The organism is Clostridium sp. JNZ J1-5 (genome assembly GCF_053901425.1).
The window spans coordinates 1,802,672-1,918,014 of sequence record NZ_CM132773.1 but is presented as its reverse complement, the minus strand read 5'-3'; the positions used below and the strand labels follow the sequence as shown (position 1 = coordinate 1,918,014).

120 protein-coding genes, 3 pseudogenes and 1 riboswitch (2 of these 124 running past the window's edge) are annotated in these 115,343 nt (G+C 30.7%); of the genes and pseudogenes, 88 read left to right on the top strand and 35 right to left on the bottom strand.

The annotated features are described in order from the left end of the window. The 9 genes from fabF to ACWW38_RS09275 all read left to right on the top strand — a co-directional run. On the top strand, positions 1-825 hold the 3' portion of the coding sequence (fabF, locus tag ACWW38_RS09315) for a beta-ketoacyl-ACP synthase II (RefSeq protein WP_456257318.1). The gene continues 417 nt to the left of window position 1, outside the view; the window shows 825 of its 1,242 coding nt (coding positions 418-1,242); the start codon falls outside the window, past its left edge; its stop codon occupies positions 823-825. A gap of 4 nt (positions 826-829) precedes the next feature. Beyond that, positions 830-1,318: an acetyl-CoA carboxylase biotin carboxyl carrier protein gene (gene accB, locus ACWW38_RS09310; RefSeq protein WP_456257317.1), complete on the top strand. Its 489-nt coding sequence runs from the start codon at positions 830-832 to the stop codon at positions 1,316-1,318. A 16-nt stretch (positions 1,319-1,334) separates the two neighbouring features. Next, positions 1,335-1,763 (top strand): 3-hydroxyacyl-ACP dehydratase FabZ, encoded by a 429-nt coding sequence (fabZ, locus tag ACWW38_RS09305; protein WP_456257316.1) that lies wholly within the window; start codon positions 1,335-1,337, stop codon positions 1,761-1,763. An 8-nt stretch (positions 1,764-1,771) separates the two neighbouring features. Next, complete coding sequence (locus ACWW38_RS09300) at positions 1,772-3,115, top strand: acetyl-CoA carboxylase biotin carboxylase subunit (protein ID WP_456257315.1); 1,344 nt, start codon at positions 1,772-1,774, stop codon at positions 3,113-3,115. A gap of 77 nt (positions 3,116-3,192) precedes the next feature. Continuing rightward, positions 3,193-4,059, top strand: a complete 867-nt coding sequence (accD, locus tag ACWW38_RS09295; RefSeq protein WP_456257314.1) for an acetyl-CoA carboxylase, carboxyltransferase subunit beta — start codon at positions 3,193-3,195, stop codon at positions 4,057-4,059. 59 nt (positions 4,060-4,118) lie between these two features. After that, positions 4,119-5,060, top strand: a complete 942-nt coding sequence (locus ACWW38_RS09290) for an acetyl-CoA carboxylase carboxyltransferase subunit alpha (protein WP_456257313.1) — start codon at positions 4,119-4,121, stop codon at positions 5,058-5,060. 214 nt (positions 5,061-5,274) lie between these two features. Beyond that, complete coding sequence (locus ACWW38_RS09285; RefSeq protein WP_456257312.1) at positions 5,275-6,141, top strand: ABC transporter substrate-binding protein; 867 nt, start codon at positions 5,275-5,277, stop codon at positions 6,139-6,141. Positions 6,142-6,246: 105 nt separating this feature from the next. Continuing rightward, entirely contained in the window at positions 6,247-6,933 is a 687-nt protein-coding gene (locus ACWW38_RS09280) for an amino acid ABC transporter permease (RefSeq protein WP_456257311.1), read from the top strand. Further along, complete coding sequence (locus tag ACWW38_RS09275; protein ID WP_456257310.1) at positions 6,926-7,648, top strand: amino acid ABC transporter ATP-binding protein; 723 nt, start codon at positions 6,926-6,928, stop codon at positions 7,646-7,648. The genes ACWW38_RS09280 and ACWW38_RS09275 overlap by 8 nt, the downstream gene beginning before the upstream one ends. Positions 7,649-7,675: 27 nt before the next feature. Here ACWW38_RS09275 and ACWW38_RS09270 read toward each other — a convergent pair whose 3' ends face one another. Continuing rightward, on the bottom strand, positions 7,676-8,590 hold the full coding sequence (locus ACWW38_RS09270; protein ID WP_456257309.1) for a GDP-mannose 4,6-dehydratase: 915 nt from the start codon (positions 8,588-8,590) through the stop codon (positions 7,676-7,678). Positions 8,591-8,913: 323 nt separating this feature from the next. On the opposite strand from ACWW38_RS09270, the gene ACWW38_RS09265 reads away from it, so the two are divergent. The 8 genes and pseudogenes from ACWW38_RS09265 to ACWW38_RS09230 all read left to right on the top strand — a co-directional run bounded on the left by ACWW38_RS09265 (position 8,914) and on the right by ACWW38_RS09230 (position 20,699). Next, a complete protein-coding gene (locus ACWW38_RS09265) occupies positions 8,914-10,263 on the top strand; it encodes a glycosyltransferase (protein ID WP_456257308.1) in 1,350 nt (449 codons plus the stop codon). Between the two features lie 26 nt (positions 10,264-10,289). After that, a pseudogene (locus ACWW38_RS09260) lies at positions 10,290-12,809 on the top strand (glycosyltransferase). 386 nt (positions 12,810-13,195) lie between these two features. Next, the gene (locus ACWW38_RS09255) at positions 13,196-13,822 is read left to right on the top strand and encodes an amidase domain-containing protein (RefSeq protein WP_456257307.1); all 627 of its coding nucleotides are present in this window, start codon (positions 13,196-13,198) and stop codon (positions 13,820-13,822) included. Between the two features lie 294 nt (positions 13,823-14,116). Continuing rightward, positions 14,117-16,480, top strand: coding sequence for an ATP-dependent DNA helicase (locus tag ACWW38_RS09250; RefSeq protein ID WP_456257306.1), 2,364 nt, complete (start codon positions 14,117-14,119; stop codon positions 16,478-16,480). 141 nt (positions 16,481-16,621) lie between these two features. Further along, a complete protein-coding gene (locus ACWW38_RS09245; protein ID WP_456257305.1) occupies positions 16,622-16,903 on the top strand; it encodes a hypothetical protein in 282 nt (93 codons plus the stop codon). Positions 16,904-17,000: 97 nt separating this feature from the next. Then, positions 17,001-18,245, top strand: a complete 1,245-nt coding sequence (locus ACWW38_RS09240; RefSeq protein WP_456257304.1) for a competence/damage-inducible protein A — start codon at positions 17,001-17,003, stop codon at positions 18,243-18,245. 168 nt (positions 18,246-18,413) lie between these two features. Continuing rightward, positions 18,414-19,286 (top strand): DegV family protein, encoded by an 873-nt coding sequence (locus tag ACWW38_RS09235; RefSeq protein ID WP_456257303.1) that lies wholly within the window; start codon positions 18,414-18,416, stop codon positions 19,284-19,286. Positions 19,287-19,493: 207 nt separating this feature from the next. Then, positions 19,494-20,699, top strand: coding sequence for a dicarboxylate/amino acid:cation symporter (locus ACWW38_RS09230; RefSeq protein ID WP_456257302.1), 1,206 nt, complete (start codon positions 19,494-19,496; stop codon positions 20,697-20,699). A 21-nt stretch (positions 20,700-20,720) separates the two neighbouring features. On the opposite strand, the gene ACWW38_RS09225 is transcribed toward ACWW38_RS09230, so the two are convergent. From ACWW38_RS09225 to ACWW38_RS09200, 6 genes are all read right to left on the bottom strand, one after another. Beyond that, on the bottom strand, positions 20,721-20,846 hold the full coding sequence (locus ACWW38_RS09225; protein ID WP_456257301.1) for a hypothetical protein: 126 nt from the start codon (positions 20,844-20,846) through the stop codon (positions 20,721-20,723). A gap of 148 nt (positions 20,847-20,994) precedes the next feature. Continuing rightward, positions 20,995-21,510, bottom strand: coding sequence for a ferritin (locus tag ACWW38_RS09220; RefSeq protein WP_456257300.1), 516 nt, complete (start codon positions 21,508-21,510; stop codon positions 20,995-20,997). Between the two features lie 126 nt (positions 21,511-21,636). Continuing rightward, on the bottom strand, positions 21,637-22,830 hold the full coding sequence (locus ACWW38_RS09215) for a S8 family serine peptidase (RefSeq protein WP_456257299.1): 1,194 nt from the start codon (positions 22,828-22,830) through the stop codon (positions 21,637-21,639). 158 nt (positions 22,831-22,988) lie between these two features. Next, on the bottom strand, positions 22,989-23,420 hold the full coding sequence (locus ACWW38_RS09210) for a DMT family transporter (RefSeq protein WP_456257298.1): 432 nt from the start codon (positions 23,418-23,420) through the stop codon (positions 22,989-22,991). A gap of 77 nt (positions 23,421-23,497) precedes the next feature. Then, positions 23,498-23,992, bottom strand: a complete 495-nt coding sequence (locus ACWW38_RS09205; protein ID WP_456257297.1) for a dUTP diphosphatase — start codon at positions 23,990-23,992, stop codon at positions 23,498-23,500. A gap of 158 nt (positions 23,993-24,150) precedes the next feature. After that, the gene (locus ACWW38_RS09200; RefSeq protein WP_456257296.1) at positions 24,151-24,696 is read right to left on the bottom strand and encodes a 2'-5' RNA ligase; all 546 of its coding nucleotides are present in this window, start codon (positions 24,694-24,696) and stop codon (positions 24,151-24,153) included. Positions 24,697-25,012: 316 nt separating this feature from the next. On the opposite strand from ACWW38_RS09200, the gene ACWW38_RS09195 reads away from it, so the two are divergent. The 6 genes from ACWW38_RS09195 to rlmH all read left to right on the top strand — a co-directional run bounded on the left by ACWW38_RS09195 (position 25,013) and on the right by rlmH (position 29,779). Continuing rightward, positions 25,013-26,272, top strand: coding sequence for a UDP-N-acetylglucosamine 1-carboxyvinyltransferase (locus tag ACWW38_RS09195; RefSeq protein ID WP_456257295.1), 1,260 nt, complete (start codon positions 25,013-25,015; stop codon positions 26,270-26,272). A gap of 32 nt (positions 26,273-26,304) precedes the next feature. Further along, positions 26,305-27,090, top strand: coding sequence for an MBL fold metallo-hydrolase (locus ACWW38_RS09190; protein WP_456257294.1), 786 nt, complete (start codon positions 26,305-26,307; stop codon positions 27,088-27,090). Positions 27,091-27,105: 15 nt separating this feature from the next. Then, the gene (locus ACWW38_RS09185) at positions 27,106-27,672 is read left to right on the top strand and encodes a GerMN domain-containing protein (protein WP_456257293.1); all 567 of its coding nucleotides are present in this window, start codon (positions 27,106-27,108) and stop codon (positions 27,670-27,672) included. 82 nt (positions 27,673-27,754) lie between these two features. Next, positions 27,755-28,258, top strand: a complete 504-nt coding sequence (locus tag ACWW38_RS09180) for an SEC-C metal-binding domain-containing protein (RefSeq protein ID WP_456257292.1) — start codon at positions 27,755-27,757, stop codon at positions 28,256-28,258. 193 nt (positions 28,259-28,451) lie between these two features. Further along, positions 28,452-29,300, top strand: a complete 849-nt coding sequence (locus tag ACWW38_RS09175; RefSeq protein WP_456257291.1) for a response regulator transcription factor — start codon at positions 28,452-28,454, stop codon at positions 29,298-29,300. Continuing rightward, the gene (gene rlmH, locus ACWW38_RS09170; protein ID WP_456257290.1) at positions 29,300-29,779 is read left to right on the top strand and encodes a 23S rRNA (pseudouridine(1915)-N(3))-methyltransferase RlmH; all 480 of its coding nucleotides are present in this window, start codon (positions 29,300-29,302) and stop codon (positions 29,777-29,779) included. The genes ACWW38_RS09175 and rlmH overlap by 1 nt, the downstream gene beginning before the upstream one ends. An 89-nt stretch (positions 29,780-29,868) precedes the next feature. Here rlmH and ACWW38_RS09165 read toward each other — a convergent pair. Then, positions 29,869-30,009 (bottom strand): annotated as a pseudogene (locus tag ACWW38_RS09165) (four helix bundle protein); the annotation flags it as partial. A 304-nt stretch (positions 30,010-30,313) separates the two neighbouring features. Between ACWW38_RS09165 and ACWW38_RS09160 the strand changes: the two are divergent. The 4 genes from ACWW38_RS09160 (at position 30,314) to ACWW38_RS09145 (ending at position 32,574) form a co-directional block, all read left to right on the top strand. Beyond that, positions 30,314-30,889 carry a helix-turn-helix domain-containing protein gene (locus ACWW38_RS09160; protein ID WP_456257289.1) on the top strand — a complete coding sequence of 192 codons (576 nt, stop codon included), beginning with the start codon at positions 30,314-30,316 and terminating at the stop codon, positions 30,887-30,889. 61 nt (positions 30,890-30,950) lie between these two features. Further along, entirely contained in the window at positions 30,951-31,184 is a 234-nt protein-coding gene (locus ACWW38_RS09155) for a hypothetical protein (RefSeq protein WP_456257288.1), read from the top strand. Then, positions 31,156-31,323 (top strand): hypothetical protein, encoded by a 168-nt coding sequence (locus ACWW38_RS09150; protein ID WP_456257287.1) that lies wholly within the window; start codon positions 31,156-31,158, stop codon positions 31,321-31,323. Before ACWW38_RS09155 ends, ACWW38_RS09150 begins: the two co-directional genes overlap by 29 nt. 210 nt (positions 31,324-31,533) lie before the next feature. Further along, the gene (locus ACWW38_RS09145) at positions 31,534-32,574 is read left to right on the top strand and encodes a S66 family peptidase (protein WP_456257286.1); all 1,041 of its coding nucleotides are present in this window, start codon (positions 31,534-31,536) and stop codon (positions 32,572-32,574) included. A 137-nt stretch (positions 32,575-32,711) separates the two neighbouring features. Here ACWW38_RS09145 and ACWW38_RS09140 read toward each other — a convergent pair. Then, positions 32,712-32,798, bottom strand: a pseudogene (locus ACWW38_RS09140) (hypothetical protein); the annotation flags it as partial. Between the two features lie 202 nt (positions 32,799-33,000). On the opposite strand from ACWW38_RS09140, the gene ACWW38_RS09135 reads away from it, so the two are divergent. Further along, positions 33,001-33,909 (top strand): DUF2268 domain-containing protein, encoded by a 909-nt coding sequence (locus tag ACWW38_RS09135; RefSeq protein WP_456257285.1) that lies wholly within the window; start codon positions 33,001-33,003, stop codon positions 33,907-33,909. Positions 33,910-34,174: 265 nt separating this feature from the next. Here the strand turns inward: ACWW38_RS09135 and ACWW38_RS09130 are convergent, their stop codons facing one another. Further along, the gene (locus ACWW38_RS09130) at positions 34,175-34,528 is read right to left on the bottom strand and encodes a four helix bundle protein (protein ID WP_456257284.1); all 354 of its coding nucleotides are present in this window, start codon (positions 34,526-34,528) and stop codon (positions 34,175-34,177) included. Between the two features lie 343 nt (positions 34,529-34,871). On the opposite strand from ACWW38_RS09130, the gene ACWW38_RS09125 reads away from it, so the two are divergent. The 3 genes from ACWW38_RS09125 to ACWW38_RS09115 all read left to right on the top strand — a co-directional run bounded on the left by ACWW38_RS09125 (position 34,872) and on the right by ACWW38_RS09115 (position 37,816). After that, positions 34,872-35,717 (top strand): MerR family transcriptional regulator, encoded by an 846-nt coding sequence (locus tag ACWW38_RS09125; protein ID WP_456257283.1) that lies wholly within the window; start codon positions 34,872-34,874, stop codon positions 35,715-35,717. 64 nt (positions 35,718-35,781) lie between these two features. Next, positions 35,782-36,828, top strand: a complete 1,047-nt coding sequence (locus ACWW38_RS09120) for a serine hydrolase domain-containing protein (protein ID WP_456257282.1) — start codon at positions 35,782-35,784, stop codon at positions 36,826-36,828. Positions 36,829-37,060: 232 nt separating this feature from the next. Then, positions 37,061-37,816, top strand: coding sequence for a nitroreductase family protein (locus ACWW38_RS09115; protein ID WP_456257281.1), 756 nt, complete (start codon positions 37,061-37,063; stop codon positions 37,814-37,816). 59 nt (positions 37,817-37,875) lie between these two features. On the opposite strand, the gene ACWW38_RS09110 is transcribed toward ACWW38_RS09115, so the two are convergent. The 5 genes from ACWW38_RS09110 to ACWW38_RS09090 form a co-directional block, all read right to left on the bottom strand. Further along, the gene (locus ACWW38_RS09110) at positions 37,876-38,667 is read right to left on the bottom strand and encodes a sulfite exporter TauE/SafE family protein (protein ID WP_456257280.1); all 792 of its coding nucleotides are present in this window, start codon (positions 38,665-38,667) and stop codon (positions 37,876-37,878) included. Positions 38,668-38,691: 24 nt separating this feature from the next. Next, positions 38,692-39,258, bottom strand: a complete 567-nt coding sequence (locus tag ACWW38_RS09105; protein WP_456257279.1) for a TetR/AcrR family transcriptional regulator — start codon at positions 39,256-39,258, stop codon at positions 38,692-38,694. 197 nt (positions 39,259-39,455) lie between these two features. Beyond that, positions 39,456-39,842 (bottom strand): thioesterase family protein, encoded by a 387-nt coding sequence (locus ACWW38_RS09100; RefSeq protein WP_456257278.1) that lies wholly within the window; start codon positions 39,840-39,842, stop codon positions 39,456-39,458. 125 nt (positions 39,843-39,967) lie between these two features. Then, entirely contained in the window at positions 39,968-40,552 is a 585-nt protein-coding gene (locus ACWW38_RS09095) for an LOG family protein (RefSeq protein WP_456257277.1), read from the bottom strand. Between the two features lie 52 nt (positions 40,553-40,604). Then, positions 40,605-41,060: a DMT family transporter gene (locus tag ACWW38_RS09090; RefSeq protein WP_456257276.1), complete on the bottom strand. Its 456-nt coding sequence runs from the start codon at positions 41,058-41,060 to the stop codon at positions 40,605-40,607. Between the two features lie 113 nt (positions 41,061-41,173). Here ACWW38_RS09090 and ACWW38_RS09085 point away from each other — a divergent pair, with 113 nt between their 5' ends. Both ACWW38_RS09085 and ACWW38_RS09080 read left to right on the top strand, forming a co-directional pair. Further along, complete coding sequence (locus tag ACWW38_RS09085; protein ID WP_456257275.1) at positions 41,174-42,061, top strand: LysR family transcriptional regulator; 888 nt, start codon at positions 41,174-41,176, stop codon at positions 42,059-42,061. Positions 42,062-42,127: 66 nt separating this feature from the next. Beyond that, entirely contained in the window at positions 42,128-43,336 is a 1,209-nt protein-coding gene (locus tag ACWW38_RS09080; RefSeq protein ID WP_456257274.1) for an MFS transporter, read from the top strand. 63 nt (positions 43,337-43,399) lie between these two features. Here the strand turns inward: ACWW38_RS09080 and ACWW38_RS09075 are convergent, their stop codons facing one another. After that, on the bottom strand, positions 43,400-44,293 hold the full coding sequence (locus tag ACWW38_RS09075) for a GNAT family N-acetyltransferase (RefSeq protein ID WP_456257273.1): 894 nt from the start codon (positions 44,291-44,293) through the stop codon (positions 43,400-43,402). A gap of 379 nt (positions 44,294-44,672) precedes the next feature. On the opposite strand from ACWW38_RS09075, the gene ACWW38_RS09070 reads away from it, so the two are divergent. Genes ACWW38_RS09070 through ACWW38_RS09050 form a run of 5 tightly spaced genes read left to right on the top strand, consistent with a single transcriptional unit; the run spans position 44,673 to position 48,190 of the window. Then, positions 44,673-45,200 carry an RNA polymerase sigma factor gene (locus ACWW38_RS09070; protein WP_456257272.1) on the top strand — a complete coding sequence of 176 codons (528 nt, stop codon included), beginning with the start codon at positions 44,673-44,675 and terminating at the stop codon, positions 45,198-45,200. A gap of 2 nt (positions 45,201-45,202) precedes the next feature. Further along, positions 45,203-45,487: a hypothetical protein gene (locus ACWW38_RS09065; protein ID WP_456257271.1), complete on the top strand. Its 285-nt coding sequence runs from the start codon at positions 45,203-45,205 to the stop codon at positions 45,485-45,487. Further along, complete coding sequence (locus ACWW38_RS09060) at positions 45,484-46,347, top strand: ABC transporter ATP-binding protein (RefSeq protein WP_456257270.1); 864 nt, start codon at positions 45,484-45,486, stop codon at positions 46,345-46,347. The genes ACWW38_RS09065 and ACWW38_RS09060 overlap by 4 nt, the downstream gene beginning before the upstream one ends. Positions 46,348-46,350: 3 nt before the next feature. After that, on the top strand, positions 46,351-47,517 hold the full coding sequence (locus tag ACWW38_RS09055) for an ABC transporter permease (protein ID WP_456257269.1): 1,167 nt from the start codon (positions 46,351-46,353) through the stop codon (positions 47,515-47,517). Next, entirely contained in the window at positions 47,501-48,190 is a 690-nt protein-coding gene (locus tag ACWW38_RS09050; RefSeq protein WP_456257268.1) for a hypothetical protein, read from the top strand. Before ACWW38_RS09055 ends, ACWW38_RS09050 begins: the two co-directional genes overlap by 17 nt. Positions 48,191-48,225: 35 nt before the next feature. Here ACWW38_RS09050 and ACWW38_RS09045 read toward each other — a convergent pair whose 3' ends face one another. Further along, entirely contained in the window at positions 48,226-49,089 is an 864-nt protein-coding gene (locus ACWW38_RS09045) for a LysR family transcriptional regulator (protein ID WP_456257267.1), read from the bottom strand. A 162-nt stretch (positions 49,090-49,251) separates the two neighbouring features. On the opposite strand from ACWW38_RS09045, the gene ACWW38_RS09040 reads away from it, so the two are divergent. The 6 genes from ACWW38_RS09040 to ACWW38_RS09015 all read left to right on the top strand — a co-directional run bounded on the left by ACWW38_RS09040 (position 49,252) and on the right by ACWW38_RS09015 (position 57,711). Continuing rightward, positions 49,252-51,609: a hydratase gene (locus tag ACWW38_RS09040; protein ID WP_456257266.1), complete on the top strand. Its 2,358-nt coding sequence runs from the start codon at positions 49,252-49,254 to the stop codon at positions 51,607-51,609. A gap of 171 nt (positions 51,610-51,780) precedes the next feature. Then, complete coding sequence (locus tag ACWW38_RS09035) at positions 51,781-52,332, top strand: hydrolase (protein ID WP_456257265.1); 552 nt, start codon at positions 51,781-51,783, stop codon at positions 52,330-52,332. A gap of 139 nt (positions 52,333-52,471) precedes the next feature. After that, positions 52,472-53,263 carry an ABC transporter ATP-binding protein gene (locus ACWW38_RS09030; protein WP_456257264.1) on the top strand — a complete coding sequence of 264 codons (792 nt, stop codon included), beginning with the start codon at positions 52,472-52,474 and terminating at the stop codon, positions 53,261-53,263. 1 nt (position 53,264) lies between these two features. Then, entirely contained in the window at positions 53,265-54,917 is a 1,653-nt protein-coding gene (locus tag ACWW38_RS09025) for a hypothetical protein (protein ID WP_456257263.1), read from the top strand. Between the two features lie 156 nt (positions 54,918-55,073). Next, a complete protein-coding gene (locus tag ACWW38_RS09020) occupies positions 55,074-56,732 on the top strand; it encodes a glutamine--tRNA ligase/YqeY domain fusion protein (RefSeq protein ID WP_456257262.1) in 1,659 nt (552 codons plus the stop codon). 277 nt (positions 56,733-57,009) lie between these two features. Next, positions 57,010-57,711 (top strand): SIMPL domain-containing protein, encoded by a 702-nt coding sequence (locus ACWW38_RS09015; RefSeq protein ID WP_456257261.1) that lies wholly within the window; start codon positions 57,010-57,012, stop codon positions 57,709-57,711. Between the two features lie 100 nt (positions 57,712-57,811). Here ACWW38_RS09015 and ACWW38_RS09010 read toward each other — a convergent pair whose 3' ends face one another. The 4 genes from ACWW38_RS09010 to ACWW38_RS08995 all read right to left on the bottom strand — a co-directional run bounded on the left by ACWW38_RS09010 (position 57,812) and on the right by ACWW38_RS08995 (position 61,111). Beyond that, on the bottom strand, positions 57,812-59,131 hold the full coding sequence (locus ACWW38_RS09010; RefSeq protein ID WP_456257260.1) for a dicarboxylate/amino acid:cation symporter: 1,320 nt from the start codon (positions 59,129-59,131) through the stop codon (positions 57,812-57,814). Between the two features lie 232 nt (positions 59,132-59,363). Next, complete coding sequence (locus ACWW38_RS09005) at positions 59,364-60,143, bottom strand: ABC transporter permease (RefSeq protein ID WP_456257259.1); 780 nt, start codon at positions 60,141-60,143, stop codon at positions 59,364-59,366. Positions 60,144-60,157: 14 nt separating this feature from the next. Further along, the gene (locus ACWW38_RS09000) at positions 60,158-60,784 is read right to left on the bottom strand and encodes an ABC transporter ATP-binding protein (protein WP_456257258.1); all 627 of its coding nucleotides are present in this window, start codon (positions 60,782-60,784) and stop codon (positions 60,158-60,160) included. Between the two features lie 18 nt (positions 60,785-60,802). Then, positions 60,803-61,111: a PadR family transcriptional regulator gene (locus ACWW38_RS08995; RefSeq protein WP_456257257.1), complete on the bottom strand. Its 309-nt coding sequence runs from the start codon at positions 61,109-61,111 to the stop codon at positions 60,803-60,805. A 229-nt stretch (positions 61,112-61,340) separates the two neighbouring features. Here ACWW38_RS08995 and ACWW38_RS08990 point away from each other — a divergent pair, with 229 nt between their 5' ends. From ACWW38_RS08990 to ACWW38_RS08930, 13 genes are all read left to right on the top strand, one after another. Then, positions 61,341-61,823 (top strand): hypothetical protein, encoded by a 483-nt coding sequence (locus tag ACWW38_RS08990; RefSeq protein ID WP_456257256.1) that lies wholly within the window; start codon positions 61,341-61,343, stop codon positions 61,821-61,823. Between the two features lie 89 nt (positions 61,824-61,912). After that, positions 61,913-62,104 carry a hypothetical protein gene (locus ACWW38_RS08985; RefSeq protein ID WP_456257255.1) on the top strand — a complete coding sequence of 64 codons (192 nt, stop codon included), beginning with the start codon at positions 61,913-61,915 and terminating at the stop codon, positions 62,102-62,104. Positions 62,105-62,137: 33 nt separating this feature from the next. Then, positions 62,138-64,132, top strand: a complete 1,995-nt coding sequence (locus tag ACWW38_RS08980; RefSeq protein ID WP_456257254.1) for a sigma-54-dependent Fis family transcriptional regulator — start codon at positions 62,138-62,140, stop codon at positions 64,130-64,132. 255 nt (positions 64,133-64,387) lie between these two features. Then, a complete protein-coding gene (locus ACWW38_RS08975) occupies positions 64,388-64,876 on the top strand; it encodes a Na+/H+ antiporter subunit E (protein ID WP_456257253.1) in 489 nt (162 codons plus the stop codon). Further along, positions 64,869-65,138 (top strand): monovalent cation/H+ antiporter complex subunit F, encoded by a 270-nt coding sequence (locus ACWW38_RS08970; protein WP_456257252.1) that lies wholly within the window; start codon positions 64,869-64,871, stop codon positions 65,136-65,138. Before ACWW38_RS08975 ends, ACWW38_RS08970 begins: the two co-directional genes overlap by 8 nt. Beyond that, positions 65,135-65,455: a monovalent cation/H(+) antiporter subunit G gene (gene mnhG, locus ACWW38_RS08965; RefSeq protein WP_456257251.1), complete on the top strand. Its 321-nt coding sequence runs from the start codon at positions 65,135-65,137 to the stop codon at positions 65,453-65,455. The genes ACWW38_RS08970 and mnhG overlap by 4 nt, the downstream gene beginning before the upstream one ends. Then, positions 65,442-65,681: a hydrogenase subunit MbhD domain-containing protein gene (locus ACWW38_RS08960; RefSeq protein WP_456257250.1), complete on the top strand. Its 240-nt coding sequence runs from the start codon at positions 65,442-65,444 to the stop codon at positions 65,679-65,681. Before mnhG ends, ACWW38_RS08960 begins: the two co-directional genes overlap by 14 nt. Next, on the top strand, positions 65,678-65,962 hold the full coding sequence (mbhE, locus tag ACWW38_RS08955; protein WP_456257249.1) for a hydrogen gas-evolving membrane-bound hydrogenase subunit E: 285 nt from the start codon (positions 65,678-65,680) through the stop codon (positions 65,960-65,962). Before ACWW38_RS08960 ends, mbhE begins: the two co-directional genes overlap by 4 nt. Positions 65,963-65,983: 21 nt before the next feature. Beyond that, a complete protein-coding gene (locus ACWW38_RS08950; RefSeq protein WP_456257248.1) occupies positions 65,984-66,403 on the top strand; it encodes an MnhB domain-containing protein in 420 nt (139 codons plus the stop codon). Then, positions 66,404-66,766 (top strand): sodium:proton antiporter, encoded by a 363-nt coding sequence (locus ACWW38_RS08945; RefSeq protein ID WP_456257247.1) that lies wholly within the window; start codon positions 66,404-66,406, stop codon positions 66,764-66,766. A 4-nt stretch (positions 66,767-66,770) separates the two neighbouring features. Then, complete coding sequence (locus ACWW38_RS08940) at positions 66,771-68,240, top strand: complex I subunit 5 family protein (protein ID WP_456257246.1); 1,470 nt, start codon at positions 66,771-66,773, stop codon at positions 68,238-68,240. A gap of 13 nt (positions 68,241-68,253) precedes the next feature. Beyond that, positions 68,254-69,702 (top strand): complex I subunit 5 family protein, encoded by a 1,449-nt coding sequence (locus ACWW38_RS08935; RefSeq protein ID WP_456257245.1) that lies wholly within the window; start codon positions 68,254-68,256, stop codon positions 69,700-69,702. Between the two features lie 15 nt (positions 69,703-69,717). Further along, on the top strand, positions 69,718-71,733 hold the full coding sequence (locus ACWW38_RS08930) for a complex I subunit 5 family protein (RefSeq protein ID WP_456257244.1): 2,016 nt from the start codon (positions 69,718-69,720) through the stop codon (positions 71,731-71,733). 92 nt (positions 71,734-71,825) lie between these two features. Here the strand turns inward: ACWW38_RS08930 and ACWW38_RS08925 are convergent, their stop codons facing one another. Continuing rightward, positions 71,826-73,514 (bottom strand): tetratricopeptide repeat-containing diguanylate cyclase, encoded by a 1,689-nt coding sequence (locus ACWW38_RS08925; protein ID WP_456257243.1) that lies wholly within the window; start codon positions 73,512-73,514, stop codon positions 71,826-71,828. A 269-nt stretch (positions 73,515-73,783) separates the two neighbouring features. Between ACWW38_RS08925 and ACWW38_RS08920 the strand changes: the two genes are divergently transcribed. The 16 genes from ACWW38_RS08920 (at position 73,784) to ACWW38_RS08845 (ending at position 90,343) form a co-directional block, all read left to right on the top strand. Further along, positions 73,784-74,419, top strand: a complete 636-nt coding sequence (locus tag ACWW38_RS08920; RefSeq protein ID WP_456257242.1) for an HDIG domain-containing metalloprotein — start codon at positions 73,784-73,786, stop codon at positions 74,417-74,419. 167 nt (positions 74,420-74,586) lie between these two features. Then, positions 74,587-77,166 (top strand): EAL domain-containing protein, encoded by a 2,580-nt coding sequence (locus ACWW38_RS08915; protein ID WP_456257241.1) that lies wholly within the window; start codon positions 74,587-74,589, stop codon positions 77,164-77,166. Between the two features lie 182 nt (positions 77,167-77,348). After that, entirely contained in the window at positions 77,349-78,800 is a 1,452-nt protein-coding gene (locus ACWW38_RS08910; RefSeq protein ID WP_456257240.1) for an aminotransferase class I/II-fold pyridoxal phosphate-dependent enzyme, read from the top strand. A gap of 258 nt (positions 78,801-79,058) precedes the next feature. After that, the gene (speE, locus tag ACWW38_RS08905) at positions 79,059-79,913 is read left to right on the top strand and encodes a polyamine aminopropyltransferase (RefSeq protein ID WP_456257239.1); all 855 of its coding nucleotides are present in this window, start codon (positions 79,059-79,061) and stop codon (positions 79,911-79,913) included. Continuing rightward, on the top strand, positions 79,900-80,751 hold the full coding sequence (gene speB, locus ACWW38_RS08900; protein WP_456257238.1) for an agmatinase: 852 nt from the start codon (positions 79,900-79,902) through the stop codon (positions 80,749-80,751). Before speE ends, speB begins: the two co-directional genes overlap by 14 nt. A 191-nt stretch (positions 80,752-80,942) precedes the next feature. Continuing rightward, positions 80,943-81,383 carry a cytochrome b5 domain-containing protein gene (locus tag ACWW38_RS08895; protein ID WP_456257237.1) on the top strand — a complete coding sequence of 147 codons (441 nt, stop codon included), beginning with the start codon at positions 80,943-80,945 and terminating at the stop codon, positions 81,381-81,383. A 12-nt stretch (positions 81,384-81,395) separates the two neighbouring features. Beyond that, on the top strand, positions 81,396-82,268 hold the full coding sequence (locus tag ACWW38_RS08890) for a hydrogenase small subunit (protein ID WP_456257236.1): 873 nt from the start codon (positions 81,396-81,398) through the stop codon (positions 82,266-82,268). Positions 82,269-82,283: 15 nt separating this feature from the next. Continuing rightward, positions 82,284-83,693 carry a nickel-dependent hydrogenase large subunit gene (locus ACWW38_RS08885; RefSeq protein ID WP_456257235.1) on the top strand — a complete coding sequence of 470 codons (1,410 nt, stop codon included), beginning with the start codon at positions 82,284-82,286 and terminating at the stop codon, positions 83,691-83,693. Positions 83,694-83,697: 4 nt separating this feature from the next. Next, positions 83,698-84,147, top strand: a complete 450-nt coding sequence (locus tag ACWW38_RS08880; RefSeq protein WP_456257234.1) for a hydrogenase maturation protease — start codon at positions 83,698-83,700, stop codon at positions 84,145-84,147. Positions 84,148-84,150: 3 nt separating this feature from the next. Beyond that, a complete protein-coding gene (locus ACWW38_RS08875) occupies positions 84,151-84,402 on the top strand; it encodes a hypothetical protein (protein WP_456257233.1) in 252 nt (83 codons plus the stop codon). Between the two features lie 9 nt (positions 84,403-84,411). Further along, on the top strand, positions 84,412-86,691 hold the full coding sequence (gene hypF, locus ACWW38_RS08870) for a carbamoyltransferase HypF (protein ID WP_456257232.1): 2,280 nt from the start codon (positions 84,412-84,414) through the stop codon (positions 86,689-86,691). 6 nt (positions 86,692-86,697) lie between these two features. Next, positions 86,698-86,934: a HypC/HybG/HupF family hydrogenase formation chaperone gene (locus ACWW38_RS08865; RefSeq protein ID WP_456257231.1), complete on the top strand. Its 237-nt coding sequence runs from the start codon at positions 86,698-86,700 to the stop codon at positions 86,932-86,934. After that, complete coding sequence (hypD, locus tag ACWW38_RS08860; protein WP_456257230.1) at positions 86,921-88,024, top strand: hydrogenase formation protein HypD; 1,104 nt, start codon at positions 86,921-86,923, stop codon at positions 88,022-88,024. Before ACWW38_RS08865 ends, hypD begins: the two co-directional genes overlap by 14 nt. 77 nt (positions 88,025-88,101) lie before the next feature. After that, positions 88,102-89,094, top strand: a complete 993-nt coding sequence (gene hypE / locus ACWW38_RS08855) for a hydrogenase expression/formation protein HypE (RefSeq protein ID WP_456257229.1) — start codon at positions 88,102-88,104, stop codon at positions 89,092-89,094. Positions 89,095-89,224: 130 nt separating this feature from the next. Continuing rightward, positions 89,225-89,761 carry a DUF6143 family protein gene (locus ACWW38_RS08850; RefSeq protein ID WP_456257228.1) on the top strand — a complete coding sequence of 179 codons (537 nt, stop codon included), beginning with the start codon at positions 89,225-89,227 and terminating at the stop codon, positions 89,759-89,761. Positions 89,762-89,797: 36 nt separating this feature from the next. After that, positions 89,798-90,343, top strand: a complete 546-nt coding sequence (locus tag ACWW38_RS08845; RefSeq protein ID WP_456257227.1) for a DUF6143 family protein — start codon at positions 89,798-89,800, stop codon at positions 90,341-90,343. Between the two features lie 66 nt (positions 90,344-90,409). Here the strand turns inward: ACWW38_RS08845 and ACWW38_RS08840 are convergent, their stop codons facing one another. The 3 genes from ACWW38_RS08840 to ACWW38_RS08830 are packed head-to-tail and all read right to left on the bottom strand — an operon-like array spanning position 90,410 to position 91,506. Continuing rightward, positions 90,410-90,982: a manganese catalase family protein gene (locus tag ACWW38_RS08840; RefSeq protein WP_456257226.1), complete on the bottom strand. Its 573-nt coding sequence runs from the start codon at positions 90,980-90,982 to the stop codon at positions 90,410-90,412. A 21-nt stretch (positions 90,983-91,003) separates the two neighbouring features. Beyond that, positions 91,004-91,279, bottom strand: coding sequence for a spore coat protein CotJB (locus tag ACWW38_RS08835; protein ID WP_456257225.1), 276 nt, complete (start codon positions 91,277-91,279; stop codon positions 91,004-91,006). 2 nt (positions 91,280-91,281) lie between these two features. Continuing rightward, positions 91,282-91,506, bottom strand: coding sequence for a spore coat associated protein CotJA (locus ACWW38_RS08830; RefSeq protein ID WP_456257224.1), 225 nt, complete (start codon positions 91,504-91,506; stop codon positions 91,282-91,284). A gap of 199 nt (positions 91,507-91,705) precedes the next feature. On the opposite strand from ACWW38_RS08830, the gene ACWW38_RS08825 reads away from it, so the two are divergent. The 3 genes from ACWW38_RS08825 to ACWW38_RS08815 are packed head-to-tail and all read left to right on the top strand — an operon-like array spanning position 91,706 to position 95,382. Continuing rightward, positions 91,706-93,583, top strand: a complete 1,878-nt coding sequence (locus tag ACWW38_RS08825; RefSeq protein ID WP_456257223.1) for a DUF4396 domain-containing protein — start codon at positions 91,706-91,708, stop codon at positions 93,581-93,583. A gap of 12 nt (positions 93,584-93,595) precedes the next feature. Beyond that, entirely contained in the window at positions 93,596-94,810 is a 1,215-nt protein-coding gene (locus tag ACWW38_RS08820) for a cell wall-binding repeat-containing protein (RefSeq protein ID WP_456257222.1), read from the top strand. A gap of 5 nt (positions 94,811-94,815) precedes the next feature. Continuing rightward, the gene (locus ACWW38_RS08815; RefSeq protein ID WP_456257221.1) at positions 94,816-95,382 is read left to right on the top strand and encodes a hypothetical protein; all 567 of its coding nucleotides are present in this window, start codon (positions 94,816-94,818) and stop codon (positions 95,380-95,382) included. Between the two features lie 43 nt (positions 95,383-95,425). On the opposite strand, the gene ACWW38_RS08810 is transcribed toward ACWW38_RS08815, so the two are convergent. The 3 genes from ACWW38_RS08810 to ACWW38_RS08800 form a co-directional block, all read right to left on the bottom strand. Then, complete coding sequence (locus ACWW38_RS08810; RefSeq protein WP_456257220.1) at positions 95,426-95,668, bottom strand: DUF1657 domain-containing protein; 243 nt, start codon at positions 95,666-95,668, stop codon at positions 95,426-95,428. Positions 95,669-96,009: 341 nt separating this feature from the next. Then, positions 96,010-97,140, bottom strand: coding sequence for a class III poly(R)-hydroxyalkanoic acid synthase subunit PhaC (gene phaC, locus ACWW38_RS08805; RefSeq protein ID WP_456257219.1), 1,131 nt, complete (start codon positions 97,138-97,140; stop codon positions 96,010-96,012). After that, positions 97,140-98,462, bottom strand: coding sequence for a poly(R)-hydroxyalkanoic acid synthase subunit PhaE (locus tag ACWW38_RS08800; protein WP_456257218.1), 1,323 nt, complete (start codon positions 98,460-98,462; stop codon positions 97,140-97,142). The genes phaC and ACWW38_RS08800 overlap by 1 nt, the downstream gene beginning before the upstream one ends. A 547-nt stretch (positions 98,463-99,009) precedes the next feature. On the opposite strand from ACWW38_RS08800, the gene ACWW38_RS08795 reads away from it, so the two are divergent. From ACWW38_RS08795 to ACWW38_RS08780, 4 genes are all read left to right on the top strand, one after another. Then, a complete protein-coding gene (locus ACWW38_RS08795; protein ID WP_456257217.1) occupies positions 99,010-99,237 on the top strand; it encodes a helix-turn-helix domain-containing protein in 228 nt (75 codons plus the stop codon). Between the two features lie 122 nt (positions 99,238-99,359). Then, a complete protein-coding gene (locus ACWW38_RS08790) occupies positions 99,360-99,677 on the top strand; it encodes a hypothetical protein (RefSeq protein WP_456257216.1) in 318 nt (105 codons plus the stop codon). Between the two features lie 353 nt (positions 99,678-100,030). Continuing rightward, a complete protein-coding gene (locus tag ACWW38_RS08785; RefSeq protein ID WP_456257215.1) occupies positions 100,031-100,402 on the top strand; it encodes a hypothetical protein in 372 nt (123 codons plus the stop codon). 38 nt (positions 100,403-100,440) lie between these two features. Then, entirely contained in the window at positions 100,441-100,791 is a 351-nt protein-coding gene (locus tag ACWW38_RS08780; protein ID WP_456257214.1) for a hypothetical protein, read from the top strand. 82 nt (positions 100,792-100,873) lie between these two features. Here the strand turns inward: ACWW38_RS08780 and ACWW38_RS08775 are convergent, their stop codons facing one another. Beyond that, positions 100,874-101,299, bottom strand: a complete 426-nt coding sequence (locus ACWW38_RS08775) for an acyl-CoA thioesterase (RefSeq protein WP_456257213.1) — start codon at positions 101,297-101,299, stop codon at positions 100,874-100,876. Between the two features lie 327 nt (positions 101,300-101,626). Between ACWW38_RS08775 and ACWW38_RS08770 the strand changes: the two genes are divergently transcribed. Together ACWW38_RS08770 and ACWW38_RS08765 are read left to right on the top strand one after the other, a co-directional pair. Continuing rightward, positions 101,627-103,210 carry a DEAD/DEAH box helicase gene (locus ACWW38_RS08770; RefSeq protein WP_456257212.1) on the top strand — a complete coding sequence of 528 codons (1,584 nt, stop codon included), beginning with the start codon at positions 101,627-101,629 and terminating at the stop codon, positions 103,208-103,210. Positions 103,211-103,226: 16 nt separating this feature from the next. Continuing rightward, the gene (locus ACWW38_RS08765; protein WP_456257211.1) at positions 103,227-103,508 is read left to right on the top strand and encodes a DUF503 domain-containing protein; all 282 of its coding nucleotides are present in this window, start codon (positions 103,227-103,229) and stop codon (positions 103,506-103,508) included. A gap of 195 nt (positions 103,509-103,703) precedes the next feature. Here ACWW38_RS08765 and ACWW38_RS08760 read toward each other — a convergent pair whose 3' ends face one another. The 3 genes from ACWW38_RS08760 to ACWW38_RS08750 form a co-directional block, all read right to left on the bottom strand. Further along, positions 103,704-104,777: an HD-GYP domain-containing protein gene (locus ACWW38_RS08760; RefSeq protein ID WP_456257210.1), complete on the bottom strand. Its 1,074-nt coding sequence runs from the start codon at positions 104,775-104,777 to the stop codon at positions 103,704-103,706. A 137-nt stretch (positions 104,778-104,914) separates the two neighbouring features. Next, positions 104,915-105,502, bottom strand: coding sequence for a GDSL-type esterase/lipase family protein (locus ACWW38_RS08755; protein WP_456257209.1), 588 nt, complete (start codon positions 105,500-105,502; stop codon positions 104,915-104,917). 1,183 nt (positions 105,503-106,685) lie between these two features. Further along, entirely contained in the window at positions 106,686-107,447 is a 762-nt protein-coding gene (locus ACWW38_RS08750; protein WP_456257208.1) for a hypothetical protein, read from the bottom strand. Between the two features lie 185 nt (positions 107,448-107,632). Between ACWW38_RS08750 and ACWW38_RS08745 the strand changes: the two genes are divergently transcribed. The 6 genes from ACWW38_RS08745 to ACWW38_RS08720 all read left to right on the top strand — a co-directional run bounded on the left by ACWW38_RS08745 (position 107,633) and on the right by ACWW38_RS08720 (position 112,581). Beyond that, positions 107,633-107,932, top strand: coding sequence for a DUF5316 family protein (locus tag ACWW38_RS08745; RefSeq protein ID WP_456257207.1), 300 nt, complete (start codon positions 107,633-107,635; stop codon positions 107,930-107,932). Positions 107,933-108,638: 706 nt separating this feature from the next. Continuing rightward, positions 108,639-109,388 carry a TatD family hydrolase gene (locus ACWW38_RS08740; RefSeq protein WP_456257206.1) on the top strand — a complete coding sequence of 250 codons (750 nt, stop codon included), beginning with the start codon at positions 108,639-108,641 and terminating at the stop codon, positions 109,386-109,388. Between the two features lie 129 nt (positions 109,389-109,517). Beyond that, a riboswitch (TPP riboswitch) is annotated at positions 109,518-109,626 on the top strand. A gap of 156 nt (positions 109,627-109,782) precedes the next feature. Beyond that, positions 109,783-110,073 carry a thiamine-binding protein gene (locus tag ACWW38_RS08735; RefSeq protein ID WP_456260380.1) on the top strand — a complete coding sequence of 97 codons (291 nt, stop codon included), beginning with the start codon at positions 109,783-109,785 and terminating at the stop codon, positions 110,071-110,073. Then, entirely contained in the window at positions 110,045-110,818 is a 774-nt protein-coding gene (locus ACWW38_RS08730; protein WP_456260379.1) for an ABC transporter permease, read from the top strand. Before ACWW38_RS08735 ends, ACWW38_RS08730 begins: the two co-directional genes overlap by 29 nt. Positions 110,819-110,834: 16 nt before the next feature. Beyond that, positions 110,835-111,848, top strand: a complete 1,014-nt coding sequence (locus tag ACWW38_RS08725) for an ABC transporter substrate-binding protein (protein WP_456260378.1) — start codon at positions 110,835-110,837, stop codon at positions 111,846-111,848. Next, positions 111,829-112,581, top strand: coding sequence for an ABC transporter ATP-binding protein (locus tag ACWW38_RS08720; protein ID WP_456260377.1), 753 nt, complete (start codon positions 111,829-111,831; stop codon positions 112,579-112,581). The genes ACWW38_RS08725 and ACWW38_RS08720 overlap by 20 nt, the downstream gene beginning before the upstream one ends. 41 nt (positions 112,582-112,622) lie before the next feature. Here ACWW38_RS08720 and ACWW38_RS08715 read toward each other — a convergent pair whose 3' ends face one another. The 3 genes from ACWW38_RS08715 to ACWW38_RS08705 form a co-directional block, all read right to left on the bottom strand. Continuing rightward, the gene (locus ACWW38_RS08715) at positions 112,623-113,582 is read right to left on the bottom strand and encodes a calcium/sodium antiporter (RefSeq protein WP_456260376.1); all 960 of its coding nucleotides are present in this window, start codon (positions 113,580-113,582) and stop codon (positions 112,623-112,625) included. Positions 113,583-113,869: 287 nt separating this feature from the next. After that, positions 113,870-114,670: an aminoglycoside adenylyltransferase domain-containing protein gene (locus tag ACWW38_RS08710; protein WP_456260375.1), complete on the bottom strand. Its 801-nt coding sequence runs from the start codon at positions 114,668-114,670 to the stop codon at positions 113,870-113,872. 118 nt (positions 114,671-114,788) lie between these two features. After that, positions 114,789-115,343 carry the 3' portion of a DUF3298 domain-containing protein gene (locus ACWW38_RS08705; RefSeq protein ID WP_456260374.1) on the bottom strand. Its footprint extends 57 nt past the window's final position, so 555 of the gene's 612 nt are visible here — the last part of the coding sequence; the start codon falls outside the window, past its right edge — the gene reads right to left on this strand; its stop codon occupies positions 114,789-114,791.

Below are 115,343 nucleotides of genomic sequence, written 5' to 3'. Positions count from 1 at the left end.
AATATGGCTGCAGGTAATATAGCTATAAAGTTTGGTGCAAAGGGAATTTGTACTTCCATAGTTACAGCTTGTGCTACAGGTACTCATGCTATAGGGGAAGCATTCCATAACATAAGAAGCGGAAGCTCTGATGTTATTATAGCTGGAGGAACTGAAGCATCTATAACTCCTCTTGCATTAGCAGGATTTACTTCACTTACAGCTTTAAGCACAAGTGAAGATCCGTTAAGAGCATCTATACCTTTTGATAAGGAAAGAGATGGCTTTGTTATGGGGGAAGGATCAGGAATATTAATACTTGAGTCATTAGAACATGCCCAAAAGAGGGGAGCTAAAATATATGCAGAAGTTGTAGGATATGGAGCAACTTGTGATGCATACCATATGACATCTCCAGCACCAAACGGAGAAGGTGGAGCTAGAGCTATGAAACTAGCTATTTTAGATGCTGGTATAAAAGAAGAAGAGATATCTTATATAAATGCTCATGGAACAAGTACACCATATAACGATAAGTTTGAAACAGCTGCAATTAAGAGTGTATTTGGAGATATGGCAAATAATATACCAGTTAGTTCAACAAAGTCTATGACAGGCCATTTATTAGGCGCAGCAGGGGCAATTGAGGCTATTATATGCTCTAAAGCATTAGAGGAAGGATTTATACCTGCAACTATTGGTTATAAAGTCCCAGATGAAGAATGTGATTTAGACTGTGTTCCAAATGTAGGAAGAGAGCAAGAAGTAAGATATGCAATGTCTAACTCATTAGGCTTTGGAGGGCATAACTCAACAATAGTTCTAAAAAAATGGGATGAGAGGTAGAAAAATGGATTATAAGAATATTCAAGAGCTTATAAAAACTGTAAGTGATTCTAAATTAACTTTATTTGAAATTGAAGCTGAAGGTATTCATATAAAAATGAATAAATTAGATGAAAGAACTTCTAATGGTTCATTAAGAGAGAATAATATGCATGAAGTTCAAACAAATTCAAATGAAGTTCTTAATGAAGTAAGCTTTGAAAAGGTAATTTCAGATAGCAGAGCTGATGAAAATAGAGTTCAAGAGCTAGATAATACATCAACTATAAAGTCACCTATTGTTGGAACTTTTTATGCTTCATCTTCACCAGAAGAGGATTCTTTTGTAACTGTAGGAAGTAAAGTTAAAAAAGGAGATACACTTTGTATAATAGAAGCAATGAAACTTATGAATGAAGTGGAAGCAGAAGATGATTATGAGATAGTAGAAATACTAGTAAGAAATGAAGATATGGTTGAATATGGTCAGCCGATATTTAGAGTTAAGAAGTAGAGTGGAGGAAAAATATATGTTACTAGGAATAAAAGAAATTCAAGAGATTATACCACATAGATATCCATTTTTACTTGTAGATAAAGTAGAGGAATTAGAAAGCGGAAAGAGAGCAGTAGGGTACAAGAATGTAACTATGAATGAGTATTTCTTTGCTGGACATTTTCCACAAGAACCTGTTATGCCGGGAGTACTTATGGTAGAGGCATTAGCACAGGTAGGAGCCATAGCCCTTTTAAGTATGGAAGAATATAAAGGTAAAATTGCTTACTTTGGTGGAATAAACAAAGCTAAGTTTAGACGTAAAGTTGTTCCAGGAGATGTACTTAGGTTGGAAGTTGAGATGATAAAGATGAAGGGCCCTGCTGGAATTGCTAGAGCTATAGCCACTGTAGATGGAGAGAAGGCAGTTGAGGCTGAATTGATGTTTGCCATAGGGAAGTAGGTGAAAATATGTTTAGTAAAATTTTAATTGCTAATCGAGGAGAAATTGCAGTTAGAATAATTAGAGCTTGTAGGGAAATGGGAATAGAAACAGTTGCCATATATTCTGAAATAGATAGAGATTCCTTGCATGTAAGTTTAGCAGATGAAGCTGTCTGCGTTGGGCCAGCAAAACCACAGGAAAGCTATTTAAATATGGAAAATATAATAAGTGCTACAGTATTAAGTGGTGCTCAAGCTATTCATCCTGGGTTTGGGTTTTTATCAGAAAATAGCAAGTTTGCTCAGATGTGTAAAGATTGTAATATAGTTTTTATAGGTCCAGAAGTGGAAGCTATAGAAAACATGGGAAATAAGTCAAAAGCAAGAGAAATAATGATGAAATCAGGAGTTCCTGTAATACCAGGTACTGAGGGAAGCGTAGAAACTTTAGATGAAGCATTAGATGCTGCAGAAAAGATAGGATATCCTGTAATGGTTAAAGCCTCTGCTGGCGGCGGAGGAAGAGGAATAAGAATCGTAAAAGACAGTGAAGAATTAAAGAAAGCCTTTGAAGCAGCAAAAGGGGAAGCTAGAATATCCTTTGGTGATGATACTATGTATATAGAAAAATTCATTGAAAATCCTAGACATGTTGAGTTTCAAATCTTAGGAGATAACTATGGTAACATAATTCATCTTAATGAAAGGGATTGCTCAATTCAAAGGAAAAATCAAAAGGTCTTAGAGGAAACACCGTGCCCTATAATGACTGAGGAATTAAGAAGGAAAATGGGTGAAGTAGCTGTAAAGGCGGCCTCAGCAGTAAGTTATAGAAGTGCAGGTACTATAGAATTTTTGTTAGATGACAAAAACAACTTTTACTTTATGGAGATGAATACAAGAATACAGGTAGAACACCCAATTACAGAAATGATAACAGGTATAGACTTAGTAAAGGAACAAATTAAAATAGCAGCAGGAGAGAGAATAGAACTTACTCAAGAAGAGGTTAAGATAAATGGACACTCAATAGAATGCAGAATAAATGCAGAAAATCCTAAGATGGGATTTAGACCATCACCTGGAATAATAAATATTCAACATATTCCAGGGGGAAATGGAATAAGAATTGATAGTGGCATTTATGAAGGTTATAGACTTCCTCCAAATTATGATTCTATGATTGCAAAACTTATAGTACATGGAAAGAATAGAGAAGAAGCTATAGCTAAAATGAAAAGAGCATTAGAAGAATTTGTTATAAGTGGTATAGATACTAATATAGAGTTTCAGCTTGAAATATTGTATAATGAAATATTTGAAGAAGGATCATATAATACTGGGTTTATCGGTAGAGAATTTAATTATTAAGAGTTTGACAATTGATAATTAAAACATTATTCCAAAGCAACAATTATTGTATTGTTGTTTAAGGTGGGTGAATTTTTATGTTTAAATTTAATCCTATATTTAAAAAGACTAAGTATATAACATTAAAAAATGAAGCGCAAAATGATCAACAAAGCCAAGAAAAAGGTCCCAATATACCTAATGGGATGTGGATTAAATGTAGTAGTTGTGGAAAAACAATATACAAGAAAGATTTAGAAGATAATTTTAAGGTATGTACATTTTGTGGAAAACATTACAGAATGAATTCTAGAGAAAGAATAGAATTTATAATTGATACAGGAACTTTCAGAGAACTTGACAAAAACCTTGAAACAGTTAATCCACTAGACTTTGAAGGATATGAAGAAAAGATTAATAGTTTAAAAGAAGAAACAGGACTGAGCGAAGCAGTAGTTACAGGATACGGCAAAATATATGGCAAAGATGTAGTAATTGCAGTTATGGACAGTAACTTTATGATGGGAAGTATGGGCTCAGTAGTTGGAGAGAAAATAACTAGGGCTATAGAAAATGCCACAAAACATAGATTGCCGATTATTATATTTACAGCTTCTGGGGGAGCTAGAATGCAGGAAGGAATGTTCTCACTTATGCAAATGGCAAAAACGAGTGCTGCCATTGCAAGACATGGTGAAGAAGGACTGCCATATATATCTGTATTAACTGATCCTACAACTGGTGGAATTACAGCAAGCTTTGGGATGCTAGGAGATATACTAATATCTGAGCCAGGAACTCTCATAGGATTTGCAGGGCAAAGAGTTATAGAACAGACTATAAAGCAAAAGTTGCCAGAAGGTTTTCAAAGTGCAGAATTTTTATTAGAACACGGCTTTTTAGATAAGATTGTTAAAAGGCAGGAATTAAAAAAGGTATTATATAAAATTCTAGATATGCATTAAAGTAGAGTTTATGAGTTATTTTAAGGTTATTTTGTCACCCTTGTAAAGGAGATGCTAGGATGCTGGAGTGCGAAAAAAAAATAAATGAGCTTAGTAACAGAATAGATGAGTTAAAAAAATTCTCTAATGGGAAAGAAGTAGATTTATCACTTGAAATAGGCAGGCTAGAGGAAAAGCTAGAAAAACTTAAGAGTAGTGTGTATAAAAATCTATCTCCATTTGATAAGCTTACATTATCAAGGTTGTTAGAACGCCCTACAGCACTTGATTATATAGAAAGAATTTTTGATTCTTTTATCGAACTGCATGGGGATAGATATTATAAAGATGATGCCTGTATTATAGGAGGTATTGCTAAATTAAATGGCATGCCTGTAACAGTAATAGCACAACAAAAGGGCAGAAATATGAAAGAAAATATAAAAAGAAATTTTGGAATGCCAAGTCCAGAAGGGTATAGAAAAGCCTTAAGATTAATGAAACAGGCTGAAAAGTTTAATAGACCGATAATATGCTTCGTAGATACCCCAGGTGCTTACTGTGGAATGGATGCAGAAGAGAGAGGCCAAGGTGAAGCTATTGCCAGAAACCTTATGGAAATGTCTAATTTAAAAACTCCAATTATATCCATAGTTATAGGAGAAGGCGGTAGTGGAGGAGCACTTGCATTATCTATTGGAGATGAAATATGGATGCTTGAACATGCTGTTTATTCTGTGCTTTCACCAGAAGGATTTGCAAGTATCTTGTGGAAAGATTCTTCGAGAGTAAAAGAAGCTGCTGCTATAATGAAGATAACAGCTCAAGATATAAAAGGATATAATATAATAGACAAAGTTATACATGAACCAGAAGGTGGAGCTCATAAAGATATGGATATGATGGCTAAAACTATAAAAGACGAGCTTTTAAAGGTGCCATTTAAAGAGTTAAAAGATAATATAAGGAGTACTTTGGAGAAAAGATACTCTAAATATAGGAACATAGGACAATATTTATAGTTGTTCATATTAATTTATAATAGAATATATGATAATATATTGGAAAAGTGATTGCACAAAAAAGTACAATCACTTTTAGTATTTATATAGATAAGTACCCAGAAATTGCTTATAAATAATCAATATTTTTTTATAAATATTAATATAAAATGGTTGAATAAATATAAATCTTGATGTATAATAATGCGGAAGATGATTACTAGGGGGAATAAGAATGATTAAGATTAGAAAGATGACAGCAGTTATGCTTACAATAATAATGTGCCTAGGCTTAACGTTAGTAGGTTGTGGCAGTAAAACTGCAAATGACAAAGAGAATAATAAGCAAGAAACTCAACAAAAAGATGGAGCAAACCAAAGCCAATCAAAAGTTGATCAAATAAAAAAGGCAGGAAAGCTAGTACTTGGAACATGTGCAGACTATCCACCATATGAATTTCATACAATGAAGGATGGAAAAGACCAAATAGTAGGTTTTGACATTGAAATTGCAAAGGAAATTGCAAAAGATCTTGGAGTTCAGCTTGAAATTAAGGATATGGACTTTGATGGACTTATTCCTTCACTAAAGACAGGAAAAATTGATTTAGTTATATCAGGAATGACTCCAACTGCTGCTAGAATGAAGGAAGTTGACTTTTCAAAGATATATCTTAAAGCTGATCAAAGCGTAATAGTAAGAGCTGAAGATAAAGAAAAGTTCAATACGCTAGAAAGCTTAGCACCAGTTAAGGTAGGAGCTCAAACATCTTCAATTCAAGAAAAGATAGCAAAAGAACAAATAAAATCTACAAAAGTTACTTCCTTAGGAAAGGTTACAGAACTTGTTCTTTCTTTGAAAACTAAAAAGGTTGATGCTATTGTTATTGAGTATCCAGTAGCAAAAGCTTATGTAGCTCAAGAAAAAGGTCTAGCATTATCAAATGTAAAAGTTCAAGATCCAGATGGAGGTTCTGCTGTAGGAGTCCAAAAGGGTAGTAAAGATTTAGTTGAAATAGTAAATAAAACAATAGATAGATTATTATCAGAAGATAAAATAAATAAATTTATTGATGCAGCAAGTGTAATTAAACAACAATAATAATACAAGAGTTATGTATAAATAATAGTAATAAATGAATAAATTTTAAAATCAAAAGATAATGGCACCATGTCATTATCTTTTGTTAAGGTAGGAGGAATTTTAATGGGAGAGGTTTTAGAATTTGTATCTAAATATTTCGGATACTTTCTAAGTGGTGCAGGAATAACTGTTATGATAGCATTTTTTACAGTGATTTTTGCCGTTGTTTTTGGAATATTATTTGCTTTAATGAAGCTTTCAAGTAATAAATTATTAAGAGGTGTTTCTTCAACTTTTGTAGAGATTGTAAGAGGAACTCCACTATTAGTGCAATTATATATTTTATATTATGGATTACCTATGATTGGATTTGAGTTACCTCAAGTAGATGCCTTTGGAACTAATCTTACGGATTTTGCTTCTGTTATTTTAGCGTTGACAATAAATAGTACAGCTTATGTAGCAGAAATAATAAGGGGAGGAATTCAGTCAATTGATAAAGGGCAAATGGAAGCTGCAAGATCTCTTGGTTTAAATTATAATATGGCAATGAAATATATAATAATACCACAAGCTATAAAAGCTATATTACCGTCACTTGGAAATGAATTTATAACAGTAATTAAGGAGTCAGCGATTATCTCTGTAGTTGGAATACATGAACTTATGTTTAATGCAAGAGTAGCATCAGGAGCTACCTATAAGATATTCACACCTTATATTATGGCAGCGGTTATGTATTTTGTATTAACCTTTGGACTTTCAAAATTATTAGGTGTTGCTGAAAGGAGGATGAAGGTAAGTGATTAAGGTAAATAATCTAGTTAAGAAGTTCGGAAATTTAGAGGTTTTAAAGGGCGTAAATACCCATATAAAAAAAGGAGAAGTTGTAGTTGTAATAGGACCTTCAGGTTCAGGTAAAAGTACCTTCTTAAGATGTCTTAATCTTTTAGAAGAACCTACAGATGGAGAAATAATCTTTGAAGGAAAATCTATTACTGATAAAAATAATGATATAAATAAGCAAAGAGAAAAAATGGGGATGGTGTTTCAACAGTTTAATCTATTCCCTCATTTGAGCATATTAGATAATATAACTTTAGCTCCAATAAAGCTAAACAAATATTCAAAAGAGGAAGCTGAAAAGGTAGCTTTAAGGCTATTAGAGCGTGTTGGACTTAAAGACAAAGCAAACAGCTACCCAAAACAGCTATCAGGTGGTCAAAAGCAAAGAATAGCTATAGCGAGAGCACTTGCAATGTCACCAGATGTAATGTTATTTGACGAACCTACCTCAGCATTAGATCCTGAAATGGTTGGAGAAGTTTTAGAGGTTATGAAGGAACTAGCAAAAGAAGGTATGACAATGGTAGTTGTAACTCATGAGATGGGATTTGCAAAAGAAGTTGGAGATAGAGTATTCTTTATGGATGGTGGAGTAATATTAGAAGAAGGTACACCAGATGAAATATTTAATAATGCTAAAATGGATAGAACAAAAGATTTCTTAAGTAAAGTATTATAATTAGAAAACCCTTGATGAAAAGTTTCATCAAGGGTTTTTATAATATTCTATAGTTTTCTTCAGTCCATCTTTCAAACTAAATCTTGGAATCCAATTAAGTTTATTTTTAGCTTTACTAATATTAAAATATGAATTTTCTATATCTCCTTTTCTAGGTGATGCATACTCTATATTACATTTTAGGTCAATGATATCTATCATATTTTCAGCTAGTTCCTTGACAGAAGTATAAACTCCAGTGCCTATATTAAATCTCTCTTTGCCTCCACTGTTGAGAGCTGCAATATTAGCGTCAACGATATCTTCTACAAAGATGTAGTCTCTTAAGGCACTACCATCTCCAAATATATATAGTGGTTGCTTTTTAAATAAACTATTCATAAATGTGGATATTACGCCACCTTCCCCCTTTGGATCTTGCCTTATTCCGTATACATTTGCATATCTGAGTATGGTGAAGTCTAAATTATTTAAATTACTAAACACTCTTATATATTCTTCAGCAGTATATTTAGATAATCCGTAATAAGATATGGGTCTTATTTCATGCCTTTCATCTATAGGTAGGTATTGGGGTTGACCATAAACAGCTGCTGAAGAAGAATATACTATTTTTTTAACATTATAGTTAACACAATTATTTATTATATTTATAGTACCACATACATTTACATCAGAATCAAATATAGGATTCATTATAGATTTTTGCACATTTATCTGTGCTGCTAGATGATAGACTATATCAAATTTTTCCTTTTCAAATATTTTTGATATATTAGAATCCAAAATATCATTTATATATAATTGAGCTTTTTTATTTACATTATTTATATTTCCAGTAGATAAATTATCTATTATACATACATTGTGTCCTAGATTTATAAGTTTATCTACTAAATTAGATCCTATAAATCCTGCACCGCCACTAACTAATATCTTCATAAAGCCCTCTCCTTTTTACAGCAAATTAAAATATCTAACTAATGGATTTAGTAATCCGTATTTTCATAATATTATGATAGGTATCATATTGTGAAAATAATAATGAGAGCTTAATTAAAAAGTTATTAACAATTCTTAAATTTTATTAAACATTGTCAAGGCTATATTGAAATTAGGAATAAATAGAACATTTTATGATTTTACTCATATATTAATTATGTGACGTTAATAAAATGTTTTCTTTGAGTAGTTTCAATGAATTATTTATGCATCCTATGTAACTTGATTTTAAATATAATTTACTTTTGGAGAAGTGATATAAAATGACAATGTTATATGATCGGGCAGCAGGACTTGTAAGCGTAATTATCCCTGCCTATAATTATGATCGCTATATAATTGATACCCTTGAAAGTTTAAAAAGGCAAACCTATTCTAATATAGAGATTATTTTGATAGATGATTGTTCACAGGATAACACAAAAACTATTGTAAATGAATGGCTTACTGAAAATATGGACAAGTTTACGGACTTTGTGTATGTACGGCTGCCAAGAAATCTTGGTTTCGAGTGGGCCGTAAATGTTGGCTTATGTCTATCAAAAGGAGAGTATGTTGTATTTCACGACGCTGATGACATTAGTCATGATGAAAAAATTGAAAAGCAGGTAAAATATCTTCAGGAACATCCTGATACTGCCGCATTAGGCACTGTATTTTCATCTTTTCGGGATGATATATCAAACATTACATCTACCAGCGGCTGGATTAGTTTTGATGCAAATGAAATTGAAAGAAACTATAAGACTGATATTAAGCACTGTGTGTGCTACGGGACACTTATGATCCGTGCCTATATTATCGATGAGGTCATTGGCTTTAATAAAGCAGTTCTATTTTCTAATGATTTCTTTTTTGTGAGTAATATTGTAAATCATGACTTTATCGTTGAGAACTTAAATGAAAACCTGTATTTCTACAGAAACCATGATAAGCAATTTTCACGGAGTCTTTATGAGGGGGATGCCGTAACTCATAACTACAAAGAAAAAAGGAAAAAAAATGAAGGACAAGCAAGTATCGTTTTACCAATAAAAGGTATATCGGATAAAGTTAAGGAAACCTTAGAGAGTATAGCCTCTCAAACTTACGATAATCTTGAATTAGTTATTATAGATGAGCAGCCTGATATTAATACAGAAGACTTTATTAACAAATGGGCAGAACCATATAAAAATAATGGTAAATTTAAAGATTTAGTATATTTCCCTCTACCAAGGGAAGTTGGATTTCCTTGGTTTTATAATATAGGGTCTTATCTTTCTAGAGGGGAATTTATAGCATTTCACAATGTCGGAGGTAAAAGCCATCCAAAAAGAATAGAAGAACAAATTGAGTTTTTAAGAAACAATTTCATGTATAGTGTTGTAGGTACAAATTATAATGACAGTGGAAATTATATAAAATTCAAAGATGATATTGAATATTCCTATAGCGTTGATTTTATGCCTTGCATGAATTTTAATACGCTTCTTTTTCGAAGTGACATTATAGATAAAACTGGAGGTATAAATAAACGTATTGATGGTGCAGAAGATTTTGAATTTATTTTTAATCTTTTACACAATGGCTACAGAGTAGAGAATCTATCTGACATCTTATATTATCAGTAGATAAAAAAAGCAGGTGAATAATGATTATGAAGCCAGAAATTAGTGTTATTATGCCAGTATACAATTGTAAGCAGTATATCTTTGAATCCATTAAAAGCATATGTAATCAAACTTTTGAAAACTGGGAGCTTATTATTATTAATGATAATTCCACAGAAAATATTGAAGAAGAAATAAAAAAGATACAGGATGACAGAATTCATTATCATGCTTTTGTAGAACATGAAGGCTTATTTAATTCATTAAAATATGGTTTGCAGCAAGCACATGGAGATTTTATCACATTTCATGATCCAGATGATATTAGTTCTCCTACCAGGTTTGATGAACAGCTCAATTACCTTAAATCCAATGATGATTTAGGGATGGTTTCATGCCTTATCAGATGTTTTACTAATGATACTAGCTATCGTAATGCCTGTACTTTTATAGAGAAAATTCAAAATGCTCATATATCCAAAGAACAGATTGAAAATGCAATTATCAATGGATTTTCTCCAGTTATATTTCCTACAATACTAATGCGTAGAAGTCTATTAAATGGAGTTGAATTCCATAAAGAAGAAAATGAACTAGAAGACTACCTTCAGATATTTTTATATTTGATTAAACAAGGTAGATTAGAAAAAGTCAACAGCATTCTTTATTATTATAGAAGACATAAAAATTCCTATCATATTCAAAATGAAAAAAATTATTCTGAAACAGTAGAAGCTCAGCTAAGTCAAAGCGGAATACAAAATTTTATAAAGTATAGGGAACTCTACAAAAATTTAGAAAGTGAGCAGTATATAGTCAGTAGATCAAAGGAAGATAGCCCCTTAAGAATATTGATGCTTATAGATGCCCTAAATATTGGTGGAACAGAGATGTATGTATTAGAGCTTGCAAAATCGCTGAAAAAGTTAGGGGCACATGTAATTATCGGAACCTCTGGGGGTCCACTAACAGAAGTGTTCAAGCATTATGGATTAAAAATTGTAAAAATTCCTTTTACTAGCGACTATATTTCTAATAAAAACATTATGAAGTTAATTAAATTAACAAAGAAAATAATAGATGAAGAAAAAATCAATTTGCTTCACTGCCACCTTTTTGCGAGTATGCGTCTAGGAAATGATATTTATAGAAGCTACAAGATACCATATATAGTCACATTACATGGCTTATTTTATCCTAATGATGTACTATTTATGTCCTGTATCAATGCAACTAAAATTATTGCAGTAAGCGAACCAATCAAAAAACTAATTGAATCAAAATTAGGCTCAAGAATAAGAGGAGAAATTGTGGTGATTCCAAATGGAATTGATATGGAGAATTTTCATCCTCAGCATAAAGTAAAAGGTTTAAAAAATCAGCTTGGTATACCTGAAAAATCTCAGGTTATAACTTACTGCAGTCGTCTAGATTGGGGAAAAACCTTAGCTGCCGAAGCTTTTATTTTTGCATGTTTTATTTTAATGACTGAAAATAAAAATCTACATGCTTTTGTTATTGGAGATGGAGCTGATAAAAATTTAATCACACATGAAGTAAACATTCTGAATAAAATATTACAAAGAGATGCAATTCATGTAGTAGGTGCGAAATTTGACGTATTGCCTTATTATCAGAATGCAAATATTGTAGTTGGCACCGCAAGAGTGGCACTTGAGGCCATGAGTTGTGGTAAGCCAGTTATTGCCGTAGGGAATCATGGATATACCGGAATCATTAGTCCTAAACGTATGAACGAGCAATGGAATATGTATTTTGGTGACCATGATTCAATAAAAAAAGCAGATCCCTTAACACTTGCAAAAGATTTAAATAAATTGCTACAAGGCACCAAAGTGTGTAAATTTTTAGGAAGACGAGGTAGAAGCTGGTGTGAAAAAAAATTTGATAGTCGACTTGTAGTAAAATATATTTCCGATTTATACCAAGAAGTTTTATCTGAAAAAGAAGTAGAAAATACAAATAAAGAAAATATGCCTAATAAGATAGGAACCGATATACTGACAAAAGAAAGTCCTCTTTTAGAAAAAACCTCTTCCGTAATTAGCAGAATTCCTGATGAGATTGAATTTACTCCAGAAATAAGTGAAGTAGTATTTGGTTACAATAATGCAGTTGTACGATACTGCAATCATTGTAATCACAGTAGGTTTGATATTACCATACCTTTTACTATAATATTGAAAGATAAAAAAGATTCCTGTAAAACACTAATTGTGCCTGAGTTGCTTCATCTTGAGTTAAATGACTATAACTATAATAATTGCATTCACAAACAAGATTGTGAATGTGGAGCAATGGTAAATCCTAAAAATAAATATGGAATAAAAATAGAAAATGAAATAAAAAATAACCCTATTATTGATGAGCATAACCAGAATATTATATTTGAGATCATTACCAGGATATACGTTGAGTTCTGTGATCCAGATATATTTGATCTGGAAACTTGAATCCATGGATCAAGTTCTATTATTAGTAAAGATTATAACTCCGATTATGATGCTAACTCACCTATGAGAAAATATTCTTATAACAGACCTTAATAAAAAATAAGTAAACTATATGAAAAAGTTGACAATGAGCAGTTATTGCACATTGTCAATTTTCAGTTTTATGACATTGACCCCATGGGTATTTGTAAAACCAGTGCTATGTGCCTATATGTTTTCTGCATTACACTCAGTTGTCGCATTAGATACGACAAGACTGCTACTACTTATATGACAACTTTGTTCTCTCTTATATGTCAAAATTGCTATAGGAAGAATACTAATTGAAGAAGAATTAATATTACTAATAGAAAAGAGTGGGTAGGATAGGTTTTGTATGGAAAATTTTGCACCCCTGGGGTTAATGAGTTTGTCCCCTGACATAAAACCTAATTTAAATTGATATCTATATATTAATATCAATTATTTTAGGGGATAGTATGAGAGAATATAATAGAAGAAATTATGTTATGGGAAGATTAAACTTAAACTATGATAGAAAGGCAGCAAAGGAATATGCTGAGAGATATGCATTAAATCCAAATATAAATAACTATCCATACTTTGAAACGGACGATTGTGCAAATTTTGTATCTCAAGTATTAAAAGCTGGAGGAATAGATGAGACTGGCTATCCTAGATGGGATAAACTTGAATCATGGTTTTGTAATACTATAAATACTAAAGATTTAACTAATATAGCTATAACTTGGAGAGCAGCAAGATATTTTAGAAGGCATTGGGGAAATGAAGATGGATTAGGCAGAAATAGAGCTGCAGAATATATAATTTTAACTGTACAGCAAGCTTTAGATAATTTCGAAAAGTTATATCCCTTATTGTATGAAGGAGATGTAATCCAGCATGGAGACCCTAATCAAAATAATTATCCTTACCATACTCAAGTAATACATGGAAAAGGATATAACTTTCAAGTTGGCAGATATGACTTGTTTATGGCTCAACATACTGAAAATAGATTATATGTTTCATTATACGACTACTTAAACAGGTTTGATAATAAGTCATTGAGATCTGTATACATTTATAGAATAAAAATTGATTAATTTAAATGTTTCATAGTTACAAACAGCAATAGTAGGGGGCTGTCGCACTAAGAATAAACACTACAATATATTGTTTTAATTTTAAACTTGCAAAACAGTATATTGTATGTAAATTTCTTAATGCGACAGACCCTTACTGCTATTATAACCTTATTAAAAGGCTGACATTTTATAAGGTATAATTATTATAAAATATAATTGTTTTAGGAACTATTACAATGGTTTATAATTAGATAAAGTGAAATTTAGAAGTGATATTTATACAATAAATATTCATTTAGAAAGGATAGGCTTATGAAAGGTAAAAGTACGATTAAGATTTCAGTAAGGAATCTAGTAGAATTTGTGTTAAGGTCTGGAGATTTAATTTCTACTTTTACAGGAAGCTCAAGAAATACAGATGCTATAAAGGCACATCAAAAAATTCAAAAGTCTTCACCAAAGGAATATAAACCAGAAGTAACCCTTTCTTATGTTTTTGAAAGTGAAGATATATTAATGGAAATAAGCGGACGAGCAGATGGAATAATTGAAGAAGATAAAAAGGTTACTATAGATGAAATAAAGACCACAACAAGGCCTTTAGAATTTATTGAAGAGGAATACAATGAACTGCATTGGGCACAAGCGAAGTGTTATGGCTTTATCTATGCAAAGGAAAATAATTTGCAAGATATATTTGTTCAGCTTACATATTATCAAATGGACACGAAGGAAATAAAAAAATTTATTAAATCATTTACTTTTAGCGAGTTAGAAAGTTTTTTTCTGGATTTAGTTAATAGGTATATAGATTGGGCTAAAGTTCTAAATAGTTGGGAAGAGTGTAGAAATAAATCTATTAAGGGGCTAAACTTTCCATTTTCCACATATAGAGAAGGGCAAAGAAAATTAGCTGTATCTGTTTATAAAACTATAGCTGAAGGGAAAAAAATATTTGTGCAGGCCCCTACAGGAATAGGTAAAACGGCTGCAACCATTTTTCCAAGTCTAAAAGCTATGGGGGAAGGGCATACGTCCAAAGTATTTTATTTGACGGCAAAAACTATAACAAGAACGGCAGCAGAGAAAGCCTTAGGAGGTATGAGAAATGGTGGTTTGAAAATTAAGAGCCTTACTATTACAGCCAAGGATAAGATATGCTTTAAACCAGAAGATGGGTGTGACCCGGAAAAGTGTGAATTTGCTAAAGGACATTTTGATAGAATTAATGATGCTATTAGAAATATATACAATGATGAAGAAAATTTTTCAAGAGAAACTATTGAAAAGTACGCTTTAAAGCATAAGGTTTGCCCCTTTGAATTTTCTTTAGAGCTAGCTAATTTTGCTGATTGCATAATTTGTGATTACAATTATGTCTTTGATCCTAGGGTATACTTAAAAAGATTTTTTCTAGAAGGAAGTACAGATTTTACATTTTTAATTGATGAGGCTCATAATTTAGTTGACAGAGCTAGAGAAATGTTTTCGGCAGAAATGAATAAAAGAGAATTTTTAGAGTTGAAAAAGCTTAGTAAAGAATACTCAAAGGATATTTCAAAAATTCTCAATAAAATTAATTCTCACATGATAGATTTAAGAAAGTTATGTGAAGAAAATGATAACCAGTATATAGATATGGAATCACCAAAAGAGATAATACCAATGTTAAGGGAATTTATATTTGATGCCGAAAAATGGATTCTAGAAAATAAGGATAAGAGTGTCAAGTTTAAAGAATACTTATTAGAGTTATATTTTAAATCACTAGCATTTATAAGAACTTTTGAAGAGTATGATGAAAGATATGTAACCTATATAGAAAAAATAAATGATGATGTTAAACTAAAAATGTTTTGTCTTGATCCATCTTATTTACTTGGAGAGGCAATGAAACGTGGAAAAGCTACTATATTGTTTTCAGCAACACTTTTACCTATGGACTATTTTATAGAAATTTTAGGGGGAGATAAAGAATCCTACAAACTAAAACTAAATTCTCCTTTTGATAGAAAAAATTTATGTGTAATTATAGATTCTAAAGTTCAAACCACATATAAAAAAAGAGAATTTACGTATTATAAGATAGTTGAAGATATAGAAGCTGTAGTAAATGGGAAAAAGGGTAATTATCTAGTGTTTTTTCCATCATACAGATATATGAATGAAGTATACACAAGATTTTGTGAGAAGAACCCAGATATAAAAACAATACTCCAAGAAGCATATATGAATGAAGAAGAAAGAGAAGAGTTTTTAAATAAATTTTCTTCTGATAATGAAGAAGAATTAGTTGGCTTTGCAGTGATGGGTGGACTTTTTTCAGAGGGAATTGATTTAACAGGAGATAAACTAATAGGAACTATAATCATTGGAGTAGCTCTGCCTCAAGTTTGTTTAGAAAGGAATATCATAAATGATTATTTTCTTCATAACAATAATCAAGGATTTGAGTATGCATATATGTATCCAGGTATGAATAAAGTTATGCAAGCAGCTGGGAGGGTTATACGTACAGAAAAAGATAAGGGAATAATTCTTTTAATTGATGAAAGATTTGTATATCCAAGTTACTATAAGTTGTTTCCAAAGGAATGGCACTCATCAATAGTCGTCAAAAACTCTAAAGATATAGAAAAGAATGTAAAGGAGTTTTGGAGGGAAAGCCAGCAATAATCTACAAATACATTGTCGAATTGTACAACTTAAAAAAGATATATAAATAATAAAGTCAAAATATATTGACAAGCGAACATATGTTCTATATAATCAAAATATACAGATTTAAAGGTATATTATGGTTATGGGGGTACGTTTATGCAAAACGATGCTAATTTATTTGTAAGAGTTAACTATTCAATAGAGGGCAAAAGTTCTAAAGGGCAATGTACAGGTGCACATATAACAAGGTTAAATTCAAATGGCAAAGATAAGTATTTAATTGGCGGCGGATATTTTAATAAAAATGGGGGTTCTCTTGTATTTAAGGCAAAAGATCTGAAAGAAGCAAATGCAATTGCAAAGAATAATATGTTTGTAAAGAATAAATTATATAGTTATGAATTAATTATATTAGATAATAAAATTAGAATTGCATAGTTAAAACAGTATAAGCAATATAGAAAATATAATTCTAATGAGCATTTGTTTTTTTTGATATAATATATAGTGAAATAAAATGAAAGAAGGTTAAAAAATGAGGGCTGAAATATTAGCAGTTGGCACAGAGATCTTATTAGGAAATATAGTTAATACAAATGCTCAATATATAGCAAATCGTTTAGCTCAATTAGGAATAGAAGTTTATCATCAATCTGTGGTTGGAGACAATGAAGAAAGATTAAGACAAGCGTATGATTTAGCATTTGAAAGAGCTGAATTGGTAATAACAACAGGAGGACTTGGACCTACTAAGGATGATTTAACAAAAGAAGTAGCTTTTGATTATTTTGGGAAAAGGCCAATACTTCATGAAAGAGTATTAAAAGATATAGAAGGTTTCTTCGAAAAACTACATATGGCTATGGGGGAAAATAATAAAAAACAAGCTTATTTTCCAAAAGATGCTATTATAATGCCTAATAATAATGGAACAGCTCCAGGTTGCATAATTGAAGAAAATAATAAAATATTAGCTGTTTTACCAGGACCACCAAGAGAAATGAAGGCTATGTTTGAAGAAAGCTTGGTTCCATACTTAATGAAGTTTCAAGATGGAGTATTACATTCAAAAACACTTAGAATTATTGGAATGGGAGAAAGTAAGGTAGCTGAAGTAATAGAAGATATTATAGATGGATCTAAAAACCCAACTGTAGCTCCTTATGCTAAAGATGGAGAGGTTACTCTAAGAATTACTGCTAAGGCTAAAAATGATGAGGAAGCTAATAAATTAATATTGCCTGTAGAAGGAGAAATTAGAAGCAGACTTGGAATGGCAGTTTATGGTGAAGGAGAAATCTCAATAGAAGATGTAATAGGAAAAATGTTAGTAGATAACAAATTAACCATAGCTACGGCAGAATCGTGTACAGGAGGGCTTTTAGCGGGAACAATAATAAATTATCCAGGTATTTCTGAGGTGTTTAAAGAAGGGGCAATAACCTATACAAATGAATCAAAAATGAAGAGGCTAAAGGTTAAAAAAGATATTCTTGATAAGTTCGGCGCGGTAAGCAGCCAAACAGCAGCAGAAATGGCGGAAGGAATTGCTAAGATGGCTGGAACAGATATTGGAATATCAACTACAGGTATTGCAGGACCTGGCGGTGGCAGTGAAGAAAAACCTGTAGGACTTGTATATGTAGGTCTTTATTTAAAGGGAGAGGTAAAGACTAAAGAGTTTAACTTAGTTGGAGATAGGCAAAGAATAAGAGTTGCTACGGTAAATAGAACATTAGAATGGCTAAGAAGAGAGCTGCTAAAAGGAATCTTAAAATAGTAGAATAAGATAGCATATAAATAAATTTTCAAATTTTGTTATAAACTAGATTGTTTATAATATAAGTTCTTAGATTTATGATATAATATTGTAACAAGAATAAAATTAGAAAAGATATCATAAAAATAACCAATTATAGTAGTTTGAAATTAAAAGGGGAAGCATATTATGAACATAGTTATAACTACAGATTCAAGCTGTGATTTACCTTTAGAGTATATCGAGAAAAATAGTATTCCAGTAATAGGGCTTATTTGTCATATAGAAGGTAAAGATTACGTAGATGATCTAGGGAAAACCTTAACTTATGAGCAGTTTTACAGCGGTATTAGACGAGGAGCTATGCCAACTACTTCTCAAATAAATGTGTATAGATTTGAAGAATTATTTAAGAAGTATGTAAAAGAAAATAAGGCCATAATTCACTTGTCTATGTCTTCTAAGATAAGCGGATGTTTTAGCAGTGCAAATATAGCTAAACAGTTAGTAGAAGAAGAATTTAAGGATGCAGATATAACAATAATTGATACTAAAAGTGCCTGTATAGGAGAAGGAATTATTGTATATAGCGCAATGGAAATGCTAAAGAGTGGAGCATTAAAAGAAGAAATAATAAACTGGGTAGAAGAGAATAAATTAAAATTACATCATTGGTTTATTGTAGAAGATCTACTTCATCTAAAGAGAGGGGGAAGACTTTCTGCAACAAAAGCTAATATAGGAACTTTGCTTCAGATAAAACCTATGATATACATTGACAAGGAAGGTAACTTAGAGAATATAGGAAATATTCGAGGCAGAAAGAAAGCCATTAAGGAGCTTTTAAATAAATTTGAAGAAACTATTGAAACACCAGAGAATTCTGTAATAGGTATAAGTCATGGTGATTGTATAGAAGATGCCCTTCATTTAAAAGAAATGATACTGGAAAAGTATAAGGTTAAAGAAATTATAATAAATCATGTAGGTCCTGTAATAGCATCTCATACAGGAGCAGGAATGCTTTCAGTTTGTTTTATAGGAAAAGATAGGGTCATATAAACAGATTTATATGAGAGTATTAGGACGAGTATTCCTAAGATAAATCAAAATTATTATAAAAATGGTTAAATAAAAGCTATTAAGCTTTTATTTAACCATTTTTTATATTGACAAGCTTTTTCAAAGGTGATATTATCTTTTTGTACTTAAACAAAAGACAAATGTGTGCTCGGGGAAAACACACTCAATTTAAGGGGGCTTTATAATATGAAAAAGGTTGGACTTTTACCTAAGTTAATTGTAGGAATAATTATCGGTATTATAATAGGGACTGTATCTAAAGAAACGGGGGCTTACTTTATATCAAAAATATTTCTAACTTTTTCAAGTATATTCGGTAGTTTTTTAAGTTTCATAATTCCTTGTATAATAATAGCATTTGTTGCACCAGGTATAGCTGATTTAGGAAAAGAGTCCGGTAAGTTATTAGCTATAACAGCAGGTATAGCTTATTTATCTACAATAATAGCTGGTAGTTTAGCATATTTGCTTGGAGCATCTATACTTCCAAAAATAATTAAAGCTGGGGAGCTAGCTGGAAAGTCTGGAGTGAAATTAGAACCTTATTTTACTATAAAGATAGATCCAGCAATGGGAGTTATGACTGCACTTGTTATGGCATTCATGTTGGGGATTGGAATGTCACATATTAAAGGCAAGAGCTTATTACTAGCTATAAGAGATTTTCAAGATGTAGTTTCACTTGTTGTAAAAAATGTAATAATACCATTAGTACCAATTTATATAATAGGTATATTTGCAAACTTAACAGCCGCAGGAGAAATTTTTAAGACATTAAAAGCATTTTCTTCTGTATATGTAATACTATTGTTGTTGCAAGTAGCGTATATTATAGTTCAATATTCAGTAGCAGGATTTATTAGTGGAAAGAATCCATTTAAAGCTATAAAAAATATGATACCTGCATATTTTACTGCACTTGGAACACAATCATCAGCAGCTACTATACCAGTAACACTTCAAAGTGCTAGAAAAAATGAAATATCAGAGGATATTGTTGATTTTGTAATTCCACTATGTGCTACAATTCATCTAGCAGGGGATACTATTACTCTAGTGTTAGCTTCTATGGGAGTCATGTTGATAAATGGACAAAATCCTACTTTTGCAATTATGTTTCCATTTATATTAATGCTAGGAATAACTATGGTAGCAGCACCAGGAATACCAGGGGGTGGAGTAATGGCTTCACTAGGATTACTTCAAGATATGTTAATGTTTAATCCTGCACAACAAGGATTAATGATAGCATTGCATGCGGCACAAGATAGCTTTGGAACAGCTACAAATGTAACAGGAGATGGGGCAATAGGAATTATAGTGGATACTATTGCAAAGAAAAACAAAACAAAAGAACGGGTAGAAGAATTAGTAGAAGCTCAAGGAGCTTAAAATAAATAATACATCTATATATCAAACTATAGCAATTAAAAGTAGTAGTACCACAGCAAGAGTTTTAAGTACTTTTAACTTAAGGTCAAATTGTTCTATGTCCTCTGATAGGATATGGTTATTTGGATTAGCTTTTATAAAAAACATAAACTCACCTCATGGAATAAAAATATAATATCTTAATTATAATTCTACAGTTAATGAGCATTATTAAAGTAACAAAATAGTTACATTATAAAATATTAAAAACCAGGTATAATAAACAAATATACCTGGTTTTTAACTATCTTAATGATTATGCTTGAGTAGCAACAGGTGGAGTGAAAACTCTCTGAGCTAATTCTGCATCAAGCATATATATAGCTGTAGGATCGTCCTTTATTCTTTTTAACTTTTTAATTATAGTAACAAAATTAGCTTCTTCTTCTACTTGTTCGTCAATAAACCATTTTAAGAAGCTTATAGTAGCATGTTCTTTCTCTTCTGTAGCAACATCAGATAATTCATATATTCTTCTAGTAACTTCTTGTTCATGCTCATATGCTTTTTCAAAAACATCTAATACAGATTCATATTCATTTCTAGGTGAATCCAATCCTCCAATTTTAATATCTCCATTTCTTTCGTTGATGTAGCTAAAAAACTTCATTCCATGAAATCTTTCTTCTTCGGCTTGAACTTTAAAAAAGTTAGCGAAGCCATCTAGATCTTGACTGTAACAATATGCAGCCATATCTAGATAAATATGAGAAGAGTATAGCTCAAAAGTTAATTGTTCATTTAATTTTTTAAATAGATGTTTGCTTATCATTTTATCTTCTCCTTCGTTTACTTATAGAAACTATTATTTAATAATTATTATAGCATAAATATTGTAATATAATTAGCGAAATTTCATTATTAACATTTTTTGTAAGTTTAAGTGAAGTAAACCACACTATGGAAGCAGTTTATTCATATTTATCATGCCAGAACCCTGTATGCTTTTCGGAATGTTAAGAAGATTGCAGGATAGTTTAAGTAGAGAAACAATGTCTTTATATGTTAAGTCAGGATTATTTTCAAGAAGTAGAGCACAAATGCCGCTTATATAGGCTGCAGCACAAGATGTCCCAGTATAACAAGTATAAAGTTTATCCAAGGGATGAGGATATAATTTTTGGCCATTTCTTTCAGATATATAGTTTATGTCTGAATTTAAAGAATATATATCTACACAAGCAGCTGATAAATCGGGTTTATCTAATTTACCAGATTGTCCTGCAGAAGAACCTATATAAGGTTTTTTTACACTTGTAGTATCAATTCCAGCAATAGTTAAACAGTTTTTTAACAGTGCAATTCCTCTCATTGAATTTTCTATATTGCTATTATGCCCGCTTGGTACTACAATAATTAGATTTTTTCCTATAGCTTTATCAAATAACTTAGAAAATAAGGATAAAGTAAACTCATCATAATTTATAATTTCAAAAGGAAGACATATTATTCTAATATTATTTTCACTGCTATCATTTATTAAAATTTCTATGGCATACAATATATCAGAAACAAACCCTCTCCCCAAGCTATTAAAAGCTTTAATCATATAAATACTGCTTTTTTCTGCTATACCTTTATACATTCCTTTAGAACTGCTTCCACTGGAACAAATAAGACCGCTAATAAATGTACCATGTCCATTATCATCATAAGGGTAACTAAGATTATTAACCAAATCTAAAAAGTTAGCAATTTTATTATTAGGTTTTTTTAAATCTGGATGAGGGTATACCCCGCTATCTACTATTCCAATGCATATATTTTTTCCTGTTAATTTATAATTACTCTCAAAAACTATACCATTAGCAGCAAGTACACTACTTCCACATAGCAAAGCCTGGTTATCAAAACATATATGATCTACTTGAGGATATTCAATAATCTTTTCTATAACATTGGGTGATAAATTAGAACAGATACATCCCACAGATGGAATTGAGCGTATTATCTCACATTTGTATGATGTCAATTTTTTTTCGATTTTATCTTGAAGTGACTTACAGTGTATTATAACCCGATAATTTTTATATATCTTATTTTTTAAGGCGTTATTTAAGTTTATATCTAGCTTATTTTTAAGGGAAAACATGAAAATCCTCCTAATGCATTACTCTATTATATAATATAGTATTTAAAAGCCTTAATTGTTAATTATAGACTAATAAATAATATGATATAATAACTCTAAATAGTTATATTGTAAAAATTTATTTACTAGCAAAAAGAACCAGCAAAAAAACTGGTTCTTTATCTTTTCAATTTAAATACAACTATCCCTACAAGCATAATAATAACGCCTAATATTTTATTTATGCCAAAATTACATTTATCAGATCCAAACAATCCAAAGGCCTCTATTAATGCAGCAGATAAAAGCTGGGCAATAAGTATAGTACTTATAGCATACGCTGGACCTAATTTTGAAATTCCGCACATTACAGTAAAGATAATTGCAGCACCCAAAGGACCGCCTAACAAATATAATTTATTTGTGGAAGATAAATTTCTTATATCTCCTTTTCCAACAAATAACATGATGGCTAGAGTCAGTGCAAAGCCTATTCCTTGGACTAGCATATTAGTTTCCCATAATCCAACTTTTTCACTAAGGCGGGTATTAAAAACACCTTGAAGACTCATAAAAATACCAGCAAATATAGAACAAATTAGTCCAAACATAAAAAAATCACCTTCCACAAATAGTGTACCCTAAAAAATCAGGATATATTAATTGTGAAAGGTGAAGGATGATGGTATTAATAACCATCATCTTGCCTTTTGTGATTTATGCTGTTTTTCTCAAAATACGCTTTTTCAATCTCTTCATAGGAAAAATCTAAGTCTGAACCTAAACATAAGAAGTCCTCAAATAAGGTCTTATAGTTGTCTTTAGAGGAACAAACTACAAAATCATTAATGTCTATGTATATATTCACGAAATGTTTAGTCAATTCTACGTTGTCGGAAGTGTCATATCTTAAGTTAAGTTCTACATCGGAATAATTTTTCTCTAAACCTAAGCTTAATATAAAATGGAGGCAATCAACATACTCCTCCAAAATTTTTTCTTTAGGTGAAGGGCCTTTATTACTCCAAAATTTAAAACAGCGGGTTTCGTTAGCAAGTTCACTTATTTCAACTTGAAGGGCTAAAATCTTATTTGGAAATAGATGTTTTCCCTGCAAATTATGTTCTTCAACAATTCTTTCGTCTAAAGTATGCTGCAATTGGAATAGCTTACTAAGGTTCATTATATATTTCCGCCTTTCTTCAAATTTTGTATACGTATATTCTATATTATTTTAATAAATATTAAAAGGTTAACAAATCGTTTACATAATATTTTTATAAAAAAAATAAATCGGAATTCAAAATTTTATTATTGAAACCGATTTAAATACATATAGAATTAGTATTCCCTTAATAGATAATTTTTAACTAAAGTGTCTTTTTTATTATTAGTAAATTTCCAAAGTTCAAGACGATTTATTTTTGCAAAGTCATAAGCTATATCTTCTTCTTTATGAGTAAAAGCATTAGGACCTTCATTACTTAAGGTTTTTCTTATAGAATAGTTTGAGTTTGCTAAGGCTATGTATAAATCCTTATCGCAATCAGCTTTTATATTAAATCCGCTTAAAGATAAGGTTTCTGCAATATTTCTAGCAATTCTTATTATATATCCCCTGTTTTCAACCCTTAAATTAATAGTCTTTAGCGATTTATCTAAATAAACATTAGGATTAATTTGTACTTTGAATTTTTTATAAGGGCTTAGAGTATCTGTAACAATTTTATGGAATTTATCTATATCAGGGTTAATTAATGTCTGTATAGGTATATAAAATTGTTGATTTGTTTTATAGAGTCTATATTTTCTACATAAATTTCTTTGTGTTATTTCAATGTGTTTATTAGACTCATTATCAAATAACGCAACTAACTGATATTTCATTTTAATCCCCCGACTACAATAATTTTTATTGTTATTATATCATATTTACAAGATTTGTACATTTTAAAGTTATAAATATTCGTCACCTAAATAATGTATATATTGAAAATATTACAATATAAAGAACTTTATACCATAATATAAACAATCTTATAATGTAATATTATAAAAAATAGGTATTAAAAATAATTAGGATTATGCTATAATAAAGTTTGTGATAAATATAAAAAATATTTATAAGTATACTACTTGAAGATAAAACGCGAATTGATATTATAAATATAACAAAATTAATAAATAAGGATGGATAGTTAATATGGATAAACTGGTTATTGATGGCGGCAAACTTTTAAATGGTGATATAGAAATTAGTGGTGCTAAGAATGCGGCAGTAGCTATCTTACCTGCTGCTATAATGGCGAGTAAAGGAATTTGTGTAATTGATAATATACCTCAAATTAGTGATACAGAATGTATTGAAAGAATAATCGACAGTTTAGGAGCTAAAGTAAGCAGAAATAAAAATACAGTGACAATAGATAGTACTTGTATAAATAGCAGCGATGCAAATACAGAAGATGTTAGAAAGATGAGAGCTTCTTATTATTTAATTGGAGCACTTCTTGGAAGATTTAAGAGGGCTAGGGTAGAAATGCCAGGAGGATGTGCAATAGGGGTAAGACCTATTGATCAGCATATAAAGGGCTTTGAAGCACTTGGAGCTAAAGTTGGAATAGAACATGGGGCAGTAGTTATTGAAGCTGACAAATTAGTTGGTACTAATATATATTTTGACGTAGTTAGCGTAGGTGCAACTATAAATGTAATGTTAGCTGCTACTCTTGCAGAGGGGAAAACTATTTTAGAAAATGCTGCAAAAGAACCTCATGTAGTAGATGTTGCTAACTTCTTAAATACTATGGGAGCAGACATAAAAGGTGCTGGAACAGATGTAATTAAAATAAATGGAGTAAAAGATCTATGTGGTTGTAATTACAGTGTAATACCTGATCAGATAGAGGCTGGTACATATATGATAGCTACAGCAGCTTGTGGTGGAAGAGTAAACATAAATAATGTTATACCAAAGCACTTAGAATCAATTACTGCAAAGCTAGTAGAAATGGGTGTTAACGTAATAGAAAATGGAGATAGCGTAACAGTTGAAAGCAATGGAAACTTGAGAGGAGTTAATATAAAAACTCTTCCTTATCCAGGATTTCCAACAGACGTTCAACAACCAATGACTGCTATTTTAAGTATAGCTAAGGGAAGAAGTATAGTTAATGAAAGCATATGGGAAAGCAGATTCAAGCATGTAGATGAATTAAAGAAAATGGGAGCTAAAGTAACTGTAGAAGGTAACCTTGCTATCATTGAAGGAGTAAAAAATCTAACTGGTGCTGTAGTAAAAGCAACAGATTTAAGAGCGGGTGCCGCTATGGTAATAGCTGGACTTGTTGCAAAAGGAATAACTGAGGTAACAAATATAGAGCATATTGACAGAGGTTATCCTTTTATAGAAGAGAAGTTCAATAAATTAGGAGCTAAGATAACAAGAGTTACAGAGGATTAAGAATTAAGGATTAGGATTGGAGAATGTAGATAATGATATTTTGTCCTTTATATAGTGGGAGTAGTGGAAATAGTGTGTTTGTTGCCTCAAAAGATGGAAGTGTTTTAATAGATGCGGGATTGCCTGGAAAAAGTATAGAAAAGGCTATGGCTGACATTGGGAAGAATCCTAATGATATAGACGGAATATTTATTACACATGAGCACATTGACCACGTTAAAGGAGTAGGAGTCTTGTCTAGAAGATACAATATACCTATCTATGCAAATGAGCTTACATGGAGGGGTATGGAGAAGACTATAGGTAAGATTAAAGAAGAAAATATAAAAATAATAGACAAAGATAGCATTAATATAAAAGATATGAGTATATGTAGTTATAGAATACCTCATGATGCTGCTGATCCAATGGGATATTCTATACATTGTGGTAAAAATAAAGTTAGTATAGCTACAGACTTGGGATATTTTTCAAAAGAAGTAGAAGAAGGAATAAAAAATTCAAATGTTATTTTGCTGGAAAGTAATCATGATGAACAAATGCTAAAATTTGGACCATATCCATATACTTTAAAGAGGAGAATATTAAGTGATGTGGGACATTTATCTAACCATGATTGTGGAAAAGCAATAGTTAACATGATAAAATATAATTGTAAAAAGGTTATATTGGGACATTTAAGTAAGACAAACAATTATCCAGAATTGGCCTATGAAACTGTTGTAAGTGTTTTAAGGGAAAATGAGGTAAAAGTGAACGAGGATGTGTTTATTACTATGGCAAAAAGAGATATGCCAAGTAATTATATTGAATTTTAAGGGGAGATATATAAGATGCACAAAATTTACAAAGTAGTGTCAACTGTACTGGTTATATCAGCATTATCTGCTTTTGTTGGATGTAATAAAGATGAGGCACCAATTGTAAACAATAGTGAAAAAATCAAAAACTTAAAAGTATCCAATTCTGATGATGATAGCTGGCTTAACTTAAAATTGTATTTTGATGGATCTGCTGATGAAAAGAAAGCAAATGTTGTAAAAGAAGAGAGATTAATTAAAAAAGAAGAACTTATAGGGGAAATCATAATGCAGGAGCTAATTAAAGGGCCTTCAGTAGGAAGTCAGTTAAAACCTGTGTTCCCAAAAGAAACAAAGCTATTAAGCTTTTCAATCAAAGATAGAATTGCTTATATAAATTTAAGTTCTAACGTAAAATATAAGATGACTGCTATAAGAGAAGAAGCTTGTCTAAGAAGTATAGCTTTATCTTTAACAGAGCTAAAATCTGTTGATAAAGTGAAAATTCTAATTGACAATAAAAGTGTAGATGCCTTAGGTGGCAATTTTAATATATCTAAGCCTTTTAATAACGATGATATTAATGGTATGAAAAAGTAAATTGCAATTGAAAAAAAAGTAAATTTTTATTATAATATTATGAGATTATAGTTAAAGATAATTTACAGAAGGAGAATGAATAATGAGCTTGTACAAAGATTGGACAAATATGGTCATAGATTATGTAAAGCACAAAGGAGAAACCGCTTTTTGGAAAGAATATGGCGAAATGGAGAAAAAAATATACACAAAGTTATTAGCAAATCATAACCAAGTAGTTAAAGGAAAAGTAGGAGAGTTAGCTAAACAATTTGACACTGAACTAAATTTCTTTGTGGGATTTTTAGATGGAATAAATGACAGCTTAGTAGAGCAATTTGATATAGAAAACATAGAAGAGAATACAGATGTTGAATTAAACATAGATTTTGAAAAGTTATATTTTAATATGGTGGATGCTAAAGCTGATTATTTATATAGCTTACCGCAATGGGATGGGATATTCTCAGAAGAAAAGAGAAAAGAGATTACTAAAGCTTGGAGAGCTTCTAAGACAGTAGTTAAGGAACAAAAAATTGGAAGAAACGATCCTTGTATATGTGGAAGCGGTAAGAAATATAAAAAATGTTGCGGAAGAAACGAATAATATTAGTTCAATAGAAAACCTTACAACTGTTGTAAGGTTTTTACATTTATCTAAAACTTTCTATATTATATGAAATCAACAATCTCTTAAAACATAGTCCATTTATTATCTTTTCAGGTACAAATAATTTCAGAAATTTTAAGCATAGACGAAGAATAATAATATATGACTAATATATTAAGGAGTTGTTGTAATGAAAAATATAATAATATTAGATAACAAAGCTTATATAAGAACTAGAGTCAAGGAAATAGTTGCTGAATATGATATTAATGTATATGAAGCTATAAACTCTCTACAGTTTTTTAATATATTAGCTGAAGTAAATTATAATGTTGAGTTAATAATAGTTGAAATTAACTTAGGTAGTGAAAGTGGAATTGAAATTATAAAAAGGTTAAAGGGGAAAGGTGTGGATATACCTATTCTAATACTTACTACAGAAAATAGAAGAAAAGAATTTGCTAAAGGTATAAGAGCAGGAGCTATTGACTATATACTAAAGCCTTTTGATGAAAAGCTGTTATTAAAGAGAATAGTTGGAGATATGGAAAAGGGTAAGAATAAAGGGGATAATAAGAAATTAGAATCTAAAGAAAAAGAAGCTCAAGTAGAATTAGAAGAATTTTTATCTGAAGAATTGGATAAGGATAAGGAACTTTCAATTATCATGATAACTTTCTTTAAGCTAGTAGAAAAGTTTACATCAGAGTTAACAAAGGAGTATAATACTTTATCCAATATTATATATCTTCAGCTAAAAGAAACTTTGAAGGAATCTAATTTACTAATTAAATATGGACCTCAAAGTTTTATAGGAACTATTAAAGATATAAATGAAGATAATAAAAAACTTATCTGTGAAAAGGTTAATGAAACGTTTTTAAGTTTAAAACAAAAAAGTAAAGTACTTGAGGAATACTATTTGGAATGTGTATTTGTTAAGTATCCTGAAGATGGAAATAATAAAGAAGAATTAATAACAAAAGCAAGATATGAAACTATTGAAAGAATAAATAAGATTAAAAGAATGGAGAAATAATGAACATAGCAGTTATTTGTGTAGGAAAGCTAAAAGAAAAATATTTAAAGTCGGCTATTGATGAGTATAGTAAAAGATTAAGCAGATATTGTAAACTGGACATAATAGAGCTAAATGATGAAAAAACTCCAGATAATGCATCAGAGAAAGAAGAGTTACTTATAAAAGAAAAAGAAGGAAGTAACATATTAAAACATATAAAAGATAACATGTATGTTATAGCTCTAGCTATAGATGGTAAAATGCTATCCTCAGAAGAATTAGCTAATTTTGTAGATGATTTAGGGGTAAGAGGAAATAGTAATATTGCCCTGGTAATAGGAGGTTCTCTAGGTCTATCAAAAGAGGTTTTAAACAGAGCAGATTATAAGATATCCTTTTCTAAAATGACATTTCCACATCAGTTAATGAGGGTTATATTGTTAGAGCAAGTTTATAGAGCCTATAGGATTATTAATGGAGAACCGTACCATAAGTAATAGGTAAGAAGTAAGGAGTAAAAGGTAAAAAGTAATAGGTAAGAAGTAAGAAATAAGAAGTAAGGATAAAAAATGTAATAGTTATAACTTTAACTATTACATTTCTTGAGAGTATTTAATGTTGATATCAACATCTTTTTAAGAGAAGTACATTTGATTTTTAAGTTAGCATATTCTTTAGTTAAATACCCTGTTTGATCTAGTACAATTAACCAGTATTCTGTTTCAGAAGCTTCCTTATTGTTTACCTCGAATCACAGTAAATTTTTACTTATACTTCTTAGCTATTACCTCTTACCTACTATTTATTCACAAATTAATTATAAAAAACTCCATGAGTTTTATCCTTAACTTTTACTTTTTCACTCTTACCTATTAACTTCCCTCCAAATTAGAATTTGTTTAATACACACTTATAGTGCAATAAAATGGCATGCAAAATCTGTTTTACATATTAAAAAGTAGTGATGTAAAATAGATTTGATAGCACGACTACGCTCCGCAGGATAGAATGTAAGCAGGAGGAATATCAAAGTGGACATTAGCAAACAAATAAAGAAATATAGACTCGATTCGAAATTATCGCAGGAGGATTTGGCTGAAAAAATATTTGTAACACGACAGACGATTTCAAACTGGGAAAACGGTAAGAACTATCCTGACATAAACAGTCTTGTACTATTAAGCACTCTCTTTGATGTTTCTCTTGACATCCTAGTCAAAGGAGATTTGGAGGAAATGAAAGAAGAAATTAAAGCAGAGGATATCAAAAAATTTAATCATGACGGCAAGATTTTTACTTTACTACTTATAACTACAGTAGTGTTGGTCGTTCCGCTATTTCTTTATTTAAATTTTATTGGAATTGCAATCTGGTTAGTACTATTTGGCATTACAATGTATTATGCAATATGCCTTGAAAAGCAAAAGAAAACACATGACATTCAAACATACAGAGAAATCATAGCTTTTACCGAGGGAAAAAAACTTAATCAAATTGAAAAGAGCTGTGAGTCAGGAAAGCGCCCATATCAAAACATGTTGTCAGTAATTTGTGCAGGATTGGTTACACTAGTTGTCACTATAGGAATGTATTTTTTATTCAGCTAAATTCAGTATATCGAATTGTTAAACTGATTTAGAAATTTGAGTTAATGAGGTATATATAGAAATGAAACACATAATACAAATAATATTTACAGTTATAGTGGTGTGTACGAGTATTGTTACCATAATAAAAGTGATGAAGAAAAACCATAAGGAAACTTATATGTCTGAAGGTATGATACTTGGTTTTGTAATTGGTGCAATTTCTGGTTATTATATAATGAATGCACTTATATGTACACCAATAGGAATGTTTTTAGGTATTGAAATTGGAAAAAGTATCAAAAGAAATAGTTAAATCAATAAAGCTAAAAATTAATGATAACTTAGTAGAGTATATAACTAATCAAAGCGAAGTGTCCATAGAGAATGCTCCGTCTATTTTTGTATTGAGAAAAATTGGACTACCTACGATAAACTTTGATATAGCAATATAGAAGAAATAAGAAAAGAGCAAATCTAAGTTAATATTGTTTTGAAAATTCGCAGAAGAAAACAGAAAGAAGTTGGGATACAAAAGAGCAGAGACATCTGATTTTCTAGGATTCACTCATCATTGTGGGGAAAGTTCGTGAGGGCTTTCCCTACTCGACTATCATAAATAGTGTTAATTTATGGTACAATGTTTGATAAAAGGGGGCGAAAGTATGTTAAACTTGATAAAAGCATCTCATCTTAAAAGGGGAGATAAAATAGCAACAGTAAGTTTATCTTGGGGCGGTGCTGGAGATAAAGAAATACTATGGAGATATAATCAAGGAAAAAAAAGATTGCAAGAAGAGTTTGGACTTGAAGTTATTGAAATGGAAAATACATTAAAAGGAAGTGAATACTTATATAATTATCCTGAAAAAAGAGCAGAAGATTTTATGAATGCTTTTAGAGATAATTCAATTAAAGGAATATTTTCATGTATTGGGGGCTATGAGAGTATAAGAATGCTTCCTTTTATAGATTTTGATGTTATTAAAGAAAATCCAAAAGTATTTATTGGATATTCAGATACAACAGTAGCACATATGATATGTTTAAAAGCAGGGTTATCTAGTTTTTACGGACCTGCAATTTTATCAGAGTTTGCTGAAAATGTTACTATGTTTGACTATACAAAACATTGGATTAATAAAGTTCTATTTAATAGTGAAAAAATAGGAGAAATATATTCATCAGATATATGGACTAGTGAGTATTTACAATGGGATGAAAGTAATAAAAATATAAGTAGAAACACTAAAGCATATGAGGGAGTAGAACTTTTACAAGGGAATGGAAAAGTAACTGGTAAATTAATTGGTGGATGTGTTGAAGTTTTAGAAATGATTAAAGGCACAAAAATTTGGCCAGAAGAAAATGTGTGGAATGATTCAATACTGTTCTTAGAAACCTCAGAGGATACACCGAATCCTATATATTTTGAGTATTGGCTTAGAAATTATGGCGCACAAGGTGTTTTAGAAAAGGTAAATGGAATAATCTTTGGTAAACCATATGATAATAAATATTATGAAGAATATAAACAAGTAATTATTAAAGTTATTAGAGATGAATTAAATCTAAACGATTTACCAATAATGTATAATATGAATTTTGGTCATACAGCACCGATGATGGTAATTCCATATGGAGCATTAGCTGAGATTGATTGCAATAATAATAAATTTTCTATATTAGAGTCAGGAGTATTATAGTTTTTCAAAGAGCGTTGATATAATATAAATAAGAAATGCAGAAAATAAAAATAGGGTGCGTCAACACCCTATAGTATACAATTCTAGTTGTTTAGGCAACTGGTATCACTATTAAATTTAATACTTAAAAATAGTAGCTATCCATTTGCACACGGGGCTACTTTTTTTGAGATTTTTTCTATAAGTAACACTATTAATGTTAATAGTGTTATTAAGAACAAACCACCTTGAAATTGAGGGCAATGGCAAAGTAGCTAAAAGAATTTTAAGGCTATTTTTGTACGTAAAAATACTGTATCATAAGTAATAATAAATTATAAAAATATTGGACTAAGTACATTGAATTTATATATAAATAAAAGCATTAAAAAAGCTTGACATTGACGTTGCGTAAAGTATTAAGCTATTAGATAAGGAGGAGATAATGTGGACAAAGTAAGAATCAACTTAATCAATAGCTTAGATTTCTATGATAAGTGTTTATTAGGAAATGTTAATGAGAATTCATTCCGATATGAATTGATGCAACCAATGAAAACAATGTGGGATTATCTAAATGTACCGTTAAAAGCAACGGAACCTAACGGATACGATGTTGTTATGGCGTCAGAGATGTTAGGAATTTGGACTCCAAGAAAATCTATTCAACAAGTTAAAGATAACTTGTCAGAACTTATAGAATCTAGAATTTTCGAAGAATATCAGGAAGTGATCTCAAAAGGAATTGATGAATTTGAAAAGATAGGTTATTCTATTCCACTAGAGGAAATCGACATAAATATTCTTTTAGGGGATGAAGATAGTGAGGAAATGGAAGTAAATAAAGGATATTCAGGTTTTGGTGGAATACCGGGATATATTATGCTAATGGTTGTTCCTAATGACTTTAATAAGAAACGATTAAAATCCGCTTTAGCTCACGAGTTTAATCATAATGTCCGTTTTACATTTGAACCATTTAATCATGGTGACGTGACTGTAGAAGAATATTTAGTATTGGAAGGTTTAGCCGAATGTTTTGCTGAAGAAATGTATGGGAAAGAATTGATAGGACCTTGGATTGAAGATTTTGATGAAGAAGAGATGGAGTATTCAATCGAAGTGATAAAAGAAGGACGAAAGACTAAAGGTTTTGGAGAAGTATCAGCTTATATGTTTGGTGATGAGGTTGCTAAGAAACAAGGGTACAGTCCAGTTGGTTTATCAGCGAATGCAGGTTATACTATTGGTTACCACTTGATTAAGCAATACTTAGCCAACAGTAACAAGAGTATTGCCGAAGCGACACTGACTCCTACTGAAGAAATAATTAGAGTTTCTAAATTTTTTGATTGATTAATTTCAAATTTTTATAAATAATGAGGTTTATAGCCTTAGGTATTGAAATAACATGCTTAAGGCTATTTTTGTACGTAAAAATACCGTATCATAAGTAATAAAATATAATAAGTTTAGTAGCAGGTAATTCCAAAATATGTTATTGCTGGAAGAGCTAAAATAAATGATAATCAAACTTTTAAGTATAAGGTAAATATTAATTTGTGAAGAAGTAAGAAGTAAAAAGTAAGAGATAAGGATAAGAAATGTAATAGTTATAACTTTAACTATTACATTTCTTGAGAGTATTTAATGTTGATATCAATATCTTTTTAAGGAAAGTACATTTGATTTTTAAGTTATCATATTCTTTAGATAAGTACCCTGTTTGACCTAGTACAACTAACCAGTATTCTGTTTCAGAAGCTTCCTTTATAGAAATGTGTATTTTGTTGATAAAATCAGCTTTGCTTACTGCATATTGTGCTTCATGTATATTAGCCCTAATACTAGTTCCGCTTCTAAGAATCTGTTTTGACATAACAAACTCTTTCTTATCATAAACAAGCCATTTATAATATTTAACAATAGAAACAGAAAAGGTTACAGACTGCTTAATTAACTCGCTATTCTTCATTTTTACCTCGAATTACAGTAAATTTTCACTATACTTCTTAATTATTCCCTCTTAACTATTACTTTTTCACTCTTACCTATTAACTTCCCTCCAAATTCCTATTTAAAATTAAAGAAGGATTAATATTTTTGCAGTTGACTTTGTCCTTAGGGGAAGGTGTATAGTAAGAGAAAACAAGGTACCTATATTTAAAGTAGTCAGCTAGTATAAAGAGGATTCTTGGCTTTAGGTGGAGTTTTTTTCTCCAACTGAAGCTTAGAAGCCCTTATCTAGGGACGTAGCAGCCGTAATACTCCCACTTTAGAAGTGGGAGTATTACGAATGGTAGTCATCAGATAAAAATATGAAGAGTGGAGTTGATCTCTTGTTACCCATTGGAGAATTCTCTAAGATGTGTAAAGTATCTACAAAAACACTGAGATATTACGAAGAAATTGGATTAATTAATCCTGATGAGATTAAGCCTAAAACCGGTTATAGGTATTATTCTATAAGGCAGTTAAAAAAGATGATTTTTATTAACCGTTTGAAATCTTACAATTTTTCTTTAGAAGAAATCAAAGCCATTCTAGAATTGGAGGAAGAGCAAGCAGAAGAAAAACTTCGTTCTGCTTTTAACCGAAAGAGGAAGGAAATACAGGAAAAACTAAATGATTTTGAATATACTCTAAAGCAAATTAGTAATGATATTTTAAATTTAGAAAGAGGTATCCCAATTATGTCCTACCTTGACAATATAGAAGTACAACTTATTGAAACCCAGCCCCAAAATATCCTTTATATGCGAAAACTTATGAGTAGTGATGACTATGCTACAGGATATGGAAAGTATTTTAGCAGACTGTATGAAAAGATTGCCACTGAAAAACTTACTATGGTTGGTAAACCAATGACTATTTATCACAGCCCTGAATATAATCCTGCTGGCAATGATACAGAGTTTGCAATTCCAATAGAAGAGGTTGTAAAGGGAACGAAAGATTTGGCTGGAGGACTTTGTGCCAAGTCTGTTTTAAAGGGTTCATATTCAGAATTAACATCGGTATTTGCTAAACTAAGAGAATGGGTAGAAAATGAAGGATACGAATTGGTGAAATCACCATATGAAATATATTTAACTAATCCATATGAAATCAGCGTTCCAGAGGAGAATGTTACTGAAGTATATTTTCCTATAAAGAAAAAGTAATGATGAGATATTACATATTTCTTAACGATGGCTAAACAAAAACGTATTTTAGGAGGTGTTTATCATGCAAAGAAACTATTGGCCAACTAGAGAATGGCAAACGGAAGCTCCAGCAACTTTGAAGATGGATTCTGAAAAGCTTTCAAAGCTTGAAACTGTAATAAAATCTCAGTACAGCAATATAAACGGTATCGTTGTTGTAAGAAATGGATATATCGCTTATGAAAGATATTTTAATGGCTACGGTCCTGATAATACACATCATGTAGCATCCGTAACGAAAAGCATAATATCTGCCCTCATTGGCATTGCCATAGATGCTGGATATATTAAAAATGTAGACCAGAAAGTGTTAGACTTTTTTCCAGAGTATGCTTCCAATACTAATGATTTGCAGAAACGAGAAATCACCATAGGACATCTTCTTACTATGACGGCCCCCTATTCATTTGAAGACTGGCAGGAACCGCTGGACAAGATGTGTATGCAATCTGATTGGATAAAGTATATTCTTGATATGTTGGGTCAAAAAGGAAAGGTTGGAATCTTTAAATATTCTACCGCAGGGGCACACCTACTTTCAACCATCATAACTCGCAGTACAGGAAAAACTGCCAGCGAGTTTGCTAACGAGCACTTATTTAGGCATATTGGCATGAGTGAAATACTGAATTATAAGATGAAATCATTTGGGTTTGATGACTTATTTGGAAAGAATGTAAAGGGATGGGCTAGCGATCCTAATGGTAATTCCACAGGAGGATGGGGACTTACACTTACTCCTCGTGATATGGCACGTTTTGGCTTTTTATATCTAAATCGCGGCATTTGGGACAATAGTACGATTATTCCAGAGGCATGGATTGATGAATCTACAGCTCCTCATTCCAAAACATTGATTAATAATTCTACAGTACAATATGGTTATCTATGGTGGTTGCGTGAAGAAGGTGAAGTTTCTGCATACTTAGCACTAGGCGATGGCGGTAATGTCATTTGTTGCATTCCAGAAAAAGACTTAGTGGTAGCAATTGCATCAGAATTCATCATGAATGCTTGTGATAGGTGGACACTGATTAATGAATGTATTATCCCGGCTGTAATTGAGTAAACTCAAGGCTCCCGTAGCCATTCACTACCGAAGCCTTAATTTCTACCTTAGAATTATGCCATAATTATGTAGGGTATATAAACAAGAATAAAATGAAAAACATTATTTTTAGTGGTTACGAAGAACAGTACCATAAGTAAATGCGATTTTTTTGAGCAAAAAGTGTTGAAGAGTATTATAATTAAATTTGTGGAGAATATTACACTGTGCTATAACATTAGGGGGTATTCGAATGAACGAAGTGATTAATCAAATAAAATCCAGAAAATCAACAAGAGAATTTGAAGATAAACTGATTTCTGATGAGGTAAAAAGTGAAATTATAAATGCAGCCATGGAAGCACCAACCGCTGGAGCAATGATGCTATATAGTATTATCGAAGTCAGTGATAAAGCTCTAAAGGAAAAATTGTCTGTTACCTGCGACAATCAGCCCTTTATTGCTACAGCACCTATGGTACTTGTATTTCTTGCAGATTATCAGAGATGGTATGATACTTTCGTTCTAGAAGGGTGTAACCCTAGAAAGCCTGGAGAGGGAGATATCCTTCTTGCCAATGCAGATGCAATCATTGCTGCACAAAACACAGTTGTGGCAGCACAATCCTTTGGAATTGGCTCCTGTTATATTGGAGATATCATTGAGAATTGCGAAGTAGTAAGAAAATTGTTAGAACTTCCTGATTATGTGATGCCTGCTGCGATGGTTGTGTACGGGTATCCTACGGAAAAACAGATTACTAGGAAAAAGCCAGTTCGATTTGAACAGAAGTTTATTGTCCATGATAATAAATATCATAGGCTTACGAATGAAGAACAGATAGAAATGCATACCCTTCGCAATAACAAGAAAGAGTTACCTGACTTAAACATAAATGATAATATTAAGGCTTTCTGCAAACGTAAATATATGAGTGATTTTTCTATGGAAATGAATCGATCAGCTGCAGAATACCTAAAAAAATTCAGAAAAGAGAATCTTAAATAAAGAGATTCTCTTTTTATTATTTTGTTTGCAATTAGATTTAACTTCTTTAAGTAGCCAGCTTATTTAAGTATTTCTACTGCAGTCATAACTATACCCATAGCTGCGAAGCATATACCTACAATTTTTTGTAATGTCTTTTCATTAACCTTATTAGCGTAACGAGAACCTAGAATTCCGCCAAGAATTGCCCCAACAGATATTAAACTACCTAATGATAAGTCTATGTTACCTCTAGCAGCATAACCTATAGTAGAGGAAAGAGCTGTTATAGCCATTATAAGAGTAGAAGTACCTATAGCTTTATGAAGTGGGAATGACATTAATACTATTAAAGCTAAAAGTATCATAACTCCACCACCAGCTCCAAATATTCCACTTAATATTCCTATACCTAATCCTATAATTAAAGCTGATACTATTTTTTGCCATTCTTTTTCGAAATGAATAAATTTACTTAAATTATCGGATGAATTACTTTTCTCTTTGTAACTCTTACGGATCATTGAAAAACCTGCAATAATTAATACTATTCCAAAACTTGAGGACAAGTTGCCTTCTCCCATTTTACTTGCAAGTGATGCACCTAATTGAGCTCCGATAATGGAAGTTAAAGCTATCCAGATACCTGATTTAAGCTCTATATTGCCATTTTTGTAGTAAGAATAAGCTACCGTTAAAGAAGCTATAACATCTACAAAAAGACTTGTGCCTATTGCTGCGTGAACGCTGACTTTAAAGAGCATGGTTAAAATAGGAACTATAATCATAACTCCGCTGGCACCTATAAGACTTGTTATACCGCCTGTGATAATACCAATAGCTATTGCTAATAAATAAAATATTACGTTCATAAAAATATATCTCCTTTGCTGCTTCTATTTCATAGATAAACTTATAAATTCAACTAAAAAATTGATGTTTTCTTTTTTATCCTTTTGATGTAATTCATGCATTGCTAATATGGTTATTAATAATGATTCTGCTAATTTAGTGTTAATGTTAGAGCATTTACTAAGAGTTTCTACTTTATCTTCACACTCAAAGAAACTTTCTACTCTTAAAATTAAGCTGTCTTTTAAGCTATTAACCTCTTCATCTTCTTTTAGCTCAACTACTGAAGTATTTATCAGAACTTTACCTAAACCATTCCTTGCTTCAATATCTTCATAAAGTGTACTTATGAATTTTCTAAGCTTCTCTCTAGAAGGAATAGCAAGTCCACTTATAGCATCAAGCTTATTAAATGTATTTTGCCAGCTCTCCTTAAGTATACTTAGATAAAGTTCTTTCTTATTTTTATAGTAATTATATAGAGTTCCAACAGCTACCCCAGATTTTTTAGATATCATTCTCATATCAACGTTAGTATAGCTATGCTCAATAAACAATTCTACAGCACAATTCCTAATAGTTTTCTCAACATCTTTTATTATCTTTGGCACAACATCACTCCTTATTATGAACTATTGTTCATTTAAAACATAAAATAATTATATTCTCTTCTTTTTTATTTGTAAATGTTTAATATTTGGAATAATTTACTGTATATAGATGTGTTAAAAAGGTCCACAGTATAGCTGTTATAGTGAATAGTACCATAACAGCCATACTGTAGACCTTTTTTATAAGTAGTACAATCTTAATTTTTATTTAAAAAATTTCCTAAGCTAATTACATGTTGTTCATATGTTCCAAAACCTATTTTACATTTTTCATTGAAAGCTTCTACATTATAACGAAGTTTTTTGCCTTCAATTGCTATTAAGGTTGCTTTTATGGTAACTTTCATGTTAATAGGTGTTGAGTTTATGTGTTCAACATCAATTTTAGTTCCGACAGGTCTATAATTTTCAGGGATATTATCAATTACTACACGTGTAGCTGTATCTTCCATAAATCCAATCATGCTAGGTGTAGATAATACAATAACACCTTTATTTCCAATAGAGTCTGCTGTATTTTCTGGTTTTACTATATATTCATTAACGAAAGTTTCTCCAACTTTCAAAAGAGTATTGAGATTCATTTAGTAATCATCCTTTCAGCTATTGTCTTAAGTTTTTATGAAAAAATTACAGAATATTATAACATAGAATCTGCTTATTTAAAATATTGATTTATTTGAAGTGGAGAAACATTTTAGCAAATAAATTATCCCTCAGACAATTCACGCCATTTATTTTCCATTACAGGGGGCACATAGTTTTTTATCTTTTCAACTAATTCTAAAGAATTGTCTGAAATTGAAATAAGTTTAATATTTGATTCATGCATAAAGCCTTCATTACAAGCATTTTCAATCATATGTAAAAGAGGAGTGAAAAAATTAGATATATTCAATATACCAATAGGCTTTCTATGAATGCCAAGCTGAGCCCAACTTAATGCTTCAAATAGTTCCTCAAAAGTGCCTAATCCTCCAGGAAGTGCTATGAAGCCATCAGAAAGTTCAGCCATAGTTTGCTTTCTTTCGTGCATATTTTCTACTTGGATAAGTTTGGTCAAATTTTCATGAACCATTTCACCTGAGAAAAGTCCTTTAGGCATAACGCCAATAACTTTTCCGTTATTTTTTAAAACTTCATTTGATATTTCACCCATAAGACCTATTTTCGAACCACCATATACTAACTCAATTTTGTTTTCAGCTAATATTTTACCAAGCAGTTTAGCATTTTCCTTATATTCTTGACGTAAGCCTAGGTTAGATCCAGAATAAACACAGATTCTTTTCATTAGTATTACCTCCTGTAAAAATATATTTTATAGATTAAATATAAAGTTTTCATTAATGAGTTTGAATAATATAAACACCTGAGATTAATAAAATAATCCCTAGAGCTCTTACTGGGGTTAGTAAATGAACTTGATTGCCTAGAAGTCCAAAATGGTCAAATATAACAGCAAGAATTATCTGACCACATATTACAAGACTGAACATATTTGCGAATCCAATTTTAGGAGAGGAAAATATAGTAGTGAATATATAAAAAGCTCCTAATAATCCTCCTAGGAACATCCACCAGCTTGTACTTTTTATATGATTATCAGTTGGCAGAGAAATAGAACCATTTAATACTGCAGAAAAAAATACTATTGCAAGTCCTAGAGTTCCTACAGCAAAGCTAATAAGGGATGAAAGTATAGGATTTCCTATTTTTGAACGAAGTTCTCCGTTTATACCAACCTGCAAGGTTAAGGCAAATCCAGATACTAATGATAGTAAATAATATATATACAGCACGCTATAACCTCCAATACTTTTAGTTATTGATTAACTTTTATAAAGCAATTATAATCAATATAGTGATATAAGTAAAATTAATATTTAATATAGGAGGTATATTAAATTTTTATATGAGGATTAATCTTGAACTTTACAAAATTTTTTATATTACTGCTAAATTGGGAAGCATATCTAAAGCGGCAAAGGAACTTTTTACATCACAACCAGCAGTTAGTCAATCTATAAAATTATTAGAGAGAAAATTGGGTGGAGAGTTATTTTATAGGACTCCAAGAGGAGTTTCACTTACCTTAGAGGGAGAGGTATTATTCAAATATATAGAGCAAGGTTACGGGCTTATGCAGACAGCAGAAAGAAAATTTTTAGAACTAAAAAATGTTGATTTAGGTCAGATAAGAATAGCGGTGTGTAGTACAGTATGCAAGTATTATCTTATAAAATATTTAGAAACATATAATTTAGCATTTCCGAATATAAAAATATATGTTAAGGATCAATCAACTTATGAAATAGTTCAAGCATTAGAGTCAGGTGAAGTAGACATAGGAATTTTAAATATGAATATAGAGAACATTGACTCTCTTAATATTATTAAAACATTTAAAATCCAAGATTGTTTTGTAGTAGGTGAAAAATACAAGTATATTTGCGAAAAACAGATATCATTGAAGAAGTTAGTGAATAATTACCCTATTATTCTTCTAGAAAAGGGTGGGAATACTAGAGATTATATAGATAACTATTTTAGTTCCAATGGAGTAACAGTATTACCGCAAATAGAGTTAAGCAATATGGAGCTATTAATTGAATTTGCTAAAAGGGGATTGGGAGTTTCCTGTGTTATAAAAGATTATGTTCAAAAGGAATTAGAGCAAAAGCACTTATACGAAATTCCCGTTAAAGAAAAAATTCCTGAAAGAGTTTTAGGAATAGCAACAAAGAAGGATATTCCTATATCTACAGCAGCACAGAAGTTTATGGAACTTATTAAAGAGTAGATTACTTATTTGAAAATAGAGTAAATTTACATATTACAATATAGAGTTATAAGGGAGGAAAATAAAGTGGTTGAAAGTGAAAAACAAGCTAAAAGTATTTTAGGATTTGATTCAAATATTTTCTTTGTGGGAATTACCAGCTTTTTAACGGACACCACTACCAAGATGATATATGCAATCATGCCATTATTTCTAATGACATTAGGAGCAACAAAGACGGAGCTTTCTCTAATAGAGGGAATTGCAGAGAGCACTGCATCTACACTAAAAGCATTATCAGGCTGGTGGAGCGATAAGATTGGTAAGAATAAGCCTTTCATGATAATAGGGTATGCATTTACAGCTATTCTTTCCCCCTTATTTGCATTTGTTACTTCGCCACTTCAGGTATTGATTATTAGGTTTACAGAAAGGGTTGGAAAAGGGGTTAGGACAGCTCCAAGAGATAGTTTAGTGGTAGCTTCATCCACAGAGGAGACAAAGGGTAAGAGCTTTGGCTTTCACAAAGCTATGGATAACAGTGGAGCTATAGTAGGACCATTGTTAGCATTTGGAATTTTGACACTTTTCCCGGGAGATTATAGAAGAGTATTTTTAGTAGCTGCAATACCTGCTTTACTAGGATTAGCATCTATTATTTATTTCGTACAGGAAGCTAAAAGAGATAAAAGTGAACTGTTAGGCAAAATAAAATTTAAAGATTTTTCAAATAAATACTATTTTTTTCTTGTAATAATATTTATATTCACTCTAGGTAATTCAACAGATGCATTATTATTAATTAAGGCAACTGATGTAGGAATAAGTGATACATTTATTCCAATAATGTATCTTATATTTAACTCTGTATCGGTAATTTTTGCAGTACCTGCAGGAACATTATCAGATAAGATAGGCAGAGAAAAGCTCATTATATTCGGGTATTTACTATATTCTTTAATATATTTTGGATTTGGAAGGACAAATAGCCAGGTTTCAGTAATATTATTATTTGCCCTTTATGGTCTCTATAGTGCTACTACTGATGGTATACAGAAAGCACTAGTTTCAGATTTGATTGATAAAAATAAAAGGGGTACAGGTCTTGGAATCTATAATTGCCTTATAGGAATGACTCTTCTTCCAGCCAGTGTCATTGCAGGACTGCTTTATGATAATGTTAATAACAGAGCACCATTTTATTATGGAGCAATTATGGCGCTTATAGCGGCAGTACTTATGATGATTTTTTATAGGAAAGGACTAAGGGGAAATATGAAAGCTGAAAATGCTTAAAAGTATCAAAATCTTTTCCTAATGCTTCACAACAACTTACTTATAAATTTCACTATGTTTGAGTTAAAATGCAATACTGTACTTATAATAATTCATTACAGACTTTCCTTCAAAACCACAAGCTCTATATAAAGTTAGTGCAGTATTGTTTTTACATTCCACATCTAATTCTATATTGTATATGCCTTTTTTATTTATTAAATTTATAACTCTCTTTAGAGCTGCTTTACCATAGCCATTACCTCTAAAATCAGGTAATATTCCGAATCCGAATATAAAAGCTAAATTATCAATATATTCAACTTTAATTTTTCCGATAATTTTCTCATTGAGTTCAATCACATATGAGACTTGATTTGGAAGTTCATATTCCACAGGAAAACTCTCACTTTCTTCTGTAGCGTTAAAGAATATTGCATCTTGCCTCGCTATTTCTTTGGCATCAGACTTATCTGCTTTTCTTAGATTAATAGAACTTACATCCTCTGAGAAAGTTGTATTAAGCAGTTCCATTCTATACTCTGAAAAGTCGTATTCTCCTCCCATAGCTTTTATAAATTCAATTCCAGAGTTAGATTTACCATCTGACAATAATAATAGCTTATTAAATCTTTCATTTTTACATGCATCCACAGCAAGTTCAAAAAGCTTCTTAAATAATCCTTTCCTTCTCCAATCAGGATGAGTCATACCATTAATTTCACCTATATTACCTCCAAAGCTTGAGATACCAAGGTATGCAACTAAAACATTATCTACATAATAGAGAAGTTCATTGATGTTTTTTAATCCTTTATCAGAATTTTTACAGATATTTAGCTTATAGTCTAATTCTAACTTTAGGTTAGTTTTGTCCTTTAAATTACAAAGTTTCTCAAGGTGAATTATTTCTTTATATTCCTTTTCAGATATATATTCTTTTAAAGTAATAAAATGATCTAATGCTTTTTCACACATTTTAAATTCTCCTTTTTCTATCATCTCTCATGAGAACTATCATATTTTTATAACAGTTCTTTTATAGATGAGATTGTACCATTTTATGATGCTTTTTCCAAACGGTAAACTTAATGAACCTTATAATTGAAGCTTAATTATTCAAATAATACGTTTAACAAAGATGTTTTTCCAATACTGTTTGTATTAATATGAAATTATAAATTATTTATTTTTATAAAAATAAACAATTCTAGAGAATAGGTGTAACTTTTATTAAGCATATTCGAATAAGTAGTGTATACATTTAAATTTAATATTCTGTTCAGAAAACCAAGGAAGCATATGAAGGTTATGGCCATAGCTTAAGGAACTTCAGGTATTGGCAAGGGGGGAGAAGATGCAGGAAGACTTAAAGTTAATGCAAAACTTTAAAAGAGGAGATAAAAGGAGCTTTGAGGAGCTTGTTATTAAATATAGAGAATGTGCTATAAGTTTTTGTCAAAGTTTTGTACATGACTACCATATAGCAGAAGATATTGCACAGGAGAGTTTTGCGTATATTTACGTTTATAAAAGAGGGTATAATGAAAAATACAAATTTAAGACATACTTGTTTACAATACTGAGAAATAAAAGCATTGATTATATAAGAAAAAATCATGATATACCTTTAGACAGAATTCCTGAGAATACTGCCCCGCAGGAAGTTGAAAATATTATATTACAAAAGGAACAGAGAAAAGTTATTAAAGAAAAAATTAATATACTAAAAGATGATTATAAAACAATTATCTATCTAATAGATTTTCAGGAGTTTAGTTATAAGGATGCAGCTAAGATCATGGGAAAAAACTTAATTCAGACGAAGGTTTTAATATATAGGGCAAGGCAAAAATTAAAAGGGCTACTTAAAGAGGAGGGATAGTATTGAAGTATATATCAAAGAATGATGAAGATTTCTTACAAGGGGTTTGGGCAAAGACAAGATATTTGGAATATTTAAGAGATGAAGAAGAACTTGTTAAGGAAAACTGCAGAAAGATAAGAACGAGAAGAATAAAGATTATTATAGCTTCAATACTAATGGCTGCATTAGGTATTTTTATAATGAAAATTACAAAATTTGATTTTCAAGCTGTATGGATTATATCTATAACTATACTTGCATTGGCATGTTTCTATGAATATAGGGAGGAGCGGTTTATATCATGAATATTATAATAGACAATTTAAAAAAATCTTATGGAAATAAAGATGTACTTAAGGGAATTAATTTAAATATTGAAGAGGGTATGTTTGGACTTCTAGGACCTAATGGAGCGGGAAAAACAACTCTAATGAGGATATTGACTACATTGATACCTAAAACGGAAGGAAGTATAAAGATTGGTAATTTAGATATAGATAATCAAAAGGAAATAAGAAAAATAGTAGGATATCTTCCTCAGGATTTTTCTATTTATCCCACTATGTCTGTGTATGAAGCATTAGATTATCTAGCACTTTTGTCAGGTATGAAAAACAAGAAATTTAGGAAAGAGAGAATAGAATATTTACTTGAAAAGGTTAATCTTCAAAACTATATGAATACTAAGGTTAAAGCTCTATCCGGAGGAATGAAAAGAAGACTTGGTATTGCACAGGCTATACTTCATAGTCCTAAAATTATAATAGTAGATGAGCCAACTGCAGGCTTGGATCCAGAGGAAAGAATAAGATTTAGAAATCTTTTAAGGGATTTTTCAGAGGAAAGAATTGTTATTTTATCAACTCATATAGTAGAAGATGTTGAATTTACTTGTGAAAATTTAGCTATTTTAAACGAAGGCAAGTTATTGTATAAAGGTAAGGTTAGGGAATTGTTAGAAAATGCAGAAGGGTATGTTTGGACATCAAATATTAATAGGGATGAGCTTGATGAAGTAAGAAATAAATATCCAATAATATCAACAGTTTCAGAAGGAAATTTAATCAAACTAAGATTAATTTCAGAGAATAAACCCTTTGAAAATGCAGAAGCTGTTAAACCTTCCATTGAAGATGCCTATATGAAGCTTATGAGGGGGGTGTAATTGGTGTTCTGGAATTTATTTAAAAAAGAATTAAAGTATATATTTAAAAATATTACTTTCTATATCTTTATAATAGTTGTTGGACTTTTCTACTTTACTCAATTCTCACCACCTAGTACTACAAAAAATTTTAAACCGATTGCTCCAAGTGGACTTAATGATAAGGAAAGAATGCTAGGATATGGGAGTAAGGATATAACAGATCCTAAAAAAGAAATTAGGGAAATGTATATGAATTTGTATAGAGACTATGAAAGTGGAAGTATATATAAGGAAAAGTTAATGTTAAATGTAACAGTAAAATTAGATGAAAATGAAAAACAATATATAAAAGATGCCATGGAAAGTATAGCATCAGATGAGTATCTTAATAATAAGGATGAAAATTTAATAAAGGTATCTTATGAGCAATATTTGAACATTATGGAGGATCTAGATAAAAAACTAGGTGGTTCAACATATTATGGAGAAAAGAGAAGGCATACAGTACTTAATGAACCAAAGACCTATGAAGATGCTCTTAAAGACTATAAAGAACTTTTAGAAAAGGACAAGTTAACTAATGCAGAAGGACGAGTATTTGCAGACTATATGGGGATTACAGCTGGATTTTTTCCAGTGTTTCTTGCAGCTTTTATACTTATAAAGGACAAAAGAAGCAAAATGCAGGAATTGATTTGCAGTAGAAGTGTTTCCGCATATACGTATATATTATCCAAATATACTGCTCTATGTACAGCTGTATTAATACCATATTTTATGTTTGCATCCTATTCAACTTTTATTTTTTACAGGATAGGAAATTTTAATAACTATAATATTGATATGTTAGCCTTTTTTAAGTATACAATTTGGTGGGTAACCCCAACCGTACTATTTACCGCTGCAGTAGGTATGTTAATCTCAGTTATTTTTAACAATGGAATAATAGCTATACCTATACAGTTCATCTTATGGATTAGCTCTTTAACTCCATTAAGCGGAAACTATTCTTTAAGTAAATTTATTATTAGGTTTAATACTTTTGGAGATTATTCGAATTACATTAAATGGAGTGAAACTATAGCTATTAATAGAGTGTTTTATATTGCAGTTTCTGCTATATTAGCCTTAATAGCATCCTTGGTATGGTCAAAGAAAAGAGGTGCTGTAGGTGAATACATTAAGTAATGTAAAAGAAGATAAGACAGAGTATTATAATGAGGGAAAATCTCATTTAATATCAGCATATATGAGCACTTTAAAATACAATTTTAAGATAATCTTAAATCTGAATTTTTTAGCAGCTATTGGGTTTATTATATTGATACCAATAATAGCTAGTCTTAAATTGCTAGATTATAAAACTGTAGCTAAGATTGGAGAATTGTATATTTCAATAATAGGTATAATATTAATTCCCTACTTGGCCAATATTGAAAATAAGGATAACATTAGAGAAGTAATATATATAAGAAAAAAGCCTTATGTTAAGACACTTTTAGAGCGTATTATAATTATGATGATTTTAATATTTTTAATGATACTTGGATTAATGGTCTTAGCCAAAATCCAAGGAAGTAGTTTTAATCTTTGGGAGATTACTTTTGGAACATGGATATCTGCTGCCTTTTTAGGCATGCTTGGTTTTACTATAGTAAATTTAATTGATAATATTTCATCAGCATATCTGGTCTGCTTTGGCTACTATTTTATGGAGTACGTTACTAAAGGCAGATATACTAAAGAACTATACCTTTTTAGTTTAATTAAGGGAAGTTTTGCAACAGGAAAGTATAAATTATTACTTATAATAATAGCTTTGATAATATTTAACTTATTTATTGTAAAGAAAAAAAGTTAAGCTAGGAATAAGAAGCTTAATTACTTGAGTTTTAGTTATAGATTAAAAGTTTCTAAAAAGTGTCTAGCAGCGGAGGACATGTAACGGGTTTTAGGCCATATTATAGCTGTGCCTACTTTTAAAGATGGTTCAGCTATTTCTATATACTGTAAGTTTGTATCTGGAAGAAGATCTATACAAGCTTTAGGTACAATAGATATGCCTAAACCTGTACTTGCCCATAACAATACTGTTCTCACATCATTACTTCTGCAAAGTATCCTAGGTTCAAAACCAGCACTATGACATAATTCTAATATTACTTCTTCGTACCTTCTCTGTATTATCAAAGGTTTATTAACTAAATCGGCTAAATATATTGATTCTTGTTCATCTTTCCAGGTAATATTGCGGCTAATAGCTATCATTGTCTCATTTGGCAAGCATATAGATTCAAAATTTTCAAGATTAAAGGGGGTTCTTATAATACCGATATCTATTACACCTTTATTTAGCAGGTCTATTATTTTATAAGTATCCTCATCTAATATTTCAAAGTTTATACCAGGATATTTTTTGTGGAAACTATGAATTTTCTCTGGCAAAAGAGTTGCTCCAGCAGATGATACAGTTCCAATAGATAAGGTTCCCTGAAGACCTTCACTAATATCTTTAACTTCTTTTATTGTTGTATCTACTAATTCTAATATCTGTTTAGCTCTATGCTGGAGCATTTTGCCTATGTCTGTCAATTGGAGCTTTCTAGTGCTTCTCTCCATTAATTTTACCCCTAGTTCCTCCTCAAGAAGTTTTAATTGTTGACTAAGTGGAGGCTGAGCCATATGTAACTTTTCAGCTGCTCTTGATATGCTTCCTTCTTCAGCAATAGTAAGGAAATATTTAAGCTGTCTAATATCCATAAAAATAACACTCCTAAAAGAAGATTTATATGTTATTCATATAAATAGCATATATTTTAAATATTATTTATATATATTATCTTTTGATATAATAATACATGAAAAGTTAAGTACGGTCAAAACAAGTATAGTAGACCTTAAAATATAAGGGGTGGGTAAGTTATGGTAGAAATTATTGATAAAGGTGTATATCTTTATAAAGGTGAAAATATATTAGGCTACGAAAATCAAATTTCTTTAGATAGCGTAAACTATCAGTTAGAAAGTATAGGAGAAGCTGCAGCTGATTTAAATAAACTTATTAATGCAGAAGCAGCACATAAAAATACAATAGCTTATAACATTTTAATGAAGCATAATAAATCTGATGAAGAAGAAAGATTAAAAATAAAATTTGATGCCATGGCTTCACACGATATTACTTATGTTGGAATTATACAAACTGCCAAGGCGAGTGGCTTAAAAGAATTCCCAATACCATATGTTTTAACTAACTGCCATAATAGTCTCTGCGCAGTTGGAGGAACTATAAATGAAGATGATCACATATTTGGTCTCTCAGCAGCTAAAAAATATGGCGGAATATATGTGCCTGCACATCAGGCTGTAATACATCAGTACATGAGGGAGATGATGACCTCTTGTGGAAGTATGATTTTAGGATCAGATAGCCATACACGATACGGGGCTCTTGGAACCATGGGAATTGGTGAAGGAGGACCTGAACTTGTAAAACAACTCCTTGGAAAGACTTATGACATTGACTTCCCAGAGGTTATAGCAGTTTATCTTGAAGGAAAGCCTAAATTAGGAGTAGGCCCTCAAGATGTGGCCCTTGCTATAATTGGATCAGTTTTCAATAAAGGTTTTGTTAAAAACAAAATTCTTGAGTTTGTGGGACCTGGAATTTCAAACTTATCTGTTGACTTTAGATGTGGTATTGATGTTATGACAACAGAAACAACCTGCTTAAGCTCTATTTGGCGTACAGATAATAAGGTTAAGGAGTATTACTACAGTCACGGACGTTTAAAAGACTATTGCGAATTGGAACCTGGTGATATAGCATATTATGATGGTCTTATCAAAGTAGATCTAAGTAAGATAGAGCCTATGATTGCTCTACCATTTCATCCAAGCAATGTATTTAGTATTTCTGAACTTAATGCAAATGCTGAAGAGATTTTAAGAAGTGTAGAGGCAGAGGGACAAAAGCAAATAGACAATCCAAATATAAAGTTTAACCTTAGAGATAAGATTGTAGATGGAAAGATTAAAGTAGACCAGGGAATAGTTGCAGGGTGTTCTGGCGGAAGCTATGAAAATATAGTTAAGGTAGCTGAAATATTAAGTAATAGTTCTGTTGGCAATGATTATTTTAATTTCAGTGTATATCCTGCAAGTCAGCCAATATATATGGAACTTATAAAAGAAGGTTCTATAGGAAAGTTACTTGAAGCAGGAGTTACCGTAAAAACAGCATTTTGTGGGCCTTGCTTTGGAGCTGGAGATGTACCATCAAATAATGGACTTAGCATAAGACATACAACAAGAAATTTCCCAAATAGAGAGGGTTCTAAACCTAGCACAGGACAAATAGCTTCTGTAGCTTTAATGGATGCATTATCAATTGCTGCTACAGCTGCAAGTGGGGGATTTTTAACACCAGCTACTGAAATTGATATTACTGATAAGCATATAGAATATAGTTTTAATGATACAGTATACAAAAATAGAGTATATTACGGTTTTAATAAGTCTATGGGTGAAAGTGAATTAAAATATGGCCCTAATATTGCAGATTGGCCGAAAATGCAGCCGTTAACAGACAATATTCTATTAAAGTTAGCTTCTGTCATTAAGGATCCTGTTACTACAACAGATGAATTAATACCATCTGGTGAAACATCATCTTATCGTTCAAATCCTTTAAAGCTTGCAGAATTTACGCTATCAAGAAAAGACCCTAATTACGTTAATAGGGCGAAAGATATTCAAGCATTAGAAAAAGCTAGGCAGGCTTTTGTAAATAGGGACAGGGATAGTAGTATCAAAGAATTGAAAGAAGTATTTAATAGAATTATTGGAAAAGAAGATACCTCACAGGAGGTATTAGAAAATATAATTAAAAATACCCAGATAGGAAGTGTTATTTATGCTGTAAAGCCTGGAGATGGCTCAGCAAGAGAACAGGCAGCTTCTTGTCAAAAGGTTTTAGGGGGCTTTGCAAATATTGCAGAGGAGTATGCTACTAAGAGATACAGGAGCAATCTTATAAACTGGGGAATGATCCCATTTACTATTGCTGCATCGGTAGATCCAGATTTTGAAGTGGGAGAGTATATATTTGTAAAAGGAATAAGAGAGGCAATTAAAAATAGCCAAAGTGATATTGAAGCTGAAGTTATCAGCAGTAAAGGAAATAGAAAGATTATTCTTCATATTAATAATCTTACTAAAGATGAAAAAGAGATTATTTTGGCAGGCAGCTTAATCAATTATTATGCTTCTGTAAAGTGATTATCATTAAATAAAGGAAATAGCTAAGACTATTTCCTTTTTATTTTGTAGATAATGATAGTAGGTAAATGTATTTTTTTAAAATTTCGTAAAAATAATTGTTGAATAATACTAGTTATCTTCAAATACTTTTGGTAGAATAGTTCTAATAATAAGGAAAGGTGGCTGATTATGAATAAATTTACTTTACTTAAAGAAGAATCTTCTTTGTTAATAATTGATGTTCAAGAAAAATTAGTCCCAGCTATGAAATACGGAAAACAAGTTATTGAAAAGATAAATATTCTAGTTTCAGCAGCTAAAGAAATGAATATGCCCATAATGGTTACAGAACAATACCCAAAGGGATTGGGAGGAACAGTTGAAGAAGTTAATGCAGGATTAGAGAATGCATTAAAACTTGAAAAAAATTTCTTCTCAGCTTGTGCAGAAGAGAAGATAGTTGCTGCATTTAAAGAAACAGGAAGAAAGAAAATTATTGTTACAGGTACAGAAACTCACATTTGCGTTTTTCAAACAGTAAGAGACCTAATTGGTTTAGGATATGAGGTTTTTGTAGTATCTGATGGAGTAGCTTCAAGAACCAAGGAAAACTATAAAAATGGCTTAGATTTAATGAAAAACATGGGAGCTGTAGTTGTAAATACAGAGACTATTCTATTTGATTTAATGAAAAAATCAGGAACACCAGAATTTAAAGCTTTATCAAGACTTATTAAATAAAAGGCTATGTTTAGCACATTAAAAAGGAGAATAGCTAAGGCTAATCTCCTTTTTTATATAGAACTTTAAGGTAGGTATCTTTTTGTTTCTGATAAATTATGGTAACATTTATGGTATATTGAAAAAATGGAGTGATTTTATGGAATATATAAAAGAGCCTATAATAACTATAAATGATTTAAGAATGGGCTTTGGAAATAAGCAAGTGCTAAAGGCCGTAAATTTACAGGTATATAAGGGACAAATCATAGGATATATAGGCCCTAATGGGGCTGGCAAAAGCACTACAGTAAAAATAATGTTAGGGTTAGTAACAGGATATACAGGAGAAGTAAAAATCCTAGGAGAAGATATATCAAATAAAAGCATAGAGTATAAAAGAAAAATAGGATATGTTCCTGAGGTTGCAGAAATATATGACAACCTTACTGCAAGAGAATATTTAACCTTTATAGGTGAACTATACGGATTAGATTACGATGAAGCCGACAAGAAAGCTCACAAGCTTATGAAAATATTTGGAATAGATGAGGTATATGATTCCAGGATAACATCTTATTCTAAAGGCATGAAACAGAAGGTATTAATAATATCAAGTCTTTTACACAACCCTGATATACTATTCTTAGATGAGCCTTTAAGCGGACTTGATGCTAACAGTGTTATGGTGGTTAAGGAAATATTAGCTGAACTAGCTGCACAGGGTAAAACTATATTCTACTCATCTCATATAATGGATGTAGTTGAAAAGATAAGTAATAGAATAGTATTACTTAATGGTGGACAAATAGTAGCTGATGGAAGTTTTGAGGAACTAAAGGGCAAATGTAAGGAAGGATCACTAGAAGAGATATTTAATCAGCTTACTGGATTTAATGAACATAAAGCAATAGCTGAAGAATTTGTATCTATAGTTCAAGGGGTGCAGTAATATGAAGGACTTTAAGGCGTTAAGGTTTTTAGATAGATTTAGAAGCTTCTTTGAAAAACTTGGAGTAGACTACCATATAATGAGAAAGATACTCCAAGTAAAGCTCATTATGGATGGGAGAAGAGTTCCTACTATAATAAGCGATTCGTCGAAAAAGAAAAATAACAAAGAAAATAAAGATGAAAATAATTTTATGAAGTCTCTATGGTTTTATGGGTTACTAGGAATAATTATGATTCCCTTTGTTATAATGGGGAAAAACTATATATTTCAAATGAGCCTCGCCTTTGGGATACTAATGTTTATGGTTATGACTTCTTTAATTTCTGATTTTTCTTCTGTACTTTTAGATATAAGAGATAAGAATATTATATTTTCAAAACCAGTAGACAACAAAACTTTAAGTATGGCAAAAATTATCCACGTACTTATCTATATGCTTTCAATTACTATTGCTATTTCAGGGCCTGCCCTAATAGCGTCATTAGTAAAACGGGGAGTACTATTTTTTATAGTATTCCTGCTAGAAATAATACTTATGGACCTATTTATAGTAGTGTTAACGGCTCTACTATATTTATTAATCTTAAAGTTTTTTGATGGAGAAAAGTTAAAGGATATAATAAATTATGTTCAAATATCTCTATCAATAGTTATAACTGTAGGATATCAGTTACTAGGAAGATTATTTAATCTTGTGGATTTAAATATAGTTTTTAGCCCAAAATGGTGGCAGTACTTTATAGTTCCTATATGGTTTGGTGCTCCTTTTGAGTTAATACTAAAAGGTAATAAGAGCATATATTTTATAGTGTTTTCAATACTTGCAGTACTTGTACCAATACTTTCAATAGTTATATATGTGAAGCTAATACCAACATTTGAAAGAAATCTACAGAAACTAAACAACAATAGTGAAAAGGTTAAAAAAGAAAACAAGAGATTTTTTCATGGAATATCAAATGTGGTTTGTTCAAGCAAAGAAGAAAGAGTTTTTTTCAAATTTGCTTCTGATATGGTTAAAAATGAAAGAGATTTTAAACTTAAAGTATATCCATCATTGGGATTTGCTCTTATTTTTCCATTTATATTTATATTTAATGAACTGCGAGATAGAGGGTTAGATAGCATTGGAGCCAGTAAGATGTACTTGAATATATACTTCTGTGCATTATTACTTCCAACAGTAGTTATGATGATGAAGTATTCGGGAAAATATAAAGGAGCTTGGATTTATAAAACTGCACCAGTTAAGAATATAACATCTATATTTAAAGGAACATTGAAAGCATTTATTATTAGATTGCTACTTCCTATATACATTATTGAGTCTATAATATTTACTGCACTATTTGGAGTTAGGATATTTCCAGATTTAATTGTAGTATTTTTGAATATATTATTTTTTATAGTAATTTGTTTTAAGTTCTTAAAAAAAGCATTACCTTTTTCTGAAAGTTACGAAGCAGCTCAGCAAAGTGAAGGACTAGTTATAATTCCTCTTATGATTCTGCTTGGTGCTTTAGCAGGAATACATTACTTGGCTACATTATTTGTCTATGGAATATATTTATATATGGTAATAATGGTTATTGCAAATGTAACTATATGGAGAAAAGCATTTAATATATCATGGGAAAAGCTAAATAGTTAGAATACCTAAAGGTTTTTTGCCAAAAATAAGTGAATATAAGGGTTAATAGAGTGAGAATTTTATACTGAAAGTAGAAAAAATGAAGATTTTGTGATATATTTAATTCAATGTAGAGGAAAAATAAAGATTAACCAATAGAAAAGGAAGGTAACAAATATGGAGGATAAACGCAGTTCGTCAAACTTTATAAGAAATATTGTTATTGAAGACTTAGAATCGGGAAAACATAAAGAAATAATAACTCGTTTTCCACCAGAACCAAATGGATATTTACACATTGGTCATGCAAAATCAATAGTTTTAAATTTTGAATTAGCAGATGAATTCAATGGTAAAACAAATTTACGTTTTGATGATACTAATCCATTAAAGGAAGACACAGAATATGTGGAATCTATTAAAGCAGACGTTAGATGGTTAGGTTTTGAGTGGGATGAATTATATTTTGCTTCTAATTATTTTGAAGAAATGTATAAACGTGCCTTAGTTTTGATTAAAAAAGGCAAAGCATATGTATGTGATTTATCACCAGAGGAAATAAGAGAATACAGAGGAACTTTAACTAAACCAGGAAAAGAAAGTCCATTTAGAAATAGAACAGTAGAAGAAAATCTAGATTTATTTGAACGCATGCGTAAGGGCGAATTCAAAGATGGAGAAAAGGTGTTAAGAGCTAAAATAGATATGGCATCTCCTAATATAAATATGAGAGATCCAATAATATATCGTATTGCTCATGCAGAGCATCATAATACAGGAGATAAGTGGTGTATCTATCCTATGTATGATTTTGCACATCCTCTTGAAGATGCTATTGAAGGAGTTACCCATTCAATATGTACATTAGAATTTGAAGACCATAGACCACTATATGACTGGGTAATAAGAGAATGCGAGATGGAAAGCAAACCTCAACAAATTGAGTTTGCAAGATTAAACTTAACAAATACAGTAATGAGTAAAAGAAAATTAAAGCAACTAGTAGAAGAAAACTATGTTGATGGATGGGATGACCCTCGTATGCCAACTATTGCTGGATTGAGAAGAAGAGGTTTCACTCCTGAGGCAGTTCGTAACTTCTGTAGAGAAATAGGTGTAGCTAAGAGTAATAGTTTAGTAGATGCTCAAATGTTAGAGCACTTTGTAAGGGAAGATTTGAATGACAAAGCTCCTAGAACAATGGCTGTAATAAGACCATTAAAGGTGGTTATAACAAATTATCCAGAAGGTCAAGTAGAAATGCTAGAGGCAGAAAATAATCAAGATAAGCCTGAAATGGGAACACGTGAGATACCATTCTCTAGAGAGATATATATTGAACAAGAAGATTTCATGGAAAATCCACCAAAGAAATATTTTAGATTATTTCCGGGAAATGAAGTTAGATTGAAAAATGCCTATTTTGTAAAATGTACTGATGTAATTAAAGATGAAAATGGAAATGTAGTAGAAATACATTGTACTTATGATCCTGAAACTAAGAGTGGAAGTGGCTTTACAGGAAGAAAGGTTAAAGGAACTATTCACTGGGTAGATGCTAAGCATGCATTGCCAGCAGAATTTAGGTTATATGAGCCTTTAATTTTAGATGATGAGAATGAAGAAGGAAAAACATTCTTAGATCAAGTAAATCCAAATTCATTACAAGTAATACAAGGGTTTATAGAACCAAACATGAAGAATGTAAAACCAGAAGATAAATTCCAATTCTTCAGACATGGATATTTCAATGTGGATCCTAAGCATACAACTAAAGATAAGATAGTATTTAATAGAATAGTATCCCTAAAGAGTTCGTTTAAAATTAATAAATAGGCTATGATTTAAGAGATTGTTGACAACAATCTTTAAAACAGCCTTAACATATTAATGGAAAGTTTTAAATGAATGTAAAAATCAACATTCATTTAAAACAAAATCAATAAAAAATGGTGTCTCAAAAATAACTTTTGAGGTACCATTTTTTTATATATTATATAGTTGCTCTAAGGAAGAGATATAATAAATAAACTTATAGATATTAAGTTAGCACCTGCATACATACAGTTTAATATTATATTGAGGAGAGAGATTAGAAGAGGAGAATAAAAGCATGTATTTTTCTAATATAGGAGAATATAGAGATATGTATAGTGGATACCAGCAAGACAAATATAAACATAGTAATTCTGTTAAATTAAATGGGAAAGGAACTTTAAAGACAAAGCCGGATATAGCAATTTTAACACTAGGGGTAATAACAGAAGGTAAGGAATTAAAAACTGTTCAAGAAGAAAATGCGTTAAAAACTAATAGTTTAATTAATAGATTAAAGGCAATGGGAATTAATGAGAGAGACATACAAACTCAAAGCTATAATGTAGACATAGAATATGATTATGTTGATGGGAAACAAGTTTTTAGAGGATATAGAGTTACAAATACCATAGTAGTCACTATAAGAGATATAAATAAAACTGGAGAGATAATAGATGCTGCAGTTGAAAGCGGAGCAAATACAATAAGAGGAATCAATTTTACTGTTGCTAATCCATCTTTATACTATAACCAAGCACTAAAGCTTGCTATTAAGGATGCTATAGAAAAAGCTCAGGTTGTAGAAAATACATTAGGAGTTGTAATTAATGAAACTCCAATAAGTATCGAAGAAGAAGGAAGCCAATATGTTCCTATTATTGAAAGAGAATCATTAAAAGCAGCAAGCACAGTAACTCCCATAGAAGCTGGTACAATAGAAATTACAGCAAGGATAAAAGCTATTTTTCATTATACATCCATGAGAAATAATTTTTAAATTAAAAAAACCGCTAGGATAAGAAAATAAATAATTTATTCCTAGCGGTTTTATATATGGGGGAATTACTAACATAATATTCGAGCAGTTAAGGTTTTGACTACATATTTAGCTCTAAATCATCATCAATATCAGAATTAAAGGCTTTTCTATCAAATTCGCCTTCTGAATTGGCAACTAAAAGAGCAACTACTGAAGAACCCGTTACGTTAACTGCTGTTCTTGCCATATCAATTATCACATCTACACCAAGAACCATAGCTATTCCTTCTACAGGAAGTCCTAAGCTTGTCAATACAACAGTTGTAGCAATAGATGCTGTACCTGGAACTCCTGCAATTCCAATAGAAGATAAGGTAGTTGTAGCAACTAGTATTATATAGTGAAGCATAGTTAATTCTATATTAAACACTCTAGCAACAAAAATTGCTACTATAGCTGGATATAATCCACCGCAGGCATTCATTCCAACTGTAGCACCCATTGGAGCTGCAAAACTAGCTATTTTATCGGAAATTTTTACTCTATCAGTTAACGCCTTCAAAGTTACTGGAAGAGTTCCATAGCTGCTTCTTGTCGTAAAGGCTACTACCTGTGCAGGATAAACCTTTTTAAAGAAGCGTATAGGATTAACTTTAGCAACAAAAGCTAAAAGGCTTCCGTAAGTTATTATCATGTGAAGTGCACAAGCTATATAAACTGCTAAGATAACTTTTCCAAGAGGAATTAAAGTTGAAAGCCCATATTTAGCAGATACAGATACCATTAATCCAAACACTCCATATGGAGTTAATTTAATTACCATTTTAGTTATTCTAAACATAATTTTTGAAAAGGAATCAATAAAATCTTTTACTGGTTTTACTGATTCAGGTTTTTTTGAGCCCTCAATTATAATAGCAACTGAAATAAAGATTGAGAATATAATAACTGGAATAATCTTTCCGTCTGCCATTTCGGATACTGGATTCATTGGAACCATATCTAATAGTACTTTTGTAAATGAAGGTATTTCACGTACTGTAAAAGATGAATCTTTTACAAACTGTACCCCAGCTCCTGGATCTATAATAAGTCCTACTATAGCACCAATAACTGTTGCTATAGCTGTAGTAAGTAATAATAGGCCAATGGTTTTGGAGCCTATACTTTTTAACTGTTCTGGGCTATCGAGTGAAGTTATGCTTGAGATTATAGCAGTAATTACAAGAGGAATTACCAACATTTTAATCAATCTAACAAATATTAATCCAATTGGCTCTATTATTTGAGCATTTTCTTTAAATATAGCACCCACGGCTACACCTAAAACAAGAGCTATAAGAACTCTATTACCAAAGCTAACTTTTTTTGTTTTTAAAAAGTGTAAAAAGACTAAAAGCAATAAAGATATTATTAAAATAACATAATTTGAATTCATGTCTGCCTCCCTAATAAAATTTATTTGATCAAAGTTAATTATACTATTCCTATAGGATTACTATGTTTATTATAGATTATAAACATATATTAATCAAAAATCAATATATTTAGATAAATTTTATAATTAGTTTTAGTATGATATATTAAAAAACCCTGATTATAGAGCAGATTCTCTACAATCAGGGTTTTGGTATATCCAAAGTATAACTAATGTATTATAAGTACTATGTTTATATATTTAGCTGATATTCTTCATTAAAAAAAGTCTTATATCCTAATTGAACAAATAGTATTACAGTTAAAGCTACGCTGCCTAGTATACCCAGCATAATTGCTATTTGGTATTCAATGGCTGTAACAGGTGAGATTCCAGATAGAATTTGACCAGTCATCATCCCAGGAAGAAACACAATTCCCATACCAACCATGGAATTTATTGTTGGCAAAATTGCAGAATCAAAGGCCTTATCAACAATCATCTTTGATGCTGCTTTTGGGGTAGCACCTAACATTAAAGATGCTTCAATAAAATCTTTTTGGCTAGTCATGCCGTCTACAAGTCTAGTTACACCAAGGGTTATACCTGTCATAGAATTTCCTACAACCATACCACCTATAGGGATAAAATATCTAGGATTATACCAAGGAGATATTCTAATAACTACAAATAAAAAATAAACTAAGCTTGTTACGGTACCAAATAACATTGAAATAGCAATTATTTTTTTCATTTTTGAAGAAAGATTTAATTTTGAACGTTTAAATATATTGTATATAGCGAATATTTCCATAAAGACAATAGCTATGATAGTATATGATGGATGACTATTTTCAAATACGTAGGCAAGTACATATCCAGTTAGTATCAATTGTAATGTCATACGCACAGTTGATATAAGAATTTCTTTTTCTCTTGGAATTCCTTTTAATTTAACAATAAGTAGTAGAATAAGTACAAATATGTAGGCAGAAGCTAATTGAAGAATACTAAGATTAATAACATTTTCCATAAATAATTTCTCCTTTATTTCTCAATTTTACCGTTGCTAATTTTAATAATATTATCTGAAAAATCTTCTGCCACTTTTGGGGAGTGAGTTACCATTATAAGAGTTTTATTATTTGATTTTATGTATTTTACTACTTGTTCAATTATAGTTTTTTCTGTGCTTTCATCTAGTGCTGAAGATGGTTCATCAAGAAGAAGTACTTTAGGATCCATTAACAGGACTCTTCCTAGAGCTAGTCTCTGTTTTTCACCTCCAGATAATTTTTCTGCATTTTCATGAAGCGATTTATTTAGCCCTAGTATGTTTAAAATATCAGTTAGCTGTTCATCTTTAGGAATTGGTTTCTCAGAAAAGTTTAATCCTATTACCAGATTGTCTTTAATGTTTCCAGGAAAAATTGCAGGAACCTGAGGAAGCATAACCACTTCCCGCCTTAAGTCTATAGAATTTATATCTTTTAGAGATTTAGCATTAAAGAAAATTTCACCTTCATCACAGCTTATCAATTTATTCAAGAGTCTTAAGAGAGTAGTTTTACCACTACCGCTTTGACCAATAATGCAAGTTACCTTCTTTTCTGGAATAGACAAATTATCAATATTTAATATATTTTTATACTTAACTTTATTTAAATCAAACATTAACATACCCCTTTCCAATTAATCCTTAATTTCCTTAAATAATTCAAAAGCTTTCTCTTTAGCCTCTTCAAGAATAGCAATTCCTTCATCTGTAATGCTATAGTATTTCCTTATTTTACCGTCTACAATTTGATCTTCTCTTTTCAATATCCCATTAGATTCCATGTTATGTAATATGGGATATAGAGTGCCAGGACTCATTTGATATCCATGTTCTTGTAATTCTTCAATCATCCAAGAGCCATAGAAAGGCTCTTTTTTGGCATGGTGAAGTATATGTATTTGGATAAATCCAAGAAAAAATTTTCTTAAAATCTTATCTTGCATAATAAATCTCTCCTATATTTATATTATATATCGAATTTCGTTATCGCATTTAGATATAATTATATTATTGTTTAATTAATAATTCAAGCATAGAATAAAAAATAGTTTTTACAATAGATGGCAACATATAAATATAACAATATAGAACATAGAAAATAGACAAGCATATTAATAATATAGGGGTTAATTAAGTGCTTAGAATATAGAACTGTGTAAGGAGAGATGGCATATGAATTTATCAGAAGATTTTTTTGAAAAAATATATTCAATGAATATATTTCAGATCTATAAGAACTTTGAATTTTTAGGAGAAGGATTAGGAAGAATTGTTTATGGTATTAATGAAGACTATGTGATAAAAATAGCTAAAGATGAGGACGGAGATTATCAATGCAGCGTAGAAAACTATATATATTGCAACTGCCATGATAGCTTAAAAAAGTATTTATGCCCAGTTTTATGGTATAAGCCTAATATGATAGTTATGAAAAGAGCCTTACCTTTGACACATTTAGTAAAAACTAAGAATATTGATATTAAAAAAATAAAATCAGATGACTTTTACAAAGATATTCTAATATTAGCTAATCAATTTGATCTCTTAAGTGAGGATGTAATAGCTACTAGTTCATGGGGAATACTTGATAAAAAGCTTGTATTAATTGATTACGGGTGTACAACTGAGTTCCATGAAAAATACTTCAATAATTAAAAATTTTTTTAACAACTAATATTAACTGCATATATTTTCACTATGATATAATAATATTAATAAAATATTTAAGGAAGAAGGCGAAGGAAATGAGAGTTATTATTTATATAATACTAGGAATTATTTTATGTGTCTTATTTATTAAGATATTTGATAAGCCTATGGATGACTCAGGAGATGAATTTAATCCTAATATATTTCCTTTTGAAATAAAAGATCCTAATGATTGGTATAATTCAAAGGATAAAGAAAACAATAACAATGAATTTAGGAAAAAGTAACATAATAAACAAAGGTACAATGGAGGGGTTTTTTTGCCTTTTAGAAATGTAATAGACAGTAATAAAAATATAATAAATAAATGGAACAAGTTTGTCACAAATGGAGTGCTGGATGATAGTAATATAAGAAAGATTATAGCTGAATCATGGAGAAGAAGTAGAAAGTATGGTGTGAATCCCCTTTCGGAAGATTTTTATATAAGGTTAGATGAAAAGGAATTAAAGAAAAGATATAGCGAGTTTATTCCATTGCTGGAAACGGCAAAACCATTTATGGAGAGCCTTTATAGAATTGTTAATGACACTGATTTTATAATAAGATTAGCAGATAAAGATGGCTATGTCTTAGAGAATATAGGTGAAGAAAAAATAGTAAACATGTATTATTCTCTGGGATTATGTGATGGATATAATATAAGCGAAGAAACAATAGGAACTAATGCAATAGGACTTTCGCTGCTTACAGGAGAGCCTATACAGGTTGTAGGGGGAGAGCACTATTTAAAGAAGTATCATGGCTTAACATCATCTGCATGTCCTATAAAGGATAAAAGTGGACATATAATAAGTGTATTAAGTATAACAGGAAGTTATAGATTAGTCCATCCTCACACCTTAGGGATGGTTGTAGCAGCGGCAGAAGCTATAGAAAAAGAAATGAAGTTAAAAGAATATAATAGTGAGCTTAAAGGTATTAATGAGAGATTTTATCAAATAACTGAATCTATTTCAGAGGGAATAGTTAGAGTGGATAATAAAGGGACTATTGTAAGTGCAAATAGATTTGCCCGTAAATTATTACTCCTTAGCGAAAACAAAATAATAGGTAAACATATTAATACTATATTGAGTACAGACAATAGACCAGATATAATTCGCAGTATCACTAGTGGAAAAAGATATGAGGAAGAAGAGGTTTACTTAAAGACGAAAAATGGTAGAAAGAAAACTTGTATTGCAAACATAACCCCAATTAAATTAAGTAATGGTGGGAAATCTGCAGGAGTAGTTATTACTTTTAGAGAGATGAAAATGGTTCATAGTTTAGTTAATAAAATAGTAGGAGCCAATGCAAAGTTTACGTTTAGTGATATACTTGGAAAAAGTGATGCTATAAATAAGGCTATAAAGCTAGCCACCAGCTCAGCAAATACTGATACAACAGTGCTCTTGCAAGGCGAAAGTGGTACAGGTAAAGAAATGTTTGCCCAAGCAATCCATAATGAAAGTGATAGAAAAGAGTATCCATTTGTGTTTTTAAACTGCGGAGCAATCCCAAGAGAACTAGTTTCAAGTGAACTTTTTGGATATATGGAAGGAGCTTTTACTGGAGCTAAAAGGGGAGGACATCCTGGGAAATTTGAATTAGCAGATGGAGGCACTATATTTCTAGATGAAATAGGAGATATGCCACTAGATGTTCAAGTGAATTTACTTAGAGTTCTTGAAGATAGAAAGGTAGTAAGAGTAGGTGGACATGATGTTATACCAGTAGATGTAAGAGTAATTGCAGCTACCAATAAGGACTTAAAAAAAGAAGTAGAGTTAGGAAATTTTAGACGGGATTTATTTTATAGAATCAATGTTATGCCTATATATACTCCTCCATTAAGAGAGAGAAAAGAGGATATAAAAATATTTATAGATCATTTCTTAGGCAAATTTAGCAAATCCACAGGAAAAAGAATAAAAAATGTAGGACAAAGCTTCTATAAAGGTATGCTTAGTTATAACTGGCCAGGGAATGTAAGAGAATTACAAAATGTAATGCAAAGAATTATGAATGTCGTAGATGATAATGTAGTACTGACAGCTAAGGATATACCATCATATATTAAGTGTAAAGAACTATCTCAAGATACAGAAGATAAGAGACAATTAGTAACTTTAGATGAAATGGAGAAGAGTTATATAAAAAAAGCTATACAGGAATATAGTGGTAATATTGCTGCAGCGTCCAAAGCACTAGGCATTGGTAGGACTACTATGTATAGAAAAATGAAAAGGTATAATATAGAAGAAACATAATAGGTGTTCCGTAATGAAACATGTGTTTCTTTATGGAACACGAAAAGAAGCAAAAAACCGAAAAATGTTCCGATGTGAAACATAAAAAGGGATAATTACATAAAATGTAATTATCCCTTTTTATGTCTGGAGATTTTTTTAGGGCCTGAACCTAGCTAAAATCAACATCTAGCAAAAAAAATGTTCTATATTCTTAATCGTTGGCATAAATATTGCTTTATAAGGTTAATGAAACGAGAAAAGGGGGTATTTAAAATGACTTTTAAAGTTATTTTATTGTATATATTGTTTTGGACAATACTATCTGAGAATAAAAGTTTAGAGAGTTTAATAATAGGAATTTTACTTTGCAGCATTGTACTATTTGCAAATAAGAATAGTTATATAGGAAAAACGTACAAGAAAAGGTTGATAAAATTTAATATGCAAATTAAATACTGGATGAACTATATATGGATATTGTTAAAAGAAATTGTAGTAGCAAATATTCATGTAGCAGCAATTGTGTTAAGTCCATCCATAAAAATATCTCCTGAGGTGGCAACGTTTACTACAAAATTGAAATCAGACTTTTACAGAACTGTGCTTGCTAACTCTATTACTTTAACGCCTGGGACACTTACGCTGGAGATGATTGGAGATGAGTTAACAGTTCACTGTCTAAAGAAAGAATATGTGGACGGTTTAGTAAATTCAAAATTTGAAGAGATTCTTTTAAAAATGGAGGATTTAATTGATGATTAAAGTATTAATCTTTGCTAGTTTATTTCTAACTTTAACTATATTTTTATGCATTTTTAGAGCAGTTAAAGGGCCTACCCCTGGAGATAGGCTCATTGCTATAAACGTTATTGGTACTAAAACTATAATATTGATTTTAATAATATCCTTTATAATACATGAAACTTATTTTATAGATGTAGCGTTAGTGTACGCTCTCATAAGTTTTATTGCGTCTATAGTTATAGCAAATTATATTAAAAAATGGGGAGGAAAGAATATATGAAATTAGCTATTATTAGTATTTTGTTATCGGGCAGTTTATTCTTTTTTCTAATTGGAACTATTGGGCTATTTAGATTTCCAGATATGCTTACAAGAGCACATAGTGCGGCAAAGTGTGATACTTTAGGAGCTATTCTAGCTTTAACAGCTTTAATAGTATTTAATGGATTCAATATAGTGAGTTTAAAGCTTCTGTTAATTATCCTATTTATTTGGATTACAAATCCTACTGCTACTCATTTAATTGCAAAAACTAGATATGAGCAGGAATGTGGGTTAATAGATGATAAGGAGATGAATAGGAATGAAGGCTTTTAGCATAATTATGATTTTGTTTTTAATAGGTTCCTCCGTTGCTGTATCTGTAATAAAAAACATTTTGGGAGCTATTATTGTATTTATGGTATATAGCCTCATAATGGCTATTCTTTGGCAGCAGTTGAATGCTCCAGATGTTGCTATAACAGAGGCTGCTGTTGGAGCAGGAATTACAACTCTTTTATTTATGCTGACACTAAAAAGAGTAAAAGGAGCTAAAAAATGAAAAAGTTAATTGCGTTCATACTTACAATTAGTTTAAGTTTAATACTACTTTTAGGACTTAATGATCTTCCTAAGTTTGGGAGTGCAGACAGTCCTTCAAATAATGAAGTAACTAAGTATTATATAGAAAATTCAGTGAGAGATACTGGAGCTACAAACATTGTTACTGGAATTATATTAGATTATAGAGCTTTTGACACATTTGTGGAAGCGAGTGTTCTATTTACGGCATCTATTATAGTAATAATGCTTTTAAAAGAGGATAGAAAGAAAATAGATTAGGTGTTAGTTAGGAGCAGTTATATGAAAAATGTAATTTTAAGAGAAGTGAGCAAAGTTATAATTCCATTCATACAAATCTTTGGAATATATGTTATTTTCAATGGACATTTAAGTCCTGGAGGTGGATTTGCTGGAGGAACAATTATTGGAGCTAGTTTCATATTATTCAGGATTGTATATGGTAAAGAAAAAACTCAAGAGAAATTAAGATATAAATATTTAGTTAGCGTATTAAGTTTTTCAATAATCATGTATGGAGTATTAAAGGGATATAGTTTTATATCTGGAGGCAGTCATCTTAATTTACCGCAGCCACCCCTAGGCACTCCGGGAAAAATATTAAGTGGAGGATTTTTACTGCCATTAAATATATTAGTTGGAACGATTGTAGCTATAACAATGTACTTTTTTTATAGTCTATTTGATGAAGGAGAAATATAAATGGAATCAATACTTACAAACTATTATGAAGCTGGAGCTATAATTCTATTTGGTGTAGGGTTTGCTACACTCTTACTACATAGTAATCTAATAAAAAAGATTATTGGACTTAATATTATGGATACAGCTGTATTTTTGTTTTTTATTGCAAAGGGATATATTGAAAACAGAGAAGCACCTATAATTGTTGGAGCTTATAAAGGCGTTAATGCATATATAAATCCAGTGCCTACAGCATTAATGCTAACAGGAATCGTTGTAGCAGTAAGTACAACAGCATTTGCACTTGCTCTCACAATAAAGGTTAATGAAAAATATGGAACAATTGAATTAGATGAAATTATGAAGATGAAGGGGGATTAATCTATTGATTACTAAGAGTTTTCCATTACTGATTATACTTATTTTATTTATTTCTTCTTTTATTATGCTAGTTATAAAAAAGAATAAAATTATAAAAACTATGAGCTTAGTATCTATGTTTGCATGCTTTATCCTATCAATAATAACTGCTATATATGTTATAAAGGAAGGGAAATTTTATTATAACGTAGGACATTTTAGTCCACCTATGGGAATTGAATTTTATATTGGAAATATTGAAGTAGTAATGGGAGTTCTCTTCACTTTTGTGGCTTTGATGATTATTTGGTATTCAGTTTATAACATTGATAGGGACATAAAAGAAAATAAGGTTTCTTTATATTACCTACTAATAAATATTTTAATAGGTTCACTATTAGGAATTGTTTATACTAATGATTTTTTCAATGCTTTTGTGTTTATAGAAATATCTACCTTAGCTTCATGTGGGATTATTGTAGTAAAAGATAAAAAAGACAATATAAAAGCTACGTTAAAGTACTTAATTATGAGCTGCCTTGGATCTGGGCTTGTCTTAATGGGAATAGCTTTTATATATTCTATGACAGGTCAGCTTAATATAACTTTTGTACACAATGAATTGATTAAGGTATATGCAGATTATCCAAAAGCTATATTAATAACCTTAGGGCTTTTCACTATTGGACTTGGAGTAAAAAGTGCTATGTTTCCGTTGCATAACTGGTTACCAGATGCCCATTCAAGTGCGCCAACTTCATCTAGTGCCATATTATCATCACTAGTTTTAAAAGCCTTTGTATTACTTCTAATTAAAGTTTTATATAGAGCTTTTGGATTTGAAATTGTAAGACAGTTTCCAGTATTAAATATAATTTTAGTACTTGGAGGTGCAGGAATGATCATAGGATCTGTTTTGGCTATATTCCAGAAGAAGATAAAAAGAATTATAGCCTATTCAAGTGTAGCTCAGATGGGATATATTTTTCTTGGAATTGGTATGGGCACTGAGCTAGGAGTTGCTGTAGCAATCTTTCACATAATAGGCCATGCTGTAACAAAATCTGCCCTATTCCTATCAGTGGGGGCTATGATAGAAGAAACAGGACATAAAGAGATTGATAAATTAAGAGGTATAGGTAAGGAAATGCCTTTTACAACTGGATTATTTTTAATGGGAGCTTTATCTATGATTGGCATACCTGTACTTCCAGGGTTTGTTAGTAAGTGGAATTTGGCTTTAGCAAGTATTGAGATAAACCAATTAGTCTTAATTATTATTATATTAGCAAGTAGTTTATTGAATGCTGTGTACTATTTCCCTATAGTTATAAATGGATTTTTCGGAGAAGAAAACTTAAAAGGCAAAGTTTATAAGTCTAAAGCTAAGCCTATAAAAGAGATACTTCCTATTTTAATTTTAATACTAGCTATGATTGGTACTGGGTTCAATTCAAGTAAAATAATAGGGCTAATTAAGATGGGAATACTTTAGGAGGTAGGACATATTGAATAATCTGATTTTGATACCGATTTTTTTCCCTGTTATTCTGGCAGTTATAATTCCTATTATGAAATTTAAAGAAAAAGAAAGAAATGTTTTTGCAGCCGTTGGGGTTATAGCTAATTTTATTATTGTAATGGCAATATTTTATGTTATAGGTGAGGGTGAGGTCCATCTATACACACTCAATGAGTTTATAGATATTTATTTTAAAATAGATAAACTAGGAATTATGTTTATATCTTTAGTATCTACACTATGGGTATTTACAACATTTTATTCTATGGAATATATGAAGCATGAGGGAAAAGAAAATAAGTTTTTTGCGTTTTTTATATTAACCTTGGGAATTACAATAGGTATAGGATTTTCAGGAAATCTATTTACATTATATATTTTTTATGAGCTATTAACGCTGGCTACTTTTCCTTTGGTTATACATACAGGCACAAAGGAAGCTCTAAATAGCGGCAAGAAGTATTTGGCTTATTCTTTTGGAGGAGCTACTCTTATTTTACTTGGTATGATATTACTATTTAGTATAACAAATAATTTAGATTTTCAGCCTCATGGAGTTATAGGAAACATACCGAGTGGAAGTTTAAATTTATACTTAGGAATATTTATAAGTATGTTTATTGGATTTGGTGTAAAAGCAGCACTTGTACCTTTTCATTCATGGCTTCCTTCAGCAATGGTAGCACCTACGCCGGTTAGCGCTTTGCTGCATGCGGTAGCGGTAGTTAAGTCTGGAGTATTTTCACTTATAAGAATGTGTTATTACATTTTTGGAGTAGATGCTTTAAGGGAGACTAAAGGAAATATATATATGAGCGTTTTAATAGTAATAACAATACTTCTAGGATCTTTATTAGCTTTGCATCAAGAAAACTTAAAAAAAAGATTGGCTTATTCAACTGTAAGTCAATTAGGATATATATTGCTTGGAATTGTCTTGCTGAATGAAAATGCTTTTATTGGAGCGCTCCTTCATTTAATTAATCATGCTGTAATAAAAATAACTTTATTCTTTGTTGTTGGTGCAATTATGTATACAACAGGAAAGAAAAACATTAGTGAAATAAGGGGTATAGGTAAGAGAATGCCAACTGCTATGTGGTGTTTTACTATTGCTTCAATATCACTTATTGGAATTCCACCTACAAATGGATTCGTAAGTAAATGGTTTTTAGCTCAAGGAGGGTTAAATGAAGGAAGGATTATATTTCCCGTGGCATTACTACTAAGCGCTGTACTAACAGCTTTATATCTTATTCCAGTAGTAACAACAGCGTTTTTTAGAAAAGCTGAAGAAGGAGAAGTTACAGTTGAAGAACCACCAAGGAAAATGCTTATTCCAATTATCATAATAACTGTAGTTATTGTTATTCTAGGGCTATTTCCTAATCCAGTAATTTCTTTTGTACAAGAAATTGCAAGAGAAGTAATGTAAAGGAGGGTGAGTGTTTTGAATCCAAATAATATGTTAGTTTTTATTATGATTTTTCCACTAATAGGTTCTTTTGTTGGATTTCTTTTAGGAAAAAAGAATGAGAAAGTCAGAGATGTTTTTAATATAATTATGACTGGAGTTACTTTTTTGGGAGTAATGCTTCTATATAGATATGTTAAGACAAATACTATAGAAGTTTCTATACCATATATTATGGGAACAGGTCTTCATTTGAAGCTTAATATGTTTCGATATATTTTTATATGGCTTACATCATTTGTATGGGTGCTTACTACAGTGTATTCTACTCAGTATCTGATAAGCTATAAAAATAGAAATAGATACTATCTATTCTTCATGCTCACCCTATGGAGTACTATAGGAGTTTTTGTATCAGAAAACTTTTTAAATTTATTTACATTCTTTGAGATAATGTCGCTTACATCCTATGCATTAATTATACATGATGAAGATGATTATTCTCATGAAGCTGGAGATACCTATATTGTTATGGCTATTACCGGTGGATTAATTTTGCTTATGGGATTGTTCCTTCTATTCGATTACACAAAAACTTTAGATATCATGGAATTACAAACAGCATTTAAAAGTTTAGGTAATGTAAAATATTTTATAGTTTCATTAATCATTATAGGATTTGGAGTAAAGGCTGGAATGGTGCCACTACACGTATGGCTCCCTAAAGCTCATCCTGCTGCACCTGCACCTGCTAGTGCGGTATTATCAGGTATTCTACTTAAAACAGGTATATTTGGAATCTTAGTTACTGTGGAAATAATTATGGAGGGAGACCTTATTGTATCTACCGTAATATTAATTCTAGGATTTATTAACATGCTGGTAGGTGGATTCTTAGCAATGTTTCAAAGAAATATAAAAAGAATACTTGCATATAGCAGTATGAGCCAAATTGGATATATCCTTATGGGAATTGGACTTATTGGAATACTAAAAGATCATAGAGAAATGGCTGTTTATGCTACTTTATATCATATTATAAATCATGCTATATTTAAGGTGTTACTATTTATGGGTGCTGGTGTTATATATATGGCGCTTCATGAATTAAGCATAAATAAAATTGGAGGATTTGGAAGAAATAAAAAAATACTTAAAGTCATATTTTTAATTGGTCTATGTGCTATTATTGGAATGCCTGGATTCAATGGATTTGCTAGTAAAACAATGTTGCATCATGCTTTAGCAGAAGCAGAAAATGTATACGGAGGAACTATAGCTGTTATTACCGAAGTTGTATTTACTATTAGCAGCAGTTTTACAGTAGCATATCTGTTAAAAATATTTATGGCTGTTTTTGTAGATAAGAGCAATAATGATATAGAAAAAGAGAAAACAAAAATTACTGGAAGAGCCATGGTACCTATGGGTATTTTGGCTGCAATAATTATTTATATAGGTATTCAACCAGGAAAAATATTAAATGTTTTGGAAGGGGCTGTATCTTCATTTGGAGTTTCAGGAGGGATAGAACCGCACTTCTATACTATTGGGAATATAAAAAGTTCTGCTATTACAATTTTCCTTGGAATACTTATATATGTATACTTTGTTAGAAGATATCTAAGAAAAGGTTCGGGAGATAGTTGGCAGTATGAAAATATAGCTCTTAATTGGTTTAGTATAGAAAAAGGGGTGTATATACCACTAGGCAGATGGTTGTTTAATGTTAGTTCATTTGTTTTAAAAGGAATAGATCAAAGTGTTATAAAAGGAGTATCAATGCTGGGAAATAGTTTAATAGCTCTAGGAAATAAAAAGTTTAGACTTAAGAAATCTATTGAAAGTAAGATAAATGGGATGCCTTTACCGGATAGGATTAACAATTTGAAGGATATACAAGAAAATACCAATTTAGAAGATAGGATAGATGCAGTGCGAAGTGTAAATGAGCAAATAGGAGAATTAAGCAGAAGATTAAATAGTGTTACTTACTCAATATTTATTTTTGCAGCTGTTCTTGTAGCATGTCTATTTATTATGATAAGCTAATTAGGTATAAATAAGCAGGAGAGAATATTTCTCCTGCTTATTTTATTAGAATATAAACTGTCTAGAAATATATTAAAGTATCATATTAAGCATCAACCTGATGATTTTACAACGCAATTTCTAGTAGATTTCTTACCTTTGTATAAAGCTTCATCTGCTAAAGCTATACAACTTTCCACGGTCATTTCTTTGTTATATTCACAAACTCCAAATGTTAATGTTATAGATAAACTTTGATTATTATACACATATGCTCTATTTGATATAGTCTTTCTTATCTTTTCTGATAATTGGTAACCCTCCTCTAATGAAGTCTCAGGCAGGAAAAATAGAAATTCCTCTCCTCCCCATCTAGCCAAACAATCAGATTTCCTAAGCATAAGAGCCATATCTTTTGCAATTGATTTCAATACAAAATCTCCACAGGCATGTCCATATTTATCGTTAAAAGTTTTAAAATAATCTACATCTGACAAGACTACAACAAAAGGATTTTTATATTTTTTAAAACGAATTACTTCATAATTTATTTTGTCAAGAATATACATTCTATTCCAGACTTTTGTAAGATAATCTGTTTTAGCCATTAGCTCAAGTTTTTTATAAGCTTCTAGTAAATACTTATTTTTTTGCTTTATTTCATCATTGGCATTTCTTAAATCTCTATTTGCCTTCACCAGCTCAACATTTTTTAGTTTATATATTTCTTTTTCCTTTTCTTTTCTTTCTAATTCATATTTATTTTGTATTATAAGAACCTTTTTTTTGCTATCTTCTGTAAATATGCTATCTTTAACCTGAGAATGAAGTTTGAAATATTCTAAGGCTTTCTTATAATCACATTTTTTAGCATAGTAATTAGAAAGAGCTACATAAATTTCATTTATAATCTTTTTTACCTTTACTTTTTTTGCTATTTCTAGGCTGCGTTCTAAGCAATCTAAAGCTTTTGTATATCTTTCTATTTTTAAGTAAAGGTTTCCGATATAAAGTAGATTTGTAGCAACACCGCCCTTGTAGCCTATAGTTTGATGAACATCTAAAGATTTGTAGTAATATTCCAAAGCTTCAGCATATCTATGTGAGTCGCTATATAAAGAGCCAATATTTATAAGTGCAGCTGCCTGGACATCTTTTACATTGTGTTTATTGGCAATTTTAAGGGCTTCATTGTAATACTCAAGAGCCTTGTTATCCTGTTTCAAATTTTTATAGACTAACCCTATAGTTACACAGGCACTAGCCATGCCAGCGTGGTTATTTAGATTTTTGTGCATAGGAAGGCACTTATTGCAAAATTCTAGAGATTTATCGTAGTCTTCTAGACACCAATATATTATTCCTATTTTTCTTAAGCAATTGGCAATGCCATCTTTATTGCCTAACTCCTCTTCGTATTTTAATGATCTAAAGTAATATTCAAGGGCAGTATAGTAATCACTTAAGTTTCCATAGGCGGTACCTAAATTATCTAAGGTACTGGCAATTTCTTTATTATCATTGGTGCTTTGAAAGAACTTTAAAGCTTTTAAAGAAAAATCTATGCTTCTTTCACAATTTCCTAAGTAAACATGTATTAAGCCAATATTTTTAAGAGCTATAAATTCTCCTTTTATGTAAGATAATTGTTTTGAAAGCTCTAAAGCTTCGGTGGCGTAGTTAAATGCTTTGATAGGTGAAATTTCCACAGGATATGATGATATTAGATTTAGTGTATCTATTTTCTCTTCGTCAGAAATAAATTGCAAGCGTTTTTCCAAATCAGAAATATTAATATTCATATATTCTCTTCTTTCCAAATTGTTTTAAGGTAAATATAATACAGAATAAAATATTTGAATTGATAAACCATTATATAAACACTTACTTCCATATTAGAGTATAAAAGTATATTTTTTTTAATCTTATCAGTTATCAATTGATTTGTCTATTATAAAAATTCATATTTTTCACATGTACTTTTAAATTAAAATCTATTAGGAATTTATAAATATTCTCTACTGATAAAAGAGATAATAGTATTAGATTAAAACTAGGAGGTTAAATTTACGTGGAAGATAAAAAAATATTGTTTCAAGAAATAGACAAACATTTAATGAATGATGAAAAACCATCAAGATATTTTTATAAAATTCTTAATGATGAATATTTTTTTAAAGAATATCCCTTCAATATGATAGCTAAATTAACAGATATATCACAGTCACCTAAATATCATCCAGAAGGAAGTGTGTGGAATCATGCAATGCTAGTTGTAGATAATGCTGCCCAGAGAAAGGGTTCAAGCAAATATCCACGAGCATTTATGTGGGGGGCTTTATTGCATGACATTGGGAAGCCGCCTACTACAAGAGTAAGGAAAGGCAAGATAACTTCTTATGATCATGATATAGTTGGTTCAAAAATGGCTAGGGAGTTTTTACAATTTTTTAATGAAGAAGAAAAGTTTATTGAGGTAGTAACTTCTTTAGTAAGATGGCATATGCAGGCACTTTTTGTAGTTAAAGATCTACCGTTTGCTGATGTGAAAAAAATGGTTTCAGAAGTAGATATAGATGAAATAGCTTTATTAACTTTATGCGATAGATTGGGAAGGGGATCGATGACAGAAGATAAGATAAGTGAGGAAGAAGAGAATATAAAAATTTTTATAAGAAAGTGCAAGGAATGCATAGCATATGTGTAGAAATATTATTTGTCAAAATATAAAACTAAGTCAAATATATATATCAATTTAAAAAATTAGATGATTAAGAAAATTTATTAGTATGATATAATATAGTGAAATTAAGAAATTATAGAAAGATTTTATATAAATTAGTGGATATATAATGAATTATTTAGGGGGAGCTTATGAAAAAATGTATAGTTAATTTAAAACTAAGCATAAAGAAAAAATTATTAATTGTTGCAACATTTCTTCTAGTTGCTCCCACCCTATTTTTAGGCATAACCAGCTACAGATATGCAAAAGTTGAGTTAGATAAAAAAGGACAAACTATACTAAAAAATGTAGTTAATTCAGCTATAGAATTGATTAGTCAAAAGCAACAGGAAGTAATGGAGGGTAAGGTTAGTCTTGAAGAAGCGCAAGAACAAGTGAAAATATCTTTGATCGGAAAGAAAAATAGTGATGGAGTTACAAGAGAAATAAGTACAAATGCCGATTTAGGTAAAAACGGATATTTTGCCGTATATAATAAAGAAGGATATGAGGTGGCCCATCCACTATTAGAGGGTAAGTATGTTTTAAATGAAACTAGTAAAAGCAAGGATAAATTATATTTAGTTAGAGATTGTATAGAGAAGGCAGATAATGGAGGCGGATTTACATATTATTATTGGCAGGTGCCCAAAAGTAATGTAGTTGAACGGAAAATAGCATATACAGCCCTAGACACTAACTGGGGTTGGTATTTAAGTGCCAGTTCCTATATGTCTAGTTTTAACAGTGGGGCAGAAAAGATATGGAAAGGATTAATTCTCACTCTTATAACAGCTATTTCTATAGGAGCAGTAATAATTATTATATTTGCAAAAGATATAGCAGTTCCTATTATTGAATTAGGAGACTTTGTATTAGCAATAAAAGAAGGCAACTATGGGGCATGTATGGCTAAAGGCATATTAAAAAGAAAAGATGAAATAGGTATGCTAGCTAGAGCAACAGATAGTATGAATAAACAACTAATAGAAAGTTTTGAAAAATTATACTCACAGAATAATGTACTAGAAAATGAGATTAAAGAAAGAAAAAAAGCAGAGTTAAGGCTATCTATTACATATGAGGTAATTGAGAATTCTAAGGAAGCTATTTTTATAGCAGATAGTAAGCAACGGTTTATCTATATAAATAAATCTTTTTCAAGATTAACTGGGTACTCAGAAGAAGAGACATTGAATAGAAGAATAAATGAGGTAGCAAGAAATAACACTAATATCTATACTGAGGTAACAGAACAGTTAAATGAAAACGGAGCTTGGGCTGGAGAGTTCTATGAGGTAAATAAAGATGGACAAAGGTATCCTGTATTTCTTTCTATAAAAAGTATAAAAAGCGAACATAGCAATGAAGTACATTATATTGGTATATTTGAAGATCTTACTTTATTAAAAGCTAACGAAGAAAATATTAACTACTTAAAGAAATATGATGCTCTTACCGGATTACCACAAAAGTCTATATTTATTGAAAAACTAGATAGGATAATAAATGAGGGCAAAAGTAAGAATAAGATTATAGGAGTTATGACCTTAGGATTAGATGATTTCAAATTTATAAATGAAGCAATGGGGCATCTATCAGGTGATACTTTGTTATTCCAATTATCTGAGAGATTAAGGGAATATATAGAGAACAATGATGATTTAGCAAGAATAACGGGAGACGAATTTGCTATTATTTTAGATAATATAACAAAAATTCATCAGATTACAGATATGGCTAATAGAATATTAGGCATATTTTCAAAACCTTTTATAATTCAAGGAAAAGAGATATTTGTTACAGCAAGTATAGGAATAAGTATATATCCTGTTGATGGTTCTCAGGCAGAAGTACTAATTATGAATGCAACATCAGCTCAAAATCATGTAAAGAAGAATGGAAAGAATAACTACCAGCTGTATTCAAAGAAGATGAATGAAGATGCGTATGAAACATTAGAGATGATAACTTCACTTAGACATGCAATAGATAAAGAAGAATTTATTCTTCATTATCAACCACAAGTAAATTTAGCTACTGGAAATATCACTGGAATGGAAGCGTTAATTAGGTGGAATCATCCTACTTTAGGGCTTCTATATCCAGATAAGTTTATTTCACTAGCAGAAAAGACTGGTATGATTGTCCCTATGAGTGAATGGGTATTAAAGGAAGCATGTGAACAGAATAAAAAATGGCATAACAAAGGATATGATAATTTGCTGGTAGCCGTAAACCTCTCTGCAATACAGTTTAAGAAAAAGGATCTAGCAAAGAAGATAAAAGAAATATTAGAAACTACAAAAATTTCGCCAAAATGTTTAGAAATAGAGATAACAGAAGGTATCTTAATGGAAAATGTTGAACAAGCTATAGAAGTGTTATCGGAGCTAAAGGAGATAGGAGTTAATATTGCTATAGATGATTTTGGAACAGGATATTCTTCATTAAATTATCTAAGACAATTCCCTATAGATAGATTAAAGATAGATCGATCATTTATAATGGGAATACCAGATATTGATAATGGCTCTATTGCTAACATAATTATAGAATTAGCTAAAAGTTTAAATTTAAAAGTTATAGCTGAAGGAGTAGAGACAATAGAGCATTTGAGATTTCTTAAAGAGAGAAATTGTGATGAAATGCAGGGATATTATTTTAGCAAACCTTTATCCGTAGACAAGATAAATTGTATGTTATCTAATGACAATAGATTAGAGTAAAAATAGGCTAAATGGAAACTATAAGAGTATTAACACTTTTTGAAGTGTTAATACTCTTTAAATTTGTAAAATGCAGTAAAAATGTTTAAAAAATATTATATTGACATTGCTATACCCATGGTATAACATATGTTTGTTGTAGTTTTAAAGGTGCTAATTTTGCAGAAAAAAGGTGGTTAGAGATGATATACAATCAAAATAAAACTCCATTATTTGATGCATTGAAAGAATATGATAAAAGACAGGTTATTCCCTTTGATGTTCCTGGGCATAAGCATGGAAAAGGAATCCCAGAATTTGCGGAATTTGTCGGGAATAAAGTATTAGAGATAGATGTAAATTCTATGAAATCATTAGATAATATCAGTAGTCCTATAAGTGTTATAAAAGAGGCTGAGGAGCTAATGGCAGATGCTTATTACTCAGATCATGCATTTTTTCTAGTTAATGGAACATCAGCTGGTGTTCAAGCTATGATTATGAGTGTATGTAATCCAGGAGAAAAAATAATAATGCCAAGAAATGCTCACAAATCTGCAATTAATGGACTTATACTAAGTGGAGCTATACCTGTATATGTGCAACCAGAAACCAATGATAGATTAGGTATAGCAATGGGAGTATCAGTAGAAAGTGTTGAAAGAGCTATAGCAAAAAATCCCGATGTGAAAGCAGTTTTTTTAATTAATCCTACATATTATGGTGCTATTTCAGATATTAAAGCAATAATAAAGATAGCACATAAACATGGAATGGCAGTTGTAGTTGATGAAGCTCATGGAGCTCATTTTGGATTTCATGATGAACTTCCGCCAGGAGCAATGGAACTCGGCGCGGATATGGCTGCAGTAAGCTTACATAAAACAGGTGGTTCTTTAACACAAAGTTCAGTTTTGTTATTGAATGAAGGATTTATTGATAAAAATCACGTTAAAACTATATTAAATTTAACCCAAACAACTAGTGCATCTTATTTATTAATGTCAAGCTTAGATGTAGCAAGAAAAATGCTAGTTGTACGCGGAAAAGAAGTCTTTTCTAAAATTTTAGGATTGACAAGATGGGCAAGAGAAGAAATTAATAAGATTAATGGACTATATGCTTTTGGCAAGGAGCTAATTGGAGAACCAGGAGTTTGCGATTTTGATGAAACTAAATTAGGTATCAATGTAGCTGGTCTAGGTATCACTGGATTTAAGGCTTATGATATACTAAGGGATGAATATAATATACAAGTAGAGCTTGGAGACGTATTTAATATATTAGCAGTTGTAAGCGTAGGTGATGATGAAACATCATTAAAGATGCTTATAGATGCTTTAAGAGATATGAGCCAAAAATATAAAAGCAGTGAGATGAAGTTTGGAAAAGTAACTTTAGAAAATCCAGAAGTTATAGTTTCCCCAAGAGATGCATTTTATGCTAGTAAGAAATTTATTAGGTTAGAGGATGCAGAAGGAGAAATAAGTGGAGAATCTATTATGGCCTACCCACCAGGAATACCAATAGTTACTCCAGGAGAAAGAATAAGCTGTGAAATGATAAATTATATAAAATATATAAAAAATCAACACAGTTTAATAACAGATACAGAGGACCCTAATGTAAAGTATATTAAGGTTTTAGGAATATAGGTAAGTAGTAGATAAATTTTAATTATATGTTAGGATAAAGTTGGTACTTGATTTACTTCCCGCTTTATCCTTTTATTGTTACATGATTTGGGTATTGGTATTATGAGCAAAAGTTATAAAAACGTATTGACAATTATGAAAAAAATAGTATATTTGTTGTAGGTAAGCTTAAAGCTTATAATAAGTCAAATAATACATAACTTAATAGCTAATACACATACCCATGGATTGATTTTAAATGCTGAGGAGGTCTGCAATATGGAATTATGGTATACAGAGATGCATACTGAAAATGCTAAATTTTCAATTAAAGTTGAAAAGCAAATTTATTCAGGAAAGAGCCCATTTCAACAAATTGATATTTTTGAAACAGAAGAGTTCGGAAGATTGCTAACAATAGATGGATTAGTAATGTTGACAGAAAAAGATGAGTTTATATATCATGACATGATAACCCATGTTGCCATGGCAACAAACCCTGACATAAAGAAAGTATTAGTTATAGGAGCAGGTGACGGAGGTACAGTTAGAGAGTTAACAAGATATAGTACTATAGAAAAAATAGATATGGTTGAAATTGATGAGTTAGTTGTTAAAGCTTCAAAGGAATTTTTACCTTTTACAGCTTCTAAATTAGATGATCCAAGAGTAAATTTATATTTTGAAGATGGAATTAAGTTTGTAGATGGAAAAAATAATATGTATGACTTAATTATTGTTGATTCAACTGATCCAATAGGACCAGGAGAAGGACTTTTTACAACTGAATTCTATACAAATTGCTACAATGCACTTACTGAAAAAGGAATATTAGTTAATCAAAATGAAAGTCCTTATTATGCTCATAATGCAAGGGAAATGAAAAGAGCTCATAGTAAAATTAAAAAGATCTTCCCTATAGCAAAAGCATATCAATATCACATACCAACATATCCTTCAGGACACTGGCTATTTGGCTTTGCGTCAAAGGCATTAGACCCTATAAAAGATTTAAATGCAGAAAGATGGAATAGTTTAGGATTAAAAACCAGATACTATAATACTGAACTACATGTAGGAGCTTTTGCTCTTCCAAATTACGTTAAGGAGATGTTAGAGGATGCAGAGAAATAAAAACGTATCAACATTTTTAGGATTTGATAATGATTACGATGAATCAAAAATAGTTGTTTTTGGAGCACCATTTGATGGTACTACATCTTTTAGGCCAGGGACTAGATTTGCTCCAGATGTAATGAGAAGTGAATCATATGGTCTTGAAACATATAGTCCATATTTTGATAGAGACTTAGTAGATGTAAATATATTTGATGCCGGAGATTTACAATTTCCTTTTGGAAATACAGAAAAGGTATTAAAGTCAATAAAAGAATTTACACAAAGCATAGTACAAGACGATAAGATTCCACTTATGATAGGTGGAGAGCATTTAGTTACCTATCCAGCAGTAGAAGCAGTATTTGAAAAGTATAAAGACTTACATATAATACACTTCGATGCTCATACAGATCTTAGGGATGAATTTAAAGGTGAAAGATTATCTCATGCTACTGTTCTAAGAAGAATATGGGACTTTGTAGGAGATGGAAAGATGTATCACTTTGGAATAAGATCTGGAGACGGGGACGAATTTAGATGGGCTGAAAAACACGTGAAGTTAACAAAGTTCAATACAAATGGTCTTAAAGAAGCAGTTAAAGAAATAGGTGATAAACCTGTTTATATAACAATCGACTTAGATGTATTAGATCCATCTATATTCCCAGGAACAGGTACACCAGAAGCAGGTGGGATTACTTTTAATGAAATGATGGAAGCATTACAAGATATGAAAGGTTTAAATGTTGTAGGTGCTGATTTAGTAGAATTGTCCCCACACTATGACCCAAGTGGAGTTTCTAATGCTGTTGCATGTAAAATACTAAGAGAGTTAGTATTATCAATAGACTAAAAAATAGAATATAAGTTAAATAAACATAGGCTACTTGAAAAGAATTCTTTTCAAGTAGCCTATGTCTATTTCAAGGGTTATCCAATGAAAGTTTACATTTATGTAAGTTATACGAGCAGGGTATATAGCATATTATTTAAAGTAACTATTAGTAGAATAAACCATTGATATATAGAATAAGGGGTGGGGATATGGATTCAACAGGTTATAGAAAACTAGTAAAGGATATGGAACGTAATATTGTTAGCCTTCAACAATTTGGGCTTAATTGCAGACATATGAAGGAAAAAACCTATTGGGATAATTTAATTGGTAAGGAAATGTATAGAAAATGCATTCTAGAAGAGTTTATAAGAAATATGGAGCGATGGGATACTGTAATGAGGCAAGACAAATCCGAAGAGAAAGTTTTTACAGTGGGAGAGCTTTCAAAGTACACAGGTAAAAATGGAATGCCAGCTTATATAGCAGTAAATGGAATAGTATATGATATAACCTTCGAGGCAGCATGGGCAGCAGGAACACATTTTGGGCTCACTGCTGGAAAAGATTTAAGTAATGAATTTAAGTCTTGCCATAATGTACAAACAATTTTAGATAAGTTAAAAAAAGTAGGAGTGCTTCAAAAGTAAGGAGGAAAGTTAGTGAGTGAAAAAGAATGCCCTTTATTAAAGTCAAAATCTCTAACTGCAAGAAGTTTAATAGATACAGTTACGACAGAAATCAAAAGTGGACACAAAAGAAAGATGAATTTAATATGGCTTGAAGTTTGCGGCTGTTCTGGAAATATAATTTCTTTACTAGATGGAGATGCACCTAGTGTAGGGTATTTTTTAAGACAGATGGTAAACCTGAAATATAATAATAGCTTGATGGCAAAAGAAGGAGAAAGAGCCTATGAAGAATTTTTAAATACTTTGGATACAGAATTTATTTTAGCAATTGATGGTGCAGTATCTATTAAAGATGAGGGGCTCTACAATATAATTGCTAAGTATAAAGGGAAAAGTATTACAGGAATGGAAGCGGTAAAATTAGCAGGAGAAAAGGCAAAGTATGTACTTGCTGTTGGAACCTGTGCTTCATTTGGAGGAATATCCGCTGCACGTCCTAATCCCAGCGGATGTATTAGTGTAGGGAATTTTCTTACAAGAGAGGTTATAAACACACCAGGTTGTCCTTGTCATCCGGATTGGGTGATGGGAACTATAGCTCATTTAATGCTATTTGGGAAACCGGAACTAGATACAGATAATAGACCAATAGTATTTTATGGAGCAACCATACATGATTTTTGTACTAGAAGATCATTTTTCGATAATAAAATATTTGCTAATTCTGTGGGAGACAAAGAGTGTATGTTTAAAATAGGTTGCCGTGGGCCGGTTACAAGAACAGATTGTCCCACAAGAAGATGGAATGAAAGAGTTAATTGGCCTATAGGAGATAATACTCCTTGCATAGGGTGTGCACAAAAAGGATTTCCAGATGGCATGGAACCTTTCATAAATATATAGTTAGAAGGTGATTTTATGGCTGAAAAGATAGTTATAAATCCTATAACTAGAATAAGCGGCTTTTTAGAGATTACTGCTTATATTGAAAATAATAAAATTATAGATGCTGAAAGTTCAGGGCTTCTTTTTAGAGGGTTTGAAAAGATGTTAAAGGGGAGATCTCCACTTGATGCTATGTATTTTACAGAAAGAATATGTGGAATATGTTCTACAGCCCATTCTTTAGTTTCTGTAAAAGCTCTTGAAGCAGCGTACAATATAAAGCCAAATAAGAATGAACTTTTACTTCAAGATATTCTTCATGGTTGTGAATTTCTACAAAATCATTTAAGGCATTTCTTTCAATATACAATACCAGATTTCGTTAATGGATTTGATATTAATCCGTTGTATTCCATTCAACATAATGATTTTAGAATACCCGAAAAACAAAGTGTACGGCTCAGAGAGGATTATTTCATATCACTGAATTATAGTAAAAAAGCACATGAAGCACTGGCTGTACTTGGCGGAAAAGTACCTCATAATCATGGAATGTTTGTAGGAGGGGTAACTGTACAAATAACTGCTCAAAAAATACAGCAAGTGAAATCATTAATTACTGATATAAGAGAATTTATTAGAAATAGAATGATTGAAGACATTTATATAATTGCTGAATACTACAAGGAATATTTTAATAATGGCTCTGGATATGAGAATCTTATGAGTTATGGACTATATGATAGTTATGAAACAGGAACAAGGTATGTTAGCCCTGGAGTGATAATAGGTGGAGGACAGGAAAGTTTTAATCCTTCAAATATATATGAAAATATATATTCAGCCTGGTATAGAGCAAATAGTGAAACACTAAGTCCTAAAGAAGATGAAGAGTGGGAGACTGATTTAAAGAAATCTACAGCCTATAGCTGGATAAAGGCACCTAGATACAATGGGAATCCTATGGAAGTAGGACCTTTAGCTAGAATGTATATAAGTGGACGATATAGAGAAGGGATTTCAACTATGAATAGGTATATAGCTAGAGTTTTAGAAGCAGAACTAATATCAGAAATTATTATAGAACTTTTAGATGAATTAACTCTAGAACCTGTAACAAAAAAAGATTATAAGCTTCCTGAAGGTGCTATAGGGCAAGGTTTAAATGATACTACTAGAGGGGCTTTAGGACACTGGATAAACATAGAGAAGGGTTCTATAAAAAACTATACAATAATAACTCCAAGTACATGGAATCTCTCATCGAAGGACTCAAAAGGGGTAAGGGGGCCAGTAGAAAAGGCTCTTATAGGTACCTATATAAATAATCCTAAAAATCCAGTGGAAATTGGGAGAATTGTTAGGTCTTTTGATCCATGTGTATCTTGTGCTACTCACGTACTAAGTAACAATGTTTCAACAGTAAATATAAGGATTGTGTAGGCATATGAAAGTTAAAGTTATAGGTATTGGAAATAGGATAATGAGAGATGACGGCATTGGTGTTCTTATTGTAGAGAGTTTAAAAGAGGATCTAGAAAAACAACAAATTGAAGTAATAGTAGGGGAAACTGATGTAGATTACTGTTTAAGCTATATAGAGGATGGGGATTTTTTATTTATAGTGGATGCTGCAATTTATGGTTTAAGACCAGGGGAGTTAACGATAAGGAAGATCAATAGTGGCTTAGATAATTTTGAGAAAAGTTACTCCCAACATCAATTAAGTTTAGTAAAGCTGCTAAATAGTTATCCATTGAAAAAAATTTCTGGATATGTAATAGGTATTGAAGTTTTAGATATAGATTTTGGATTAGAGCTTAGCCATGAATTAAAAGACAATTTCAAGGAAATAAAAAATAAAGTTTATGATTTTATAATATCGCAGGGGGTATAAACTATGCATGATTCACTTTTAATGCAAAACATTTCCGCTAGCCTTAATGGTATATGTAAAGATAATGGCATAAAAAAGATAACAACAATAGAGATAGCTGTGGGATATGGAAGTCCTATAAACGAAAAAAATCTAATTGACCATCTAGTAGATATGAATAAAGGACTAGTGAACCATAAAACTAGAGCAAAGGTCGTATTTGATAATCTACCAGATCAAATAGCAGAAATAAAAATAATAGAGGGAGAGAAGTAACCATTAAAAATGAGTGAAGAGTATAAAAGATATTATGTGCGAATATATGGAGTAGTTCAGGGGATAGGATACAGACCTTATATATATAAAGTGGCAAAACAGCTAAAGTTAAATGGTTGGGTGAACAATATTGATTCATCTGTGGTTATAGATATAGAGGGCAAAAGAGAAAAAGTAAATGATTTTTTAATAAAAGTTATAAAGAGACCACCTAAGCTTGCTAGGATACAAAAGGTTGAAATAGAAGAAAAGGACTATAAAGAATACAAGGGCTTTACAATAAAAGAGAGTATATCTGAGGAATCGAAATTGAAATTTATTATTCCTGATATAGCTACTTGTAATAAATGTATAGAGGATGTATTTAACATAAATTCTAAAAGGTATAGATATGCTTTTACTAATTGTACTGATTGTGGCCCAAGATATTCTATAATAGAAGCTTTGCCTTATGATAGATCTAACACAACTATGAAACACTTTCAAATGTGTAGTAGCTGCTATGAAGAGTATGTAAGCCCAGAAACAAGAAGGTTCCATGCACAACCAAATTGCTGTGAAAAGTGTGGACCTAAGCTTATACTTACTGATAATAATGGCGGAGTAATAGAATGTAACGATGAAATAAAGGAAACTGCGAAACTTTTAAAGATGGGGAAGATATTTGCCATTAAGGGTATTGGTGGATTTCATATAGTATGTGATGGTAGCAACAGTGAAGCAGTAGAGCAGATTAGAATAAGAAAAAAGAGACCACATAAGCCATTGGCTATAATGGCAAAGAACACAGAGATAGTTAAAAAAATTTGTTATATGAGCCAAAAAGAAGAAGAAATATTAATGTCTAATAAGAGGCCTATTGTTCTTCTAAATAAAAAATATAATGAGCTGCTTCCACAAAATATAGCTCCTAAAGTAAAAAAATATGGAGTTATGCTGCCCTATACCCCGCTACATTATTTGCTATTTGATGAAGGCCTAGAAATTCTTGTTATGACAAGTGGAAATATAAGTGGATGCCCTATAGAATATAAAAATGACAGTGTCATAGAAAAGCTGAAAGGAGTAGTGGATTATTTTCTGTTAAATAATAGAGAAATATATACTCCTATTGATGATTCTGTAGTAAGGGTAATAAATGGACAGGAAGTAGTTAGTAGATTGGGAAGAGGATATACACCCCTATTTTTTAATGAAGATATAAAAAATAAGATTTTTTCCTGTGGCTCTGAAATGAAAAACACATTTGCATTTTCTGTAGATGGAATTGTGTATGTAAGCCAGTATTTGGGAGATTTGAAGGACTTAAATTCATTAAATGAATATAAAAAATCTATTAAAAAGTTAACTACAATATTTAGGTTTAAACCTGAAGTTTTTAGCTATGATATGCATCCACTATATATGTGCAATTTATATGTTAAAAGGAAAAAAGGTACAAAAATTAAAGTCCAGCATCATCATTCACATATGGCAAGCTGTATGATGGAGAACAATATAAATGAAGATGTTATAGGTATTATATATGACGGCATGGGATTAGGAATGGACAATAATATTTGGGGTGGAGAATTCCTAATAGGAAATAGAAAAGATTTTAAAAGAGCAGGAAGCTTTAAATATACAACTATTCAAGGAGGAGATTCTGCACAAAGAGATATCTGGAAGGTGGCAGTAAGTTATATAAATTCAATAGAGAATCTAGAATTAAGAGCAAAAGGCATAAACTTAATTAAGAATTTATATAAACAAGATGTAGAAATAATATGCAAAGCATTAGAACGGAATATAAATTGTTATAAAACTTCTAGTGTAGGAAGATTATTTGATGGTGTGGCAGCTATTTTAGGGATAAGAGAAAGTATAAGCTATGAAGGCCAAGGAGCAATTGAGTTAGAAGCTATAGCAGATAGCAATATATTTGATAGTTATAAATACTCAATTAATGAAGAAAAAATTTTTATTGTTAGTTATATAAAAATAATAGAAGGAATATTAAGAGACATTGAAAAAGGTATTCCAAGTTCTGTGATAAGCACTAAATTTCATAATACTATAGTAAAAATAACTGTCCATATGGCGTTTATACTGAAAGGAAAATATAATCTTAATAAAGTTGTGATTAGTGGAGGCGTTTTTGAAAATGAATATTTAATTACAAGGCTTTTAAAAGAGCTGGTAGCTAGAGGGTTTGAAGTGTTTTTTAATAAGATTGTACCTACTAATGATAGCGGAATTTCTTTTGGACAAATTGCTGTAGCTGATGAAATCTTAAAAAAGGAGTGTTAGTTAATAATGTGCCTTGCTGTTGCTGGAAGAGTCACCTCTATTGATTTACCTTTTGCGAATGTAGACATACAAGGAATTGAGACAAGGATTAATATTGAGCTAATTAGTGCACCTGCTAATGGAGATTATGTCCTTATCCATGCAGGTTTTGCTATACAGAGAATAGATCAAGAGTATTTTGATTTTTTAGATAGAGCCTTAGAAAAAATGCTAAAGGAAGATGATGAATTTGGCTACTATTAAGTTAAAGAAGATAATAGAAAATATTAATTTTTTAAGTAAAGATGTACCTTTAGAAGAAATAAATATTATGGAGGTCTGCGGGACACACACTAATTTAATAGCTAAAATGGGAATTAAAAATGTATTAGATAAAAAGATTAACCTAATATCAGGACCAGGATGTCCAGTATGTGTTACAGATGAAGGATATATAGATGCAGCCATAAAATTAGCAAGAGAAGGATTTATAATAGCTACATTTGGGGATTTAATGAAGGTAAATGGAAGTGAAACTAATCTTTTAGCTGAAAAATCTAAGGGGAGAGATATAAGAGTTATATATTCTGTTTATGATGTAATAAGAATGGCAGAATTAGATAAGGAAAAAAGCTTTGTACTATTAGCAGTAGGATTTGAAACTACTGCTCCTCTTATTGCATGTGTAGTTAACACTGTACTAAAGCTCAATATAAAAAATGTATTATTTTTGACTTCATTAAAAATAATGCCTCCTATTATTGAAAAGATATTAAATTTAAAAAATAGGGATATACATGGCATAATCTGCCCTGGCAATGTAGCAGTAATAACAGGAGAAAAAAGTTTTAGCTTTATATATGATAAATATAAAGTTCCAGCAGTTATCTGTGGATTTGAAGATAAAGATATAATTGGAGGAATACACTTTTTAATTAGTTACATTAACAAAAAGAACAATAGATTATGCCAATGTGGATTCCAGAACCTATATAAAAAATATGTTAGAGATAATGGAAATGAAAGAGCTAAAATGTTTATGGAGGATACTTTTACAATAGATGACGGTATATGGAGAGGTATAGGATTGATTGAAAATTCTTCATTTGTTTTAAGTGAAGAGTATAAAGAATTAGATGCAGTAAAGAGGTTTGGATTAGAAGATTATTTCAAACATAATAAGAAGAATTTATGCAAAAATAATCTATGCAGATGTAGTGATATTTTACTTGGAAATATTTCGCCTAATAAGTGTGCTCTATTTGGAAGTATATGTACTCCTAGGTCACCTGTTGGACCTTGTATGATATCATCAGAAGGAACTTGTGCAGCTTATTATAAAGTGAAAGTTTAGGAAGAAAGCCAAGAACTCTGTTAATAAAAGATGTTAAAAGGATACTTATAGGGTAATGTATATAAGGGGGATTAAATGTGGATAAAGTGCAATTAATACACGGGGATGGTGGAGAATATACCTCAGAACTTATAAAAGATATATTTTATAGCAATTTTAGTAATGATATATTACTTCAGGAGATGGATTCTGGAATATTTAAAATTAATAGTGAAAGATTAGCCTTTACCACAGATTCTTTCATTATAGATCCTATTTTTTTTAGAGGGGGAGATATCGGGAAATTATCAATATGTGGTACAATAAATGACCTTACTGTATGTGGAGCATACCCACTATATTTAAGTGCTAGCTTTATTATAGAGGAGGGTTTTCCTATTAGTAAGCTAAAAGATATAGCATCATCTATGAATAAAACCTGTAGTGAGGCAAAAGTGAAGATTATAACAGGGGATACTAAAGTAGTTGAAAAAGGTAAAACAGATGGAATTTTTATTAATACAGCAGGGATTGGAGTTATAGATAAATTTTCTCCTAAAAAAATAGAACCTGGAGATAGCATAATAATTACAGGAACAATAGCAGAACATGGTACAGCTATTGCAGTTGATAGGTATGAACTAGATATACATGGAGATATAAGAAGTGACTGTGAACCACTTAATCATTTATTAAGTTATTTGCTGAAATATGAAGAGGGTATAAAGTTAATGAGAGATCCTACAAGAGGTGGAATAGGACAAGTGTTAAATGAAATTTCAAGAAAGAGTAACCTTGGAATACACCTTTTTAAAGAGAATATCCCTATTAGGAGAGAAGTTAAAGCTATTAATGAAATGTTAGGGCTTGATCCTTTATATTTGGCAAGTGAGGGTAGAATTATAATAATAGCAGACAAAAGCATTTCTAAAGAAATAAAAAATGAATTGCAAAGCACATGTGGTTGCCAAGAAGCTAGTATATTAGGACACTTTACTGAGGAGGAAAGACTTGTATATATAGAGAATTCTATTGGTGGGAGAAGGATTTTGAATGGTTTAGACTTTCAAATGCTTCCAAGGATATGCTAAGAGGTAACATGATACAAGTATATTCCGAACTAATTCTTACATACTCTAAAGTTTACTTAATCAATTTGAACAACTATCTATGCTATTTCATATTATATCATTATAAGAAAGCACAGTTAGGAGAAATAGTATGTCAGAAGAAATAAGTAAACAACCAATTCAGGTAGTAAACATAACCAGTCCAGCCTTGAATTCAAGACTTGGAAGATATTTTATAGGCCAAACCGGGCTGCTGAATTTCGGCGGCGGATATAATGCCTGGGGCGGAATAATAAATCCTATTGATTCAGGAGTGAATCTATATATCGATATTTTTACCATAACAAACTTTTCAACTCAAAGCTTTATTGGAGAAGTCTGGTTAAATGCTGATGTACCTAAAAATGCAGTAGTCTCTCCCACTGTAACTCCGTCGAATCAGGGTATTTCACCTCCTCCATTACCAAAGGCTGTAATGAAGTATGCCAATTATTTCACTGAACCCATGACTAGAGGTGTGAATATTTTCGGCAGAATTGTTGCTCAAAATTCCACTCTTGTAAGCGATTCACATAATGGATCAATAATTATCGGTCCAGGAGGCTCCTTTTCAATACTTCTAAGACCACCGGTATCTCAATACATCACAGGGACAATCGTTTTGACCTGGTGGGAGGAAGCAATATGAATCATCAGTCAACGTATGATTATGAGGAGGAAGATTATGAGCTTAGTATTAATGGATAATGAAAAACGACTTCAAGAGGTCAACGTGCTGCCAGAAAACGTATATCACTCCTATCTTGGAGAATACTTCCTAGGGCAGACTGATATCATATCTTTCGGTGGAGGATACAATGCATGGGGAGCACTAGTCAACCCGGCTGGATCAAAGGTTAATATGTTTTTGAATGCCTATACCATTACCAACTTTTCCAATGGGCCATTGACAGCTGAAGGCTGGCTAAGTACCACACTTCCCGGAAGAGGAGAAACATCACCATATTTTGCTGCCGGTAATCAGGCAATTATTCCACCGCCAATGCCCAAAGTCGAAATTCTAAATGCCAGCTTTGTATCTGGAAACCCTAGAGGTGGTACCTACACCTTCGTAAGAAGGGTTGAACCAAGTGAGACCCTTACAAAGCATGATTTTCAAGGCATGTACATCATACCTCCAGGAAGTTCCTTTTCTTTATTCTTTTTATCACCGGGAAATTGGCAGGTATATGCGAGAGTTGCTTTTGGCTGGTGGGAAGAAAAAGCATAATCTAAAAAATTAAAGGCCCTTAGGCCTTTAATTTATTCTGTTACACTTTGATTATATTACGGATTATTAATAGTATTTTTTACTAGCCATATGATCTTGAACAGACACTAATGCTTCACCAAAGCGTTGGAAGTGAACAATTTCTCTTGCCCATAGGAACTTTAGAACATCTTTTACATCAGCATCATCTGCTAACTTAATTAAATGTTCATAAGTTGTTTTAGCCTTTTGTTCAGCAGCCATATCTTCATGTAAATCAGTGATAGGATCTCCTATTGATTGTATATAAGACGCTGTCCAAGGAATTCCATTGGCATCTGCTGGGTAAATTGCATTATCGTGTTGAGTATAATATCCACCTAACCCAGCTTCTTTTAATTCATCAGGAGTAGCATCCTTTGTAAGTTGATAAACCATTGTAGAAATAATTTCTACGTGAGCTAATTCTTCTGTTCCGATGTCAGTAAGTAGGCCCTTGGTTTTGCCAGTTGGCATTGAATAACGTTGACTCAAGTATCTTATGGCAGCACTCAATTCTCCGTCTGGACCGCCAAACTGAGCCATTAAAAATTTAGCCATTTTTATATCTTTACATTTAATTTTAACAGGGTATTCCAGTTTTTTTTCATAAACCCACATGCATATACGCTCCCCTCTAATCTATTCTCCGCTTTCCCAAGGCCAAGGTTCGTCTACCCAAGTCCAAGGACATTGACTTTGAGCATATCCAAAGTTAGTCAAAACTCCAAATTTCATTTCATATAACCTTTTTAACGACATAAGTTCTTTAGAGATTGCATTATAATTTTCTACGGCCTTTCCGTTGTTTGGATGATTATCCAAATATAGATTTAAGTCTACTGCAGCAAATTCGTATTCTCTAATCTTTTTTAGTAATTCTGATCTTGATAACTTATCATGTAACATTCCATCCATAACTAACGCCTCCTATTATCAAATGGTCCTATTGGTGGAGGGAAAGCAGCATGAAGATTAGGAAATACAGTACCTTTATAAATTGCTTCTTCCACCGGGAATATTCCTACATATGGTTGATCAGGAACGTAGGCCCTTGCTAATTCCATTTTTTCGAATTCAGGCATAGGTAATCTTGCTCCTGGTATATACATTGGGTCTGGATATGGAATAAAATTTTGATACACAATATTCACCTCTTTAAGTATAGCTACAATAACATTATATTAATTAGCAAAAAATGTGTGTAAGTCTGAAAAGGATTTTTTTATATTAAGAGACTTTTATACATTAAAAATCATTTAAGTGAGCATATTAGTAGTGTAAATGGACTAATTATCTTAACTAAATATAAATATAAAAGCTAATAAGTTTAGGAGGCAGAATATGAAAAAAATATCTGTAATATTAGCTACTATACTATGTGTTATTCTAACATTAGGGCCCTTATCTGTAGCTAGGGAAACGTTATTTCCTAGTAAATCAGAATCACAAGGACAGAGAATTCATCTAAATACAGCTAATACTACAAGAGTAGCTGGAAATACATCAGAGGAAATTTCTGCACAAATATCAAAGATATTGTACCCACCATTAGATAGTGGAAGTAAAGTTCAAGCTATCATATTAGTACAATCAGATAGATGGCAAGATGTTTTGAGCCTTATCCAATTAGTAAAGCCCTATAGAAGTATAGTAATTAATGTAGGAGAAGATATATCTATTGAAACTATGGATTACATAAAAAGTGCTAGACCAACAGGAATTCCTGAGCTAAAAGGAGTACAGTTATTAGTATTTGGAAATAGTGTAGATAATATAAAATTAAAATTAAGTGGCAGTGGACTTTATTCAACATATATACCTTATTCTGGTACTGAAGAATTAGAGAAAATTGTGAACAACTTTCCGTCAGTAACTCAAGAGCAAAAATACGGATTTCTTGTTAGTGATGAAGATCCCTTGATGTCTATACCGGTTGCAACATGGATTGTAAATCAAGGTGGAGTTCTACTATATGTTAATAAGGAGAATAATCTATATAGTGCTTCAAAAGAGATTTTGCAAAAGAATAAACTAAAAAAAGTCTATATTGTGGCGGATAAAAAATTAGATGGAGATAAAGTATTAAATGGATTTAAATTGAAAAAAGAAAGAATATCTGCAGCTAACCCTGAAGAAATGGCTATTAAATTTGCAAAACTTAATAACAAAGAAGATTTAGTAGGCTGGAATTCTGATAGAGAAAAAAGAGATGTTGGACATAATTATATTCTATGTACAAAAGAAAATCCAATGCTTGCACTAATAGCTTCTCAATTAGCTGTAAAAGGCAAAACAGGACCTATTTTATGGACTGACAGCAATAGATTATCTCCTTCTACTGAAAACTATCTCTGGAGAGTAAAGCCTAACTATTGGGTTACTCCTGATGAAGGGCCATATAATAGTGTTTGGGTTATAGGAGATAACAGCATTTTAGATTTCTCAATCCAAGGAAGAGTAGACTATATTCAAGAAATAGAACCCTATGAAACCATGGGCAAACAAGGCGTAAGCGGAATTGAATTATTATCTATAATTTCTATGGCAATTTCATTGTGTGGGGCATCGTGGATTACTCTGCACTTATTTTTAAGAAGGAGAAGTTTGTCCACATTAACTAAGTTGATTTGGATATTAACTGTATTAATATTAGGTCCTATAGGGTTGTGGATATATATAATTTCATATGTAAATTCCCCTTGGATTAAGATGAATAAAAAACTTATATGGATGAGGCCCTTATGGAAGCAAGCTTTAGTTACTACAGTGATGGGATTATCATTTGTTGCATCTATTATGATAAGTATAGCATTTTTAATGTTTAGTGGGGGATTGCCGTTAGCGTCTATACCAGAAAAAAGCGGAATATTTCTGTTGGGAAATCCAATGGTTTTAATAATGGTATTTTTATATATAGTAGCATTTGTGCTAAATTTATATATTTTTATGCCTACCATTTTTATGGAAGTAAAAAACTTGTCTTATAAACATGCAAAGAAGGAGTCGGTATTAGTTGTATTTGTTTCTATAACTTCAGTATTCATCGGTATGGCTATTAGTATATGGTGGTTAAGCATGGTGTATGCCCCAAGAATGCCAAGCGCGGATTGTATATTGTGGTGGGGATTTATGCAGCTATCTACTTTGATAGGAGGAATTATAGCCTATATCCCAAACTGGCAGCTAGTTAAATACGGTAAGAAAATGGGTACTGTATAAGGAGGAAGATAATTGATTACAGGAGAATGGTTAAGGAAAAAGTATAGATTTACTTTAATTGTTGAAGGATTAGTAGCAATTATAATATTATACTTTATAATTTTTTTTCAGCCTAGTTACTATGTAAAATCCAAAAATGTTAGTGAAAATTTTCAAAGACCAATGGTAACTGGAAACACAACTAGAGTTTATGGTAAAGATTTTTATGAAACGGCGGTGGCCATATCTCAAATATCTTATCCAGCAATATTCAAAGATGATAAACCAAATGCTGTTATATTAGTTAGAGGAGATAGAAAAGAAGAGGCTATTTTAGCCTCTAGGATTATTAATTATCCTATAAATGCACCAATCTTATATGTGGAAAAGGATAATGTTCCACAGGTTACTTTAAATGAAATTAAGAGATTAGATCCCCAGGGTATATTTGTAGATAGAAACAGAAAAGCAATTTTAATTGGTGATATTGGTGAGAAAGTAAAAAGTCAGTTAAATAAAGGAAATATTGCATTTAGACATTTGCAGGGAAAAGATCTCTTTGAATTAGGGAAAAAAATAGATGATTATCTATCTGCTGTTAAAGGGGATCATAAAGATGCTGTTATTGTAGCACCTATAGAAATTCCAAATTATGCATTGGTTCAGTCTGCATGGACTGCACATGCTGATGATGGATTTTTATTTGTTTCAAGAAATGAAATCCCTAAAAGTACAAAAGATGCATTAAATTTAAGACACGGTGGTGCATATATATATTTATTAGGTGGCGAAAACTCTATATCTAGTGACGTTAAAAAACAACTTTTACAATATGGGGTTGTGCAAAAAATACCTGGAGGAGAGGATATATATAGTCAGTCTGTAGGATTTGCAGGATATAAAGATGTAGGCAAAAACTTTGGGTGGTGGCTTAGCAAAAGACCACGTGATTTTGGTTGGGGAATTTCAGAGGCAGGACATAATTTTATATTTGCAAACCCTGGTGAATGGCAAAGTGCTATAGCAGCCTCAGCGTTATCCCATAAAGGCAAATATGGACCAATGATATTAGTTGAAAAAGACAATATTGCCGACTCTGTAAGAAGATATCTTCTTACAGTTAAGCCAATGGAAAATTATGCACAAGGACAGATATATAATCATGGATGGATTATAGGTTCTGAAGATAATATAAGTAGTAAAGTTCAAGTTAAGCTAGATGAAATTCTAGATAGTAGAAAGGAATAATAAACATGAAGAATAAAAATAGAGATGAAATACGGCAAGAGGATATGGAAAAAGAGCAGCAATTTCAGCAGCAAATGAAACAGAGACTTGAAAACTTGCCCAGGTTTAGTTATAGAACTATTAGATTTTTTGAAGACAAAAAGACAATGCAAAAAGCTATAGATGAGTTAATGAACAATAATATTACAAACTTAAGCAGTAAAACACTTACAGAAAATTATATACAGGAAGTATACGATGCATATATTTTCATGCCAAAGGAAGGTTCATATACACTAACGGCTGCAATTATGGGGGGAGTATTAGGAATAGTTTTGGGTGCATTACAGGGAAAAGGAAAAATACATCTACCTGTACTTAACTCTGTATCTGCAGGAGGTAGTATAGTAACAACTGTGTTATGTTTTGCCATAGGGGCTATCATGTTTGCCACATTTACAGCCATTGCTATGGTATACAAACCTATAAAAGAGGTTAAGCCAGGTTATGGAATGTTATCAGTATATTCTAGTATAGAAGATAAGCAAAATATTGAAAATTATTTAAAAAAATATGACCCAATTAAATTATAATATAAGCATCCTGATACTATTCGGTATTAGGATGCTTATATTGCTACTTATGTTCTAAGTTTTGAACAGGAGTTCTTAATTTTTGAGGCTGATATTGAGGTTCTTCTGCCATTACAAAGTTTATTCGGCTTTGTAATGTAGTGACACATTGATTTATGTTCTGTGCCAATTGTTCAAACATTTGTTGTGCATTTTGATCATTTGTGTCTAAAGAAAATGTTCTGCAGTTAGATTCAGCCCCTTTTAACATTTCAAGAGTTTGATTTAGTTTGCTTATGACTGTCATATACATACCTCCAGTACCTTCTCAATTTACCTGAAGTTTAAAACTCTGTTTATCTGATGACTACCATCCGTAATACTCCCACTTCTAAAGTGGGAGATAACGGCTGTTACGTCCCTAGATAAGGGATTCTAAGCTTCAGTTGGAGAAAAGAAACTCCATCTGAAGCCAAGAATCCTCTTTATAGTATTTATAAAAAAGCCCATATGTATTACAGGATTATAATGTCATATGACCAAATGCTGTTGTAATTGTGAAAAATGTAATTCGACTAACGGAAGCATTAATAAAATTTTAAGAAATTTATAAAGGAGGCATAAAGCCTCCTTTAATAAATAAACACTTTAATTTTCTTTAGAAGTGGAATTTGACTTTTTGGTAGGTTTACTTTGTCTTGAAGTAACCTTATCCCCATGTTCTTTAAGCCATGAAGCTATAGATGGAGCAACTTCTTTTTGAGCTTTAGAGCTTACAAATATACCAATATGTCCAACAGGGAATTCTAGTAGAGTTTTATCGGTGCTGGATATGCAATCTAAGAACGGTCTAGTAGATGCTGGAGGTACTAGATGATCCTTCTGAGCAAGAATACAAAGTACAGGCATATCTATGTTATTAACATTTACAGTACGATTTCCTACTTTTAATTCATTGTTCATAAGTTTATTTCCTTGATATAAGTCCTTAATAAACTTAGATAACATTGGACCAGCTTGGTCAGGACTATCATAAATCCATTGTTCCATTCTTAAAAAATCTAGAATAGCTTCTTTATCATCCAATTTGTCCATAAAGGATAAATATTTATCCACTGATAATTGGAAGGGCTTAAGCATATTAAACCCATAATTCATCATATCTCCAGGAACAAGACCAGCAAATGAATCTATCATAGTATCTATATCCATAGAGCGGCTCCAGCTAAATAGTAATCCATCGTTAGTACTGAAATCAAAAGGCATAACTAAGGTTACTAAGTTTTTAATTTTTTCAGGGTTAAGAGCTGTATATATAACTGACATAGTAGCACCTTGGCAGATACCAAGCAGATTGATTTTATCTAAATTATGTTGTTTACGAACAAAGTCTACAGCATTATTTAAATATATATCAATGTAATCTTCCATAGTTAAAAATTTATCTATATGATCTGGATATCCCCAATCTATCATGTATACATCTAAACCAGCATTTAGCCAGCTTTTAACTACGCTTCTGTCTTGCTGTAAATCAAGCATATATTGTTTATTAACAAGAGCATAGCTAACTAATACTGGAGTACTATGTGGGTTTTTTACAACTGGGGTATAGTGATAGACTTTCATTTTATCTTCTTCATATACTAATTCTTTTGGAGTTATAGCGATGTCAATTTCTTTAATAGATGTCATATTACTAAAACCTTGGATAAGCTTTTTATTTAAATTCAGAGTTTCGTCAACACTTTTTTGCAATTCATTAATGAAAGGGAACATTATTTATCTGCACCTCCATTTGATAATAGAGCTTCAAGCTTTTCATTAAGCTCGTCTATTTGTTTTTCTTGTCGTTTTATCTTATTTCTTAATTCGTAGACTGTTTTTTCAACGCTGTTTAATTCACGTCTATTCGGTATAGGCAAAGATGATAACTGATCTTGAATTAAGTCATCTAAACCTACTTTGAATTTATATCCAGCACTAATTGTTTTGTTCATAAGATTAGCGAAACTTTCTGTAGCAAATAATTCTTGGAAGCATTTTTCATTAATATTAGACCATAATTTAAAAAATTCCATAAAGCTTTCAGGAGCTTTATTTTCAGATGATAAATCAGCAACCTGAGACATTAATTTTTCCATACTTTCAATGCTTAGGTTGTTAAGTGTGGTTATAAATTCATTAAGATTAATTATATATTGTATAAATGTATCTAAATTTTTTAATGCTTTTTCTACAATTACACGATTTGAACCAACCATTGGCATATTAAGGACTTTAGAATAAGAATTTTTATAAAGATTTCCCCATTCTTTTAAAAAGCTAATATAAGCATTTCTATCACCTTTTAAAGATAACATAAGATTTTTTTGAAGATCTCCTGAATCTTCTAACCAAGGCCTAAAGAAGTTTAGAATAGTTTGTTGATAAACCATTAGGTCCTCTAATGGATTTGTAATAAACGCTTTAAACTCTTCAGGAAGGAAAATTTCAGCAAAGTTAGTTGAAAAGTTTTTATAATTATCTATAGCATTTTTAGTGAATATATCCCAAGCTTCAGAATTCTGTTTACTAGGCATAGAAGCCATAGTATCGCTCCAAAAAGAATAAAGATTATTATATACATCAAAGGAGTTTATTAGTTTGTCAAAAGAATTCTTAGCAGTTTGGCTAGGAATAAGCTTTGTTAAGTTTTGCATATTATCATACCATTGTTTAGATATTTTTGTAGTAAAATCTTCAGAGCTGTTAAATGGAAACATAGTTAGTTTTTTATCTAATAAATTCATTTGATTGAATAATTCTAGAAACTTATTAGTGCCTCCTGTTAAATTCTTAGGAAACACTTCTGAAAGTTTTTCAGGATTATACATCCTTATCCATTCATTGTATAGTTCCAAGAATTTTCTAGAGAACTCCTGAGCAACTTCTTGTTGTTTAATAAATTCTTCAGAAAGATTTGATAATAAATTTTCATTGTTTTTTTCTACTTGAGCTGGTTTAGGTTGAAAAGAAGAAATTGATTTATTAAATAAATCAAACATATTATCATTCATTTTTTGCCATCCTGCCCATAGGTTATTCATATTTTCTTTCAAGGTTATCCCCCTTCCCAATTTTCAAATATTTATAATATATAAAGACAATACATAACCATTACCTACAGAAGCCTTCTAAAAGTGTAATTACAATAGTAAGTAAATATACGTATTGCCATTATTACTAGTAATGGTCATAGTTACCCTAGAAGCATATTCTAAATATATATAGGTTGTATAAAAATAATTCCAATTGATATAAAAATATTAATTAGGATAGTACAATAGGATTAATTTAATCAAATAATACATAATTTCAAATAATTGGAATTGAATAATATTATTCTAGCATCGCTGGAATTAAATGTCAAAAGGAATTTTTAGTATATAGATCCATGGGAATAAGCAATTAAAAATCGTTTTCAGATATTGAAATTATAAGATTTAATCGTTTTATTGAAATGTGTAAAATAAAAATTAATTTTATAAAGTATAGGTTAAGTTAGTAAATTGATGTTAAAAATCATTAAATACTACTTTTTTGAAGATTAAAGTATTATAATTATATTGTAAAGAACTCAATATATTTTATAAGGGGGTCTTAATTATGTTAAATGGAAAGAAGATCAGAGAATTTAGATTAAATTTAGGTTATACCGCCCAGGATATTGAGAAGCTTACTAAAAATTCAAAATACGAAACATCAATTTCTAAATCTTATTTAGAGGAATTAGAAAGAGGAGATAAAAAAAATCCAAGCTTTCAGAAGATAGTAGTTTTAGCTAATGTATTAAGATGTAAAATAGATGATTTAGTGATAAGTGCAGAATATTAAAATAGAGTAAAAATCACGACTTTTATTAGTTGTGATTTTTTTATTTGTAACAAATATAGTTTATATTGAATATTATATAGAGACAGGAAGTTCAGATGATTTTAGAAAAGGAGAGTTGCACTATGGATTTCGCAGCATTGTTAGCAAGGCATATTGGACAAACTGTTACTATATTTACAACTAGTGGAGGAGAATCAGGATCTGGCTTTACAGGAGTACTTTTAACTGTAAATGCAAACTTTGTTAGATTAGTAACACAAATTGGTATTGCCCCAGGATGTGCACTAGGAAACTGCTGTACAGGATTAAGAACAGGTAACGTAGGTATTGGTCGAGTTAATGGTGGACAAGGTAGACCTACTTGTACAGGAACTAGAGTTGGATCAGTAGTAGATATTCCGATTGCTAGAATAGCTTCATTTGTTCATAATGCTATTTAGATTAATATAGAATTATATGGCACCGGCTAATATAATAGTGCCTTACCCAAATTTAAAATGGATAACAGTATAAATAAATGTAACCTTTAATTTAAAACTGAATAATATATAGTGTGGACGGTTAGTCCAAGAAACTTGTTTATGTCTAAGGAAATGGATTTATTATGGATGGAATGATTCCAGTAAAAAGTATTGGACAAACAGTGGTTAGATGGAAGCATAATAAATGATGCTGGTTTAAAATGACTATTTGCAAGATATTTTTTATAAGTTTGCACCATCTAATATAGATGGTGCAAACTTATAATGTGGACAACTACTTTGCGAAATTTATATATGGAGGAGATAAAAGCATGGATGGAATAAATTTTGTAAATCATTTAGCTGAGTTTATAGGCGAGACTGTTACTATATTTACAACTAGTGGAGGAGAATCAGGATCTGGTTTTACAGGAGTATTGCTGTCTGTTAATAATTGCTTTGTAAGATTGATAGCACAAATTGGAACTGCCCCAGGATGTGCATTAGGTAACTGTTGCACAGGTTTTGCACCTGGAAACATTGGTTCATTAGATGGATTTAGAAATGAATTTGATAATGAGTTTACAACTGGATGCCGAGGCAATAATAATACAGGAAGATTTGAGTGTAGAGGAAATAGGATTGGAGCAGTAGTAGATATCCCTATTAGTAAAATAGCTTCCTTTGTTCACAATGCTGTTTAAGAAAAAGAGCAGCTAAATTAATTGAGAGGTGATAAAAAGTGGATGGGATAAATTTTGCAAATCATCTAGCTAATTTTATAGGGGAGACAGTTACTGTATTTACAGCCAGCGGAGGAGAATCAGGATCTGGCTTTACAGGAGTAGTGTTATCTGTAAATGCAAACTTCCTTAGATTAGTAACTCAAATCGGAACTGCTCCAGGGTGTGCATTAGGTAATTGTTGCACAGGTTTTCCACGAGAGAGCATTGGTAATATAGTAGGAGAAACTGTTGACGAGTTAGGTGGAGAAGAAAATCAAGGTAGAGCTAGTTGTGGGATAAGAAGAGTTGGTTCAGTAACTGATATTCCTATTGATAGAATTGTAGCATTTGTTCACAATGCTGTTTAATATATAGCCTAAGTAAGGCGCCATCTAAAGAGATGGCGCCTTTACATAAGTAGTCATAAGAAATAACCTAAGATGAAAGTTATTAACTATTTGATACTGCCAGTTTCTCAAGTTTATTCCAAATATTTGTGTTCTTCTTTTTAAGATTTATTACTTTAAAGCTATCATTAACAAACGCATGAGTAGTAGTTCCCTTTGCTAAGAGCTTATTATCTTTCTCTCTTATAACGTTATAATTGAATATAACTTTTGCTCCACTAAGTTTTTCTATAAAAGTTTCTATTATAAGTTCATCTTCGTATTTTGCTCCTTCTATGTACCTACATCCGCTTTCTACTACTGGAAGCAATAACTTTTCACTTTCCATTTCACTATAGCTCATTCCTGATTCAGTAATGAACTCAGTTCTGCCTACTTCAAACCAGGCATAGTAATTTGAATGATGTACAATTCCCATCTGATCTGTTTCGACATATCTTACCTTTATCTTAGTTCTATTTATATACATTCACATGCCTTCCTTTCTCTATATAGAATTATTACCTAAATAATTTAATTCTAGTATATCATATGGAGATTAATCATAAGCCAATGTATATAAAATCCAATAATTAATATAGTTTAAAAAATTTTAAATTACATAAAATAAAACTGAATTAAATTTTCATTTAAACCTTTCCATAGGATATATTTAATTGCATATTGTAAATAATACATATATAATTAGTTAAGTTAAGGATATTAAATAGCAATCAATAATTAAAATGAATTATTTCGGTGTGAGAATTTATTTTAATTGAGACTAATCAAAATTTTAAGTTGGAAGGAAGTAAATATGGAGAAAATTAGATTTGAGGATTTGAAAATATCAGAGGAGATAAAAAAAGCCATTGCTGAAATGGGATTTGAAGAACCATCACCTATTCAAGAAAAGGCTATTCCATTTATATTGGAAGGTAGAGATGTAATAGGGCAAGCACAAACAGGAACTGGAAAAACAGCTGCCTTTGGAGTTCCAGTATTGGACACAGTTAATCCTATAGATAAAAGCCTACAGGCAATGATATTATGTCCTACAAGAGAACTTGCCATTCAAGCAACGGAAGAATTAAATAAGCTTGGAAAGTACAAAGAAGGAATAAGTATACTTGCAGTATACGGAGGACAACCCATAGAACGTCAAATTAAGGCTTTAAAAAGAGGTGTTCAGATAATTATAGGAACACCAGGTCGTATAATGGATCACATGAATAGAAGAACTATAAAAACAGGAAACATGAAAATGATAGTTCTAGATGAAGCAGATGAAATGCTAGATATGGGCTTTAGAGAAGATATTGAAACTATAATTCAAGATATGCCAAAGGAAAAACAAACAGTATTATTCTCAGCTACAATGCCTAAGCCTATATTAGACTTAAGTAAGCAATATCAAAGAAATGCTGAATTTGTAAAGGTAGTTCATAAACAATTAACAGTTCCCAATATAGAGCAAAGATATTTAGAAGTAAAAGAAAGTTCGAAAATTGAGGTTTTATCAAGACTAGTAGACATAAGAAGCCCAAAACTATCAGTAATATTCTGTAATACTAAGAAAAGAGTTGATGAGGTAGTAGCTCAACTACAATCAAGAGGATATTTTGCAGAAGGACTTCATGGAGACATGAAACAGCAACAAAGAGACAGAGTTATGAATAAATTTAGAAATGGAACCATAGAAATATTAGTAGCTACTGATGTTGCAGCAAGAGGAATTGATGTAGATGATGTTGAAGCTGTGTTTAACTATGATTTGCCTCAAGATGAAGAGTATTATGTACACAGAATAGGAAGAACAGGTAGAGCTGGAAGATCAGGAGTTGCTTATACATTTGTTGCTGGCAAGGCTATACGTAAGCTAAAAGATATAGAAAAGTATGCAAAGATTAAAATTAAGAGAGAAGAAGTTCCATCAGCTGAAGATGTAGAAGAATATAAAACAAATGCTTTTCTTGATAAGGTAAAAGCAACTATAGAAGAAGGACATTTAGGAAAATACATTGATCATATAGAAAAACTATTAGATGAAGATTATGCTTCTATAGATGTAGCAGCAGCTCTCTTAAAGATGAATATAGGTGAAGAAAAAAGAGAAGATGTAGCCATAGAAGATGAAATTGGAGATACTGGTGCAGAACAAGGCATGGTAAGACTATTTATAAATGTTGGAAGAACCCAAAAAATACAAGCTAAAGATGTTATAGGAGCTATAGCAGGAGAAACAGGAATGGAAGGCAAATTAATTGGTAAAATTGATATTTATGAGAAATTTACCTTTGTAGAAGTGCCTAAAGAATATGCTAAAGTAGTATTGAATATTATGAAGAACAATACTATAAAAGGAAAGAAGATCAACATAGAGCCAGCTAACTCAAAGTAATTAAGAGGTGGATGCAATGATTATTGGTACTGCAAAGGTATACTTATATGCCAATTGGGTTCATTCATTAAAAGAAAAGAGAATGGTAGTCAAAAGTATTATCGGAAAAGTAAAGCACAGATTCAATGTGTCCATTGCAGAAGTAGAAAATCAGGATTATCATCAGTCTATTGTAATAGGAATAGCCTGTGTTACTAACAGTTCTAGGTTAGCAAATAGTATTATACAAAATGTAGTTGAATATATTGAAGGTAATACGGAAGCACTAGTGGAAAAGGTAGAAACAGAAGTATTATAATAGATGCGGTAAAAAATAGTATAAACTTTAAATTATATGATTTAAGTTGCAATATCTTATAAATTAAAGTACTAAAAGAAGGGTATATAATTCTAATGAGAATCTCCGTTGCCTTAAAAGTTTAAAGTTCTCTTATAGAATAAATACCCTTTTGATTTTATTATACAAGTAATATAAAATTTAATAATGCTATTCTTAAATAGTGTCAACTGTATCTAAAATGAATAAAGTAGTTTCAGAGGATAAGTCAATTTGTTTAGGCTCGTCTATTTTTTTCCCGCTTTCATCAAATATTAAATTTATTATAGGTCTTAAAGGGAATGATTTATTTTGTTTTATTACTATTCCACAAGCACCTGTATTTAACTTAACTAAGCTTCCAGAAGGGTACGCAGCCACATTTTTTATAAATACATTTACTAATGCCTTATCAAAGAGAGTATCACTCATAGCTACTAAATATTCTAAAGCTTCGTATACCTCCATCTTAGTTTCTCCACTAAAGTCAGAGGTTAAATTATCAAAAGTATTACATATAGCTACAAGTTTTACTGTTTCATGCAGCTTGTCATCTGTAAGCCCTAGTGGAAATCCTGTTCCATCACAATATTCATGATGCATAAGGATTATTGCTTTAGATATAAAACTTAAATCATACTTCTCACTTAAAATTTCATATCCATCTATAGGATGAGTTTTTAATGATTCTATTTCCTCACCATTAAGATTTCCCATTTTAGCTTTATCAATTATATCTTTTGGAGTTAAAAGCTTTCCAAGATCGTGGAGAAGTGCTCCAAGAGCAAGTTCTTTAAGACGAGGAATGCTATAACCTAAATTAATACCCATTATTGAAGATAAAGCACATACATTTACTGAGTGTTCATAAAGATGCTCATCTTTAGATTTTATATCAGAGATATTTATTATTACTTCTTCTCTAGACAAAATATCATCAAGTATAGAGTCTACTGTCTTAAGAATATCATTTAAAGAAGAACTCTGCTTATTTATAAACTTTTTAAACTCTACTTTAATAACTTCTTTAGTTTCTTCTATTATTTCTTCTGATATGTATTCTTCAAATTCAACATCTTTTGAAAATTCATCGTTTATGTAAAGTGAGATTATGCCCATTTGACTTAATCTCATTTTATACCCAGGTTTTAAGGGAGCACCTTCTGCTAATAATACTCTTCCAGAAGGGTCATATATTGTTTTTGCTAATATTTCATTACCAGTGATTTGTGAAACACTCATTTTTCTCATGATTGCTGGTTCTCCTTACATATAGTAAATAAGCCACTATTAATCAGTTTTAGCAATATAAATTATATAATAATCATATCATAGAATTAAAAGAATAAAAATACGTTTATAATTAATTTTAAAACACTTATTGGAATTTATTTGATTTTAAGTATATCTAATACATACGAAGCAGCCCATGCCATAACTTCATGTCCTTTAGAATTCAGATGTAAACCATCTATATAGTATTCTTCAGGTGGTTTATTTTTAAGTAGTTCATTGAACTTATTAAAAAAGTCTATATATAATAGATTATGCATGGTCCCAAAATCCTTTACCCATTCACTATATTGACTTATTTTTTCATTCATTTCAGTATAATTAACATTGGGAACCCAAAATTTTTCAGCCATATATGGAATAATAGGAGGTTGTATACCTAGTATTACTTTTATATGATATTGTCGTGCCTCTTTTATCATTGCATAAATATTTTTTTGAACATTTTCTACAGAGCAATTCATTAAAAAGTCATTTGTACCTCCCATTATAATAATAATGTCAGGACTTTTTTTAATTGCTTCTTCATAAAATCTCAGAAGCATTCCAGCAGTGGAATCCCCTAATTCTCCTCTATTAAGTATTTCTATTTGAAATTTTTCACCTAGGATATTTGGCCAACGTTTTTCTTCATCTACTCTATATCCATAGGTTAGGCTATCTCCAATAAATATAATTTTCATTTTAAAACCTCCAATATAAACAGAGTTCTTTGCTTCAGAGGGAGTTTTTACTCCCACTGAAGCTTAGAAATCGTTATCCAGGGACGTAGCCGCTCTTTACTCCTACTCTGAAGAAGAGGGGAGTATTAGAGCGGATAGTCATCGGATAAAGTATATTCTATTATCGAAAGTGTGTACATAAAAGCGGTATTTTTTTTAAACAAAGTTCATACTATTTAAATAAATAACTGACAACATTTTATAAGAAGCTAATTTTAGCTTGTTTATAAACAAAGCACAATAGTTCTTTAGCCGCTAGGTTTTTGATAGATTTTATAGTATCGCCAATGGTTCCAAGATCATTAAGATGGTATATCCTATAAAGCTCTATGAAATTTATTGCTAAGAATGTAAGCAGAAAGTATCTATCGATAGAGAGTATACCTTGAATCTTATATTCATCAAACCTTAAGTGTATTTTAAGATATTTGTAGTTAGTTTCAACAGTTTACATCATTTAAGTAATTGTAAAGTTCATCATTAATGGATACAATAAGATTATTAAATTTATTTGGTATACTGACCACCTCCAGTGTAATATTTGTGTCGCAACTTATATTTAACACGGAAAAAGTCAGTGTGCCATATTTATTTTTGATAATAGTGACAATTCAACTTTTAGTTTTGTAAAACTTAAGTTATAAATTGATTTTATCAAATAAATGAAGAAATGATAGAAATTTTAATACAAAAGTACGTTGAGAAATCTTAGTTTTAGATTAAAAACAAATACGCGAATATGATTGATTACTATAAATAAAATTAATATAATGTATGGTCCAAGCTAGAATTATAAAAGGTTATAGGGAAGGTGCTAATCTTTAGCACCAGAAAGTAATATTAAAGTATTACTAATATATAAATTTTAGGATATAAACTTAGATAAATAAAAAGTAGCTTGAAATCATTAGAAAACGGTCACAATTGCGACTGAATTTCCAAAAGTATGTATTTAAAAAAAGTAAATTAGTTAGTATTCATATATAAGTATAATAAATAAAAATACTTTCAATTGAGATTATGTAATCAATTGAAAGTATTTTTGAACTTAGGCGTTTTAACCGTAATTTTCTATGGTTCGTAGGAGTATAAGATACTCGGTAATTAATAGCAACTATATAAATTTATTTCTGGCTAATTATCATTATAAATTATTTGTGAAAGTTTCACTCCAAGTTCTTGAGGATCTTCCAAGTGTAACCTCCATTGTACAACCTAGGATTGAACCGTATAATCCAAATGTATCTGGCACAGGAATCCAATTAGAATTAGGATATATAGTGAAGGTTCCTCCATAATAATAAGTTTCTTTTACTTGAGATGTTGTTGATGGCCAATAAGCACTAACTTGTCCAATTCTTACAAGCATACTTTGAACTTGTACACCTGAATTCAGATCAGAAACACCACCTGTTGAATAATCCATTTTGGCACAACTTTTATTATTATAAGTTAATTTTGTATAATATACTGTTGAATATAAATATGCAGAATAAGAAGAATCCCACTTTCCATCACCCTTAGATGATGACAATGTAAGTGAAGTTATATTATTTGTAAGTGGAGTTATATCATTTGAAGGGATATCTATTTTGCTGAATGTAGTAACTGCTACCTTTTCATCTATTTCACCTTTTTTATTTTTAGATTTTTTTAGTGTCTGAGAAGTTTTATATACAATATTTCCTTTTGAATCTTTAATTACTTCATCTTTGCCTTTTAAATCAGTTTCAAATTTGGCTTTTAAAAATAATTTAGATAAGTCTTTTTCCTCCATATTTTGTACTAAAATTACTTCTTTTTCTTCATCAATATTAGTAACCTTTTCAGTTGCTAGTGCTGATGTTCCACTTAACATTAAAACACATGTTAAAGTTGAAATTAAAATTTTTTTGAATTTTATCATAAAAATACCTCCTTTTGAATATTTATTCATATATTACCATATAGAAACCTATTTGTAAATATAATACTTTGAAATTATATACATATATTATTAATTATTCAATAATTGTATTATTTATATAAAATATAAATTATGATATAATATAAATCATATTCTATATTAGTAAAAAAATGGGGAGTGATAAAATGAGGTTTTTACTTTATGGATTTATAACCGATATAATACTTTTTATTATTTCTATTACAATATTTGAAGTATATCTTTTTATAAAGCTTACAGCAATTTTAGGAATTGGATCTTTAGCAGTTAGTGCTATAATTTCAGGCCTGTTAAGTGAAAATATATATCGCAGGACAGCAGTTGAAAATGCAGAAGAAAGAAAAAAACGGTTAAAATTATCTACAAATATTTTTTTATTCTCTATTCCTTCACTAGCTTTATTTATTATGTTTATTCTATTATATAAATATAAAATTTTATATTAAATCATTAGTGTTTAATTATTAACTTAACTTCTTTAATTTAAAAAGTTAAAAACCCATTTATAGATTTGAGTTCCTAAGTATGAATGAAATAACAGTACTTATGTTCAGATTTACCTTATAAATAACTTACAACATTGTATAAGAAGCTAATTTTAGCTTGTTTATAAACAAAGCACAATAGTTCTTTAGCCGCTAGGTTTTTTATAGATTTTATAGTATCGCCAATGGTTTCAAGATCATTAAGATGGTATATCCTATAAAGCTCTATGAAATTTATTGCTAAGAATTAAGCAGAAAGTATCTATCGATAGAGAGTATACCTTGAATCTTATATTCATCAAACCTTAAGTGTATTTTAAGATATTTGTAGTTAGTTTCAATAATTTACATCATTTAAGTAATTGTAAAGTTCATCATTAATGGATACAATAAGATTATTAAATTTATTTGGTATACTGACCACCTCCAGTGTAATATTTGTGTCGCAACTTATATTTAACACGGAAAAAGTCAGTGTGCCATATTTATTTTTGATAATAGTGACAATTCAATTTTTAGTTTTGTAAAACTTAAGTTATAAATATAATTATATAATGTATAATATAGTTAAAGTTAAGCAGTGAACCCGAAGTTTAATTTTGAGTGAATAGCTTACCCCTCTAAAGAAATGAAGAGGAGTTTCAAATAAGTAAAGAGAGATGATACTATGTTAGTTGATGCACATACTCACTTAGATCAATATAAAGAAAATGAAATAGGTGGAGTGATAGAGGAAATAAATAGAAATAAAATACTTACTCTATCGAATTCTATGGATATAGAATCTTATTTTAAGAATCTAGAAATCAGCTGCAAAAGCAAATTTATAATTCCTTCTTTTGGAATTCATCCTTGGAAAGCATTAGATTATTATAATAAATTAGATATTTTAGAAGAGCACATATATAATTCCAAGATAATTGGGGAAATTGGATTAGATTTTTATTGGACGGATAATAGTTTAGAAAATAAAGAAGCGCAGATAAAGGTATTTGAATTTTTTCTTCATAGAGCTAAAAAAGAAGATAAATTTATAAATATTCATACTAAGGGAGCAGAAAAAGAAATACTGGAAAGCTTATATAAATTTAAAATAGATAAAGCCATTATTCACTGGTATTCTGGACCATTTGATATACTATATAAACTTATAGATAGAGGATATTTTTTTACTGTAAGTTCACAAGTTATATATTCAGACCAAATAAAAAGTGTGGCAAAGGCTATACCTATAGAAAAATTGCTAACAGAAACTGATAACCCTGGCGGAGAAGAATGGCTTAGCGGTAGACGAGGAAGGCCGTTATTAATAAGAGAGGTTTTAAATGGCTTATCTGAAATAAGAGACTATTCTATTGAGGAAATGGAGAAAATTATTGAAAAAAATATTTCCATTGTGTTACTTAATAATAATTAAATATTCATATTAAAATTAAGGGGCGATTTTTATGAAGCAAGGTAACGAATTGACCTAATTCTAAGGACTTTTTTATATTAATTGACATTAATATATTTATTATGTAATATATAGTTAAGTTAAAAAATAGTTACAAGACGGGGGAGCCAATAACTTGGCTGAGAGGAAGCAAGATAGTTTCGACCCTTGGAACCTGAACGGATAATGCCGGCGTAGGGAGAGTATTATATAGTTGTAAGTAACACTCTTGTATATGTTTAATTTATACAATCCCTTTATCTTTTCAGGATAAAAGGGATTTTTGTTTTGCAAAGATTTAAAATATTTACCAAAGTAAATATTGACTAATCTTAAAATAAATTTTCTTATTTATAAAATGAAGGAGGAAAGTGTAATGGCAAATGTTAATGTAAGTCTTCAAGTATTACCAGTAGTAGAGGAGAAGGATATATATCCTGTGGTTGATAAGGTTATAGAATATATAGAATCCTGTGGAGTAAAATATGAAGTTGGGCCTATGGAAACTACTATGGAGGGTGAGTTAGATACTCTTTTAGAAATAGTAAAAAAAGCTCAGGATATATGTGTTAGAGAAGGAGCAGCTAGAGTTATTTCCATAGTAAAAATAGATTATAAACCTGAAGGCGTGACAATGAATGAAAAAGTTTATAAATATAAAAAATAATTTAATACCAATATTATTTCAAGTAATATTACTTTTGATATGGCAGTTTATTATTGATGGCGGAATTGTTGAAAGATATGTACTTCCATCCCCTACAGATGTCATTTCTGCTTTATTTAAAATACTTCCTTCTATAAAAGGACACATTTATACAACACTAAAAGAAGCACTGTTAGGTTTTATAGTGTCAATACTAATATCTATAATATTAGCAATACTAATGGATAACATTAAAGTTATAAGAAGAAGTATTTATCCTGTACTTATAGTATCTCAAACAATTCCTACCATAGTATTAGCACCACTATTTGGAATGTGGTTTGGATTTGGAATTACTCCAAAAATAATTGTGGTGGTTTTAGTATGCTTTTTCCCTATAGTTATAAGTCTTATGGATGGACTTGATTCTGTAGATAAAGATATGATAAATCTTTTAAAGTCAATGGGAGCAAGCAAAATGCAGATTTTTAAAGTAGTAAAATTCCCAGCAACAATAGTTAACTTTTTCTCAGGACTTAGAATTGCTGCTACATATAGTATTATGGGAGCAATAATTGGAGAATGGGTTGGAGGAGATGCAGGGCTTGGATTTTATATGATGAGAGTAAAAAAATCTTTTGCTATAGATAAAGTCTTTGCAGTTACAATAATAATAATAGCTTTAAGTATGATTCTATTTGGTATTTTATATTTTATACAATATCTATTAACACCATGGAATAAAAAGTCTAAAGGAATTAAATAAATTTGGAGGTATAAAGATGAAGAAAAAAATTATTGCAATAGCAACAATGGCAATATTTTCACTAGCATTATTTTCTGGATGCGGAAATAAAAATCAGGAAAATAAAGATACAAGTAAATCTAAAGAATTGCAAAAGGTTACAGTTATACTAGATTGGGTCCCTAATACTAATCACACGGGCTTATATGTGGCTAGAGATAAGGGCTTTTTTAAAGAAGAAGGATTAGATGTTGAAATAATACAGCCTTCAGAAGGGGGAGCAGCAGACCTAATTGCAGCTAAAAAGGGACAGTTTGGAATAAGTTATCAAGAGGAAGTAACTTATGCAAAAACAGCACAAAATCCTCTTCCAATTAAAGCAATAGCGGCGATAATTCAACATAATACATCAGGCTTTGCATCACCAAAGGAGAAAAATATAGTATCACCTAAAGATTTTGAAGGAAAGGTTTATGGAGGATGGGGTTCGCCATCTGAGCAGGCAATTTTAAAAGCTTTGATGCAAGGAGCAGGAGCTGATTTTTCAAAACTAAAGACCGTTGATGCAGGTTCAGATGATTTCTTTACTGTAACTAAGAAAAATATAGATTTTGAATGGATTTTTTATGGATGGACAGGGATACAAGCAGAGTTGAAAGGATTTCCAATAAACTACATAGAGCTAAGAAAGCTGGATAAGAGAATGGATTACTATACTCCAGTTATAATATCAAATGAAGATACTATTAAAAACAATCCTGAACTTGTAAAGAAATTCTTAAAGGCTACAACTAAAGGATATGAATATGCAATACAAAATCCAGAAGATAGTGCTAATATTCTTGTAAAGGCAGTTCCAGAGATAGATGCAAAATTAGTAGTTGCAAGCCAAAAGTATCTAGCAAAGGAATACAAAGCTGATGCTAAAAGATGGGGAGAAATGAAAGAAGAAGTTTGGAATAATTACACTCAATTCCTTTACGAAAAGAAGCTAATTCCTAAAAACATGGATGCAAAAGAGGCTTTTACAAATGAATATTTGCCACAATAGGGAGAAGCTAAGAGTAGAAAATCTAAAAAAGAAGTTTGAAGAAACTACTGTAATAGATGATATAAGCTTTCATGTAAACGAAAATGAGTTTGTAAGTATATTGGGCCCAAGCGGTAGCGGAAAAAGCACAATTTTCAATATGGTTTCAGGACTTTTAGATGCAGATAGCGGCAAAGTTATAATTGATGGAGAAGATTATACTGGTAAGGTAGGAAGGGTAAGTTATATGTACCAAAAAGATTTACTTCTTCCATGGAAGAAAATAATAGACAATGTAGCTATTCCTCTTGTAATAAAGGGTGAAAAAATAAATAGAGCTAGAGAAATGGTTATAGAATACTTCAAGCCCTTCGGACTTGAGGGATTTGAGTATAATTATCCTCATCAATTATCTGGAGGAATGAGACAGAGGGCTGCACTTCTTAGAACATATATGTTTTCTCAAGATATTATGCTGCTTGATGAACCTTTTGGAGCTTTAGATGCAATTACAAGAAATAAAATGCATTTTTGGCTTTTAGATGTAATGAAGAACTTGAATTCCACAGTAGTATTTATAACTCACGATATTGAGGAAGCTATTTTTCTATCAGATAGGATATATATATTATCTGATAAGCCAGCAAGGATAAAAGAGGAAATAATTGTTGATTTAGATAATAGAAAAGATAAGAATATAGTTACTTCTATGGAGTTTAATGAAATAAAAAAGAAAATATTAAATGTATTATAAAAAGAGCTATTTTGGATTGATATCCAAAATAGCTCTTTTTATTAAAATTGAGTAATAATATAGCCAACATATGCAACATAGAATAAGGATAACAGAACTCCTTCTGATCTAGATACCTTTTTCTTAGTCATAGAAACTATATAAGTTAGTAGAGTTGCTGCCATTAAGAAGATAATATCAAAATAACTTCCAGCATCTACTGGGAGAGGTTTAATAAATGATGATATTCCTAGGATAAACAATATATTAAATATATTAGATCCAATAATATTTCCTATGGCTATTTCACTTTCATTTTTTAAAGCTGCAACCACTGATGTTACTAATTCAGGGAGAGATGTACCCACTGCAACTATTGTAAGGCCAATAATTCTTTCACTAATACCAAAATTTCTAGCAATTATTACACTTTGTTCAACTACTATATTGCCACCTATAATAATTGCTGTTAAACCAAGAGCTGCAAGTAAGATGTTTTTTAGCAGAGATTTTTTTTCTATGCTATCTTTCACATCAGTTTTTTCTAAGGCTTCTTTAGAACGAATAGTTGATTTTATTAGATAATAGAAGAATACTCCAAATAATCCAAGCAATAATGCACCATCTAATCTAGATAGTTGAGTTGGTAGATCATTTCTAAATACATCTAATGAAAGCACGGATAAAGTTAAAGTAGTTATTATTAAAAATGGGAAGTCTTTTTTTAAGGTACTTAAAGTAAGATCAACAGGCTTAATTAATGATGTAATACCAAGAATTAAGAGTATATTAACAATATTAGAACCAACTATATTACCTATAGCTATACTACTTGAGTCTTTCATTACAGCACTAATGTTAACAGCAAGCTCAGGAGCACTGGTTCCAAAAGCCACAATAGTAAGACCGATAATTATGGATGGGATTTTAAAAATCCTTGCAATAGAAGATGAACCATCTACAAAATAGTTTGCACCTTTAATAAGTAAAGTAAAACCTAAAATTAATAATAAAAATGTCATTCAAAAATTCCCCCTTAAAATTATAAAATAAAAAGAGCAAGATATTTAGTTTAATACATCACTAGATATATTAAACTAAAAGTCTTGCTCTCTAATTTCAAAATATTAGAGTAATAAAGACAGGCGTTTGCCGTACTGTTGTCTTTATTATAGCGGTAAATGCTATTGCTACTCCCTTTTAGTTTATATTAAATTATATTCTTTAGTCTATTATAATATGACTATAAGGTTTTTTCAAGATGAATTAGTACAATATTCCACTAAGTTAATCTAAAAATGATAGTCATCTACAATTTATATTTAAAATTACAATACTCAATTATATATTCAATTAGTTCTTTAGCCTCTTTAGCTCTCTTTATCCTAGAGCGAAATAGAGATGCCTTGGAGATATCTTCCCTAATACGTAATGATTCTTTCAGAATAAGATGAAATTTACTGGGAAGGATTTTAATTGCGAACTGTATGGAATCAGATTTAGATATAATGGTTTTATTTTTTAAGGTATAAAGTATTCTACAGAGTGTCATAATAGAAAATTCTATATAAGAATCTATTAAAAAAATAAAGTTTTTTTGCAGCTTACTTTTCCAATATACATTTAAATTATATTCCAATGTCTCTAATAGGTTTTCCCAAGTGACATCTATATGCAGAGTCTTAATTCCTGGGCTATCAAAAGCAATCCCATTATATTTTAAAGTCCACCAAGTTATATAGTTTATATCATAATAGCCTGGACCTTGCAGGTGCAGCTTGCTATTAGCAATAAAAAAATAGGGCTTAATTTCTTCATTGCTTTTTCCTATGCTTTCAAAAGGTATATACATACCCTCCATTTTTTTTGCATAAGGATATTTTTTTAATAGACCTTTATGTATGAATTCTAGCCGTTTTACATCTTGCATAGAAAAGTCTTTTTTTAATATAACTACAAAGTCTATATCACTTTTTTTAGAATCGAAGGCACCTAGAGCAATAGAGTTATAAAGATATAAGCCATAGAATATATTACCTAGCTCTGTTTTTAATTTTCTTACATATTCATTTAAAAGTGGAATTATAATATCTGGAATGTTAGTACTCATTATATACCCCTTTTATTGAATTAATTATTACTATAACTATACCATATTTAAGCAAAAAATTATGATCGTTATTAACAGCCATATGTAAAGACTTTTACGATCATAAAAAATTCACAATTTATAGATATAACATTTTTACTAAAGGACCTTGCTCATTTATTATATTTTTAATTTCATAGACTGGTATTGGAAAATGAGGAAATCCAAAAGCATAGGAGGAAATCTCGTAAAGTTGGAAAAACAATACTAAACATTTATCAGCAATATAAAATTCTTGACTAGGCCTTAGACTAATAAAAGGGCCAAGTAAATAAATATTCCTATCCTTAACCTGCTTTTCTACTATGTTTGATAGAATCCTTATATAATTTGAATTTGGTTTGAATAAATCTTGAAAAGTATATAGCTTTCCAGTGTTTATGTCAAAGGTTAAAGCTTTCATAACGGCGAATCCATGAATGCCTCCAGAATAAGCGTTATTTATTAAGGTTAAGCTTAAAATACCTCTTTCATTTGTCTTAATTTCATAAGATCCAGAGATTTCTGTATTTGGATTTTGATGATAACCTTGAGAATCAATCATTTTGTTTACTGTATCTAGTATCATGGTATTAATTTTATCTTGTACTTGAGTATTAAACATTTTTATTACTATAGGATAATATACATCTAA

Excerpts from the sequence above, each read along its gene's own strand:
- accB (WP_456257317.1), top strand. The coding sequence starts at position 830 with ATGGATTATAAGAATATTCAAGAGCTTATAAAAACTGTAAGTGATTCT.
- fabZ (WP_456257316.1), top strand. The coding sequence starts at position 1,335 with ATGTTACTAGGAATAAAAGAAATTCAAGAGATTATACCACATAGATAT.
- ACWW38_RS09300 (WP_456257315.1), top strand. The coding sequence starts at position 1,772 with ATGTTTAGTAAAATTTTAATTGCTAATCGAGGAGAAATTGCAGTTAGA.
- accD (WP_456257314.1), top strand. The coding sequence starts at position 3,193 with ATGTTTAAATTTAATCCTATATTTAAAAAGACTAAGTATATAACATTA.
- ACWW38_RS09290 (WP_456257313.1), top strand. The coding sequence starts at position 4,119 with ATGCTGGAGTGCGAAAAAAAAATAAATGAGCTTAGTAACAGAATAGAT.
- ACWW38_RS09285 (WP_456257312.1), top strand. The coding sequence starts at position 5,275 with ATGATTAAGATTAGAAAGATGACAGCAGTTATGCTTACAATAATAATG.
- ACWW38_RS09280 (WP_456257311.1), top strand. The coding sequence starts at position 6,247 with ATGGGAGAGGTTTTAGAATTTGTATCTAAATATTTCGGATACTTTCTA.
- ACWW38_RS09270 (WP_456257309.1), bottom strand. The coding sequence starts at position 8,590 with ATGAAGATATTAGTTAGTGGCGGTGCAGGATTTATAGGATCTAATTTA.
- ACWW38_RS09265 (WP_456257308.1), top strand. The coding sequence starts at position 8,914 with ATGACAATGTTATATGATCGGGCAGCAGGACTTGTAAGCGTAATTATC.
- ACWW38_RS09255 (WP_456257307.1), top strand. The coding sequence starts at position 13,196 with ATGAGAGAATATAATAGAAGAAATTATGTTATGGGAAGATTAAACTTA.
- ACWW38_RS09250 (WP_456257306.1), top strand. The coding sequence starts at position 14,117 with ATGAAAGGTAAAAGTACGATTAAGATTTCAGTAAGGAATCTAGTAGAA.
- ACWW38_RS09245 (WP_456257305.1), top strand. The coding sequence starts at position 16,622 with ATGCAAAACGATGCTAATTTATTTGTAAGAGTTAACTATTCAATAGAG.
- ACWW38_RS09240 (WP_456257304.1), top strand. The coding sequence starts at position 17,001 with ATGAGGGCTGAAATATTAGCAGTTGGCACAGAGATCTTATTAGGAAAT.
- ACWW38_RS09235 (WP_456257303.1), top strand. The coding sequence starts at position 18,414 with ATGAACATAGTTATAACTACAGATTCAAGCTGTGATTTACCTTTAGAG.
- ACWW38_RS09230 (WP_456257302.1), top strand. The coding sequence starts at position 19,494 with ATGAAAAAGGTTGGACTTTTACCTAAGTTAATTGTAGGAATAATTATC.
- ACWW38_RS09225 (WP_456257301.1), bottom strand. The coding sequence starts at position 20,846 with ATGTTTTTTATAAAAGCTAATCCAAATAACCATATCCTATCAGAGGAC.
- ACWW38_RS09220 (WP_456257300.1), bottom strand. The coding sequence starts at position 21,510 with ATGATAAGCAAACATCTATTTAAAAAATTAAATGAACAATTAACTTTT.
- ACWW38_RS09215 (WP_456257299.1), bottom strand. The coding sequence starts at position 22,830 with ATGTTTTCCCTTAAAAATAAGCTAGATATAAACTTAAATAACGCCTTA.
- ACWW38_RS09210 (WP_456257298.1), bottom strand. The coding sequence starts at position 23,420 with ATGTTTGGACTAATTTGTTCTATATTTGCTGGTATTTTTATGAGTCTT.
- ACWW38_RS09205 (WP_456257297.1), bottom strand. The coding sequence starts at position 23,992 with ATGAACCTTAGTAAGCTATTCCAATTGCAGCATACTTTAGACGAAAGA.
- ACWW38_RS09200 (WP_456257296.1), bottom strand. The coding sequence starts at position 24,696 with ATGAAATATCAGTTAGTTGCGTTATTTGATAATGAGTCTAATAAACAC.
- ACWW38_RS09195 (WP_456257295.1), top strand. The coding sequence starts at position 25,013 with ATGGATAAACTGGTTATTGATGGCGGCAAACTTTTAAATGGTGATATA.
- ACWW38_RS09190 (WP_456257294.1), top strand. The coding sequence starts at position 26,305 with ATGATATTTTGTCCTTTATATAGTGGGAGTAGTGGAAATAGTGTGTTT.
- ACWW38_RS09185 (WP_456257293.1), top strand. The coding sequence starts at position 27,106 with ATGCACAAAATTTACAAAGTAGTGTCAACTGTACTGGTTATATCAGCA.
- ACWW38_RS09180 (WP_456257292.1), top strand. The coding sequence starts at position 27,755 with ATGAGCTTGTACAAAGATTGGACAAATATGGTCATAGATTATGTAAAG.
- ACWW38_RS09175 (WP_456257291.1), top strand. The coding sequence starts at position 28,452 with ATGAAAAATATAATAATATTAGATAACAAAGCTTATATAAGAACTAGA.
- rlmH (WP_456257290.1), top strand. The coding sequence starts at position 29,300 with ATGAACATAGCAGTTATTTGTGTAGGAAAGCTAAAAGAAAAATATTTA.
- ACWW38_RS09155 (WP_456257288.1), top strand. The coding sequence starts at position 30,951 with ATGAAACACATAATACAAATAATATTTACAGTTATAGTGGTGTGTACG.
- ACWW38_RS09145 (WP_456257286.1), top strand. The coding sequence starts at position 31,534 with ATGTTAAACTTGATAAAAGCATCTCATCTTAAAAGGGGAGATAAAATA.
- ACWW38_RS09130 (WP_456257284.1), bottom strand. The coding sequence starts at position 34,528 with ATGAAGAATAGCGAGTTAATTAAGCAGTCTGTAACCTTTTCTGTTTCT.
- ACWW38_RS09125 (WP_456257283.1), top strand. The coding sequence starts at position 34,872 with ATGAAGAGTGGAGTTGATCTCTTGTTACCCATTGGAGAATTCTCTAAG.
- ACWW38_RS09120 (WP_456257282.1), top strand. The coding sequence starts at position 35,782 with ATGCAAAGAAACTATTGGCCAACTAGAGAATGGCAAACGGAAGCTCCA.
- ACWW38_RS09115 (WP_456257281.1), top strand. The coding sequence starts at position 37,061 with ATGAACGAAGTGATTAATCAAATAAAATCCAGAAAATCAACAAGAGAA.
- ACWW38_RS09110 (WP_456257280.1), bottom strand. The coding sequence starts at position 38,667 with ATGAACGTAATATTTTATTTATTAGCAATAGCTATTGGTATTATCACA.
- ACWW38_RS09100 (WP_456257278.1), bottom strand. The coding sequence starts at position 39,842 with ATGAATCTCAATACTCTTTTGAAAGTTGGAGAAACTTTCGTTAATGAA.
- ACWW38_RS09095 (WP_456257277.1), bottom strand. The coding sequence starts at position 40,552 with ATGAAAAGAATCTGTGTTTATTCTGGATCTAACCTAGGCTTACGTCAA.
- ACWW38_RS09085 (WP_456257275.1), top strand. The coding sequence starts at position 41,174 with ATGAGGATTAATCTTGAACTTTACAAAATTTTTTATATTACTGCTAAA.
- ACWW38_RS09075 (WP_456257273.1), bottom strand. The coding sequence starts at position 44,293 with ATGTGTGAAAAAGCATTAGATCATTTTATTACTTTAAAAGAATATATA.
- ACWW38_RS09070 (WP_456257272.1), top strand. The coding sequence starts at position 44,673 with ATGCAGGAAGACTTAAAGTTAATGCAAAACTTTAAAAGAGGAGATAAA.
- ACWW38_RS09060 (WP_456257270.1), top strand. The coding sequence starts at position 45,484 with ATGAATATTATAATAGACAATTTAAAAAAATCTTATGGAAATAAAGAT.
- ACWW38_RS09045 (WP_456257267.1), bottom strand. The coding sequence starts at position 49,089 with ATGGATATTAGACAGCTTAAATATTTCCTTACTATTGCTGAAGAAGGA.
- ACWW38_RS09040 (WP_456257266.1), top strand. The coding sequence starts at position 49,252 with ATGGTAGAAATTATTGATAAAGGTGTATATCTTTATAAAGGTGAAAAT.
- ACWW38_RS09035 (WP_456257265.1), top strand. The coding sequence starts at position 51,781 with ATGAATAAATTTACTTTACTTAAAGAAGAATCTTCTTTGTTAATAATT.
- ACWW38_RS09030 (WP_456257264.1), top strand. The coding sequence starts at position 52,472 with ATGGAATATATAAAAGAGCCTATAATAACTATAAATGATTTAAGAATG.
- ACWW38_RS09025 (WP_456257263.1), top strand. The coding sequence starts at position 53,265 with ATGAAGGACTTTAAGGCGTTAAGGTTTTTAGATAGATTTAGAAGCTTC.
- ACWW38_RS09020 (WP_456257262.1), top strand. The coding sequence starts at position 55,074 with ATGGAGGATAAACGCAGTTCGTCAAACTTTATAAGAAATATTGTTATT.
- ACWW38_RS09015 (WP_456257261.1), top strand. The coding sequence starts at position 57,010 with ATGTATTTTTCTAATATAGGAGAATATAGAGATATGTATAGTGGATAC.
- ACWW38_RS09010 (WP_456257260.1), bottom strand. The coding sequence starts at position 59,131 with ATGAATTCAAATTATGTTATTTTAATAATATCTTTATTGCTTTTAGTC.
- ACWW38_RS09005 (WP_456257259.1), bottom strand. The coding sequence starts at position 60,143 with ATGGAAAATGTTATTAATCTTAGTATTCTTCAATTAGCTTCTGCCTAC.
- ACWW38_RS09000 (WP_456257258.1), bottom strand. The coding sequence starts at position 60,784 with ATGTTTGATTTAAATAAAGTTAAGTATAAAAATATATTAAATATTGAT.
- ACWW38_RS08995 (WP_456257257.1), bottom strand. The coding sequence starts at position 61,111 with ATGCAAGATAAGATTTTAAGAAAATTTTTTCTTGGATTTATCCAAATA.
- ACWW38_RS08990 (WP_456257256.1), top strand. The coding sequence starts at position 61,341 with ATGAATTTATCAGAAGATTTTTTTGAAAAAATATATTCAATGAATATA.
- ACWW38_RS08985 (WP_456257255.1), top strand. The coding sequence starts at position 61,913 with ATGAGAGTTATTATTTATATAATACTAGGAATTATTTTATGTGTCTTA.
- ACWW38_RS08975 (WP_456257253.1), top strand. The coding sequence starts at position 64,388 with ATGACTTTTAAAGTTATTTTATTGTATATATTGTTTTGGACAATACTA.
- ACWW38_RS08970 (WP_456257252.1), top strand. The coding sequence starts at position 64,869 with ATGATTAAAGTATTAATCTTTGCTAGTTTATTTCTAACTTTAACTATA.
- mnhG (WP_456257251.1), top strand. The coding sequence starts at position 65,135 with ATGAAATTAGCTATTATTAGTATTTTGTTATCGGGCAGTTTATTCTTT.
- ACWW38_RS08960 (WP_456257250.1), top strand. The coding sequence starts at position 65,442 with ATGAAGGCTTTTAGCATAATTATGATTTTGTTTTTAATAGGTTCCTCC.
- mbhE (WP_456257249.1), top strand. The coding sequence starts at position 65,678 with ATGAAAAAGTTAATTGCGTTCATACTTACAATTAGTTTAAGTTTAATA.
- ACWW38_RS08950 (WP_456257248.1), top strand. The coding sequence starts at position 65,984 with ATGAAAAATGTAATTTTAAGAGAAGTGAGCAAAGTTATAATTCCATTC.
- ACWW38_RS08945 (WP_456257247.1), top strand. The coding sequence starts at position 66,404 with ATGGAATCAATACTTACAAACTATTATGAAGCTGGAGCTATAATTCTA.
- ACWW38_RS08925 (WP_456257243.1), bottom strand. The coding sequence starts at position 73,514 with ATGAATATTAATATTTCTGATTTGGAAAAACGCTTGCAATTTATTTCT.
- ACWW38_RS08915 (WP_456257241.1), top strand. The coding sequence starts at position 74,587 with ATGAAAAAATGTATAGTTAATTTAAAACTAAGCATAAAGAAAAAATTA.
- ACWW38_RS08910 (WP_456257240.1), top strand. The coding sequence starts at position 77,349 with ATGATATACAATCAAAATAAAACTCCATTATTTGATGCATTGAAAGAA.
- speE (WP_456257239.1), top strand. The coding sequence starts at position 79,059 with ATGGAATTATGGTATACAGAGATGCATACTGAAAATGCTAAATTTTCA.
- speB (WP_456257238.1), top strand. The coding sequence starts at position 79,900 with ATGCAGAGAAATAAAAACGTATCAACATTTTTAGGATTTGATAATGAT.
- ACWW38_RS08895 (WP_456257237.1), top strand. The coding sequence starts at position 80,943 with ATGGATTCAACAGGTTATAGAAAACTAGTAAAGGATATGGAACGTAAT.
- ACWW38_RS08885 (WP_456257235.1), top strand. The coding sequence starts at position 82,284 with ATGGCTGAAAAGATAGTTATAAATCCTATAACTAGAATAAGCGGCTTT.
- ACWW38_RS08880 (WP_456257234.1), top strand. The coding sequence starts at position 83,698 with ATGAAAGTTAAAGTTATAGGTATTGGAAATAGGATAATGAGAGATGAC.
- ACWW38_RS08875 (WP_456257233.1), top strand. The coding sequence starts at position 84,151 with ATGCATGATTCACTTTTAATGCAAAACATTTCCGCTAGCCTTAATGGT.
- hypF (WP_456257232.1), top strand. The coding sequence starts at position 84,412 with ATGAGTGAAGAGTATAAAAGATATTATGTGCGAATATATGGAGTAGTT.
- ACWW38_RS08865 (WP_456257231.1), top strand. The coding sequence starts at position 86,698 with ATGTGCCTTGCTGTTGCTGGAAGAGTCACCTCTATTGATTTACCTTTT.
- ACWW38_RS08850 (WP_456257228.1), top strand. The coding sequence starts at position 89,225 with ATGTCAGAAGAAATAAGTAAACAACCAATTCAGGTAGTAAACATAACC.
- ACWW38_RS08845 (WP_456257227.1), top strand. The coding sequence starts at position 89,798 with ATGAGCTTAGTATTAATGGATAATGAAAAACGACTTCAAGAGGTCAAC.
- ACWW38_RS08840 (WP_456257226.1), bottom strand. The coding sequence starts at position 90,982 with ATGTGGGTTTATGAAAAAAAACTGGAATACCCTGTTAAAATTAAATGT.
- ACWW38_RS08835 (WP_456257225.1), bottom strand. The coding sequence starts at position 91,279 with ATGGATGGAATGTTACATGATAAGTTATCAAGATCAGAATTACTAAAA.
- ACWW38_RS08825 (WP_456257223.1), top strand. The coding sequence starts at position 91,706 with ATGAAAAAAATATCTGTAATATTAGCTACTATACTATGTGTTATTCTA.
- ACWW38_RS08815 (WP_456257221.1), top strand. The coding sequence starts at position 94,816 with ATGAAGAATAAAAATAGAGATGAAATACGGCAAGAGGATATGGAAAAA.
- ACWW38_RS08810 (WP_456257220.1), bottom strand. The coding sequence starts at position 95,668 with ATGACAGTCATAAGCAAACTAAATCAAACTCTTGAAATGTTAAAAGGG.
- phaC (WP_456257219.1), bottom strand. The coding sequence starts at position 97,140 with ATGTTCCCTTTCATTAATGAATTGCAAAAAAGTGTTGACGAAACTCTG.
- ACWW38_RS08795 (WP_456257217.1), top strand. The coding sequence starts at position 99,010 with ATGTTAAATGGAAAGAAGATCAGAGAATTTAGATTAAATTTAGGTTAT.
- ACWW38_RS08790 (WP_456257216.1), top strand. The coding sequence starts at position 99,360 with ATGGATTTCGCAGCATTGTTAGCAAGGCATATTGGACAAACTGTTACT.
- ACWW38_RS08785 (WP_456257215.1), top strand. The coding sequence starts at position 100,031 with ATGGATGGAATAAATTTTGTAAATCATTTAGCTGAGTTTATAGGCGAG.
- ACWW38_RS08775 (WP_456257213.1), bottom strand. The coding sequence starts at position 101,299 with ATGTATATAAATAGAACTAAGATAAAGGTAAGATATGTCGAAACAGAT.
- ACWW38_RS08770 (WP_456257212.1), top strand. The coding sequence starts at position 101,627 with ATGGAGAAAATTAGATTTGAGGATTTGAAAATATCAGAGGAGATAAAA.
- ACWW38_RS08765 (WP_456257211.1), top strand. The coding sequence starts at position 103,227 with ATGATTATTGGTACTGCAAAGGTATACTTATATGCCAATTGGGTTCAT.
- ACWW38_RS08760 (WP_456257210.1), bottom strand. The coding sequence starts at position 104,777 with ATGAGAAAAATGAGTGTTTCACAAATCACTGGTAATGAAATATTAGCA.
- ACWW38_RS08755 (WP_456257209.1), bottom strand. The coding sequence starts at position 105,502 with ATGAAAATTATATTTATTGGAGATAGCCTAACCTATGGATATAGAGTA.
- ACWW38_RS08750 (WP_456257208.1), bottom strand. The coding sequence starts at position 107,447 with ATGATAAAATTCAAAAAAATTTTAATTTCAACTTTAACATGTGTTTTA.
- ACWW38_RS08745 (WP_456257207.1), top strand. The coding sequence starts at position 107,633 with ATGAGGTTTTTACTTTATGGATTTATAACCGATATAATACTTTTTATT.
- ACWW38_RS08740 (WP_456257206.1), top strand. The coding sequence starts at position 108,639 with ATGTTAGTTGATGCACATACTCACTTAGATCAATATAAAGAAAATGAA.
- ACWW38_RS08735 (WP_456260380.1), top strand. The coding sequence starts at position 109,783 with ATGGCAAATGTTAATGTAAGTCTTCAAGTATTACCAGTAGTAGAGGAG.
- ACWW38_RS08730 (WP_456260379.1), top strand. The coding sequence starts at position 110,045 with ATGAAAAAGTTTATAAATATAAAAAATAATTTAATACCAATATTATTT.
- ACWW38_RS08725 (WP_456260378.1), top strand. The coding sequence starts at position 110,835 with ATGAAGAAAAAAATTATTGCAATAGCAACAATGGCAATATTTTCACTA.
- ACWW38_RS08720 (WP_456260377.1), top strand. The coding sequence starts at position 111,829 with ATGAATATTTGCCACAATAGGGAGAAGCTAAGAGTAGAAAATCTAAAA.
- ACWW38_RS08715 (WP_456260376.1), bottom strand. The coding sequence starts at position 113,582 with ATGACATTTTTATTATTAATTTTAGGTTTTACTTTACTTATTAAAGGT.
- ACWW38_RS08710 (WP_456260375.1), bottom strand. The coding sequence starts at position 114,670 with ATGAGTACTAACATTCCAGATATTATAATTCCACTTTTAAATGAATAT.